This window comes from Curtobacterium aurantiacum (assembly GCF_018598555.1).
Classification (GTDB): domain Bacteria; phylum Actinomycetota; class Actinomycetes; order Actinomycetales; family Microbacteriaceae; genus Curtobacterium; species Curtobacterium aurantiacum.
Window position 1 is genome coordinate 225,134 of sequence record NZ_JAHEWN010000001.1, and the last position, 115,343, is coordinate 340,476.

General features: G+C 71.1%; 97 protein-coding genes and 1 tRNA gene (2 of these 98 running past the window's edge). 43 read left to right on the forward strand and 55 right to left on the reverse strand.

The features are described 5' to 3' along the window. From KK087_RS01110 to KK087_RS01130, 5 genes are all read left to right on the forward strand, one after another. Positions 1–996, forward strand: the 3' portion of a protein-coding gene (locus tag KK087_RS01110) for a Gfo/Idh/MocA family protein (protein ID WP_214563924.1). The gene continues 222 nt to the left of window position 1, outside the view; only the last 996 of its 1,218 coding nucleotides appear in the window; its start codon lies off the left edge, out of view; its stop codon occupies positions 994–996. Continuing rightward, a complete protein-coding gene (locus tag KK087_RS01115) occupies positions 993–1,997 on the forward strand; it encodes a sugar phosphate isomerase/epimerase family protein (protein WP_214563925.1) in 1,005 nt (334 codons plus the stop codon). The genes KK087_RS01110 and KK087_RS01115 overlap by 4 nt, the downstream gene beginning before the upstream one ends. 207 nt (positions 1,998–2,204) lie before the next feature. Next, the gene (locus tag KK087_RS01120; RefSeq protein ID WP_250893375.1) at positions 2,205–3,209 is read left to right on the forward strand and encodes an AAA family ATPase; all 1,005 of its coding nucleotides are present in this window, start codon (positions 2,205–2,207) and stop codon (positions 3,207–3,209) included. After that, entirely contained in the window at positions 3,209–4,540 is a 1,332-nt protein-coding gene (locus KK087_RS01125) for a DUF58 domain-containing protein (RefSeq protein WP_214563926.1), read from the forward strand. The genes KK087_RS01120 and KK087_RS01125 overlap by 1 nt, the downstream gene beginning before the upstream one ends. A gap of 5 nt (positions 4,541–4,545) precedes the next feature. Beyond that, a complete protein-coding gene (locus KK087_RS01130) occupies positions 4,546–6,897 on the forward strand; it encodes a transglutaminase TgpA family protein (protein WP_214563927.1) in 2,352 nt (783 codons plus the stop codon). Between the two features lie 299 nt (positions 6,898–7,196). Here KK087_RS01130 and KK087_RS01135 read toward each other — a convergent pair whose 3' ends face one another. Together KK087_RS01135 and KK087_RS01140 are read right to left on the reverse strand one after the other, a co-directional pair. Continuing rightward, complete coding sequence (locus KK087_RS01135; RefSeq protein WP_214563928.1) at positions 7,197–7,799, reverse strand: TetR/AcrR family transcriptional regulator; 603 nt, start codon at positions 7,797–7,799, stop codon at positions 7,197–7,199. A 226-nt stretch (positions 7,800–8,025) separates the two neighbouring features. Then, a complete protein-coding gene (locus KK087_RS01140; RefSeq protein ID WP_214545325.1) occupies positions 8,026–8,787 on the reverse strand; it encodes a trimeric intracellular cation channel family protein in 762 nt (253 codons plus the stop codon). A 69-nt stretch (positions 8,788–8,856) separates the two neighbouring features. On the opposite strand from KK087_RS01140, the gene efeU reads away from it, so the two are divergent. The 3 genes from efeU to efeB are packed head-to-tail and all read left to right on the forward strand — an operon-like array spanning position 8,857 to position 12,963. Beyond that, on the forward strand, positions 8,857–10,473 hold the full coding sequence (gene efeU / locus KK087_RS01145; protein WP_214563929.1) for an iron uptake transporter permease EfeU: 1,617 nt from the start codon (positions 8,857–8,859) through the stop codon (positions 10,471–10,473). After that, positions 10,460–11,680 carry an iron uptake system protein EfeO gene (gene efeO / locus KK087_RS01150; protein WP_214531134.1) on the forward strand — a complete coding sequence of 407 codons (1,221 nt, stop codon included), beginning with the start codon at positions 10,460–10,462 and terminating at the stop codon, positions 11,678–11,680. The genes efeU and efeO overlap by 14 nt, the downstream gene beginning before the upstream one ends. Next, complete coding sequence (gene efeB, locus KK087_RS01155) at positions 11,677–12,963, forward strand: iron uptake transporter deferrochelatase/peroxidase subunit (RefSeq protein WP_214531136.1); 1,287 nt, start codon at positions 11,677–11,679, stop codon at positions 12,961–12,963. Before efeO ends, efeB begins: the two co-directional genes overlap by 4 nt. A gap of 322 nt (positions 12,964–13,285) precedes the next feature. On the opposite strand, the gene KK087_RS01160 is transcribed toward efeB, so the two are convergent. From KK087_RS01160 to KK087_RS01175, 4 genes are all read right to left on the reverse strand, one after another. Then, entirely contained in the window at positions 13,286–15,667 is a 2,382-nt protein-coding gene (locus KK087_RS01160; protein WP_214563930.1) for a bifunctional metallophosphatase/5'-nucleotidase, read from the reverse strand. 102 nt (positions 15,668–15,769) lie between these two features. Then, complete coding sequence (locus KK087_RS01165; protein WP_214563931.1) at positions 15,770–17,584, reverse strand: thiamine pyrophosphate-requiring protein; 1,815 nt, start codon at positions 17,582–17,584, stop codon at positions 15,770–15,772. A gap of 117 nt (positions 17,585–17,701) precedes the next feature. Then, positions 17,702–18,628 carry a sugar phosphate isomerase/epimerase family protein gene (locus KK087_RS01170; RefSeq protein WP_214563932.1) on the reverse strand — a complete coding sequence of 309 codons (927 nt, stop codon included), beginning with the start codon at positions 18,626–18,628 and terminating at the stop codon, positions 17,702–17,704. Further along, on the reverse strand, positions 18,625–19,782 hold the full coding sequence (locus KK087_RS01175) for a Gfo/Idh/MocA family protein (protein WP_214563933.1): 1,158 nt from the start codon (positions 19,780–19,782) through the stop codon (positions 18,625–18,627). Before KK087_RS01175 ends, KK087_RS01170 begins: the two co-directional genes overlap by 4 nt. Positions 19,783–19,858: 76 nt before the next feature. Between KK087_RS01175 and KK087_RS01180 the strand changes: the two genes are divergently transcribed. From KK087_RS01180 to KK087_RS01190, 3 genes are all read left to right on the forward strand, one after another. After that, positions 19,859–21,280 carry a glucose-6-phosphate dehydrogenase gene (locus KK087_RS01180; protein WP_214544011.1) on the forward strand — a complete coding sequence of 474 codons (1,422 nt, stop codon included), beginning with the start codon at positions 19,859–19,861 and terminating at the stop codon, positions 21,278–21,280. Between the two features lie 29 nt (positions 21,281–21,309). Further along, on the forward strand, positions 21,310–22,095 hold the full coding sequence (locus KK087_RS01185; RefSeq protein WP_214563934.1) for a dienelactone hydrolase family protein: 786 nt from the start codon (positions 21,310–21,312) through the stop codon (positions 22,093–22,095). Positions 22,096–22,205: 110 nt separating this feature from the next. Further along, a tRNA-Arg gene (locus tag KK087_RS01190) sits at positions 22,206–22,278 on the forward strand. A gap of 54 nt (positions 22,279–22,332) precedes the next feature. Here KK087_RS01190 and KK087_RS01195 read toward each other — a convergent pair. Beyond that, complete coding sequence (locus KK087_RS01195; RefSeq protein WP_214563935.1) at positions 22,333–23,499, reverse strand: N(5)-(carboxyethyl)ornithine synthase; 1,167 nt, start codon at positions 23,497–23,499, stop codon at positions 22,333–22,335. Between the two features lie 52 nt (positions 23,500–23,551). Between KK087_RS01195 and KK087_RS01200 the strand changes: the two genes are divergently transcribed. After that, on the forward strand, positions 23,552–24,064 hold the full coding sequence (locus KK087_RS01200) for a hypothetical protein (RefSeq protein ID WP_214563936.1): 513 nt from the start codon (positions 23,552–23,554) through the stop codon (positions 24,062–24,064). 4 nt (positions 24,065–24,068) lie between these two features. Here the strand turns inward: KK087_RS01200 and KK087_RS01205 are convergent, their stop codons facing one another. The 6 genes from KK087_RS01205 to KK087_RS17750 form a co-directional block, all read right to left on the reverse strand. Further along, on the reverse strand, positions 24,069–24,698 hold the full coding sequence (locus KK087_RS01205; RefSeq protein WP_214563937.1) for a TetR/AcrR family transcriptional regulator: 630 nt from the start codon (positions 24,696–24,698) through the stop codon (positions 24,069–24,071). Between the two features lie 93 nt (positions 24,699–24,791). After that, positions 24,792–25,472, reverse strand: coding sequence for a gamma subclass chorismate mutase AroQ (gene aroQ, locus KK087_RS01210; protein ID WP_307859908.1), 681 nt, complete (start codon positions 25,470–25,472; stop codon positions 24,792–24,794). Beyond that, on the reverse strand, positions 25,469–25,690 hold the full coding sequence (locus KK087_RS01215) for a hypothetical protein (RefSeq protein WP_214531153.1): 222 nt from the start codon (positions 25,688–25,690) through the stop codon (positions 25,469–25,471). The genes aroQ and KK087_RS01215 overlap by 4 nt, the downstream gene beginning before the upstream one ends. Positions 25,691–25,719: 29 nt before the next feature. Continuing rightward, positions 25,720–27,372: a glycoside hydrolase domain-containing protein gene (locus KK087_RS17745; protein ID WP_214563938.1), complete on the reverse strand. Its 1,653-nt coding sequence runs from the start codon at positions 27,370–27,372 to the stop codon at positions 25,720–25,722. 144 nt (positions 27,373–27,516) lie between these two features. Further along, a complete protein-coding gene (locus KK087_RS01225) occupies positions 27,517–28,623 on the reverse strand; it encodes an alpha/beta fold hydrolase (protein WP_214563939.1) in 1,107 nt (368 codons plus the stop codon). Between the two features lie 89 nt (positions 28,624–28,712). Then, positions 28,713–30,827, reverse strand: a complete 2,115-nt coding sequence (locus tag KK087_RS17750; RefSeq protein ID WP_214563940.1) for an acyltransferase family protein — start codon at positions 30,825–30,827, stop codon at positions 28,713–28,715. Between the two features lie 81 nt (positions 30,828–30,908). On the opposite strand from KK087_RS17750, the gene KK087_RS01235 reads away from it, so the two are divergent. After that, positions 30,909–31,991: a DUF3137 domain-containing protein gene (locus KK087_RS01235; protein ID WP_214563941.1), complete on the forward strand. Its 1,083-nt coding sequence runs from the start codon at positions 30,909–30,911 to the stop codon at positions 31,989–31,991. Positions 31,992–32,084: 93 nt separating this feature from the next. Here the strand turns inward: KK087_RS01235 and KK087_RS01240 are convergent, their stop codons facing one another. From KK087_RS01240 to KK087_RS01260, 5 genes are all read right to left on the reverse strand, one after another. Further along, a complete protein-coding gene (locus tag KK087_RS01240; protein WP_214563942.1) occupies positions 32,085–33,179 on the reverse strand; it encodes an alkene reductase in 1,095 nt (364 codons plus the stop codon). Positions 33,180–33,242: 63 nt separating this feature from the next. After that, a complete protein-coding gene (locus KK087_RS01245; protein WP_214531163.1) occupies positions 33,243–33,455 on the reverse strand; it encodes a hypothetical protein in 213 nt (70 codons plus the stop codon). A gap of 57 nt (positions 33,456–33,512) precedes the next feature. Beyond that, positions 33,513–33,956 (reverse strand): MarR family winged helix-turn-helix transcriptional regulator, encoded by a 444-nt coding sequence (locus KK087_RS01250; protein WP_214531165.1) that lies wholly within the window; start codon positions 33,954–33,956, stop codon positions 33,513–33,515. 179 nt (positions 33,957–34,135) lie between these two features. Beyond that, on the reverse strand, positions 34,136–36,787 hold the full coding sequence (locus tag KK087_RS01255) for an MMPL family transporter (RefSeq protein ID WP_214563943.1): 2,652 nt from the start codon (positions 36,785–36,787) through the stop codon (positions 34,136–34,138). 78 nt (positions 36,788–36,865) lie between these two features. Continuing rightward, positions 36,866–37,504 (reverse strand): TetR/AcrR family transcriptional regulator, encoded by a 639-nt coding sequence (locus KK087_RS01260; RefSeq protein WP_214531169.1) that lies wholly within the window; start codon positions 37,502–37,504, stop codon positions 36,866–36,868. Between the two features lie 195 nt (positions 37,505–37,699). On the opposite strand from KK087_RS01260, the gene KK087_RS01265 reads away from it, so the two are divergent. Continuing rightward, positions 37,700–39,181 (forward strand): mannitol dehydrogenase family protein, encoded by a 1,482-nt coding sequence (locus KK087_RS01265; RefSeq protein WP_214563944.1) that lies wholly within the window; start codon positions 37,700–37,702, stop codon positions 39,179–39,181. A 381-nt stretch (positions 39,182–39,562) separates the two neighbouring features. Next, entirely contained in the window at positions 39,563–40,363 is an 801-nt protein-coding gene (gene bla / locus KK087_RS01270; RefSeq protein ID WP_307859910.1) for a class A beta-lactamase, read from the forward strand. Positions 40,364–40,382: 19 nt separating this feature from the next. Here bla and KK087_RS01275 read toward each other — a convergent pair whose 3' ends face one another. Beyond that, positions 40,383–41,372 carry an alpha/beta hydrolase gene (locus KK087_RS01275; RefSeq protein ID WP_214531175.1) on the reverse strand — a complete coding sequence of 330 codons (990 nt, stop codon included), beginning with the start codon at positions 41,370–41,372 and terminating at the stop codon, positions 40,383–40,385. A 47-nt stretch (positions 41,373–41,419) separates the two neighbouring features. Beyond that, a complete protein-coding gene (locus KK087_RS01280; protein ID WP_214563946.1) occupies positions 41,420–42,352 on the reverse strand; it encodes an NADP-dependent oxidoreductase in 933 nt (310 codons plus the stop codon). 104 nt (positions 42,353–42,456) lie between these two features. On the opposite strand from KK087_RS01280, the gene KK087_RS01285 reads away from it, so the two are divergent. Then, a complete protein-coding gene (locus KK087_RS01285) occupies positions 42,457–42,951 on the forward strand; it encodes a MarR family winged helix-turn-helix transcriptional regulator (protein ID WP_214563947.1) in 495 nt (164 codons plus the stop codon). 80 nt (positions 42,952–43,031) lie between these two features. Here the strand turns inward: KK087_RS01285 and KK087_RS01290 are convergent, their stop codons facing one another. The 3 genes from KK087_RS01290 to KK087_RS01300 all read right to left on the reverse strand — a co-directional run bounded on the left by KK087_RS01290 (position 43,032) and on the right by KK087_RS01300 (position 45,402). Beyond that, on the reverse strand, positions 43,032–44,798 hold the full coding sequence (locus tag KK087_RS01290; RefSeq protein ID WP_214563948.1) for a pectate lyase-like domain-containing protein: 1,767 nt from the start codon (positions 44,796–44,798) through the stop codon (positions 43,032–43,034). A gap of 123 nt (positions 44,799–44,921) precedes the next feature. Next, on the reverse strand, positions 44,922–45,113 hold the full coding sequence (locus tag KK087_RS01295) for a hypothetical protein (RefSeq protein WP_214531183.1): 192 nt from the start codon (positions 45,111–45,113) through the stop codon (positions 44,922–44,924). Positions 45,114–45,159: 46 nt separating this feature from the next. Beyond that, positions 45,160–45,402, reverse strand: a complete 243-nt coding sequence (locus tag KK087_RS01300) for a hypothetical protein (protein ID WP_214563949.1) — start codon at positions 45,400–45,402, stop codon at positions 45,160–45,162. A gap of 157 nt (positions 45,403–45,559) precedes the next feature. Between KK087_RS01300 and KK087_RS01305 the strand changes: the two genes are divergently transcribed. Then, positions 45,560–47,614: a transglycosylase domain-containing protein gene (locus tag KK087_RS01305; protein ID WP_250900692.1), complete on the forward strand. Its 2,055-nt coding sequence runs from the start codon at positions 45,560–45,562 to the stop codon at positions 47,612–47,614. 82 nt (positions 47,615–47,696) lie between these two features. On the opposite strand, the gene KK087_RS01310 is transcribed toward KK087_RS01305, so the two are convergent. Genes KK087_RS01310 through KK087_RS01325 form a run of 4 tightly spaced genes read right to left on the reverse strand, consistent with a single transcriptional unit; the run spans position 47,697 to position 51,893 of the window. Then, positions 47,697–48,716, reverse strand: coding sequence for an ABC transporter substrate-binding protein (locus tag KK087_RS01310; RefSeq protein ID WP_214563950.1), 1,020 nt, complete (start codon positions 48,714–48,716; stop codon positions 47,697–47,699). 11 nt (positions 48,717–48,727) lie between these two features. After that, complete coding sequence (locus KK087_RS01315) at positions 48,728–49,675, reverse strand: ABC transporter ATP-binding protein (RefSeq protein WP_214563951.1); 948 nt, start codon at positions 49,673–49,675, stop codon at positions 48,728–48,730. Continuing rightward, entirely contained in the window at positions 49,672–50,802 is a 1,131-nt protein-coding gene (locus tag KK087_RS01320; RefSeq protein WP_214563952.1) for a FecCD family ABC transporter permease, read from the reverse strand. The genes KK087_RS01315 and KK087_RS01320 overlap by 4 nt, the downstream gene beginning before the upstream one ends. Before the next feature lie 11 nt (positions 50,803–50,813). Beyond that, positions 50,814–51,893 carry a FecCD family ABC transporter permease gene (locus KK087_RS01325; RefSeq protein ID WP_307859912.1) on the reverse strand — a complete coding sequence of 360 codons (1,080 nt, stop codon included), beginning with the start codon at positions 51,891–51,893 and terminating at the stop codon, positions 50,814–50,816. 28 nt (positions 51,894–51,921) lie between these two features. Here KK087_RS01325 and KK087_RS01330 point away from each other — a divergent pair, with 28 nt between their 5' ends. Further along, positions 51,922–52,752 (forward strand): siderophore-interacting protein, encoded by an 831-nt coding sequence (locus tag KK087_RS01330; protein WP_214531193.1) that lies wholly within the window; start codon positions 51,922–51,924, stop codon positions 52,750–52,752. 342 nt (positions 52,753–53,094) lie between these two features. Here the strand turns inward: KK087_RS01330 and KK087_RS01335 are convergent, their stop codons facing one another. The 3 genes from KK087_RS01335 to KK087_RS01345 form a co-directional block, all read right to left on the reverse strand. Beyond that, positions 53,095–54,006, reverse strand: coding sequence for a carbohydrate ABC transporter permease (locus KK087_RS01335; protein ID WP_209049393.1), 912 nt, complete (start codon positions 54,004–54,006; stop codon positions 53,095–53,097). A gap of 1 nt (position 54,007) precedes the next feature. After that, the gene (locus tag KK087_RS17145; protein WP_214563954.1) at positions 54,008–54,979 is read right to left on the reverse strand and encodes a carbohydrate ABC transporter permease; all 972 of its coding nucleotides are present in this window, start codon (positions 54,977–54,979) and stop codon (positions 54,008–54,010) included. An 84-nt stretch (positions 54,980–55,063) separates the two neighbouring features. Beyond that, complete coding sequence (locus KK087_RS01345; protein WP_214563955.1) at positions 55,064–56,419, reverse strand: extracellular solute-binding protein; 1,356 nt, start codon at positions 56,417–56,419, stop codon at positions 55,064–55,066. Positions 56,420–56,735: 316 nt separating this feature from the next. On the opposite strand from KK087_RS01345, the gene arfA reads away from it, so the two are divergent. Beyond that, positions 56,736–58,241 carry an arabinosylfuranosidase ArfA gene (gene arfA / locus KK087_RS01350; RefSeq protein ID WP_214563956.1) on the forward strand — a complete coding sequence of 502 codons (1,506 nt, stop codon included), beginning with the start codon at positions 56,736–56,738 and terminating at the stop codon, positions 58,239–58,241. Between the two features lie 330 nt (positions 58,242–58,571). Here the strand turns inward: arfA and KK087_RS01355 are convergent, their stop codons facing one another. Next, positions 58,572–59,597 carry a LacI family DNA-binding transcriptional regulator gene (locus tag KK087_RS01355; RefSeq protein WP_214564028.1) on the reverse strand — a complete coding sequence of 342 codons (1,026 nt, stop codon included), beginning with the start codon at positions 59,595–59,597 and terminating at the stop codon, positions 58,572–58,574. 196 nt (positions 59,598–59,793) lie between these two features. Between KK087_RS01355 and KK087_RS01360 the strand changes: the two genes are divergently transcribed. The 4 genes from KK087_RS01360 (at position 59,794) to KK087_RS01375 (ending at position 65,071) form a co-directional block, all read left to right on the forward strand. Further along, a complete protein-coding gene (locus KK087_RS01360; RefSeq protein ID WP_027466150.1) occupies positions 59,794–60,738 on the forward strand; it encodes a carbohydrate ABC transporter permease in 945 nt (314 codons plus the stop codon). Beyond that, entirely contained in the window at positions 60,735–61,706 is a 972-nt protein-coding gene (locus KK087_RS01365; protein ID WP_027466151.1) for a carbohydrate ABC transporter permease, read from the forward strand. Before KK087_RS01360 ends, KK087_RS01365 begins: the two co-directional genes overlap by 4 nt. A gap of 96 nt (positions 61,707–61,802) precedes the next feature. Then, the gene (locus KK087_RS01370) at positions 61,803–63,137 is read left to right on the forward strand and encodes an ABC transporter substrate-binding protein (RefSeq protein WP_214563957.1); all 1,335 of its coding nucleotides are present in this window, start codon (positions 61,803–61,805) and stop codon (positions 63,135–63,137) included. Between the two features lie 104 nt (positions 63,138–63,241). Beyond that, a complete protein-coding gene (locus tag KK087_RS01375) occupies positions 63,242–65,071 on the forward strand; it encodes a glycoside hydrolase family 35 protein (protein ID WP_214563958.1) in 1,830 nt (609 codons plus the stop codon). A gap of 103 nt (positions 65,072–65,174) precedes the next feature. On the opposite strand, the gene KK087_RS01380 is transcribed toward KK087_RS01375, so the two are convergent. Both KK087_RS01380 and KK087_RS01385 read right to left on the reverse strand, forming a co-directional pair. After that, positions 65,175–65,639 carry a hypothetical protein gene (locus tag KK087_RS01380; protein WP_214531088.1) on the reverse strand — a complete coding sequence of 155 codons (465 nt, stop codon included), beginning with the start codon at positions 65,637–65,639 and terminating at the stop codon, positions 65,175–65,177. Beyond that, positions 65,636–65,935, reverse strand: a complete 300-nt coding sequence (locus KK087_RS01385; RefSeq protein ID WP_214563959.1) for a biopolymer transporter Tol — start codon at positions 65,933–65,935, stop codon at positions 65,636–65,638. Before KK087_RS01385 ends, KK087_RS01380 begins: the two co-directional genes overlap by 4 nt. 44 nt (positions 65,936–65,979) lie before the next feature. Here KK087_RS01385 and KK087_RS01390 point away from each other — a divergent pair, with 44 nt between their 5' ends. Beyond that, positions 65,980–67,053, forward strand: a complete 1,074-nt coding sequence (locus tag KK087_RS01390; protein WP_214563960.1) for a spore photoproduct lyase family protein — start codon at positions 65,980–65,982, stop codon at positions 67,051–67,053. A gap of 14 nt (positions 67,054–67,067) precedes the next feature. On the opposite strand, the gene KK087_RS01395 is transcribed toward KK087_RS01390, so the two are convergent. After that, entirely contained in the window at positions 67,068–68,168 is a 1,101-nt protein-coding gene (locus KK087_RS01395; protein ID WP_214563961.1) for an SDR family oxidoreductase, read from the reverse strand. A gap of 37 nt (positions 68,169–68,205) precedes the next feature. Beyond that, the gene (locus KK087_RS01400; RefSeq protein WP_250893350.1) at positions 68,206–68,517 is read right to left on the reverse strand and encodes a DUF3253 domain-containing protein; all 312 of its coding nucleotides are present in this window, start codon (positions 68,515–68,517) and stop codon (positions 68,206–68,208) included. A 168-nt stretch (positions 68,518–68,685) separates the two neighbouring features. Here KK087_RS01400 and KK087_RS01405 point away from each other — a divergent pair, with 168 nt between their 5' ends. Beyond that, positions 68,686–70,026, forward strand: coding sequence for an alpha-amylase family glycosyl hydrolase (locus KK087_RS01405; protein WP_307859914.1), 1,341 nt, complete (start codon positions 68,686–68,688; stop codon positions 70,024–70,026). A gap of 69 nt (positions 70,027–70,095) precedes the next feature. On the opposite strand, the gene mmsB is transcribed toward KK087_RS01405, so the two are convergent. The 3 genes from mmsB to chvE all read right to left on the reverse strand — a co-directional run bounded on the left by mmsB (position 70,096) and on the right by chvE (position 74,050). Continuing rightward, the gene (mmsB, locus tag KK087_RS01410) at positions 70,096–71,277 is read right to left on the reverse strand and encodes a multiple monosaccharide ABC transporter permease (RefSeq protein WP_214531097.1); all 1,182 of its coding nucleotides are present in this window, start codon (positions 71,275–71,277) and stop codon (positions 70,096–70,098) included. Continuing rightward, complete coding sequence (gene mmsA, locus KK087_RS01415) at positions 71,264–72,814, reverse strand: multiple monosaccharide ABC transporter ATP-binding protein (RefSeq protein WP_214531099.1); 1,551 nt, start codon at positions 72,812–72,814, stop codon at positions 71,264–71,266. The genes mmsB and mmsA overlap by 14 nt, the downstream gene beginning before the upstream one ends. A gap of 105 nt (positions 72,815–72,919) precedes the next feature. Continuing rightward, complete coding sequence (gene chvE, locus KK087_RS01420) at positions 72,920–74,050, reverse strand: multiple monosaccharide ABC transporter substrate-binding protein (protein ID WP_214531101.1); 1,131 nt, start codon at positions 74,048–74,050, stop codon at positions 72,920–72,922. Between the two features lie 179 nt (positions 74,051–74,229). Here chvE and KK087_RS01425 point away from each other — a divergent pair, with 179 nt between their 5' ends. Next, complete coding sequence (locus tag KK087_RS01425) at positions 74,230–75,279, forward strand: LacI family DNA-binding transcriptional regulator (protein ID WP_214531103.1); 1,050 nt, start codon at positions 74,230–74,232, stop codon at positions 75,277–75,279. 199 nt (positions 75,280–75,478) lie between these two features. On the opposite strand, the gene KK087_RS01430 is transcribed toward KK087_RS01425, so the two are convergent. From KK087_RS01430 to KK087_RS01445, 4 genes are all read right to left on the reverse strand, one after another. Continuing rightward, a complete protein-coding gene (locus tag KK087_RS01430) occupies positions 75,479–76,432 on the reverse strand; it encodes a carbohydrate ABC transporter permease (RefSeq protein WP_214543984.1) in 954 nt (317 codons plus the stop codon). Between the two features lie 4 nt (positions 76,433–76,436). After that, positions 76,437–77,405, reverse strand: a complete 969-nt coding sequence (locus KK087_RS01435) for a carbohydrate ABC transporter permease (protein ID WP_214563962.1) — start codon at positions 77,403–77,405, stop codon at positions 76,437–76,439. 87 nt (positions 77,406–77,492) lie between these two features. Continuing rightward, positions 77,493–78,809 carry an ABC transporter substrate-binding protein gene (locus tag KK087_RS01440; protein ID WP_307858337.1) on the reverse strand — a complete coding sequence of 439 codons (1,317 nt, stop codon included), beginning with the start codon at positions 78,807–78,809 and terminating at the stop codon, positions 77,493–77,495. Continuing rightward, positions 78,806–80,815: a glycoside hydrolase family 127 protein gene (locus tag KK087_RS01445; RefSeq protein WP_214563963.1), complete on the reverse strand. Its 2,010-nt coding sequence runs from the start codon at positions 80,813–80,815 to the stop codon at positions 78,806–78,808. The genes KK087_RS01440 and KK087_RS01445 overlap by 4 nt, the downstream gene beginning before the upstream one ends. Before the next feature lie 164 nt (positions 80,816–80,979). Here KK087_RS01445 and KK087_RS01450 point away from each other — a divergent pair, with 164 nt between their 5' ends. From KK087_RS01450 to KK087_RS01495, 10 genes are all read left to right on the forward strand, one after another. Beyond that, positions 80,980–81,978 (forward strand): LacI family DNA-binding transcriptional regulator, encoded by a 999-nt coding sequence (locus KK087_RS01450; protein WP_214563964.1) that lies wholly within the window; start codon positions 80,980–80,982, stop codon positions 81,976–81,978. Positions 81,979–82,214: 236 nt separating this feature from the next. Then, positions 82,215–83,957, forward strand: coding sequence for a xylulokinase (locus KK087_RS01455; protein ID WP_214563965.1), 1,743 nt, complete (start codon positions 82,215–82,217; stop codon positions 83,955–83,957). Then, positions 83,954–84,664, forward strand: coding sequence for an L-ribulose-5-phosphate 4-epimerase (locus KK087_RS01460; RefSeq protein ID WP_214531116.1), 711 nt, complete (start codon positions 83,954–83,956; stop codon positions 84,662–84,664). The genes KK087_RS01455 and KK087_RS01460 overlap by 4 nt, the downstream gene beginning before the upstream one ends. Beyond that, the gene (araA, locus tag KK087_RS01465; RefSeq protein ID WP_214531118.1) at positions 84,661–86,196 is read left to right on the forward strand and encodes an L-arabinose isomerase; all 1,536 of its coding nucleotides are present in this window, start codon (positions 84,661–84,663) and stop codon (positions 86,194–86,196) included. Before KK087_RS01460 ends, araA begins: the two co-directional genes overlap by 4 nt. Before the next feature lie 18 nt (positions 86,197–86,214). Beyond that, on the forward strand, positions 86,215–87,489 hold the full coding sequence (locus KK087_RS01470) for an FAD-binding protein (protein ID WP_214563966.1): 1,275 nt from the start codon (positions 86,215–86,217) through the stop codon (positions 87,487–87,489). Between the two features lie 94 nt (positions 87,490–87,583). Further along, on the forward strand, positions 87,584–88,474 hold the full coding sequence (locus KK087_RS01475; RefSeq protein ID WP_214563967.1) for a cation-transporting ATPase: 891 nt from the start codon (positions 87,584–87,586) through the stop codon (positions 88,472–88,474). A gap of 204 nt (positions 88,475–88,678) precedes the next feature. Further along, the gene (locus KK087_RS01480) at positions 88,679–90,346 is read left to right on the forward strand and encodes an ABC transporter substrate-binding protein (protein WP_214531123.1); all 1,668 of its coding nucleotides are present in this window, start codon (positions 88,679–88,681) and stop codon (positions 90,344–90,346) included. Then, on the forward strand, positions 90,343–92,073 hold the full coding sequence (locus KK087_RS01485) for a dipeptide ABC transporter ATP-binding protein (protein ID WP_214563968.1): 1,731 nt from the start codon (positions 90,343–90,345) through the stop codon (positions 92,071–92,073). The genes KK087_RS01480 and KK087_RS01485 overlap by 4 nt, the downstream gene beginning before the upstream one ends. Next, a complete protein-coding gene (locus KK087_RS17755; protein ID WP_214543975.1) occupies positions 92,070–93,005 on the forward strand; it encodes an ABC transporter permease in 936 nt (311 codons plus the stop codon). Before KK087_RS01485 ends, KK087_RS17755 begins: the two co-directional genes overlap by 4 nt. Beyond that, complete coding sequence (locus KK087_RS01495; protein ID WP_214531127.1) at positions 93,002–94,006, forward strand: ABC transporter permease; 1,005 nt, start codon at positions 93,002–93,004, stop codon at positions 94,004–94,006. The genes KK087_RS17755 and KK087_RS01495 overlap by 4 nt, the downstream gene beginning before the upstream one ends. A gap of 163 nt (positions 94,007–94,169) precedes the next feature. Here KK087_RS01495 and KK087_RS01500 read toward each other — a convergent pair whose 3' ends face one another. The 6 genes from KK087_RS01500 to KK087_RS01525 all read right to left on the reverse strand — a co-directional run bounded on the left by KK087_RS01500 (position 94,170) and on the right by KK087_RS01525 (position 99,343). After that, positions 94,170–95,489: a GNAT family N-acetyltransferase gene (locus KK087_RS01500; RefSeq protein WP_214563969.1), complete on the reverse strand. Its 1,320-nt coding sequence runs from the start codon at positions 95,487–95,489 to the stop codon at positions 94,170–94,172. A gap of 615 nt (positions 95,490–96,104) precedes the next feature. Further along, complete coding sequence (locus tag KK087_RS01505; protein ID WP_214564038.1) at positions 96,105–96,536, reverse strand: hypothetical protein; 432 nt, start codon at positions 96,534–96,536, stop codon at positions 96,105–96,107. Beyond that, on the reverse strand, positions 96,502–97,284 hold the full coding sequence (locus KK087_RS01510) for a signal peptidase I (RefSeq protein WP_214530938.1): 783 nt from the start codon (positions 97,282–97,284) through the stop codon (positions 96,502–96,504). The genes KK087_RS01505 and KK087_RS01510 overlap by 35 nt, the downstream gene beginning before the upstream one ends. Further along, positions 97,272–98,168, reverse strand: coding sequence for a hypothetical protein (locus KK087_RS01515; RefSeq protein ID WP_214530940.1), 897 nt, complete (start codon positions 98,166–98,168; stop codon positions 97,272–97,274). The genes KK087_RS01510 and KK087_RS01515 overlap by 13 nt, the downstream gene beginning before the upstream one ends. Further along, positions 98,165–98,743: a TasA family protein gene (locus KK087_RS01520; RefSeq protein ID WP_214543972.1), complete on the reverse strand. Its 579-nt coding sequence runs from the start codon at positions 98,741–98,743 to the stop codon at positions 98,165–98,167. The genes KK087_RS01515 and KK087_RS01520 overlap by 4 nt, the downstream gene beginning before the upstream one ends. Positions 98,744–98,788: 45 nt before the next feature. Beyond that, positions 98,789–99,343 carry an alternate-type signal peptide domain-containing protein gene (locus KK087_RS01525; RefSeq protein WP_214530944.1) on the reverse strand — a complete coding sequence of 185 codons (555 nt, stop codon included), beginning with the start codon at positions 99,341–99,343 and terminating at the stop codon, positions 98,789–98,791. Between the two features lie 393 nt (positions 99,344–99,736). Here KK087_RS01525 and pnuC point away from each other — a divergent pair, with 393 nt between their 5' ends. After that, entirely contained in the window at positions 99,737–100,402 is a 666-nt protein-coding gene (pnuC, locus tag KK087_RS01530) for a nicotinamide riboside transporter PnuC (RefSeq protein WP_214530946.1), read from the forward strand. 110 nt (positions 100,403–100,512) lie between these two features. Then, on the forward strand, positions 100,513–101,145 hold the full coding sequence (locus KK087_RS01535) for a TetR/AcrR family transcriptional regulator (RefSeq protein ID WP_214530948.1): 633 nt from the start codon (positions 100,513–100,515) through the stop codon (positions 101,143–101,145). 26 nt (positions 101,146–101,171) lie between these two features. Here KK087_RS01535 and KK087_RS01540 read toward each other — a convergent pair whose 3' ends face one another. The 6 genes from KK087_RS01540 to KK087_RS01565 form a co-directional block, all read right to left on the reverse strand. After that, the gene (locus tag KK087_RS01540) at positions 101,172–102,392 is read right to left on the reverse strand and encodes an ABC transporter permease (protein ID WP_214563970.1); all 1,221 of its coding nucleotides are present in this window, start codon (positions 102,390–102,392) and stop codon (positions 101,172–101,174) included. After that, positions 102,389–103,324, reverse strand: a complete 936-nt coding sequence (locus KK087_RS01545; RefSeq protein WP_214530951.1) for an ABC transporter ATP-binding protein — start codon at positions 103,322–103,324, stop codon at positions 102,389–102,391. The genes KK087_RS01540 and KK087_RS01545 overlap by 4 nt, the downstream gene beginning before the upstream one ends. A 212-nt stretch (positions 103,325–103,536) precedes the next feature. After that, positions 103,537–105,195: a glycoside hydrolase family 13 protein gene (locus KK087_RS01550; protein WP_214564030.1), complete on the reverse strand. Its 1,659-nt coding sequence runs from the start codon at positions 105,193–105,195 to the stop codon at positions 103,537–103,539. Between the two features lie 149 nt (positions 105,196–105,344). Next, positions 105,345–106,259, reverse strand: a complete 915-nt coding sequence (locus KK087_RS01555; RefSeq protein WP_214563971.1) for a carbohydrate ABC transporter permease — start codon at positions 106,257–106,259, stop codon at positions 105,345–105,347. Next, complete coding sequence (locus KK087_RS01560) at positions 106,259–107,227, reverse strand: carbohydrate ABC transporter permease (protein ID WP_214563972.1); 969 nt, start codon at positions 107,225–107,227, stop codon at positions 106,259–106,261. Before KK087_RS01560 ends, KK087_RS01555 begins: the two co-directional genes overlap by 1 nt. 12 nt (positions 107,228–107,239) lie before the next feature. Further along, positions 107,240–108,538, reverse strand: coding sequence for an ABC transporter substrate-binding protein (locus KK087_RS01565; RefSeq protein WP_214564031.1), 1,299 nt, complete (start codon positions 108,536–108,538; stop codon positions 107,240–107,242). A 132-nt stretch (positions 108,539–108,670) separates the two neighbouring features. Between KK087_RS01565 and KK087_RS01570 the strand changes: the two genes are divergently transcribed. Continuing rightward, positions 108,671–109,831 (forward strand): ROK family protein, encoded by a 1,161-nt coding sequence (locus KK087_RS01570; protein ID WP_214563973.1) that lies wholly within the window; start codon positions 108,671–108,673, stop codon positions 109,829–109,831. A 44-nt stretch (positions 109,832–109,875) separates the two neighbouring features. Then, the gene (locus KK087_RS01575; protein ID WP_214563974.1) at positions 109,876–110,397 is read left to right on the forward strand and encodes a hypothetical protein; all 522 of its coding nucleotides are present in this window, start codon (positions 109,876–109,878) and stop codon (positions 110,395–110,397) included. A 15-nt stretch (positions 110,398–110,412) separates the two neighbouring features. Here the strand turns inward: KK087_RS01575 and KK087_RS01580 are convergent, their stop codons facing one another. After that, entirely contained in the window at positions 110,413–111,105 is a 693-nt protein-coding gene (locus KK087_RS01580) for an NUDIX hydrolase (protein WP_307859919.1), read from the reverse strand. Between the two features lie 183 nt (positions 111,106–111,288). Between KK087_RS01580 and KK087_RS01585 the strand changes: the two genes are divergently transcribed. The 3 genes in view from KK087_RS01585 to KK087_RS01595 are tightly spaced (at most 50 nt apart) and all read left to right on the forward strand, a layout consistent with a single transcriptional unit that may run on beyond the window. Next, complete coding sequence (locus tag KK087_RS01585) at positions 111,289–112,620, forward strand: alpha/beta hydrolase (RefSeq protein WP_214563975.1); 1,332 nt, start codon at positions 111,289–111,291, stop codon at positions 112,618–112,620. Next, the gene (locus KK087_RS17595) at positions 112,617–115,124 is read left to right on the forward strand and encodes an MprF family protein (RefSeq protein WP_214563976.1); all 2,508 of its coding nucleotides are present in this window, start codon (positions 112,617–112,619) and stop codon (positions 115,122–115,124) included. Before KK087_RS01585 ends, KK087_RS17595 begins: the two co-directional genes overlap by 4 nt. A gap of 50 nt (positions 115,125–115,174) precedes the next feature. Then, positions 115,175–115,343, forward strand: the 5' end (the start) of a protein-coding gene (locus KK087_RS01595) for a hypothetical protein (protein WP_214563977.1). 365 nt of this gene lie beyond the right edge of the window; 169 of the gene's 534 nt are visible here — the first part of the coding sequence; its start codon is at positions 115,175–115,177; its stop codon lies beyond the right edge, outside the window.

Below are 115,343 nucleotides of genomic sequence, written 5' to 3' on the forward strand. Positions count from 1 at the left end.
ATCGACGTGGTGAGCGTCGTCGTCGCGAACACCCTGCACCGCGAGATCGTCGAGGGGCTGCTCGCCGCCGGCAAGCACGTGCTGTGCGAGAAGCCGCTGTCCGATTCGCTCGACGACGCCCGGGCGATGGCGTCCGCGGCCGCCGAGGCCGAGCAGCGCGGGGTCCTCGGCCGCATCGGGTTCACCTACCGCCGGGCTCCCGGGCTCGCCGCCATCCGGGAGCTCGTCGAGGACGGCACGCTCGGCCGGGTCCTGCACGTCTCCGGCCGGTACTGGACCGACTACGGCGCCTCGCCCGACGTCCCGTTCTCGTGGCGCTTCGCCGGGGAGCCGGGGTCCGGAGCGCTCGCCGACGTCGGCTCGCACATGTCCTACGTCGCCGAGTTCCTGGCCGGTCCGGTCCGGAGCGTCAGCGGTGGGACGTTCACCACGTCGATCACCGAGCGCCCGGTCGCCGCGGGGCATGCGCTCCGCGGGCAGGCCGTCCCGCTCACCGGTGAGACCGCGACGGTCGGCAACGACGACTACGCCACCTTCAGTGCACGGTTCGGTGACGGCACGGTCGTCGGGTCGCTCGAGGCCTCCCGCGTCGCGGCCGGGCACCCGAACGGCCTCGTCATCGAGGTGTTCTGCGAGCGGGGAGCCGCCCGCTGGGACCAGGAGCGTGCCTCCGAGATCGGCCTCGCGCTGCGGTCCGACGGCTCGCGGCTCGGTGGGTACCGCCAGGTCGTGCTCGGCCCCGACCACCCCTACGTCGCCGGAGGGATGGCCATGGACGCCCCGGGGGTGGGCTGGGGGCAGAACCAGATGTTCGAGTACCAGGCGCGGGCGTTCCTCGACGAGGTCGTGGGGCTGTCCGGTGCGGTGCTCGACCCCCTGCCCGCGAACGCCACGTTCGACGACGGCGTGCACAACATGGAGGTCCTCGACGCGGTGGCACGGTCCGCCGCAGCCGGCGGAGCCACACAGACGATCACGGAAGCAGTCAACGCATGAAACTCGGTCTCTACAACGCGATCCTGCACGACCGGCCCCTCGCCGACGCGCTCCGGGTCATCGCGGCCAACGGGCTCACCGGCATCGAGCTGAACACCGGCGGGTTCCTGCCTCCGGTGCACGTGCCCGACATCGACGCGATCCTGCAGGACGACGGGGCGCGTGACGCGTTCCTCGCGCAGTTCGACGGGACCGGCGTCTCGATCGCCGGGCTCAACTGCAACGGCAACCCGCTGCACCCCGACCCGTCGATCGGTCCCGCGCACGCCGAGGACGTCCGGCGCAGCATCCGTCTCGCCGCCCGCCTCGGCCAGGACCGCGTCGTCACGATGTCCGGACTGCCCGCGGGAGAGCCGGGCGGGACGCGGCCGAACTGGATCGTGAACGCCTGGAACTCGGCCGCGCTCGACGTCCTCGAGCACCAGTGGAGCGTCGCGGTGCCGTTCTGGCAGGAGATCGACGCCCTGGCCCGGGAACACGGCGTCAAGGTCGCGCTCGAGCTGCACCCGCAGAACCTCGTGTTCAACCCGGCGTCGATCCGAGAGCTCGTCGAGCGCGGCGGGCTGACCAACGTGGGGGTCGAGCTGGACGCCTCGCACCTGTTCTGGCAGCAGATGGACCCGGTGGCGGTTGCCCGCGACCTCGGGCCGCTCGTGTTCCACGCCGCCGCGAAGGACGTCCGGATCAACCCGCACGCCGCCATCAACGGGGTTCTCGACAACTCGTTCCGTCGGTTGTCGCCGGACGAGTCACGGACGAACCTCGGCGGCGACGAGTGGGCGAACGAGTGGCCGAAGCCGTCGGCGTGGGACTTCGTCGCGCTCGGCAAGGGGCACGACGAGGCGTACTGGTCGACGTTCCTCGAGGCCCTGCGGTCCATCGACCCGGACATGTGGGTGAACATCGAGCACGAGGACACCGAGCTCGGTCGCGAAGAAGGGGTCGCGGTCGCCGCGCGCGTGCTGCGCGCCGCGGACGCGGCGTTGCCGCCCCGGCCCTGACGACCGGCACCTGTCCCGGACACTGCCTGGAGGCCCGTGGGCCGTTCCGCGCACCGGTGACGGATCACGTGTGCGTGGGCCGTGCCTCCCGGCCCCACCACTCGCGGATCGGCCACCGATGTGCGGGTGCGGAACGACCAGTCCGTGCACCCGTACCGGGTGCTGTCACCGGCCCGAGGTAGCATGCACGACACCTGTCCTCTGACGATGGAGCCCTGCGTGCCGGAACCGACCGATCCCGCCTTCCCGCTCGAACACGTCCGAGCGGTGGGCGACGACATCGTGGCCTCCGTCGCCACGGTGATCGACGGCAAGGCGGAAGCCATCCGCACGGCGCTGACGGTCATGCTCGCCGAGGGACACCTGCTCGTCGAGGACGTCCCCGGGGTCGGCAAGACCGTGCTCGCCAAGGCGCTCGGCGCCTCGGTCGGCGGGTCGGTGAACCGCATCCAGTTCACCTCGGACATGCTGCCGTCCGACGTGACGGGCGTGAACATCTTCGACCAGTCGTCCAGCACCTTCCGGTTCTCGCCCGGCCCCGTCTTCGCGAACGTCGTTATCGGTGACGAGATCAACCGGACCAGCCCGAAGACCCAGTCGGCCCTGCTCGAGGCGATGGCCGAGTCGCAGGTCACCGTCGACGGCGTGACCCGGCAGCTCGACCGCCCGTTCATGATCGTCGCGACGCAGAACCCGATCGACATGGAGGGCACGTACCCGCTGCCCGAGGCGCAGCGCGACCGCTTCATGGCGCGGATCGCGATGGGGTACCCGAGCGTCGACGCCGAACGGCAGATGCTCGCGAACCGCGGCGGCAGCGACCCGCTGTCGCGCCTGCGCCCCATCGTCGACGTCACCACGCTGCGGGCGATCATCGAGACCGTCGCCGGGGTGCACATCGCCCCCGACGTCGAGGCGTACATCATCGCGATCGTCCGGTCGACACGCACCCACCCCGACCTGGTGCTCGGCGCGAGCCCCCGCGCGACGCTGCACCTGGCCCAGGCCGCCCGCGCGCACGCCGCCCTGCTCGGCCGCCCGTTCGTCACCCCCGACGACGTCGCCACGCTCGCCCCGATCGTGCTCGCGCACCGGCTCGTGCCGGTCGCCCGCGGGCTCGGCGGCACCGGTGAGGACACCGTGCGCGAGATCGTCGTCCGCATCGTCTCGGACACCGCCATCCCGTTCACGGCCACCCCCGTCCGCTCCTGATGGCCGCTCCATCGGCGCCGCGGTCGCTGCGGCGGCGCGTCGGTGCCGCGCGGTCCACGGCGACGCGGTTCGGCCGCCGCGGACTCTCCCTGGCCCGCCGCACCCCGTTCCCGCGTCCGACGATCCGGGGCTGGACGGTCATCGCGATCGGCATCGGCCTGGTCGGCGGCGGCCTGGTCGGCACCACGAGCGTCGCGGTCTCGGCCGGCCTGCTGCTGCTCGTGCTGGTCGTGCTCGGCATCGTGATGGCGTTCGTCGTCGCGACCCCGCTCCGGGGCAGCCGCAGCACCGCGCGCGCGATCGTGCAGGTGGGCGAGGTCTACCGGGAGCGCATCACCCTCGGCAGCACCAGCCTGCCGATCGGGCCGCGGGCGACGCTGCTCGTCCGCGAACAGCTGGAGGACGCCTTCGCCAGCCTGGCCGAGGCGGAGACCTACGCCGAGGTCGGCCCCGGGGTCCCCCCGGCGGTCCTCGACGTCGAGGCGCTCGCGATGCACCGTGGCCGCTCGCTGGTCGGGCCCGTGACGATCCGGGTGGAGGACCCGTTCGGCCTGCTCCGGATCGACCGCCCCGTCGTCGCCGCCGAAGAGGTCGTGGTCGTGCCGGCCTCGGCGCCCCTCGGGGCGATCGACGCCGGTGCGCTCGCCGGTGCCGTCTCCGCCGACGAGGGGCGGGTCGGACAGGGCGGCTCCGCCGACGACAGCGAACTCCGTCCGTACCGACCGGGCGACCCGATCCGCCGGGTGCACTGGGCGCAGAGTGCGCGCCGCGGTGAACTCCACGTCCGCCAGACCACGCAGGCCCAGCCGCCCGAGGCCGTGATCGCGCTCGACGTCCGTCGCGAGTCCTACCAGCGGCTCGGGCGTGAGGACCTCGCCGAGATCTCCGACCTGGGCGGCGACCAGGCCTTCGAGCACGCCGTCGTGGTGGCTGCCAGCGTCGCCCGCGCCCTGGCCGCCCGGACCTCACGCGTCGTGCTGGTGTTCGACGGCCCGGACGGCAGCACCCGGCACGCGGGGGACGTCGGCGGCCTCACCGACGTGCTCGTCGGACTCGCCGACGTGCGCCTGCGGTCGGAGGCGCGCGAGGTCACCGACGTCCTGCCCGAGGTCCGCGGGCGCGACGTGCACGGCATGACCGCCGTCGTCACGGGCAACTGCACCGCCGAGCAGGCCGCCGAACTCATCAGCGCGACGAGTGGCTCGAGCCGCGGGATCCTGGCGACCATCGTGCCGCCGGACCCTGCCGTGCGGGGCATCCTCGACCGCGGCGGCTGGCGGACCCTCGTCGTCCCGGTCGCCGGTGCGACGCCGTCCGGAGCCGCGCGGTGACCGGGGTGAGCGCTCCGGCACGTGGGCGTACCGACGTTCGCGAGATCCTGGACCGCGACGACGACCTGCGTGACGTGCCGAGTGCCTGGGTCGTCGCACTCGCCCCGGTGCCGGTGCTCCTCGCCGCGCTCGCCATCCGCCCGCTCGTGCAGGGCATCGCCTGGTGGGCCTCCGGTGTCGTGGTCGTCGCCGTGCTCGTCGCGGTGATGCTCGCGGTCCGGCGTCAGACGCCCGGTGTCCGTTTCGTCTTCCTCGTCGGGGCGGTCATCGCCTGTTCGTGCGCAGCAGCCCTGGTCAACGACATCCAGCCGCTCGGGTGGCTCGACGCCGACGGAGCGCTGGGGCAGACCCTCGCCGCGATCCGGCTGAACCCGGCGCCGCTGCCGCAGACCGACGCGATCCGGCTCGTCGTCACCGCGTCGATCGGCTGGGTGGCGGCGGTCTCGCTGTTCCTCGCCGCCATCGCGCGGATACCGTCGCTCGCGGCGGCCCCGGCCCTCGTCATCCTGATCGTGCCGGGTGTCATCACCGGGCAGCCCGCCGGCACCCCGCTCGTGATCACCACGGCTGCGGCGTTCCTCGCCCTGCTCTGGCTGTCCGTGCGCCCGGTGCAGCGAGCACTGCCGGCCGCGGTCGTCGGGGCGATCGGGCTCGTCGTGGCCATCGGACTGCCGACGATCGTGCCGCTCAACGCCAGCTGGCTGTCCGGCGTGACCGGTGCGATCCAGTCGCCGATCCAGCCCGGCCGGCCCGGCACCCTGCTCGAGCTCGGCAACGACCTGCGTCGGCCGAGCGAGCTCGAGGTGTTCCGGTACCGGTCGTCGGACGGGCAACCCGAGTACATCAAGCTCGCCGACCTGGACGAGTTCGGCACGGGGGACTGGGTGCCGACCGTGACGAACGCGGCCGAGGCCGACACCGCCGACGAGCAGCAGTGGGCCGAGGGGGTCAACCCGCGCCTGGCGAGCCGCGGTGACGTGACCGTCCGGATCACGGGACTGTCGAGCACCTACCTGCCGGTGCCGTCGGGTGCGGTGTCGATCGAGTCGCAGTCCACCAACCTCGACCTGTCGCAGTGGCGGTGGATGGGGAACTCGAGCACCGTCCGGTCGACCGGTGCCGCGACGGCCCGTGGCGCGATGTACGAGGCCTACGGGGCCTCGACCTTCGCCAACGACTACCTCGACGCGGTCGCCGCCTCCGGGGTCCTCGCCCGCTCCGATGGTCGTGGATTCCGGGAACCGAGGCGGGAGCAGCTGCGCACCGACCTCGCCCTGCCCGACGACCTGCCCGCGAACATCTCGTCCGCCGCCACCCGCGTGGCCGCAGCCGGCACCGACGACTACGGGCGTGCCCGGGCGCTCGAGCAGTGGTTCCGTAGCGACCTGTTCACCTACTCCGAGACCGCTCCGGTAGAGCAGGGCTACGACGGCGACAGCATGGACGTCGTCTCGACCTTCCTGCGGGTCCGCGACGGGTACTGCGTGCACTTCTCGTCCGCCATGGCCGTGATGGCCCGGACCCTCGGCATCCCGTCGCGCATCGCGGTCGGGTACCGCGCGGGATCGCCGCAGCCCGACGGCGAGTACGCGGTGTCGAACCGGCAGCTGCACTCCTGGCCCGAGCTGTACATCCAGGGCGCCGGCTGGGTCGCGTTCGAGCCGACGCCCGACTCCGACGAGGCTGCCCCGTCCGAAGAGCCCTCGGCCTCGCCCACCGCTGCGGCGCCGGAGACCCCGTTGCCGGCGCCGGAGCAGACCACCCCGGCGGAAGAGTCAGCGACGCCGACCCCCTCGGCGTCCCCGGTTCCGGGTGCCACGGGTGCGTCCGGTACCGGCGGCGGAGGTGGCCCCGTCGGGCTGCTGGTGGGGTTGCTGCTCGTGCTCGGCGTCCTCGTCGCCCCGGGCCTCGTGCGGGCCGTTCGCCGTCGGTCGAGACTGTCGGCGATCGCCGCCGGCCGGTCACCCGCCGTGCAGGCCTGGCGTGAGCTGCTCGACGACGTCGCCGACCACGGGTACGCGCCGGGCATCGCCCCGCCGGGAGACGCCGCCGCCGTGGCTCGGACTGCCAGAGCCGTGCTCGGACGACTGCGTCCCGGGTTGCCGGCATCGGTCCTGCCGCACCTGGAGGCCGCGGTCGATGCGGTCGACCGCGAACGATTCGCCGCCGACGGGGTGGCGTCGGTGGACAGCACGGCGTTGGGACGACACGTCCGCGAAGCTCGTGACGCTCTCGACGCCTCGGTGCCAATCCTGCGGGTCGTGCGGTCGCGCCTGCTGCCGCCGAGTCTGCTGCCGTCGTCCGCCTGGTCCCACGACGGACCGAAGCCCCGCCGTCGGGATCGCCGCCCGGCCTGACGCGGGCGCGGTCCGGCGGCTGGTGCATGGTGCGGGGTTCGTCGGGTGGTGCGCGGTTGCTCGCTCGGTGCGGGGCTGTAGGCGTGCACGGGGCGGTCGAGTGGGCACGGGGTCGCGAACCTCGCACGGTGCGGGTTCCGTTGGGCGTCGGCTCGTCGGGTGGTGCACGGTGCGGGGTTCGTCGGGTGGTGCGCGGTTGGTGGCTCGGTGCGGGGCTGTTGGCGTGCACGGGGCGGTCGAGCGGGCACGGGGTCGCGAACCTCGCACGGTGCGAGGGCCTGCACGCGCCGCCCCCAGCATCAGCGCCGGCGGATGACCGCCTCGAGCAGCGTCGCGATGAGCTCACCCGGGTCCACCCCGGGCAGCGCCGGCGCATCGAACACCAGGCCGACGTTCGCCCCGATGAGCAGGGTCGCGAACTCCTCCGGGCTCATGCCGACGTCGACCTCGGGGTGGGCGCCGAGCCACAGCCGCACGAGCTCGAGCACGCCGTCCTGCAGGATCCGGCGCTGGCGGATGAACTCGGGCAGCAGCTCCGGGTGCCGCACGGCGTACCCGCGGAACGCCGACAGCAACGCGAACTGCTCGCTCTGGTCGTGCTGCCCGAACGCGGCGCGCAGGACGTCCCCGACGTCGACGGCTGCGATGTCCGCGTGCACGAGCTCCTGGAGTGAGCCGAGCACCACGTTCGTGGACCGTTGCATGACCTGCGCGAGCAGGTCCTCCTTCGACGAGAAGTTCGAGTAGACGGCGCCCTTGCTGAACCCCGCGCGCGCTGCGACGTCGTCGAGTCGCGCCCCGTAGACGCCCTGTTCCGCGAAGACCTCGGCACCGGCGGCGAGCAGACGTTCTCGGACCTCGGCCCGCGGGATGCGCGGGGTGGGGGAGGCGTCGTCGCTCATCGGTTCCTGTTTCGGCCGTGCCGTGGTGGGGAGACCTGCCGCGCCGCGCGTCTGATCCCGCGCGGCATCAGCGAAGCCCCCATCCCCACGTCTGCTCGGAACCGGCGCGTTCGGGTCGCGTCGGTGCTGTGCGGACAGCGTTCACCGGGATGTTGCCCGGCAGAACAGCCAGGACGATACCCGGCGGTACTGATCGTAGCGTCGCGGGGCCGCGGATGACAGCCCCTCAGTCCTCGTGCTCTTCCCGGACACTGCCGGCACCGGTCCGTCGGCCCGGACGGCGGAGCAGCCGGAGTGCGTCCGGTCGCAGGCTCCGACCCCGCCGGAGCAGCGAACCGAGGGTCGACTTCGGCTGCCAGTCGCGGCCGTTCGGCAGCCCCCAGCCGCGGCGGACCGCACCCCAGCGCAGCCCGAGCGACAGCGTGATCGCGAGCAGGATGCCGAGCGAGGGCGAACCGAGTGCGGACGCGATCACCATCACGGCCGACGCGGCGACGGCCACGGTGGCGTACAGCGCGTTCCCGCCGAACACCGCCGGCACCCGCCGCAGCAGCAGGTCGCGCATCGCACCGCCGCCGACCGCGGTGATGGTCCCCATGATGATCGCGGCGGGCCAGTCGAGTCCGGCGTCGTAGGTCCGCTGCACGCCCACCACGGCCCAGAACCCGATCACGGCGGCGTCGAGCACGGTGAACAGCCGGTCCCACGTCACCTCGGAGAACGACACGAGGAACGCGACGAGCGCCCCGGCGACGGCGACCGGCACGTACAGCGGGTCGACCAGCGCGACGGGTGGTCCGTTCTGCAGCAGGGTGTCGCGGAGCATCCCGCCGCCGAGCCCGGAGACGAACCCGACGACCAGGAACCCGAACAGGTCGAAGTCCATCGCGCGGGCGATGGAGCCGCCGAGCAGGGCGGACGCGAAGACCCCGGCCAGGTCGAGCACGTTCGTGACCGACGCCAGGCCGTCGACGGACAGCAGGTTCATGAGAACCATCAAACATCACGTCGAACGACTGGCGGGCCGATCCGCGGTTAGGTTAGCCTCACCTTCGTCATGCTCGCCACCCTCGTCATCGGCCTCCGCGAAGGCCTCGAAGCCACGCTCATCGTCGGCATCATCGCCGCGTTCCTGCGTCGCAACCGTGTCCCGCTCGCCCCCATGTGGTCCGGCGTCGGGCTCGCGGTGCTGCTCAGCATCGCCGTCGGCTTCGGGCTGCAGGCCGTCGAGCAGGCACTGCCGCAGGCCCAGCAGGAGGGCATGGAGGCGGTGATCGGCATCGTCGCCGTCGTCTTCGTCACCGGGATGATCGTCTGGATGCGCACCCACGCGCGCACCCTGACCACCGACCTCGAGGCGAGCGCGACCGCCGCACTCGGCCGCGGCACCGCCTGGGCGCTGGCCGGCATGGCGTTCCTCGCGGTCCTGAAGGAGGGCTTCGAGACCTCGGTCTTCCTGCTCGCCACGTTCCAGGCGTCGTCGGACACCGGCCTCGCCGCCCTCGGGGCCGTGATCGGCATCGCCGCGGCGGTCGTCGTCGGGTACGGCATCTACACCGGCGGCGTCCGGCTCAACCTGTCGCGGTTCTTCACCGGCACCGGGGTCTTCCTGGTCTTCGTCGCCGGCGGCCTGGTGCTGACCGTCCTCCGCCGCGCGCACGAGGCCGGTTGGATCGTCATCGGCCAGCAGCGCACCGTCGACCTGTCGTGGCTCGCCCCGAACGGTTCGGTGCAGGGTGCCCTGGTCACCGGCGTGCTCGGCATCCCGCCGGACCCGCGGGTCATCGAGGTGCTCGGCTGGGTGCTCTACGTCGTCCCGGTGCTGGCCCTGACGCTCTGGCCGCGCGCCTGGCGCCCGTCGCCGGACCGCGTGCCGCGGGTGCGCGCCGCCGTCGCCGGTGCACTCGCCGTCGCCGCAGCGGCGCTCGCGATCGCCGTGCCGACGGGCGGCGTCGACCTGCCCCGCACGACCGCGGTCAGCGGCGACGCCAGCTCCGTCTCGGCCAGCGTCGACGGTGCGTCCGGCGTCCTGCGGGTGGCCGGCACCGGAACCGGCCAGGAGGCCCGGATCGCCTTGCCGACGTCGGCCCACCGCCGCGTCACCCGCGCGGGCGTGGCCGCCGACCGGTGGCGCGTCGTGCAGGACGGCGCCGGCTCGCGCACCGGCAGCGCAGGCGACGACCGTCCGTCGACGCTCACGCTCGACGACCTCGTCACCCTGTTCGGCCGCCTCCCCGTCGGGGTGTCGCCGTCGACGAACCCCGGCCCGTTCGCGGCCCGCTGGGCCGTCCGCGACACCGTCACGCTGTGGACGGTCCGGGGCGGGGTCCTGGACGCCACCCGCGACGAACGGGACGTGCTGACGCTGAGCGGTGGGGGCCTCCCGTCCGCACGCACCACGACGCTGGACCGCACCGTCTGGTCCGTCCCCGACGCCCGCGTCGAGCGGTCGGCCGCCGCGGTGGCCGCAGCGGACGCGCGGTCCGCCGAGCTCCTGCTCTGGAAGGCCTGGCTGCCGATCGCCCTCGGCACAGCGGCCGCCGCGCAGGCGCTGCTCGCCCTCCGTGACCGCCGTCGCCGGCGACTCCCCACCACCCCCACCCCCGAACCCGTCCCCGCCCGTGGCCCTCCGGCCGCGGACCCTGCAAGGAGCACCGACCATGTCCTTCGGTAAGCCCGTCCGACCCCTGATCACCCTGGGCGCCCTCGGCGCCGTCACCGCCCTCGCACTCACCGGTTGCGCCGGCGGGTCCACCGGAGCCGACGACTCCGGCTCCGACGCGAAGGTCTCCCGCGTCACCATCACGCTCACGAACGACGGGCAGGACGCCTGCGCGGTGTCCTCGACGAAGGTCCCGGCGGGCCCCGTCACCTTCACCGTGAAGAACGAGTCCTCGACCGCGATCACCGAGGTCGAACTGCTGCAGGACCAGCGGATCCTCGGCGAGAAGGAGAACCTGGCGCCCGGCCTCGACGCCGTCCGCTTCACCGCCACGCTGACCGGCGGGGAGTACCAGGTGTACTGCCCCGGCGCCGAGACCGAGCTGACGGACTTCACCGTCACCGGCAAGGCGGCGTCGACCGCGAACAGCAGCGCCTCGACCCTGCTCCGCGACGGGGCGAAGGGCTACGCGACCTACGTCGACGGCCAGGTCACCGACATGGTCGCCGCGGTCGAGCAGCTGCAGAAGGACATCGACGCCGGTGACCTCGACGCGGCCAAGACCGACTACGCGAACGCCCGCCCGTTCTACGAGCACGTCGAGAGCGACGTCGACGGCTTCGTCAAGAAGGGCTTCACGGCCACCGACAACGCCGGCAACCTCGACTACCTGATCGACATGCGCGCCTCGAACCTCGACCCGGCCGTCGGCTGGAGCGGGTTCCACGCCGTCGAGAAGGACCTGTTCCAGGCGGGGAAGATCACCGCTTCGACCAAGAAGACCGCCGCGGACCTGACCGAGGACGTGCAGCTGCTCGCGAAGCTCGTGCCGACCCTGGACTACAAGCCGGAGGACCTCGCCAACGGTGCCGCCGGCCTGCTCGAAGAGGTGCAGTCGAACAAGGTCACCGGCGAGGAAGAGGCGTACAGCCACATCGACCTGGTCGACCTCGCCGCCAACGTCGAGGGTGCCCGCCAGGCCTTCGCGTACCTCAAGCCCGGGCTGACCAAGCTCGACCCGACCCTGACGAAGCAGATCGCGAAGCAGTTCGACGCCACGAACACCCTGATGGACGGCTACCGCGACGCCGACGACCTGGGTGGCTTCGCCACGTGGGACGCCGCGACCAAGAAGTCCGACGCGAACACGATCTCGCAGCAGATCCAGGCGCTCCAGGACCCGCTGTCCCGCCTGGCCGAGAAGGTCGCGACCGCGTGACCGAGCCGGACGAGGCACCCCGGCCGAACGTCTCCCGCCGCGGTCTGTTCGGCGCCGGCCTGGCCGTGGCCGGTGCCGGCGTCGGGGCCGCAGCGGGCATCGGTGGCGCCACCGCGGCGACCGGCGTGAACCCGTTCACGGCGGCGACGAACGGCGACGAGTCCATCGACCTGTCGCAGAGCCAGCCGTTCTACGCCACCGCGGCCCGGCAGCCCCAGGGCGGGATCCGCACCACCCCGCAGCGGTACTGCGTCTACATGACCTTCGACCTGTCGACGACCGTGACGACCGAGCTGCAGGTGCTCCTCGCCCGCTGGTCGGCCGCGATCGCCCAGCTGCAGGCCGGCAAGACGGTCGGCAGCGTCGAACCCGCGCACGGCAACGGGGTGGGCGCCGACACGGGCGAGGCACTCGACCTCGGGCCGGCGTCCCTGACCGTCACGGTGGGCCTCGGCCCGGGCGTCTTCGACGAGCGTTTCGGGCTGGCCGACCGGCGTCCCGCGTCGCTCGCCGACATCCCGACGCTGCCGAGCGACAACCTGCAGGCGGGCCTGACCGGCGGAGACCTGTCCCTGCAGGCGTGCGCCGACGACCCCCAGGTGGCGTACCACGCGGTGCGCGACCTGGCTCGGATGGCCCGGGGCACCGCGACCGTCCGGTGGACCGTGCTCGGCTTCGGTCGGGCATCGGCGGGGCCGAACCAGAGCACACCCCGCAACCTGATGGGGTTCAAGGACGGCACCCGCAACATCACGACCGACGCCGACCACGACCGGTTCGTCTGGCTCGACCGCGACGCCGGGTGGATGGCCGGCGGGAGCTACCAGGTGGTGCGGAAGATCCGGATGAACATCGAGACCTGGGACGCCGACGTCGTCAGCGACCAGCAGCGGGTGTTCGGGCGGACGAAGATCCAGGGCGCCCCGCTCTCCGGCGGACAGGAGCACAGCACCCCGGACTTCCACGCGGCGGACTCCGACGGGGCGACGAAGATCGACCCGACGTCGCACATCGCCCTCGCCGCGCACGAGGCGAACGGCGGCGTGAAGATCCTGCGGCGGCCGTACAACTACACCGACGGGCTCAACGAGTACGGCCAGCTCGACGCCGGCCTGCTCTTCATCGCCTACGTGAACGACCCGGACCACTTCACGCGGCTGCAGCGGAAGCTCGGCGCCTCCGACCGTCTGAACGAGTACGTCTCGCACATCGGCTCCGCGGTGTTCGCCGTGCCGCCGGCACCCCGAAAGGGTTCCTACATCGGCGAGCAGCTGTTCCGATGAGATGAGTCGCTGACCCGAGGAGTGGGCGCCCTCCGCCGTTTCCCTGGAGGCGGAGGACGCCCGCGTCGCGGAGTCTCGCCGAACGGAACCACCGTCGACTTGCTGAAAGCGACCCGGCGCGACGCGTCGCGGTGCGACAACCCCGAGAGTACCCCGCAGATCCGCGGATCCGCAGTGTTCTCCCGCGATGGGACAGCCATCGCGCGAGCCCGGGTGCGCGACGTGCGCGCCGGGGGTGATCCGGGCCTCCAGGACGACGCCAACGGGCCGCCTCACCAGGGTGAGACGGCCCGTTCGCAGCGTGTGCCCGGAAGGCGCGGGGTCAGTCCGTCAGCACCGTCGCGTCGCGGTGTGCGCGCTTCCGGCGGATGACCACGAGTGCCGTGATCCCGGCCAGCAGCAGGATGCCCGCCGCGATGACCGGAGCGGTCAGGTCCGCACCCGTGTAGGCGAGGTCGCCACCGGCGCGCGGGCCGTCGTCGGTCCCGCCGACGCCACCGATGCCGGCGTCGTCACCGTCTCCCGTGCCGGGGCCGGGGGTGACCCCGCCGCCCGTGCCCGGGTTCGGGTCGACGGGGTCCGTCGGGTCGGTGGGGTCCGTCGGGTCGGTCGGGTCCGTGGGGTCGACCGCAGCGGCGACCGGGATCGTCACCGCGAGGGTCACGGTCTGGCCGCCCGGGAGGGTGACCACGAGCGGTGCGTCGGTCGTGGCGACCGGGTCGGCGACGGCGGCGAGCGAGACGGAGCCGGCGGTGCGGGCGGCTGCCCGTGCGGTCGGCACCTCGATCTCGGGGACCGTGACGGTCAGGGTCGCGCGACCCTGCTCGTCGGTCTTGTCGATGATCGTCGGGTCGATCGCGGACGAGGCGAGCTCCTCGCCGTCCGCGCTGACCGACACCGTGCCGGCCTTCGCGGGGTCCTCGCTGCTGAACAGGAGCGACGACAGGTCGAGCTCGATCTCGTCACCGGGCTGGAAGCCACCGGCGGGGGTCGGCGTGACCGTGACCCCGACGGCGCGCTGGTCGACCGGGGGCTCGACGGTCCCGTTCGCGACGAAGTAGTCGACCTGGGCCTGCAGGTCGACCTGGCCCGAGTCGGCGACGTTCGTGCCGGTCGCGAAGGCGGCGAAGTTGTCGCCACCGGTCGACAGGAACGAGTTGACGGTCACCTTGAGGGTGTCGGTCAGCGCGATCGCCTCGCCGTCGAGGGTCATGCCGGTGATGCGCTCACCGCGGCCCTTCGACGGGTCGTAGGTGTACGCGAAGCCCTCCGAGACGCCGAGCTTCAGGAAGGGGCGCTCGAGGCCGTCCGGCTGCCACTGCTGCTCGAGGGCGTTCTTGATCTGCTGGCCGGTCATGTCCTTCGTCACCAGGGTGTTGGCGAACGGCTGGACGAGCGCGGCCTCCTTGTAGGTGACGGTGCCGTCCGGGTCGCCGGCGCCGCTCGACGCGTAGACCATGTCGGTGCGGAGGCCGCCCGGGTTCATGAAGGCGATCTTCGAGCCGTTGCGCTCGGTGGCGCTGCGCTGGACCTCGGCGATGTAGTTGCCCAGGACGGACTCGCCGCCGCGGTTCTCGGCCTTGCGGTCGGACTGCACGGCGCGACGCAGGTCGGCGGTGATCTCGCCGAGCTTCTCGCTGCCCTTCACGTCGGCGACGGCCTTGGCCGCGGTCACGATGCCGCTCACGGCGGTGACCGAGGTGGCGTCGGCGGGCACGCGGGTCTCGGCGTTGACCGACTTGACCTCGGACGTGATGCCGGTGAGCTGCTTGTCCGCGTCGACGGTGAGCTGCAGGTGCCCGAAGGCGACCCCGTAGGACCCGGCCTGGATCACCGGACGCTTCGTGCCGTCAGGACCCGCGATGGAGTGGTTGTACGTGGCGTGGGTGTGGGCCGACACGATGGCGGAGACCTTCGACGAGACGCCGGAGGTGATCTTGCCGAACGAGCCGGTGCCGGTGGCGTCGGTGAGCGCGCTCGTCGTGGCGCCCTCGTGCACGAGCAGGACGAGCACGTCGGCCTCGCCGTTGTCGTCCTTGCCGTCGGTGAGCTGCTCGGCGTACCGGTTCACCTGGCTGACGATCGGGGCCATCGCCAGGCCCTGCACGCCGCCGGGGCTGACGAGTCCGGGGATGAGGTCCTCGGTGGTCGCGCCGATGAACCCGACCTTGACGCCGCCCTTCTCCACGATGGAGTACGGGGTGAACGCCGGGTCGGTGGTGCCGGCCTTGACGATGTTCGCCGAGACGTACGGCCACTCGGCACGGTCCTCGATGCGGCCGGTCAGGTCGTCCTGGCCCTTGTCGAGCTCGTGGTTGCCGATCGCGCTGACGTCGAGGTCCATGGCGTTCAGGGCGTCGATCGTGGGGGCGTCCTGCTGGATGAGCGAGGTGAAGGTCGAGGCACCCACGTTGTCGCCGACGCTGGCGAAGATCGTGTTCGGGTTGGCCTCGCGGTACGACTGCACGACACCGGCGAGCTTCGCGGCCCCGGCGGCCTTGTCGGCGGCGGTGCCCTCGGACTCGATGCGACCGTGGAAGTCGTTGACGTCGACGATGTCGATCGTCGTGTCGCCCTCGGCGGCGACGGCTGCGGACGGGACGGACAGTGCGACCAAGACCCCGGCGGTGGCGAGGGCCGCGCCGGCGCCGAGACGCCGTCGGGTCGTCGCACCGGCGGATCCGGTGGTGTGGGAAGTGTTCATCGTCGACGAACCTACGAAGACGCACAGGCGACTCGCCAGACCCCGCCGCAAGTCGTCACACACCGTTCACACGGCCGTACCCCGTCGCCCGGCCACCCCGGTTCAGTCGCGGCCGAGAGCACCCTTCACGCGTTCGGTGACCTCGGTCGCCATCGCCTTGGCGGAGTCCTTGACGACGTCGAGCTCGACCGGGTCGCCCTTCAGCAGGCTCTTCGCCGTGTTGACGGCGTACTCCTTCGTGATGTGCGGCGGCAGCGGCGGGACGCTCCGGCTGACGTACGCGTCGATGAGCGTCACGCCCTGGTGGGCGAAGGCCCGCTCGACCGCCGCGTCGACCTCGGAGTCCTCGTGCACCGCGATGCCCTGGAACCCGAGCAGCGTCGCGTACCCGGCGTAGTCCATCGACTCGACGTCCTGCGAGCCGCGCCACATCGGGTTGCCGTCCTCGGTGCGCATCTCCCACGACACCTGCCCGAGGTCGTCGTTGTGCATGACCACGATGACGAGCTGCTGGTTCGGCCAGGCCGCCATGTACTTCTTCACCGTGATGAGCTCGTTCATGCCGAGCATCTGGAACGCCCCGTCGCCGATCGTGCACACCGCCGGACGGTCCGGGAACGCGAACTTCGCGGTCACGGCGTACGGCATCGCCGCGAGCATCGTCGCGAGCCGGCCGGACATGTCGCCGCGCATGCCCTCGCGCAGCCGGATGTGGTGGCCGTACCAGTCGGCGGTCGTGCCCGCGTCCGCGGTGACCGTGACGCCGTCGGGCAGCCGGTCGTTCACGGCCTGGATCACCCGGCGCGGGTTCACCCCGTCGTCGTAGGCGACCTCGGACTGCGCGCGCATCTCCGACTCCCACTCCCGCATCTCGTGAGCGATCGTCTCCTGGAACGACCTGTCGGTCTTCTGCTCGAGCAGCGGGAGCACGGCGTCGAGCGTGGACCCGACGTCACCCCACAGGTTGAGCTCGGTCGGGTACCGCAGGCCGAGCTGCTCCGGCTTGATGTCGACCTGGATGCCCCGGGCCTGCCCCGTCTTCGGCATGTACTCGCCGTACGGGTAGTTCGTGCCGAGCAGCACGAGGGTGTCGCAGTCGCGGATCTGGTGCAGGGACGGCAGCGACCCGAGCAGCCCGAGCTGCTGCGAGTGGTACGGCACATCGGCCGGGATCACGTCCTTGCCGCGGAGCGCCGTGATGATCCCCGCACCCGCCTTCTCGGCCGCGGCGAGCACCTGGGCCGTCGCACCGCGCGCACCGGCGCCGACGAGGAACGTCACCTTCGACCCGGCGTTGATGATCTCCGCCATCTTCCGGACCTCGTCGGCGGGCGGTGTGATGCGGGTGGACGCCGGGACGTCGCTCGACCGCGAGGCCCAGTGCTCCAGCGGCGGCGCGTCGTAGGACATCGCCTGCACGTCGTGGGGCAGCACGACCACGGCCGGCTGCTTGCGGAGCGACGCCGTACGGAACGCGGTGTCGAGCACCACGCCGACCGCCTCTGGCGTCGCCACGGTCTGCACGTAGCAGGCGACGTCGGCGAAGACGCGCTCCAGGTTCGACTCCTGCTGCGTGAACGACCCCATCGCCGCGAGGCCCTGCTGACCGACGATCGCGACCACCGGCTGGTTGTCCATCTGCGCGTCGTACAGGCCGTTCAGCAGGTGGAAGGCGCCGGGACTCGACGTCGCGACGCAGACCCCGACCTCGCCGGTGAACTTCGCGTGCGCGGTCGCCATCAGCGCCGCGATCTCCTCGTGCGTGGGCCGGACGTACTCCAGGCCGTCGCCCTTCGACGCCGCCTTGCCGAGCGCACCGTCGAAGGCGCCGATCCCGTCGCCGGGGTACCCGAACACGCGGGAGACCCCCCACGCCTTGATGCGGTCGATGACGAAGTCGCTCACGGTCGTGCTCATGGGCCCCAGCGTGCGCGGCCGCGCACGGGTCCGTTCACAGGCTCTGGCCTGGAGGCCCGGATCACGTGACCGACGTCGGTCACGTGAGCGGGGCCTCCCGGCCAGGGCCCGTGCTGGCTAGGCTTCCTGCGCGATCAGCGGGCGCAGCGTGCGGTGCGCGATGCGCAGCCCCTCGAGCACCCTGTCGTCGGTGCCGCCCCAGAGCGGGTCCTCGTGCTCGACGCTCAGCGTGCCGTCGAAGCCCGCCTCGTAGAGGCGGTCGACGACGCGCGGCCAGTCCACGACACCGCGGCCCGGCACGCGGAACCGCCACCAGCCCATGTCCCACGGGTCGTCGCCCTTGTCGACCTTGCCGAAGAACCCGTACTCGTCGCGCTTCCGGGGGAACAGCTCGACGTCCTTCGCCTGCGCGTGCACGATGTGCTCGGCGAACGGCAGGATCGTCTCCACCGGGTCGATCCCGATCCACGTCAGGTGTGACGGATCCCAGTTCAGGCCGAAGCCGAGCCCCGTCACCCAGTCCCAGAGCTCAGGGGAGTACGCGATGTTGCCGGGGTACCCGTCGGGGTGCCAACCCTCCATCACGCAGTTCTCGATGATGAGCCGCACGCCGCGCTCGCCGGCGTAGTCGACGAGTTCGGGCAGGACACGGTTCCCCTCGGCCATGTTCTCGCGGACGGACTTCGTGGTGTCGCGGCCGATGAAGGTGCCGACGTACGGGATGCCGAGCGTCTGCGCGGTGTCGATCGCGTGCTCGAGGTGGGTCCGCACCGCCGCACGGTGCTCCGGGTCCTGGTGCAGGTTGTTCTCGTAGTAGGCCAGCGCCGAGATCTCGAGTCCGGTGCGGTCGAGCAGGTCGCGGGTGGCCTGGGCGTCCTCGTCCGTGAACGTCGCGACCGGCAGGTGCGCCGCCTCGAAGTCGCGGCCGCCGGTGCCCGGCCAGACGGCGACCTCGAGCCGCTCGTAGCCCTGCTGCTGGGCGAAGCCGGCGATCCGGTCGAGGGACCAGCCCGGCAGGCAGGCGGTCAGCATGCCGAGCTTCACCGGATCTCCCGCCACGTCGTCTCGGCAGCGCTGCCGATCACGGCCTCGATGATGTCGGCGGAGCGTGCACCGTCCGCGAAGGTCGGCAGGCCGTCGGGGGCCACACCGGTGCGCACGGCGGTGTACGTGTCGGCGACGAACGCGGCGAAGGCGTCGAGGTACCCCTGCGGGTGCCCGGCCGGCACGATCGCCAGACGACGTTGGTCCGGGTACCCCTGCGACGGGTCGCGGACGACGATCTGCGCGCCCCGCTCGTTGCCGAACCAGGCGGACTCGGGCTGCTCCTGGTCGAAGGCAGCGCTGCCGCGGGTGCCGTCGACCTCGAACCACAGGCGGTTCTTGCGACCGGAGGCGACCTGCGAGATCACGACGTTGCCGATGCGGCCGGTGGCGGTGCGGAAGGTCGCGACGGCGGTGTCCTCGGTGGTGACCGCGGCACGTTCCGTCGCGTCCGCCACGGGATCGGGGTCGGGGGAGCCGGAGAACGACGGACCGGACGCGGCCGGCCGTGTCGGGTAGACGATGTCGGTCGCCGCGGACACCGAGGCGAAGCGCTCGCCGGTCACGAACTCGACCAGGTCGCACCAGTGCGAGCCGATGTCCGCAAATGCGCGGGACAGGCCACTCGAGGTCGGGTCGACGCGCCAGCTCGAGGCGTCCTCGTCGAGCATCCAGTCCTGCAGGTAGTGCCCGTGCACCGCGAGCAGCCGGCCGAGCTCCCCGTCGGCGATGCGCGCCCGGATCTCCCGCACCATCGGGTGGTACCGGTACACGAAGGGCACCGTGGCCACGACCCCGGCGTCGGCCGCGGCGGCGACGAGCTCGGCGGCCTGGGCGGGATCGATCGCCAGGGGCTTCTCGCACACCACGTTGATGCCGGCCGCGATCACCGCGAGCGCCTGCGGGTGGTGCTGGTCGTTCGGGGTGCAGATGTGCACCACGTCGGGGGCGTCGGCGATGACCTCGTCGAGCGAGGCGTAGCCGCGGGGCAGGTCGAGCTGCGCCGCCACCTGGTCGGACCGGGTGGCGTTCCGGCCCAGCACGCCGAGCACGTCGGCCCCGGAGGCCCGGGCTGCGCGGGCGTGCACGCCCGCGATCATGCCCGTCCCGACAACGGCGACACGGAGGCGCCGCCCTTCGTACCCACTGCTCATGGTGCTCCCTCGCGCCCGACTGTCACCACCGTAGCGGCCCGGCCGTCCACCGGGACCGATGAGTACGGTCTGGTGCATGTCGAGCCTCCAGACCAGCCTGCTCATCCTCGGAGCCAGTGGCGACCTGTCCAAGCGCCTGCTCCTGCCCGGCCTCGCCACCCTGCTCCAGGTGAAGGACGACTGGGAGATCCAGCTCGTCGGGGCGGGGGTGGAGGACCTGTCCGACGCGGACTGGAAGGCCCAGGTGCGCGAGTCCTTCGAGAACGCGCAGGCGTCGAAGAACGAGGAGGACGAGGGGGCGTCCGGTGCCGCGGTGCTGCCCGACCGGTTGCAGGCCGTCGTCGACGCCTCGACCTACCGGAAGGCCGACGTCACGGACCCGGACGACCTGCGGATGCTGCTCGCGGCGTGCGACCACGACCCGGCGATCTACTTCGCGCTGCCCCCGGCGGTCACCGAGAAGAGCTGCGAGCAACTCGCGCACCTCGACCTGCCCGCCGGCACCCGCCTGGCGCTCGAGAAGCCGTTCGGCACCGACGCGGACAGCGCGTCGCACCTCAACGACCTGCTGCACTCGTTCATCCCCGAGGAGCGGATCCACCGCGTCGACCACTTCCTCGGCCGCTCCACCGTGCTCAACCTGCTCGGGCTGCGCTTCGCGAACCGCATCATCGAGCCCCTGCTCTCGTCGCAGCACGTCGAGCGCGTCGACATCGTCTACGACGAGACCCTCGGGCTCGAGGGCCGGGCGCGCTACTACGACAAGGCCGGCGCGCTCACCGACATGATCCAGAGCCACCTGTTGCAGGTGATGGCCGTCGTCGCGATGGAGGCCCCCGCCTCGATCAAGGCCGACGACCTGCGCACCCAGAAGGAGCTCGTGCTGCGGGCCGTCCGGCCGTGGGGCGGCGACGTCGTGACCGCGGGCAGGCGCGCCCGGTACACCGCCGGCGCCGTCGCGGACCGCCAGCTGCCGTCGTACGTCGACGAGGACGGTGTGGACCCGTCGCTCGGCACCGAGACCCTCGCCCAGCTCACCCTGGAGATCGCGAACTGGCGCTGGGCCGGCGTCCCGTTCACCCTGCGCTCCGGTAAGGCGCTCGCCGCGCAGCGCCGCGAGATCGTCATCACGTTCAAGGACTCCCCGCACGTGCCCGAGGGACTCACCGGCACCGAGCTGCCCGACCGGCTGCGCATCTGGATCGCCCCGGACGAGATGCAGCTCGAACTCAACGTCAACGGTGCCGGCGACCCGTACACGATCGACCACACCAGCCTCGAGGTGACGTTCAACCCCGGGCGGCTCAGCGCCTACGGCGAGGTGCTGGCCGGCGTGCTCGAAGGCGACGCGACGCTGTCCGTCCGCGGTGACAGCGCCGTGCAGGGCTGGAAGGTCGTCGGACCGTTCCTCGACGCGTGGAAGGCGGGGAAGGCGCCGCTCGACGAGTACGCCGCGGGGTCGGTCGGCCCGGACGGCTGGGACAACGTCGAGGGCTGACCCCGACGGGCGGCGTAGCGTCGGGCGACGTGAACACCACCGACGACGTCCTGCAGACCGTTCCCGAACCCGCCGGCGCCGACATCCGCGTCGACGACGTCTCCTACGACCACGAGGGCACCGAACTGCTCGGCGTGCTCGCGAAGGACGCCGCGATCGCGGGCCGTCGTCCGGCCGTCCTCGTCGTGCACGACTGGCACGGCGTCAACGAGCACGTCGAGGCCCGGGTGACGATGCTCGCCCGGCTCGGCTACGTCGCGTTCGGTGCCGACATCTACGGAGCCGGCGTCCGCCCCGGTGACGACACCGCGGCCCAGGTGGCCGGTGGCTTCTACCAGGACCTGCCGTTGCTCCGTGCCCGTGCGACCGCCGGGCTCGAGCGACTGCTCGCCGACCCCGACGTCGACCCGTCGCACGTCGTCGTGATGGGCTACTGCTTCGGTGGCTCGACGGCGCTCGAACTCGCGCGGACCGGGGCCGACCTCGTCGGTGCGGTGTCGTTCCACGGCGGACTCATCGCGCACGACCCCTCGGACGCCGCGGACATCCGGGCGAAGCTGCTCGTGCTCACCGGGGGAGCCGACCCCGTCGTGCCGGACGAAGCGGTGCACGCGTGGCAGGACGAGATGCGGGCCGCGCCGGAGGTCGACTGGCAGGTCGTGACGTACTCGGGCGCGATGCACGCGTTCGCGGTGCCCGGCACCGACGCCCCGGACCACGGTGCGCAGTACCAGGAACGGGCCGACCGTCGGTCGTGGCAGGCGCTGCGGGTGTTCCTGGCCGAGGTGTTCGACGAGGAGCCCGCGGGGCTGTGACGGCGCGGCCGGCGGCGGACGCTCGCGACACGCCGAGTGTGAGGGTGCGGCGGCCTCGATTGGCGCCCGGGCCGCACCTGTTGTAGAGTCTTCCACGGCCGCAAGGCCACGCGCTCGTAGCTCAATGGATAGAGCATCTGACTACGGATCAGAAGGTTGGGGGTTCGAGTCCCTTCGAGCGCACAGTACGAGGAAGGGCCCCGGTGGAATCCACCGGGGCCCTTCGTCGTTCCCGAGTCAATCCGCTGGTCGGTGCGGGTACTCGGCGGAGCGGCCCTGGAACGCGAGGATCGCCGGGTTGCGGATGTGCCCGTCCTCGATCTCGATCGCCCGACGGATGGTCTCGGACCCCGCCCAGGCACCGGGGCCGGACATCACCGTCCGCAGGAACGGCAGCAGTGCCTCGCTGATCTCCCACGTCGACGAGTTCCAGAGCAGCGACGGGCTGTGGTCGACCGCGTAGTAGTTGGTGGTGGCACCGACGGTGATCATCGGCTCCGCGAAGGACGTGGCCCGCGCCCAGCTGAACCCCATGCCCTCGTCGATCGAGACGTCGATGACGAGGCTCCCCGGCCGGAAGGCGGCGAGGTCCTCGGTCTGCAGGAAGACGAGGGGCGCGTTCGGGTCCTGGAGGGTGCAGTTGACCACGATGTCGTTCTCGGCCAGGTACGGCGCGAGCGGGACCGGCCCGTCCGGGGTGGTCACCACCATCTCGGACGTCGGCCCGTCGTCCTGCCCGATGCGCAGGATGTCGACCGAGGGGATGGGGGAACCGACCGCGGCGACGTCCCGGTTCGTCAGGACACGGACGTCGTGGATGCCGTGCGCGTTCAGGGCGGTGACCGCGCCGCGGGCGGTCGCACCGAAACCGATGACGACCGCGGTGAGCCGTCGCCCGTAGTCGCCCGTCGACCCGCAGAGCTGCAGTGCGTGGATCACCGAGCAGTAGCCGGCGAGCTCGTTGTTCTTGTGGAACACGTGCAGGCCGAACCCGCCGTCGTCGCGCCAGTGGTTCATGGCCTCCCACGCGATCAGCGTCAGGCGCTCGTCGACGGCGAGCTGCGTGAGCTCCCGGTCCTGCACGCAGTGCGGCCACCCCCAGAGCACCTGCCCGTCGCGCAGGTCCGCGAGCTCGGACGGCACGGGTTTGGGCAGGAGGACGACGTCGGCGGTCGCGATCACCTCGTCACGGTCGGCCATCGCGCCGACGAGGGGTTCGAGCTGGTCGTCGGGCACGCCGAAGCGGAGACCGTACCCGCGCTCCAGCGTCATCGCTGCGCGCAGGTCCGGATCGATGCGGTCGAAGTGGGCCGGGTGGATCGGGAGGCGACGCTCGTCGGCCTTCCGGGAGTCGGCGAGCACCCCGAGGTGGAGCAACTGGTGCGCTGGCGCTGTTTCGGTCATGGTGCACTGTACGGTGCGGGGCGGCTGATCGACCGGCAGGATGGGGTCTGCCATGATCGCTCGTTCCCGCCGCCGCCGTCCGTTCCGCCGCCGTTCCGTCGCCGGGGTGACCGCGGTGGTCCTCGTCGCTCTGGTCCTCGCCGCCTGTTCCGGGGCGCACCCGCGGATGTCCGACGACGAGGTCCTGTCGGACTCGTGGACCGAGCAGGTCCGGCACCGCTGGGCGGGACAGCCCGACGAGCTGGGGAGCGGCGTGGGTCTCGGCCGCACCACGGACCGGTTGTCGTTCGGCGGGCGGGAGGACGGACGGCCAGGACGGATCCGGGTGTCGGTGACGTGCCGCGGCGGGGAGTCGTTGCCGCTGGCTGTCTGGAACGGCCGGTCCGGACCGGGTCGCGCGGCGTTGGGCGAGCCCGTTGCGTCGCGTGAGATCCGTTGCGGGCACGACGAGGACCTGTACGTGACGACGCGTGCCTCGTGGATCACGATCGGGTCGACCGAGGACGAGCCGGGGGTCGGCTGGTACGCCGCGATCTACAGCACGACGTGGGGCGGGGACGACTGAGTCGTCATCCTCCCGGGGTGTAGGGCCTGGCCGCCTGGATGATCTCCGGGGCACCCTCGATGCCGAACGAGGTGAAGAGCGGCGACCACAGGGCCTTGAGCTGGGCCACGAGCTCGTCGTCGGTCAGCTGCGTGGAACCGTCCACCATGCCCAGCGTCGTGTTGAGGAGCAGCAGGACGGACGGCTGGACCCCGGCTGCGTCGACGTCAGCGGTCGCGACCCCGGCGCTGACGAGTTCGCCCCGCGTCATCTCGAACCAGTCGAAGCCGCGCGGCACCGGGACGCCGGCCTTGCCGAGTTCGTGCAGGAGCCGGACGGCACCGCCGGCGACCGAACCCTTCCGGACGTCCATGCCGGTCGTCAGGAGGAACACCGTGAGCCGCTCGAGACCGGGCTCGGCCGGGAGCGCGTCGAAGAGTTCCCGCCAGCGCTGCTGCTGCAGTTCGATGACGGCCGTCGCCAGGTCCTTCTTCGACGGGAACAGGTGGTACCCGATCGCCGACTTCGGCTTGCCCATCGCCTGGGCGACGCGGGAGAACGTGGTCGCCTCGTAGCCGAAGGCCGCGAACTGCTGCCCCGCGGCGTCGATGATGGCTCGTCGAGACGCCTCCATGGCGAGCTGCCGCTGGTTCATCTGGCGCGGTGTCCTTCCTCGCCCGGACCCGGGCGATCAGTGAACACCACATCCTAGGGCCGCTCACGATGGCGGCCCGTCCCGTCGATCGGGTCAGGCGGAGCAGAACGTGTTCCACGCCACGTCGATCCCCTTCCGGTGCAACGAGTCGAGTCCGACGTCGAGGTGCTTCCGCTCCGCGTCCACCAGGTGCGCGCACCGGTGGTCCTGGGCGACGGTCTGCGCCTGGCCGAGCGCGGTCACCAGGTCCGTGTCGATGGCGTCGAGCTGGGGGCGGACGGTCGCCAGGTCCGGCGCGGTCGTCGGTGCGGTCCACGGGTTGTGCGTCCAGTGGTTGATGAGGCCACGCTGCACGACCTTGCTCGCGGCGATCTGTGCGCGGATCACCCGGTTCACCAGGACGGGGTCGACACCCTGTCGGTCGGCCAGGGCGACGGCTTCGTCCACGACGGCCTGTTCGCGCACCGGATCGGAGACCGGCTTGCCGCTGAGCCACTTCGACTCGGCCACCGGGTCGGCGAGTTCCAACCGGCGGATGATCAACGCGCCGATGGTGTCGAGCTGTGCCGACGACGCCGCGGGACGGGAGCCGTCGTGGGAGATGGTCATCGTGGAACCCGTCGGTTCGGCGGACGTGGGCAGGGGGTCGGCGTTCGCCGCCGAGGTCGGCAGCGCGATGCCCGCCGCGAGCAGCCCGAGGGTCAGCGCCGTCGCGGCGGTCCGGCGGTTCCGGTGACGGGCGGCACTCGGGGTGGTGGTGTGTGCGGTGTTCACGGGGTTTCCTTCCCGAACCGGCGCCGGACGCGTCGGGTCAGATCGTGGATGATCGGTTTGATGACCTCGTCGTAGAACGGGTAGACGCCGAAGTGGTCGGCGCCCTCCTCGCAGTAGCAGTCCATCGAGATCGCCTCCTCGAAGTTCGAGAAGACGTACGTGGCACGGTGCGGGAACGCGGCGTGCGGCTCGTCGTCACGCGGGGTCGTGGTGGTCACGGCGGTGCTCGATCCCGGTCGGGAGCCGGTCAGTCGGCCAGCCGAGCCGCGGGGACGCCGGGGTCGCGCCCGGAGTCCACCACGGCGTCGATCTCGGTGGACCCCTTGCCCGACCCGACCGTGCGGTTCTGGATCTGGTTGAGCGACCAGTTGCCCGGCAGCGGCTCGAGCTGGTTGCCCGCCCATGCCGGCGACATCCCGGCGACGAACGAGAAGTGCGCGAGACCGGCGCCGCTCACCGCGGTGCACGTGGCACGGGATCCGTAGACGCCCGCCTTGTACAGGTTCCCCCGGTCCCGCAGGCCGGTGGCGACGCCACGGAAGTACGGGACCACGAGTGACTCGTCCTGCGCCGCGGTCGCGTCGAAGTCGGCGGCGAAGTAGACGGTGGTCTGCTTCGGGATCCCGAGTCGGCGTGCGGCATCGTGGGCGCGGTGGGCGTCACGCACACCCTGCTCCTCGGTGAACCACGAGGCGGCGAACCCGCCCTCCTCGAAGATCGGCCACAGCCCGAGCCCGGCGTTCGCCATCACGCGGAGTTCGTCGGGGGTCAGGGCCTTGTCGAGTGCCCCGGAACGCTGGTGGTTCGTGAGGTACCGGCCGACGCTGGTGGCGCCGGACGCACGGACGGCGGCCGCCCGGGCGTCGTCGAGGCGCACCGCGGTGTCGGTACCGGTGGTGGCGCGGTCCGGGTCGCCCGTGCTCGCGGCGAGGGCGGCCCACGTACCGGCGTCGCACGTCCCGGTCTGTTCGGCGGGCGGGAACGCCTGGAACTGCTGGAAGGCACGGACCACCGCGGCGTCCGCAGCCGAGTAGGTGCTGCTGAACACGACGCGCTCGCCGTTCAGCACCAGGAGTGCCTTGACGAGCAACACCCAGGCGCCGGTGGCCCCGACCCCGACGACGCTCGGTCCCGCGGCACGGAGCGCGGCAGCCGTCCCCGGTCCCCAGGCGCCGTCGACCGTGACCCCCACCGCGACCTGCACCGCGCGGATCGCCGCAGAGTACGTGCTCGTGTCGACGAGCCCGCTCGTGCTGCCGTACGCGCCGCCGGTCGCCTCGGCGTAGGTGCGGTTGAGGTACTGCTGCACCGTCCGCACGGCGCGTGACCCCCCGTCGGCGAGGCGGACCGGGTCGACGGTCAGGAGGGCGCCGAACAGGTGGGCCGACAGCGGGAGTGCGCCGGGCTCGGCACCCAGGTCGGACCGGAGTGCCTGCACGGCCGCCACGGTGGCCGCGTCGTACTCACCGGTGAGCGTGACGTCCGACGAACCCTTGCAGACGAGTCCTGCCTGGACGAGCCGGCACCAGGTCGCGGCGTCGTCGCCGGTCTCCGAGCCGACGTCGCCGTGCTGCTCGAGCTTCCGACGCGTCGTCGGCCCGAACGTCGCGACGACGGGGGAGATGCCGAGGAGCGACTGGGTGCCCTGCACGATCCCGAGGACGGTCCCGCTGCCGGTCAGCCCGTCCTCGTCGACGTGCACCCACCCGTGCAGGTGCCCGAACGTCGTGTTGAGCCAGCGCTGCACGGCGAGCACACCCGGGTCGGCGGAGCCGGAGGAACCGGTCGATCCGGCCGCGCCGGAGGGGGTGGCGGCGTCGGCCGGGGCCGCGAGCGCGGTCGTGACGAGCGGGACGGCGGCGGTGATGCCGATGAGCGCAGTTCGGCGCGAGATGTGCACGGGGGTGCCCCTTCAGTTGCCTCGAGCGTCCGCTGGCCGTCGATCGCGCTGTGCGATGCTGATGGCCGCGGTGTGGTCCGAGCAACTTCGTCCCTCAACTTGGGACGGTCCTGCAATTCGGCAGACGATCGTCTGATGAAGCGCTCAGTCCGTGTCGTCCCCTGCGACAGCGACCGCTCGCCGGACACCCTCGACGTACTGTTCGGGTCGTTCCCATGCGGCGAAGTGACCGCCCCTGGGGAACTCGATCCACTCGACGACGGCGAAGAACCGCTCGACGAACTGCCGGGGCGCGTTGACGAGGTCCGCCGGGAACACCGTCATCACCGTGGGGACCTCGATCCGAGGCCAGTCCTTGGCCGCTGGACTGGCGTACGGGGTGAAGGACGTCCCGATCGCGCCGGTGTACCAGTACGCGGCGATCCACGTGACCACGTCGTCGAGGGGGAACGCACCGGCACGGCCGTCCCCGTCCCCGTCGGTCCACTCGACGAGCTTCTCGAGGATCCAGGCCGCCAGCCCGGCGGGGGAGTCGCCGAGACCGACCGCGAGGGTGTGCGGGCGGGTGGACTGCTCGTGCATGTACCCGCCGGAACGCTGCTGCCACCCGTGGCCACGTTCCACGTAGGCCCGCTCCTCGTCGTCGAGGTCCGTCGGCGGGTCCACCAGGAAGTGGTACTGCGACAGGTCGGTCAGGTGGAGCGCGGTGACGTGTGAGCCGTGCCGGGCAGCGAGCGCCTCTGCCACGTCGCAGCCGACGTCCCCGGCCGAGACGACGTACTGGTCGTACCCGAACTCGGCCATCGCGGCGGCGACGGCGTCGGCCATCGCGACCGCTGACAGGCCCCCGGGTTCCACCGGCGCGGCGAAGGGGAAGCCCGGCAGAGCCGGGGCGACGACCGTCAGGTCCGGCACCAGGGGGAACACGTGCTGGAACCGCAGCACCGAGTCCGGCCACCCGTGCAGGAACAGGACCACGGGCGCATCGGGTCGATCGGCTGCACGGACGACCGCGCGGATCGGTACGGCTGTGTGCTCGGTCTCCTGCCAGCCCCAGCCGGCGATGCGGCGTTCGTGGGCGCGCCAGTCGTGGTCGTCCGCCCAGTGCCGGAGCGTCTCGGTCAGCAGCTGCTCGTCGACGCCGCCGTCGTGGCCGAGCGCCGGCCGGGTGACCGCGCGGTAGCGGCGGAGCCGATCGACGAGGTCGCGAACCGCGGCGTCGCTGACCTGGCTGGGGACGTGTTCACGCATGCTCGCTCCCTGGTGACGTGGACCCGACCGTTCCAGTCTTCCCCTGTCCGGGCGACGCGTCCAGGGTGAGGCGGGCTGTACCGGAGGGCTCAGCGCGCGAACGCCGCCAACCGGTCCTGCAGCGCCCGCTCCAGGTACGGCTCGAGCGACGACGCCCACGTCGCCGTGATGTGCGTGCTGTCCCGGTACACGAGGGCACCCCCGACGACCGCCGGGCAGGTGGTGTCGGTGCAGTAGTAGCGGCTCAGGTCGATCGACGCCGCTCGACCGCCGGCTGCGCGGAAGGCCGCGACGGCCTCGACGGACGAGTCGGTCCGGCCGAGCGCCTCGGAGCGGGACCGGTCGCAGACGTCCGTCGTCGGCCCCGACATCGTGCTCAGACACGCGACCACGTCGGGCCGCGGGACCGGGTTGTCGCGGATCGCGATGACGGGCAGCTCGTCGCCGGCCGCCTGCTCCCACGCATCGACCAGGCCGTTCCGGGTGGCAGTGTCGCGCGCCGGCCCCGGCGGCAGGCTGACGGGCATCTGCGTGGTGGAGTGGGTGACGACGAGCGCATCGGCGTCACGGTGCTCGCGGACGTAGTCGATGGCGGCGTGTTTCCACGAGTTGCAGCCGCGCATGGACGAGGGGCTCAGTGAGTCCTGCTGCGCGGTGGTGAGGTAACAGCCGCCGGTGCCGGCCAGGTCGATCCGCCAGCCGTTGTCGTCGGCGATCTTCTCGTACGCCCCGATCAGTGCGTTGCTGTGCGAGTCCCCGACGACGATGAGGTGCTTGGACCACCCGGTCTCCTTGCCGAGGACGCAGGGGCGGAACGTTCCGCTCCAGCACTCGGCGCGGTTGTCGTCGTCGTCCTTCGCCACGGTGGGGGCGGGTACGCGGACGTCGGCGAGCTCGGGGTCGACGCAGGGTTCGTCGAAGCCGATCCGGGCGGCGGCGCCGAAGCAGGACTCGTCGTCGTCCTCCTGCTCGGCGGTGACCTGCTTCGTGACCGTGGTCGCGTTGACCTCCTGCACGTACACGGCGGTCAGGGTGGCGGCCCCGAGCGTCACGACCGTGAAGCTGCAGATCACGGTGAGCGAGACGACCCCGCGCGGCTGCAGGTCGCGGAGCCAGGTCGAGAACCGGACGGGCTCCTCGAACCAGATCGTCGTCACGGTGGCCAGGCCGACCGCGACCAGGAGCACCGCCGTGCCCGTCGCCCAGTCGAGCGGGCGGCCCAGCATGATCGGCAGGATGACGACGAGCGGCCAGTGCCAGAGGTACAGCGCGTACGAGATCCGGCCGAGGAACGCGACGGGCCGGAGCGCACCGACGTCCTCGAACTCGGTGCCCGCACCGAACAGCACCACGAGGGTCGCGCCGGCGACCGGGAGCAGTGCCGCGATCCCGGGGAACGCCGTCTCCGGGGTGATCACGACGAGCGACAGGGCGAGGGCCACGACACCCACGCCGGTGGCGACGAGTCGCACGCGCCGGGCGACCTCGGTGCGAACCTCGGGCAGGCGGACGGTCGCGACGAGGCCACCGAGCGCGAACTCCCACGCACGGGTGCCGGTGGAGAAGTACGCGACGCCGGGGTTCGTGGCCGTCTGCACGATGCTCCACAGGAGTGACAGCACGACGACGCTGCCGAGCAGCATCCGTGCCGTCACCAGCGGGGTGAACCGCCTGCGCGCGAGCGCCCCGACGCCGAGCAGCAGGAGCGGCAGGAGGATGTAGAACTGCTCCTCGACCGACAGCGACCAGAAGTGCTGGAACGGCGAGGGGGCGTCCGACGAGGCCAGGTAGTCGACCGCGTTCGCCGCGAGCTCCCAGTTCTGCAGGTACACCGTGGAGGCGATCAGTTCGCGCCCGTACTGTCCCCACAGCGCGCTCGGCACGGCGACGAGCACCGCGACGCCCGTGACGACGATGGTGAGGAACGAGGCCGGCAGCAGCCGTTTCGCCCGGCGCGACCAGAACCGTCCGAGCCGGATCGTGCCGGTCGCGAGCTGTTCCCGCAGCAGGAGCCCGGTGATCAGGAACCCGGAGATCACGAAGAAGACGTCGACCCCGACGAACCCGCCGTGCAGCGCGCCCGGCCACAGGTGGTACACGACGACCGCGAGGACGGCGAACGCGCGGAGGCCCTGGATGTCCCACCGCGTCCTGTCGCGCGCTCGGTGCGCGGGGCCCCGCTCGCCCGGCGTTGCAGTACTCACTGCGTCGATCCTAGGAGACGTGGACGGCTCCGCCGGGCGTTCTCGACGCGGACGCTACGATCCTTCTCCAGAGGGGGGCCGATGGACCTGCGCTGGTTGACCGCGTCCGACGACGAGTTCGCGGCGGAGACGGCGCGACGACCGCGGATTCGCCGCCCGCGACAGGCTCCGCGGTGGTGGAACGCGCTGCTCCTGGCGATCGAGGTCCCGCTCGCGTGGCTCGCGTCCGCGCTCGTGGTCTGGGGCACCGGGCTCGTCCACAACGGCGCGGGTGTCGGTGACGTCGTCCGCTGGGTGGCTTGGTTCGTGGTGCTCGTCGCCGGTGTGGTCGGGCTCGTCGTGCTCCTGGTCCGGGGCGAACGGCCTCGGCCCCTGCGTCCGGACGAGGCTCGGGCAGCGCTGACGGGGGAGGCCAGTGGGTACCCCGCGCGGCCGGTCCGTCCGAAGCCGCTCGACTCGATGATCACCCCGCGCTACTCCGGCATCCGCGTCCACCCCCGGTTCGGCACCGCCCCCGTGCACATCGACGGCGTCCCGGACGTCGAGTTCGGCTGCGTCCAGCGGCGCTGGATGGTCTCGCGGGACTGGACGTACCTGACCGTGCGGCTGCCCGGACCGTTGCCGCACCTGCTCCTCGACGCAACGGCGAACGACGGTCGTCGCAGCGACCTGCCGGTGGTGCTCCGTCACCGGCAACGGATGTCGCTGGAGGGCGACTTCGACCGGCACTTCCGGGTCTGGGCGCCGGAGGACTACGGCCAGGACGCGCTGTACGTCCTCACCCCTGACGTGATGGCAGCGCTCGTCGACCACGCGGCCGGCTGGAACGTCGAGATGGTCGACGACCGGCTGGTCTTCTCGGCGCCGGGGATCGCGGACTGGTCGCGCCCTGCGCCGTGGATGCAGGTCGAGGCAGTCCTGGGCGAGGTCGTGCCGCGCATCGTGCGCGCCGCCTCCCGGTACCAGGACGACCGATCGCTGCTCGAGGACGGGCACGCCGACGCGATCGCCGCCGCGGGGCGTCGCCTGGTGCTCCGCGACCGGCGGAAGAGCCGTCTGCGAGCGACGTGGGCGGGGGCCGCGTGGATGGGCCTCGTCTGCGTGTCCTACAGCGGGCCGTTGGCCGTCGCGGTGGTCGGGTCGATGTCGGTCCTCGACCACTGACCGTCGGCGCACGTCTGCGACCTGGCCCCGGTGCGGACGGGAGGCCCGTGGCGGTGTCGCCACGGGCCTCCCGTCCGTCAGGTGGTGCCTCGACTACGCGACGGTCGCGCGCGCCTCGGCCAGCGACGGGTAGTCGGTGTAGCCCTCGGCGGTCGCGCCGTAGAAGAGCTCCGGACGCGGCTCGTTGAGCTCGGTGTCGTGCTCCCAGCGGTGCGCGAGGTCCGGGTTCGCGATCGCGGCGCGGCCCACGGCGACGGCGTCGGCGTGGTCGCCCTCGACGATGGCGATGGCCTCGTCGCGGGTGGTGAGCGCGGAGAAGCCCGAGTTCACGATGAAGGGCGCGCCCGCGGTGCGGCGGATGTGCTGCACCAGCTCGCCGGTCGGCTCGGCGTGCAGGACGTCGACGAAGGCGAGTCCGAGCGGCGCGAGGCCCTCGGCGACTGCCGTGTAGGTCGCGCGGACGTCGTCGGCGTCGTCCTCGATGACGCCCTGGATCCCGTGCTCGGGCGACAGGCGGATGCCGGTGCGCTCGGCGCCGATGGCCTCGGCGATGGCCGTGGTGACCTCGATCGCGAAGCGCGCACGGTTCTCGGGGGAGCCGCCGTACTGGTCGGTGCGGGTGTTGGACACCGGCGACATGAACTCGTGGACCAGGTAGCCGTTGGCGCCGTGGACCTCGACGCCGTCGAGCCCGGCGGCGATCGCGTTGCGGGCGGCCCGCACGAAGCCCTGCACGGCTTCCTGCACCTCGGCGGTGGTCAGCTCGTGCGGCACCGGCATGTCGGCCTTCGAGCCGTCGGCCAGGTGCGTCTGGCCGGGCGCGGCGATGGCGGACGGGCCGACGATGCGCGGGGTCTGCGAGATGTCGGTGTGCGAGACCCGGCCGCCGTGCATGAGCTGCATGACGATGGTGCCGCCCTCGGCGTGCACGGCGTCGGTCACGCGACGCCAGCCGGCGATCTGCTCGTCGGTCTCGATGCCGGGCTGCCCGGGGTAGGAGCGTCCCTCCTGCACGGGCCAGGTGCCCTCGGTGATGATCATGCCGAGGCCGGCGCGCTGCCGGTAGTGCTCGACGAGCAGGTCGTTCGGGACACCGTGCTCGCCGGCGCGGGTGCGCGTGAGCGGGGCCATGACGATGCGGTTCGACAGGGACAGGGCGCCGATGGTGGCGGGTTCGAAGAGCTTCACGTCAGGGGGAACGACGTGTTGCCTGGTGCAATTCCGCTTCGGAGGAGTTCTTCAGGCGGCGCGTCAGTCGCGCGGGCAGACCAGCGTCGACGAGCGCACCTGGCCCTCGGGGCGGATCACCTGGTGCAGGGACAGGGGCTTGCCGCAGATCGGGCATCCGCGATCGACCGTGCGGTCGTCGATGCCCTCGGGTCGACCGGCGCCGATCTGCGAGGGGCCCATCTTGTTGATGAGCGTCGTGTTCCACCGTTCGTACCACTGGCCGAAGCGTCCCACGGGTCTGTCCTCTCGATTCGTTCGTGCACGAACAATTATGGCACCGATGCCGTCGGTTCACACCCGGTCGACGCGCTCCAGTAGCTCGGTCAGCTCGTCCTTCAGGGACTCGAGTCGGGCGAGCGGCCACCCCAGACGATCGGCGACGGCCAGCGGGACGGCCTGTGCCCGGTCGCGCAGGGCGTGCCCCGCCGTCGTCAGGGACACCTCGAGCTGGCGTTCGTCGGCAGCGCTGCGGGTGCGGCGGACGTAGCCGGAGGTCTCCAGCCGCTTGAGCAGTGGGCTCAACGTCGCGGAGTCGAGCCGCAGTTCGCCGGCGATCTCGCGCACCGACCGCGGGTCCCGCTCCCACAGGGCGAGCATCACGAGGTACTGCGGGTGCGTCAGGCCCATCGGCTCGAGGAGGTCGCGGTACAACCCGATGACGCTGCGGCTCGTCGCCGCCAGCGCGAAGCAGAGCTGCCGGTCGAGCGCGAGCGGGTCCGGTGCGGTCTCGGTCATGCGTTCAGGGTACTTCGTTCGTGCACGAAGTGGCGTGGTCTCGCTCGTGCGCGGGGGAGAGCGACCATGTCGCTGTCGTACGACGACGACAGTGTCGCGTCGGGGCGGTGGGCGCAACGGCCTGGAGGCCCGGGCCGACCCGTGTGGGTCGGCCCGGGCCTCCAGGCTGGTTGCGTCGACTACGCGCGGTGCGCGGGCGGGTGCCCCGAGTCGTGCGTGGTCGCGTCCGGCTCCACGGGGAGCGCGTGGGTGCCGGTGCGGGTGTCCTCGTGGCCGGCGACGGGGTGGGTGCGCTCGAGCTTCGCGCCCTCGACGTCGACGTCCGGCACGATCCGGTCGAGCCACTTCGGGAACCACCAGGCGCTCTTGCCGAGCAGGTGCATCGCCGACGGGATGAGCAGCATGCGGACGACGAAGGCGTCGATGAGCACACCGAACGCCAGCCCGAAGCCGATCGGCTTGATGGTCGAGGACTCCGAGAAGATGAAGCCCGCGAACACCGAGATCATGATGATCGCCGCTGCCGTGACCACCGCGCGACCCGCGTGCAGACCGCGTTGGACGGCCACCTTCGCGCTCGCGCCGTGGGCGTAGGCCTCACGCATGCCGGACACCAGGAACAGCTGGTAGTCCATCGCCAGACCGAACAGGATGCCGATCTCGATGATGGGCAGGAAGCTCAGGATCGGTGCCGGGTCGTGCACGCCGAAGACCGAGCCGAGCCAGCCGAACTGGTAGATCGCGGTCAGGCCACCGAACGACGCCAGCACGGACAGGATGAACCCGGCGGTGGCGGTGATCGGCACGAGGAACGACCGGAACACGATGATCAGGATGATCAGCGACAGTCCGACGACCACCACGAGGTAGAGCGGCAGGACGTTCGACAGCTTCTCGGACACGTCGATGTTCGCCGACGCGTTGCCCGCGACGCCGAGGGTGGCCCGGCCGTCGTCGGTGGAGACGGTCTGCACGCGCAGGTCCTTCACGACGTTCTCGGTGGAGACGCTGTCCGGGCCACCAGAGGGCTTCACCTGGAACGCGATGATGTCGCGGTCCTTCGAGGCACCGATGGGCAGCACGGCCTCCACGTCGTCGTTCTTCGCGATCGCCTGGCCGATGGTGACCTCGGTCGCGGTGACGTCGCTCTTGCTGATCGACTCCGGCAGGGTCGCCACGACGAGCAGCGGACCGTTCTGACCGGCGCCGAACTCCTTCTCGAGCGTCTTGTAGGCCTTGTACTGGCTCGACTCGACGGCCTCGGAGGACCCGCTCGGCAGGCCGAGGCGCATCTGGGTCGCGGGCAGGGCGATGGTGCCGAGCACCGCGACGCCCAGGACGAGCGTGATGACCGCGCGCCAGCTCGACATCGGCTTGTTCGGGATCCGCGTCGAGTCGGTGTTGCCGATCTTCGCGCGTTCCTTCCTCCGCAGGATCCGCATGCCGATGAGCGACAGCAGAGCCGGGGTGAAGGACGTCGCGATGAGGATCGCGAAGAGCACCGCGACCGCACCGACGGTGCCCATCAGGCCGAGGAACGGGATGCCGGTGATGTTCAGCGCGAGCAGCGCGACGATGACCGTCGCACCGGCGAACACCACGGCGTTGCCGGAGGTGCCGTTGGCGAGGCCGATCGACTCGTGCACCTGCATGCCCTGCTTCAGCTGGGTCCGGTGCCGGTTCAGGATGAACAGCGAGTAGTCGATGCCGACCGCCAGGCCCAGCATCACCCCCAGCACGGGTGTGACCGAGATGAACTCGACGACGCTCGAGAACGACAGCGCGGTCAGCGACGCGACGCCGACGCCGAGCACGGCGCTGACGAGCGGGACCGCTGCGCCGATGACCGTGCGGAGCATCAGCAGCAGCACGATCGCGGCGATGATGACACCGCCGATCTCACCCGGGCCGAGGATCGACGGGACACCCTGCGCGATGTCGTTCGAGACGTACACGTTGACGCCCTGGATCTCGGCCGACTCGGCGTCGTCCGCGATCGCGGTCTTGGTGTCCGCGGGCACCTCGTAGGTCGACTTCGTGAACTGCACGGTGCCGATCGCGGCGCTGCCGTTGTCCGACACGAAGCGGATGTCCTTCGACAGGTCGAGCAGATCCGAGCCCTGTTCGAGCTGCTGCTCGTTGTCGTCGAGCTTCTGCTTGTTCGTGTCGATCGTCTTCTGGGCGTCCGCGATCTGCTGCTCACCGGCGTCGATCTGGGCCTGCTGGGCGTCGATCTGCGCCTGCGCCTGCTGGAGCTGGGCGGCCGCGGCCTGCGCCTGGGCGGCGGGGAGTGCTGCGTCACCGGCTGCCTGCGCTTGTGCCTTCTGCGTGTCGAGCTGCGCCTGGGCGTCCGCGATCTTCTGCTTGCCGGACTCGAGCTGCGCCTTCTGGGCGTCGAGCTGCTCCTGGCCGGTCTCGATCTTCGCGCGACCGGACTCGATCTGCTCGCGGCCGTCGACGATCTTCTGCCGCTGGTCGTCGAGCTGCTCCTGCGTGTCGAAGCCGCTCGTCGTGCCCTTGACGCCGTCGAGCTCCTCGAGGCTGGTCAGGAAGTCGTCGATCTCGGACTGCTGCGAGGACGAGAACGCCTTGCCGTCCTTCGTCTCGAAGACGATCGTGCCGTTGCCGCCGTTCGCCGACGGGAACTTGTCGGCGAGCTGGTCCTGCACCTGACTGGTCTTGGTGTTCGGGATCGTGATCGACGACGAGATCGTGCCGGCGAAGAGCGTGTACGTGACGCCCGCGACGGCCATGATCACGACCCAGGTGATGATGACGAGCCAGTGGCGTCGTGCGGAGAACCGTCCGAGACGGTAGAGGAGACCGGCCATGCGGTTGCCTGCGGTCCTTTCGTTGTCAGGTGCTGGTGGTGCGGGGTGCGCCGGTGGACCCCTTGGGGAGGAGGAGTGTCAGTCGTTCGCCATGTAGCCGCTGCGCACGCTGTGCACGAGTCGTGCGAGCAGGTCGTCCCACGCGTCGAGGGCGGGCTGGTCGAGGGAGGGTCCCGACGTCGCCAGCCAGTGCTCCGCGATGACGACGATGCCGCTCATGAGCCCCTCGACGAGCAGGGCGGCGTCGAGGGGGTCGGCGGCCGGGTAGCGCCGGGCGACCTCGTGCCGGAGCCGTTCGGTCACGCGCGAGAACGCCGTCTGGGTCAGGACCGCGGCCTTCGGGTCGTCCTTGCCCGGGTCGCCGAGGATCCGGTACATGCCGGCGATCGCCGGGGCCAGGTCGGCGCCACGGGCCGCTGACTCGAGCTCGTCGAACATCGACGCTCGGCTGCCGTCGCCCACCGGGGTCCGGGCCATGTCGGCGAGGAACCGGTCGATGATGACGGACAGTTCCTGCTCGCACACGGCCAGCAGGACCTCGTCGAGGGAGGCGAAGTGGTTGAACACGGTCCGCCGGGCGATGTCGGCGCGGGCGGCCAGGTCGTCCACGCTGAAGTCGCGACCGCCGCGCTCGTCGATCAGGTCGCGGGCCGCCTGCAGGATCGCCGCACGGTGCTTCGCCTTGAGGGCGGCACGGCGATCGGTCGCGATGGTCACGGGAAGGAACACTAGGTGCATCGATGCACTCGGTGCAACGAGGCTGGGTGCTTCCCCAGGTTCGTCCCCCGGTGCAGAACGCCTGTGCTGAACCGCTGTTCCGTCGGGGGGTGCGGGTGCCAGACTGGGCGGACGCACCGCTGCCGCACCGCTGCGGCACCGCCGCCCGACCGCCGCCGTACGAAGGAGTACCCGATGCCCGTCCGCCTGTCCCCGGAGACCCTCGACGAGATCGCCACGAGCGGTGTCGCCGTGCCCACCTACGACCGCGACGGCGTCACCGCCGGCATCGTCCACTTCGGGGTCGGCGGGTTCCACCGCGCACACCAGGCGATGGTGATCGACCGGCTCCTGCAGCGCGGCGAAGCCCGCGAGTACGGCATCTGCGGGGTCGGCGTGCTCGAGCAGGACCGTCGGATGGCGACCGCGATGGCCGAGCAGGGTGGCCTGTACACGCTGGTCCTCAAGCACCCGGACGGCACCCGCGAGTCCCGCGTCGTCGGCAGCATCGTCGAGTACCTGCTCGCCGTGGACGACCCCGACGCCGTCGTCGAGAAGATGGCGCACCCGGACACGAGGATCGTCAGCCTGACCATCACCGAGGGCGGCTACAACTTCGACCACGTCACCGGCGAGTTCGTGGCCGACGAGCCCGGCGTCGCGGCCGACCTGCGCGGCGACGGCCCGCCCCGCACCGTGTTCGGCCTGGTCGTCGAGGCGCTGCGCCGCCGACGGGACCGCGGCCTCGACCCGTTCACCGTGATGTCCTGCGACAACATCCAGGGCAACGGGCACGTCGCACGGTCGATGTTCACCGCCTACGCCCGTCTGCAGGACCCCGCGTTCGCGGGCTGGATGGACGAGCACGTGTCGTTCCCGAACTCGATGGTCGACCGCATCACCCCGGTGACCGCCGACGAGGACCGTGCCTGGGTCCGTGACGAGCTCGGCATCGACGACGCCTGGCCCGTCGTCGCCGAACCGTTCTTCCAGTGGGTGCTCGAGGACGACCACCCCGCCGGCCGTCCGCCCTACGAGGACGCCGACGTCCAGCTCGTGGAGGACGTCGAGCCGTACGAGCTCATGAAGCTCCGGCTCCTCAACGCCAGCCACCAGGGGCTCTGCTACTTCGGGTACCTGTCCGGGTACCGCTACGCGCACGAGGCCACGCAGGACCCGGCGATCGCGACCTTCCTGCGCCGCTACATGGACGAAGAGGGATCACCGACGCTGCACCCCGTCCCCGGCATCGACCTCGAGGACTACAAGGCCACCCTCATCGAGCGCTTCCAGAACCCCGAGGTCCGCGACACCCTCGCCCGTCTCTGCGCCGAGTCGAGCGACCGGATCCCGAAGTGGCTGCTGCCCGTCGTGCGCGAGAACCTGGCTGCCGACCGTCCCGTCACGCTGTCCGCCGGCATCGTCGCGTCGTGGGCCCGCTACGACGAGGGCACCGACGAGTCCGGCGAACCCATCGAGATCGTCGACCGGCTCGCCGAGCCCCTGCACCGCATCGCACTCACCCAGCGTGAGGACCGGCTCGCCTTCATCGCGAACCGCCAGGTCTTCGGCGACCTCGTCGACGACGAGCGGTTCGTCGCCGCGTACCGCGACGCCCTCGACGGGCTCATCACGGACGGCGCGCACGCCACCGTGGAGCGCCTGTCGCGGTCCTGAGACGCGACCGACCGACGGACTGGAGGCCCGTGGCGGCGCCGCCACGGGCCTCCCGTCCGCCTTCCGCCCACGTGACGGGCGCGGGGACGGCGGTTCGTCTCCGCGCGCTGACGGTTCCGGTTCGTGAACCCCGAGGATCGTGAACCAGAACCGTCAGTCAGCCGGTGGGCGGTCCCGTCCCGCCGCGCCGCTCAGGGGCGTTGCACCGCCGTCGGGCAGGATCGGGCCGTGCGACGCGGGACGAAGACGATGACGGCAGCCCTTGCGACCGTGGTGCTGATCGGGCTGGTGGGGTGTTCGGGGGAGTCCGGTGGCGGGCCTGGGGTTCCGGCAGGGACTGGTGGGTCGGCGACGGCGCCGTCAGCAGCGACCCGCTCTGCGGTGTCGACGTCCGACGCTGCGACCACACGGGCTTTCGGCGCGCTCGAGCGGCGGTACGACGCACGGCTCGGGGTCGCCGCGATCGACACCGGGAGCGGTCGGACGATCGCGCACCGTGCGGGGGAGCGGTTCGCGTTCGCGTCGACGGTCAAGGTGTTCATCGCGGCCGCGGTCCTCGACGCCTCGTCCGACGCCGACCTGATGACCGTCGTGCACTACGACCGCGGTGACCTGCTCGAGTACGCACCCGTGACGAGCGAGCACGTCGACACCGGGATGACGGTGCGCGAGCTCGTCGACGCTGCGCTCCGCTCCAGCGACAACACCGCGGCGAACCTGCTGGTGGAGCGGCTCGGTGGGCCGGAGGCCGTCGAGCGGTGGTTGCGCGGCATCGGTGACCGGACCACGAGCGTCGACCGGGTCGAACCCGACCTCAACGAGGCGACCCCGGGTGACCGACGGGACACGACGACGCCGGAGCAGTTCGCGGCGGACCTCCGGACCGTGCTGCTCGGGGACGTCCTCGACGCCGCCGACCGGCGGGTGCTCCGCGACGCGATGCTCGGCAACACGACCGGCGATGCGACGATCCGTGCCGGGGTGGACCCCTCGTGGCAGGTCGCGGACAAGACGGGGACGGCCTCGTACGGGGTCCGGAACGACATCGCGGTCGTGACGCCACCGGGGCGGGAACCGATCGTGCTCGTGGTGATGACGAGCCGGGCCGTTCCCGGTGCGGAGCCGTCGGATGCGCTCGTCGCCGCGGCGACCCGTGCGGCGCTGGCGGGGACGGACGACTGACGACGCACCGTTCGAGGGGCTAGCGGAGCGTGGTCGCCCAGCGCCCGATCGCGTCGTACGCCCGTTCCCGGACGTCCGGGGCGGACAGGACCACGTCGTGCAGGGCGCCGGCGAGTCGGCGGACGGTGACCTCCTCGCCGAGCGAGAGTGCACGGTGCGCCACCGTGTCGACGTTCAGGGCGACGTCGGCCCGCGCCATCCCCGGGTCCCACCGCGGCTGGAGCATGCTCTTGTCGCTCAGCATCACCAGGGTCGGAACCCTGATGCCGAGTCCCTTCTCGACCTGCGCCTGCCCGTCGAACACCGCGGCCAGCCAACCCGGGTGCAGCGGGAAGCCGCGTTCCGGACGCCACTTCTGGTCGTAGGTCCACGACCCCTCGCCCTCGGCGGAGACGGTCCGGGTGTAGAAGCCCGGATCGACCGCGGGCATCGGCGCGAGGGGGTTCCGTCGTGCGCCCAGCTTGATCACCGGTGCGACGATCGCCCGTCCCACCGCGGTCGCCTGGAACTCGAGCCACGGGCTGTTCAGCACCAGGCCGTGCACGAGCTCCGGGTGCCGGGCCGCCCAGAGTGACAGGGTCAGGCCGCCGGTCGAGTGGCCCATCGGGACGAGTCGGCGGCGGTCCGACCCGGGGTGCTCGGCCGAGATGGCGTCGAGGGCCGCGGCGATGTCCTCGTCGTACACGGCCAGGTCGTCGACCATGCCCGGCGTCTGGTGGGGCCGGAGGCTCCGACCGTACTTCCGCAGGTCGAGCGCGTGGAACCGGGCGCCGAGTCGTTCGAGCCGTTCGGCGAGCTCGACCTGGAAGAAGTAGTCCGACCAGCCGTGCACGTACAGCACGTCGACGCCGTGCAGGGGCCCGCGACCGTGCAGCAGCATGTCCGTCGGGGTGTGCCGGCGGCGGACCAGGGTGGCGACGACGGGCCCCTCGGAGTCGGTGCCGAGCGGCAGTTCGAGCCGCTCGTACGGTGTTCCGAGCACGTCCTCGTGCCACCCCTGGTCCGTCATGCGCCGAGCGTATCCGGCGTGGCTGCGGGTGGTGGCGGTGCTGCGGTTCACTCGGCCAGGACCACGACCTTGCCGGTGACGCGTCCCTCGCTCGCCTCGGCGTGCAGGGCGGGCAGTTGGTCGAGCGTGATGCGCCGCGTGACCTCGACGGTGAGCGCCCCGGCGTCGACCAGGGACACCAGCTCGGTCAGCCGTGCACGGTTCCGCAGGACGAACACCGTCGCCGCGCGGACCCCGCGGGACTCGTCGCCCGGCGTGGCCATGAACGCCGTGGTGCTGACGACCGCGCCGCCGTCCCGCACGAGCGCGACGAGTGCTGTGAACTCCTCCGGGTCGATCGGGGCGAGGTTGAGGAGCACGTCGACGGGTTCGGCCACGGCGGTGTGGACGTCGGTCGTGGTGTGGTCGATCACCTCGTCCGCTCCGGCCGCCCGGACTGCGTCGATGCTGCGCGGGCTGGCCGTCGCGATGACGTGCACCCCGGCGCGGACGGCGAGCTGGATCGCGTACTTGCCGACGACGCCGCCTGCGCCCATGACCAGCACGCGCTGGCCCGCCTCGAGCTGCCCGTCGTCGAACAGCGCCTGCCAGGCGGTGAGCGCCACCGACGGCAGTCCCGCCGCGTCGGCCAGCGGGATGCTCGTGGGTGCGGCGACCACCGCATCGGCCGGCGTGACGACGTACTCGGCCGCCCCGCCGTCGCGCTCCATCGGCAGGAACGCGACGACGGCGTCGCCCACGGTGAGCCCCTCGACGTCGTCGCCGAGCGCGTCGACCGTGCCGGAGACGTCGTAGCCGGGCACGTGCGGCAGCTCAGTCGGGATGGGCAGGAACCCTGCCCGCATGCCGTTGTCCGCTGCGCTGAACGCCGAGGCGGCGACGCGGAGTCGCACCTGCCCGGCTGCCGGAGTGGGGGTCTCGACGTCCTCGATGCGGAGGACCTCGGGACCGCCGACCTCGTGGAACCGTACTGCCTTCATGATCGTGCCCTTCGTCGTGTGGTGCCGGGTTGCTTCGAGTTCGTAGCAACTGACGCCGACGTTAGCACTGCTTCGAACTCGAAGCAACAGGTAGGATGGATCCCATGAACGACGCGCCGAACTCCGTGTCCCCGACGCAGCTCGCGGCCTACTTCGCCTTCACCGAGGTGAGCGGCCTGCTGCGCCACGGCATCGAGCAGCAGCTCCGCGACGTCGGCGGACTCAGCTACGTCCAGTTCCACGTGCTCGCCCGCCTCGGTGATGCACCCGGCGGGCAGCAGCGGATGACCGACCTGGCCGACGGGGTCGTCTACAGCCGGAGCGGGCTGACCTACCAGGCGCAGTTGCTCGAGCAGCGCGGGCTCGTCACCCGGGGGCCCTCACCGGACGACGAACGCAGCACGGTCGTGACGATCACCACGGCGGGTCGCGACGTCCTCGCCACGGTCTTCCCCGGACACATCGAGGCGCTGCACACCCTGCTGTTCGCGTCGATGTCGGACGCCGACGTCGACGCCCTCGCGCGGATCCTCGGCCGCGCGGCGGAGCACCTCCGGGCGAACCCGCCCCGATCTGCGGGTGCGCGACGGCGGAGCTGACAACAGCACGACGGCCGACTGCTCGGGTGGGAGCAGTCGGCCGTCGTTCGATCAGGAGCGGTCGCTCCCGCCGACGTCGATCAGTTGTACGAGGCGAGTCGGTTCGGTGCGGTGTTGCCCACCGGTGTCGGTACGGCGCCCCCGACGCCGTTGATGATGCTCGAGATGGTGCCGGTGTCGCCGAGTGAGACCGTGACGAGCCCATGGGCGCGGACGCCGGCCGTCTGGGGGACCTCGAACGCCCGGTCCGCGTGCACCGCGGGGTTCGTGTTGAAGAAGGCGTAGACGCCGCCGCCCCAGATCTCGTGCTTCGTCACGGACGACGCCACCTTGTACGCCGCGTAGCCGGCGCCGGTCGGGCTCCGCCACGAGGCGTTGTCCGGCACGTCGTACGGCATCTCGTTCTGGAAGAAGATCGTCCTGCCGTTCTCACCGTTCCAGAGCACTTCGTACTTCTGGTAGTGCTCGACGAAGAGTCCGGTCGCGAGGACGTCGTTGCCGTTCACCTCCACACCGGTCGCACCGGTGTTGACGGTCCAACCGGTGGGGGCACCGCCGTGGTCGGCACGCCAGGCCCAGACGTGGTCGACGAGCGTGTCGTCCGCGTTCACCTGCAGCGTGGTCGTCGCCTTCCCCTGCACACTCGAGCCGACGCGGAAGAACACGTCCTGGATGCTCTGCGGGTCACCGGCGTGGTCGACGTGCGATCCGGAGCTGCCGAGGCGGACGAGCTGCGCGCTGTTCTGCGTGCCGGCGTCCACGACGAGGTTCGACACGTTCACCCCGGCGACGTCCGTCGAGGTCAGGACCGCGTTGCCCCTGGTCGGGACCAGGGTCGGGAACCCGATGCCCGTCACGACGGTGTCCGCCCGGGTGACGGTGATCGCCGCGTCGAGCTGGTACGTGCCCGGCGTGAAGAACAGGTTGAGTCCCTGCGCCAGTGCGGCGTTGATCGTGGCCGCCGAGTCACCGGGGTGGGCGACGTAGAAGTTGCGCATCGGGATGTCGGTACCGGCGGTGTTCGGCCACGTGACCCCGCTCGCGTTCTGCTTGAGCGACGGGACGAACACGTGGTACTTGTTCGACGAGTCCACGTACAGGTACGGCTTCTCACGGGTGATCGGCGTCGTGGCGAGCGTCGTGTAGCTCTTCGAGAAGTCGTTCGCCGGGGCGCCCTGGACCCCCGAGAAGGTCATGTTCCAGTTGCCGCCCTGCCACGACCCGATCGCGGAGTTCCGCGTGTACCACTGCTGCTGCGACCCGGAGGTCACCGTGCCGTCCACCTTCGTGTCGGCGATGTAGCCGCCGGACGAGTACCCCTGCCCGCCGTCCTGGTTCGACGGCCCCATCGTGAGGTTGCCCTTGACGTGCACCCGTCGCATCGGGGCGGCCTGGGACACCGCCCACCGGTCCGTGCCGCTCTCGGGCGCGATCGCCACGTTCTCCACCGATCGCCAGAAGTTCTGGGTGGCGTTCTTCTCGTCACCGGCGTTCCACCCGGAGTCGACGTTCACCGCGCCGTTGATCGTGACGTCGTCCGGGTTCTTCCCCAGGCCGGCGACGGACGTGTAGAAGCCGAGGTTCGCCCAGACCCGGCCGTAGGTGCCGGGCTTGAACAGGAAGGCGTGCCGCTGCGCGCCGAACTGCGCGGTCGTGCTGCGGAGCTGGCTGTCGAAGGCGGCGTCGACGTCGGCCTGGATGGTCGACGCGGGCACCGTGGGGTCGTAGATCTTCACGTTGCTGCCGAAGTCCGGGGTGTCGCTCGTGGCGACCGCCTGGGCCGAGATCGCCGGAGCCAGTGCCCCCACGACACCGATGCCCAACGCGATCGCGAGGATCCGGTTCATCCGTCGTTGCATGATGCTCGATTCGTCATCGTGCGGCGTCGTTGCCGCACGGGACAGACCGTAGACCCGAACCCGCGCGCGGACAGTCGGGAGAAAAGGGGACAAGTGCTGTCCGGGCGGGGTCTAGCTGCGGGGCGCCCGCACCAGGAACAGCGTGACGGCGCCGAGCACGACCGCGGCGACGATGAGCGCCCAGGCGAGCACGATGACCGGCCCGTCCCAGGGGGTGAAGAGCAGTCCGACCCCGATCACCAGGGCCACGGCGGCGCCGACGAGGGCGAGGCGGTGCGGTCGTACCGGAGCGGTGCGTGTCACGCGCCTCACCGTACGCGCACGGGCTGGGCGCAGGTGAAACGGGCGATCAGACCCGCGGCGACGGCCTGCGCCGCGTGACCGCCACCGCGACGAGCGCGGCGATGCCGAGCACGAGGCCGATCGCGCCGAACAACGCACTGAGCAGCATCAGGAGTCCGGCACCGATGTTGGCCCCGCCCTCCCCCGAGTCGTTCGCGATCGCGTACCCACCCACGAACGACGCCAGGAACGCCACGACGAGGAACGCCGTGCAGAGGATGTGCAGCACACGTGGCGCGATCGGGGTCATGACCGGATCGTAGCGCGGCGACGAGGGGCGGATCGCCCCGGCACTTTCCCAGCGGACACGACGGTGTTCCGCGGCGAAGTCCCGGCGACCACCCGAGCGGGACTGGGACGCTCCTCGAACCGCGCCGAGGGCGGTGCGGCCGAGGGGGAACGACGACATGACGATGCGACGTACAGGGGGAGCCGCGCTCGGCTTCGTGGGCGGCAGTGTGCTCGCCGGGCTGCTGGTGAGCGTCGGGGTGACACCGGTGATCGCGGTCGCCGGGCTCGGCACGACGTCGGCGATCGGGGCGTTCGAGTCGCTGCCGGAGAACATCGAGATCGGGCAGCTGCCGCAGCGCAACCAGATCTGGGCGTACCGCGGTGGCGAACCGGTGCACCTGGCGAACGTGTGGGACCAGGACCGCCAGGAACTCACGCTCGAGCAGATCAGCGACGAGCTGGAGCACGCCGCGGTGGACGGTGAGGACAAGCGCTTCTACGAGACCGGCGGTGTCGACGCGACGTCCGTCGTCCGGTCGCTCGTGAGCGTCGCCGCGTCTCGGGGCGAGGGCGGGTCGGGCGGCTCGACCCTGACGATGCAGCTCGTGCGGAACATCAAGATCCAGCAGGCGAGCGAACTGCCCACCGCCGAGGAGCGCGAGGCCGCGTACAAGGAGGCGACCCGGCGGACACCGCAGCGGAAGCTCGCCGAGATGAAGCTCGCGATCAGCCTGGCGAAGCAGTACACGAAGCAGCAGATCCTGGCGGCGTACCTGAACATCGCCTACTTCGGCGACCAGACCTACGGCGTGCAGTCGGCAGCGCAGCACTACTACGGCAAGTCGGCGACCGACCTGACCCCGGCCGAGGCGGCGTCCCTCATCGCGATCGTGCAGTGGCCGGAGCGACGGGACCTGTCGACGCCGGACCACCACCGCGACAACGCCGCCCGGCGGAACGTCATCCTGCGGTCGATGCACGAGCAGGGGCACCTGTCGACCGAGGAGTACCGCACGGCTCGACTGTCCCGCGTCGCCGACTACGTCCACCTGACGGCACCGCAGCAGGGGTGCGAGGCGGTCGAGGTGGGCGCGGAGTTCTTCTGCGACCACGCCAAGACCATCGCCCAGCGGCTCCCGCAGCTCGGTGCGACGAAGCAGCAGCGGGCGGACGCCTGGCGCACGGGCGGGTACCGGATCCAGACCACGCTGGACCTCGACCTGAACGCGGAGCAGAAGCGGCTGCTCGACCAGTACGACCCGAAGACCGAGACCCGGCTGGCGCTCGGAGCCACGTTCAACACGGTCGAGGCCGGGACGGGTCGTGTGCTGACGATGGCCCAGAACACCGACTACGACCGGTCGTCGGACGCACCCCGCACCGCGACGTCGCTGAACTACGCCACCGACCAGGCGGACGGCAGCTCGACCGGGTTCCAGACCGGGTCGACCTACAAGATGTTCACGCTGCTGGCGTGGATCGAGGCCGGCCGCAGCCCGGACACCGTCGTCAACGGCACCCCGCACCCGCACAGCGAGTGGACCGCGTGCGGTGGGCCCGCCTCGGCGTTCTGGCAGCCGAAGAACGACTCACCCGGGCAGCGCGGTCCGTACTCGGTCCGGTCGGCGACGGCCCAGTCCGTGAACGCGGCGTACCAGTCGATGGCCGAACAGCTCGACCTCTGCGACATCCGCGACGTGGCCGAGCGCCTGGGCGTGCACCTGGCCAGCGGTGGCGAGCTGCCGTGGAACCCGGCGTCCCTGCTCGGCACCGAGAGCATCGCTCCGTTGACGATGGCGTCGGCATACGCCGGCATCGCGAACGGCGGGCGGTTCTGCGCGCCGGTGGTGATCGACCAGGTGATCGCGCCAGACGGCGAGGAGCTCGGCGGACAGCCACGGACGTGCACGCAGGTGGTGTCGCCGCAGACCGCGGCCACTGCGTTCGACGTCATGCAGGGCGCCTTCCGTGGCGGCACGGCGAGCGGCGGGCAGACCCCCGACGGGGCGACCCTGTTCGGTAAGACCGGCACGACGGACGCCGCCGACCAGGTGTGGTTGGTGGGCGGCACCTCGCGAGCCGTCACCGCCTACTGGCAGGGCAACACGGACGGCGCGAAGCACAACCTGCGGTCGTTCTCCAACGGTCAGGGCGGCACCTACGCGGGGTCGCGCGCGGCCGTCTGGCGCGACGCGCAGACGGCGGTGAACGCGGCTCTGCCGGTCGGCTGACGGCTCGCCAACGCAACCACGAACGGCCTGGAGGCGCGGTGCCAGCTGGCACCGCGCCTCCAGGCCGTTTCCCGGTTGCGTCCTACGACAGCTTCTTGCTGTCCTCGAGCCAGCCCGCGAGCTTGGTCATGTAGTCGGCCTGCGACGCGTAGTCGAGGGCCGGGAACGTCCAGCTGTGGACCTGGCCCGCCTCGAGCGCGGCGTTGTCGGCGAAGGTCGGCTGCTTCTCCAGGTCGGCGACCTGGTAGCCCTGCTGCGACAGCAGCAGCACGTCACCGGTGATCTGGCCGGCGTTCTCCCACGAGTAGATGCCCCAGTAGAAACCCTTGGGCTTCGGGTTCACGAAGTCGACACCGTACGACGCGTACATCTGCAGGGACGGCTCGTCGGTCGGGCGGGTGACGTACGCGCCGTCGCCGTCGGCGTACATCGAGACGACGGACAGGTCCTTCTCCTTCGTGACCTTCTCGAGCTCGTCGGCAGCGGTGTCGAAGCGCTTCTCGGCGGCGTCGACCGTCGACTCCTTCGCGCCGAGCGACTCGGACAGCTCCGCGATCTCCTCGATGACGTCCTCGCCCTCGCCGCCCCACTTGACCTGGGCGACCGGGGCGATGGCCTTGATCTGCTTCTCCTGGGCCTTGTCCTTGAAACCGTAGCCGGGCTGCTTCGTGTCGAGCGTGCCCTTGGCATCGATCGGGTACACCGAGGTCACGATCAGGTCGGGCTTCAGCGCGGCGAGCTGCTCGAGGTCGATGTCGCCGTACGCGGTGCCGAGCTGGGTGATGCCGTCGGTGTCGAGACCCTCGAACCGGGCGTCCTTCGCCATCGTCAGCTGCCCGAAGGTGCCGACGGGCTTGAGGCCGTACTCGATGAACGACAGCGCGATGTCGTTCAGGACGACGACGCGCTTCGGCGTGTGGTCGACCTTGACGGTCGCGCCGGTGGCGTCCTCGTACGACCAGGCCTTCGACGCGGCGGTGTCGCCGTCGTTGTCGGAGTCGTTCGAGTTGCCGGTGCTCGAGCAGCCGGTCAGGAGGAGTGCCGAGACGGTCACGGAGGTCAGGAGGGCGGCGCGCAGGTGGCCACGTCGGAAGGTCTTCACGTTAGGAGAGGCTAACCTAAGTTCGCGGCACTCGCCAGCGCGTCTTCGGTTTTCGTGCTGGTCCCCGTTCCGGTCTTCGTGCTCGGGACCGCGTGCTCGGTCGGGGCACCGGGGACGGGGTCGTGCTCGTCCGCCTCGGGCACGATCATCGGCGCACCGGTCACCGGGTCGGGGAACACCCGGGCGTGCAGACCGAACGCGTGCTCGAGCAGCGCCGGGGTGAGGACCTCGTGCGGTGCGCCGTCGGCCACGACCCCACCGTCGTGCAGGACGACCAGCCGGTCCGAGTAGCGCGCCGCGAGCGACAGGTCGTGCAGCACCATGACGATCGTCGACCCCTGCTCGCGGTTCAGCCGACGGACGAGCCGCAGGACCTCGAGCTGGTGCGCGAGGTCGAGGTAGGTCGTCGGCTCGTCGAGCAGGAGCGTCTCGGCCTGCTGCGCGACGACCATGGCGATCCAGGCGCGCTGACGCTGCCCGCCGGACAGACTCGTGACGTCGCGGTGCGCGACCTCGGTCAGCCCGGTCGCGGCGATCGCCTCTTCGGCGACGGCGGCGTCCTCGGCGGTCCACGGCTTGGCCCACGACTGGTGCGGGTTCCGTCCGCGCATCACCAGGTCGAGCACGCTCGTGCCGGCTGGGGCGACGGGGGACTGGGGCAGGATCGCGAGCTTGCGGGCGACCTGACGGTTCGGCTCCCTGCGGATCGGGGCCCCGTCGAGGTGGACCTCGCCGGCCTGCGGCTTGAGCACCCGGCCGAACGCCTTGAGCAGGGTTGACTTGCCGCAGCCGTTCGCCCCGAGGAACGTCGTCACGGTGCCGCGTTCGATGCGCAGGTCGAGGTCGCGCAACACGGGGCGCCGGTCGTAGCCGACGGACAGGCCCTTGGCTTCGAGCACGGGGGTGTCCTGCTGGTGCTGGTGCTGGTGCTGGTGCGCGTGCTGGTGGTGTGTCGTCATCGGGACATCTCCTTGCGGTGACGGATGAGGAGCCAGATCAGGTACGGCGCCCCGATCACGGTGGTGATGATGCCGACCGGCACCTGCCACGGGAACGCGGAGCGGGACAACAGGTCGGCGGCGAGCACGAGCACGGCACCGAGGGCACCGGCGAGCAGCAGCGGAGGGCGGTTCGTGCCGGCGAGCCGGAGCCCGACCTGCGGCACGACGAACGCGACGAAGCCGACCGGGCCCGCGGCGGCCACGGCGGCGGCCGTCAGCACGACCGCGAGCGCGATGACGAGCAGGCGGTGCCGCTGGACGCCGAGTCCGACGCCGGTCGCGACCTCGTCGCCGAGCTGCCCGATGCCGAGTGCGGCACTCGTCGCGAGGGCGAGCGGCACCGCGACGGCGGCGACCACGAGCAGCGGCCAGACGCTCTCCCACGAGGTGCTCGACAGGCTGCCGACGAGCCACTGCGACGCCGCGGTGGCGACGGTGATCTTCGCGCGGACGAGCAGGTAGCTGGTGACGGCGTCGAGGGTCGCGCTCACGCCGATGCCGACGAGCACGAGCCGGTAGCTCTGCACCCCGCCGCGCCACCCGAGGCCGTACACCAGGACCGCGGCCACCAGGGCGCCGATCGTCGCGGCCACCGGGATGCCGCCGCCGAGCACCAGGGACGAGACCGAGTAGGTCCCGCCGCCGAGGACGATCGCGGCGACCGCACCGACGCTCGCACCCGCGGTCACGCCGATGATGTCCGGGGTGCCGAGGGGGTTCCTGGTGAAGGTCTGCGTGAGTGCGCCGGCGATGCCGAGGGTGAGCCCGACGAGCGCGCCGGTGAGCACGCGCGGCAGGCGCAGCGTGGTGATGATGAAGGCGTCCGGGCCGGACTCGAGGCCGAGCAGGGAACGGATCACGACCCCGGGTGCGATCCACGTCGAGCCGACCGCGGTGCCCAGGACGACGAGCACCAGGACGGTGGCGAGTGACCCGACGGTGTACCAGAACACCCGGGGGCGCCAGGCGAGGCCGATCGGGCCGATGCGGATGCCGGCGCGGCCGGGGGTGTGGGCAGCGGGGGAGGGCGTGCCCGGCGTGGTGGTCTCGGGCCTGCTGCCGGGTGTGCTCCCGGTGCTGCGCACCGCCGCCCCGCTCACAGGGACACCAGCGATCGGCGTCGGGCCACGGCGACGAACACGGGGCCGCCGATGACGGCGAGGACGATGCCGACCTCGACTTCGGAGAACCCGCCGATCAGGCGACCGATGACGTCGGCGAGCAGCACGAGGGCGGCGCCGACCAGACCGGAGACCGGCAGGGTCCAGCGGTGTCCGGTGCCGACGAGCGCGCGGGCGACGTGCGGCACGGTCAGGCCGACGAAGCCGATCGGGCCCGCGGCCGCGGTGGCGCCGGCGGCCAGGAGTGTGATGCCGCCCAGGCCGACGAGCCGGGCGACGAGGACGTTCTCGCCGAGCCCCTTCGCCAGCTCCGAGCCGAGGCCGAGCGCGTCGAGGGCGCGGACGTTGAGGACCGCGAGCACGAGGCCGGCGACCAGGAACGGCCACACCGCCCCGAGGATGTCGAGCTGCCGCGCGGCGAGCGACCCGACGACCCACAGCCGGTAGGCGTCGAGCGACGCCTGGTCGGTCAGCACCACGAAGGACGTCAGCGCGGCGAGCAGTGCCGAGACCGCGGCCCCGGCGAGGGCGAGGGGCACCGGGCTGGCGGTGCCGCTGCCGGCGATCGTGACCGAGAAGACGACGACGCTGGCGACCAGGGCTCCGACCAGGGCGAACCAGACGGTGGCGCTCGTGCTCGTCACCCCGAACACGTAGACGCCGAGCACCACGGCGAGCCCCGCCCCGGACGAGACGCCGAACAGGCCCGGGTCGGCGAGCGGGTTGCGGGTGTGCCCCTGCATGAGCAGTCCGGCGATGCCGAGGGCCGCTCCGACCGCGGCACCGATGAGCGTGCGCGGGATCCGGGAGCCCCACACGATCGCCTCGTCGGTGCTCGACCCGGTGCGCGTGAGGCCGGCCCAGACCTCGTCGACACCGATGCGGTTGCTGCCGAGCAGCATGCTCGCGACGGCGACGAGCACCAGGGCGACGACGAGTCCGACGATCACGGCGGCCCGTCGGCGCACGGCGGTCCGGTGGACGCCGAGGGTGCGGGACGCGTCGGTGTCGAGGGCCTCCGGACCGGAAGCCAGAGTGGAAGAGGGGGCTGGCACGGAAGCCATCTTAGGTTAGCCTTGCCTCATGGCGAAGACCCCGCGGCTCCTGCCGACGAACCCCAGGCTCTTCCGCGCCCGTGTCCTGCGGACCGAGCGGGTGACCCCTTCCATGCAGCGCGTCACCGTCACCGGCGACGACCTGCACGAGTTCGGGTACCTCGGGTTCGACCACTGGTTCCGCCTGTTCGTCCAGCGCCCCGACCAGGACGCCTTCCGCATGCCCGACCTGGACGGCAAGAAGTGGTGGCCGACGTTCCTCGGCATCCCCGAGGACATCCGCCCGCACTGCGCGAACTACACCGTCGCCGCCTACCGCCTGCTCGCCGACGGCACCGCCGAGCTCGACATCGACTTCGTCGTGCACCTGGACCACCGGGGGCATCTCGAGGGCCGCGCCGCGATCTGGGCCTGTGCCGCACGCCCCGGCGACGAGCTCGCGATGCTCGACCAGGGCTGCATCTTCGACGTGCCCGCCGGCACCAGCGAGGTCATCGTCGCCGCCGAGGAGACCGGGCTGCCGGGCATCGTCGGTATCGCCGCCTCGTTGCCGCGCGACACCGTCGGCCGCATCATCCAGGAGGTCCCGTCGGCCGCCGACATCCGCGACCTCGACGCCCCGAACGGCGTGCAGGTGACGTGGATCGTGCGGCAGCCCGGCGCGGTCCCCGGCAGCGGCGCGCTCGCCGAGTTGCAGCGGCACGTCCCGGTCGACGACAGGGGCTACGCGTTCGTCGTGGGGGAGTCGAGGCTCGCCACCGAGGGTCGCCGGCACCTGCACCGCGCGGGCCTGCCGAAGTCGCGCATCACGTTCTCCGGCTTCTGGAAGCACGAGGCGAAGGTCTCCGTCCCCGCCTGACCCGCGCCCGTTCCTTCCCATGGCGTTCGCGATGCCTGATGGTTTCGGGCGTACTACCTCGAAACTTCTGGCTAGGTACGCCCGTTCCCGCTCGGTACGCCCGGTTCCACCTGGTACGCCCGTTCCTTCCCATGGCGTTCGCGATGCCTGGTGGTTTCGGGCGTACTGCCTCGAAACTTCTGGCTAGGTACGCCCGTTCCCGCTAGGTACGCCCGGTTCCACCAGGTACGCCCGGTTCCGCCCGACCAGACCAGCCGCGCCGCGCACGGCGACGCGACCAACAGACGGACGGGAGGCCCGGTGCCAGCTGGCACCGGGCCTCCCGTCCGTCCTGGGGTCGCGTCAGCCCTTGAGGCCCGAGCCCGTCACGCCCTCCACGATCTGCCGCTGGAAGATCAGGTAGAGGATGATCAGCGGCAGCGCCGCGAGGATCGCACCCGCCTGGATGTCGGCGTAACGCTGACCGAAGCTGCCCTGGACCGTGGCGAGCCCGACCGGGATCGTCATGAGGTCCGGGTTGGACAGCACGAACAGCGGCAGCAGCAGGTTGTTCCACACCCCGACGAAGGTCAGGATCGTCACCGCCGCGATCACCGGGCGCGACAGCGGCAGGATGACCGACCAGTAGACCTTCCAGATGCCGGCGCCGTCGATGCGCGCCGCCTCTTCCAGCTCCTTCGGGATCCCGTCGAAGAACTGCTTGAAGATGAACACCGCGATCACGGCGGGCACCTGCGGGAAGATCACCGACCAGTAGGTGTTGAGCAGGCCGACGGCGTTGAGCTCCTGGAAGATCGGGATGATCAGCACCTGCGTCGGGATCATGATCCCGAGGATGATGAGCAGGAACGCGATGTTCCGACCGCGGAACACGAGCCGCGACAGCGCGAACGCCGCCATCGACGCGAACAGCACGGTGAGCACCGCGGTGACGACGCTCGTGATGGCGCTGGCGAGGTACCAGTTCCAGATGTCCCCGGCCTGGAACAGCGACGAGTACGAGTGCAGCGTCGGGTTCCAGTTCGACAGGATCGCGTTCGCGCCAAGGGCGGCGACGCCGTTGTCGGACAGCGACGTCTTCAGGGCGAACACGCTGGGGATGAGCCAGATGATCGCGAAGATCGTCAGGACGATGCCCGACGCGATCGTGAAGCCGCGGCCGCTGACGCCGATCTTCGCGGCGCTCGTGGGAGCGGCGGAGGAGACGCCGGTGCGGAGCTTGCGGCCGGTGGTGATGCTCTCGGTGGCGGTCATGTCAGGCACCGATCTCTCGCTTGGCGGCAGCGCGCTCGACGAGCTGCCGGATGACCGCGATCGCCACGATCACGATGAACAGGAGGACCGACGCGGCCGAAGCGGCACCGAGTCGGTTGTCGGTGAAGCCGACACCGGTGATGAGCTGCAGCGAGACCTGGGTGGAGATGCCCGGCCCGCCGTTCGTCATCAGGTACACCTGGTCGAAGATCTTCAGGCTCGCGATGATCTGCAGCAGGATGACCAGCGTCGTCGTGCGGCCGAGCAGCGGGAGCGTGATCGACTTGATCTGCTGCCAGTTCGACGCACCGTCGACCGCGGCGGCCTCGTACAGCTCACGCGGGATCTCCTGCAGGCCGGCCAGGTAGAGCACGAAGTTGAAGCCGAGGGTCCACCACACGGTGGCGATCGCGACGCCGATCATGGCCGTGTTCGGGCTCGACAGCATGCCGGACCCGGGGGTCATGCCGATCGCCGACTGCAGGCTCGCCCACAGACCGGTGCTCGGCGTGAAGATGAACACCCAGATCAGCGAGATCGTCGCCGACGGCAGGATGAACGGCAGGAAGAACGCCAGGCGGAAGAACCACTGCCCGCGGTTCATCCGGTTCGTCAGCACGGCGAACACGAACGCCAGGATGACGAGCGGCGGGGTCGTGTACAGCGTGAACTGCAGCGTGTGCCAGAGGGACGACCAGAAGTCGCTCCGCCCGAGCATCTCGGCGTAGTTCGCGAACCCCGCGAAGCTGCCGAGCCCGGTGCGGACGGTCGAGGTGTTGAAGAAGCTCGTGACGATCATCCAGATGGTCGGACCGAGCAGGAAGGCCACGTAGAACAGGCCGAAGGGGGCGAGGAACAGCCAGCCGCTGCGGCCCTGGCCGCGGTTCACGCTGGATCCGTAGGTGCGGTTCCGGCGGAGACGCGGCGCGCTGGCCGCGTCGGTCGGCCGGTCGAGGACAGGTGCTGTGGTCACGTCATCGTGCCTTTCGCGCGGTGTTCACGGCGATCGCTGTGGTCGTCTGCCCGGAGCGTGCGTGCCGGGCGTTCGGGTGCCGGGTCACAGGGGGCTCGGGGTGTTGAGGTACGTCGCGAGCTGCGACTTGATGGCGCTGAGCGCTTGCGCGGGGGACGAGCTGCCCTGCTGCACGAGGGCCAGCTGGGCGCCCACCGTGCCCTCGAAGGTCGAGCCGGACCCGCCGTACCAGGCGGCGTCGTCGAACACGGCGGTCTCGGCTGCGGCCGCGTAGTTGGACTGCGGCTTGAGGTCCCGGTACTGCGTGCTGTCGAACGTCGGCATGTACGCCGGCACGTGCCCGCCCTCGGCCCACGTCAGGCTCTGCTCGAGCATCTGCTTGATGAAGAGCAGGTGCTGCTTGCGCTGCTCCGGCGTGCGGGCCTTCTTCGGCAGGACGAAGGTGTGCGAGTCCGCCTGGGTGGCCGGCTTGTCGTAGAGCTGGGGGATCGGCGCCATGCCGAACTTCAGCCCCTTGATCGACTGCGCGGTGCTGATCTCCCACTCGCCCTGCATGAAGAAGCCGGCCTTGCCGTCGAACATGAGCGACTGTGCGGTGGCGTAGTCGAGGGCCTTGTTCAGCCAGCCCTCCTTCACCCACTTCTGGGTGCGGCTCGTGACCTCGGTGTAGGCGTCCTCGTTGACGGTGAGCTCGGCGCCGCCCTTGCTGAGGAACGGGGTGGCGTCGTTCAGCTGGTTGTACATCGTCCAGAAGAAGCGCCACGGGGTGGCGGTCTCCGGGACGACGTTCGCGACGTTGAGGGCGGTGCCGCCGGTGACCTTCGCGACCGCGGCGAGCGCCTTCTCGAAGTTGTCCATGCCGTTGAGGTCGACGAGGTTGCCGTCACCGTCGATCAGGCCCGCCTTCTTGCAGACGTCCACGTTGTAGAAGAGCACGAACGGGTGGGTGTCGAGCGGGATCGCGATGTTGTTGCCGTCGGTCTTCTGCGCGGCCCAGGCCTTCTGGTTGAAGTCGGCGGCGCTCAGGCCGACGCTCGCCAGGTCGTCGGACGTGATCGGGTCGAGCAGGTCACCGTCCCACAGGGGCTTCGCGCGGGTCAGGTGCGCGATCGCCACGTCCGGCGGCTTGTTCCCGACGGTCGCCAGTGTCAGCTTCGAGTAGTACGGGTTGCCCCACGCGAACGTGGTGCCCTGCAGCGCGCTCGAACCGCCGTGCTGCTTCGCGTAGCCGTCCTCCATCGACTGCATGCGGACGCCGTCGCCGCCGCCGAACAGGTTCCAGAAGACGAGGGTCTCGGGGTTGAGGGCACTGCCGGCGAGACCGGCGGCGAGGGGGCTCGAGCAGGCTGCGAGCGGCAGGACCGTCGCGGCCGCTGCGCCGGCGGCGAGGAAGCCCCGGCGCGAGAGGCGCGACGCGGGTGTTGCGGGTGGGATCGGCATGGCATCACTCCATCGGGATGGGCCGGGCTCGGGAACAGGGTCGGTGCTCCCGCCGGAGCAGCGATGCTCCGGAACCGGAGCAGCGAAGCTCCGGAACCAGAGCATCGATGCTCCGGGACCGGAGCGCCTTCCGGTGCTCCGTGAGCGCTCACATTAGCGCTCGCTCCCATCATCCGCCACCCCTTTCGCGTCGGCGTGGAACCGGGTAGCGTTTCCGTCAGGTGAGCGCTCACTTTCGTGACGGCCCGCTTCGGTTCCCGAACGCGTCCCCACCCGCTCCCCGCACGAACCGCACTGCCACGATCGAAGGAGATCCATGCCCCGCACACACCTCGTCCTCGACGCCGCGTTCGCCGTGGGGCCGGTGCGACGTCGCCTGTTCGGCGGGTTCGTCGAGCACCTCGGCCGCCACGTCTACGACGGCATCCACGAGCCCGCCCACGAGACCGCCGACGAGCACGGCTTCCGCAAGGACGTCGTCGAACTCGTCAAGGAGCTCGGCGTCTCCGCCATCCGCTACCCCGGTGGCAACTTCGTCTCCGGCTACAAGTGGGAGGACGGCGTCGGCCCCGTCGAGCAGCGCCCGCGCCGTCTCGACCTCGCATGGCACTCGACCGAGACGAACGAGGTCGGCCTGCACGAGTTCCAGCACTGGCTCGACCAGGTCGGCTCCGAGCTCATGCTCGCCGTGAACCTCGGGACCCGCGGCACGCAGGAGGCCATCGAGCTCCTCGAGTACGCGAACATCGACGCCAGCACCGCGCTGTCCGAGTACCGCCGTTCGAACGGTCGCCAGGAGCCCTTCGGCATCACGATGTGGTGCCTCGGCAACGAGATGGACGGCCCGTGGCAGCTCGGCCACAAGAACGCCGACGACTACGGCAAGCTCGCGGCCATGACCGCGAAGGCCATGCGGCAGATCCAGCCCGACCTCGAGCTCGTCGCGTGCGGTTCCTCCGGAGCGTCGATGCCGACGTTCGGCGAGTGGGAGCGCACCGTCCTCGAGCACACCTACGACGACGTCGACTACATCTCCGCGCACGCCTACTACGAGGAGGACGACGACCTGCCGTCGTTCCTCGCCTCGGGCGTGAACATGGACCACTTCATCAAGACGGTCACCACGGCCGCCGACCACGTCCAGGCGCAGAAGAAGTCCGACAAGCGCATCGACATCTCGTTCGACGAGTGGAACGTCTGGTCGATCAAGAAGTGGGAGGCCAAGGCGAAGACCTTCACGCTCGACGAGTGGCCCGTCGCCCCGCGGCTGCTCGAGGACGTCTACACCGTCGCCGACGCCGTCGTCGTGGGTGGCCTGCTCATCTCGCTGCTCCGCCACGCCGACCGCGTCGCCTCGGCCTCGCTCGCCCAGCTCGTCAACGTGATCGGCCCGATCATGACCGAGCCCGGCGGCCCGGCCTGGCGCCAGACGACGTTCTTCCCGTTCTCGGTCACCTCGCGCCTGGCGCAGGGCACGTCGCTGCAGGTCAAGGCCTCCGGTGACACGGTCGACGGTGGCAAGTACGGTGAGGTCCCGGTCGTGGACTCCGCCGCCACCGTGTCCGAGGACGGCAAGGCCGCGGTGTTCCTGGTGAACCGCCACCCGTCCGAGCCGACGACGGTGACGATCGACCTCGCCGGCATCGGTGCGTCGGGCGACGTCCACGCCGAGGGCGTCTGGGACGACGACCTGCACGCCGTGAACGACCTGGCGAACACCTCGCGGGTGGGGCTCCGCACGAACGAGTCGGTCCGTCGCGAGGGCGACACCGTCACGATCGAGCTCCCGCCGGTCTCCTGGACCGCCGTCTCGATCGGCTAGAAGACGCCTCGGCGCACGCCACGGCGGGCGTCGAGTGAGCACAGGGGACGTCGGGCGCTCGCGCCCGACGTCCCCTGCTCGTTGCGGCGGGCGGGACGGGCGCGAGTGCACGGGGTGGGCGACACCTCACGGGGTGACGGGCGCGTGGACTGTCGCTGGGCCCGTGACGCGGCCCGCGCGGCGGCCGGGAGGCCCGTGGCGGCCCGGCACCGCGCCTCCCGTCCGGGGCGTGCGCGAGTTCACGGGCTGGGCGACAGTTCACGGGGCCGTGCACGCGTGAGGTGTCGGTGAGCGCGAAACGCGCGCCGCGCGCCGCGCGCCGCGGCGCGGTCAGCGCGCGGGCGGCGCCGCCGTGCTCGCGCGCTCGACGAGCCGCACCGGCACCAGGTCGGCCGCGACACTGACCGGCTCACCGTCGATCTGGGCGAGCAGGTTCGCGACCGCTCGGCGGCCGACCTCGTCGAAGGACTGGTGGACGGTGGTCAGCGGCGGCCAGAACGAGTCGGACTCGGGGGAGTCGTCGAACCCCACCACGCTGAGCGACGACGGTACCGGGCGACCGGACTCGTGTGCGGCGCGCAGGACCCCGAGCGCGGTCTGGTCGTTGGCGGCGAACACCGCGGTGATCTCCGGGCGTGCGGCGATCTCGAGCCCGGCCTCGTACCCGTGCTCGGTGGTCCAGCCGCCGCGGAACACCGGCGGGACGGGGCGGCCGGCGCGCGACAGGGTGTCCTCCCACGCGGCGAGTCGACGGGCCGCCGAGTACGACGACTCCGGACCGGCCACGTGCCAGACCGTCTCGTGCCCCAGGTCGAGCAGGTGCTGGGTGGCCTGGCGGGCGCCGTCGGCCTGGTCGGTGTCGATCGCGGGGTGGTCGGTGCTGCCGGTGGAGTCCACGATGACCATGGGCACGCCGTCGGGCAGCACGACCTCGGCGGTGTCGATGATGTGCGACTCGATGATGATCACGACGCCGTCGACGGCCTGTTCGTGCAGGCGTGAGAACGCGGAGCGGACGCCCGCCTCGGTGCGCGAGGCCATCGGCAGCAGGGTGATCGTGAAGTCGGCGACCCCGGCGGCGTCGGCGATCGCCTCGAGCGTGCGCATGTTGCCGAAGGACGCGAGCGTGAACATGATCACGCCGATGGTGCGGAAGCGGCCGGAGCGCAGAGCCCGGGCCGCCCGGTTCGGGCGGTAGCCGAGGGAGTCCATCGCGCGCTGGACGCGGTCGCGGGTCTCCGGGCTGACGTTGTCGAAGCCCCGGGCGACGCGCGAGACCGTCTGCATCGACACCCCGGCCGCGTCGGCGACGGCGGCCATCGAGGGGGCGCGGCGGGTGCCGGCGGGGGACTCCATCGTCACGCTGGCGCTCCTTCCGGATCGAGGGGCCGTGCGGTCGGCCTCCCCGGACGCTAGTGCATGTTGACGTTGCCATGCTATCGTCGCGTCGTTCGATGTTGACGTCAACATCGGTGACCGCCCGGACGCCCTGATCCGGCCCGGGCCGAGCTGCCGACATCGACCGCCCGAACGCAGCAGACGAAGGAGTCACATGAGCACGCTCGCAGCGCGCCCCGGTGAGGCAGCACCGCGCCCCACCGCCGAGCGCCCCGCCGGCCGGCGCCCCAAGCCGCGGGGTCGGTTCACCGGCTGGCTGTTCGTCGGCCCGTTCGTCGTCGTCCTGGTCCTGATGCTCATCGTGCCGATCGGCTACGCGCTCTGGCTCAGCCTGTTCCGCGACCAGCTCATCGGCGGCAACCAGTTCGTCTGGTTCGCCAACTACGTGCAGCTCTTCCAGGACGCCAAGTTCTGGTCCGGCTTCGGTCGGGTCGCGATCTTCCTGGTCGTCCAGGTGCCGATCATGCTCGGTCTCGCGCTCGTCGCCGCCCTGGCACTCGACAGCGCCCGACTGTGGGGGACGAGCTTCTTCCGCATCGCGGTGTTCCTGCCCTACGCCGTCCCCGGAGTCGTCGCCGCCCTGATCTGGGGCTTCATCTACGGGAACCAGTTCGGTCTGACGGGCGCCGCGAACGACGCCCTCGGCATCGACCTGCTGCAGCCGTTCAGCCCGAGCTGGGTCCTCACGTCGATCGGCAACGTGGTCACGTGGGAGTTCCTCGGCTACAACATGCTGATCTTCTACGCCGCACTCCGCACCGTCCCCGGTGAGCTGTACGAGGCGGCCGAGCTCGACGGTGCCGGCCCGATGCGCACGGTGTTCTCGATCAAGCTCCCGGCGCTCCGCGGCCCGATGGTCATCGCCACGATCTTCTCGATCATCGGTAGCTTCCAGCTCTTCAACGAGCCGAACCTGCTCAAGACGCTCGCCCCGAACGTCATCGGCAGCGCCTTCACCCCGAACATGTACGCCTACTCGCTGTCCTTCAGCGGCCAGCAGTTCAACTACTCCGCCACGGTCGCGATCGTGATGGGCGTGATCACCGCGGTGATCGCCTACGTCGTCCAGGTCCGCGGCACCCGCGAGGAGAACCGATGAGCACCATCCAGCACCCCGCCGGGCCCGCAGCGGCCACGGTGACCGAGGCGACCACGACGCAACGTGCGCCGCGCACCCGCTCGATCCGCGCCTCCCGGCAGCTCCGCACCGCGGAAGGCGGACGCAAGCCGAAGCGTTCCGGCCTGCTCACCGCGGTCATGGTCGTCTTCGTCGTGTACTCGTTCGCGCCGCTGTTCTACCTGCTCGTGAACAGCACGAAGACGCAGGCGTCGCTGCTCTCCACGTTCGGTCTGTGGTTCGGCGGGGACTTCAACCTCTGGCAGAACATCGTCGACACGCTGACGTACAACGACGGCATCTTCCTGCAGTGGTTCGGCAACACGCTGCTCTACGTCGTCGTCGGTGCCGGCGGGGCCACCCTGCTCGCCACCGTCGCGGGCTACGGCATGGCGAAGTTCCAGTTCCCCGGTCGCCGCGCGGTCTTCGCCGTCGTCCTCGGGGCCATCGCGGTCCCCGGTACGGCCCTGGCGGTCCCGACCTTCCTGCTGTTCTCGCAGGTCGGCCTGACCAACACCCCGTGGGCGATCATCCTGCCCTCGCTGATCAGCCCGTTCGGCATGTACCTGATCTGGACCTACGCGGTGGACGCGATCCCGGCCGAACTGCTCGAGGCCGCCCGCATGGACGGCGCCGGTGAGTTCCGGATCTTCTTCACGATCGCGCTCCGCCTGCTCGCGCCCGGTGTCGTCACCGTCCTGCTGTTCGCGGTCGTCGCCACCTGGAACAACTACTTCCTGCCGCTCATCATGCTGAGCGATCCGAAGTGGTACCCGCTGACGGTCGGCCTGAACCAGTGGAACGCGCAGGCCACCGGGTCCGGCGCGCAGCCGATCTACAACCTCGTCGTCACGGGATCGCTCCTCACGATCATCCCGATCGTGGTCGCGTTCCTCTTCCTCCAGCGCTTCTGGCAGTCCGGCCTCGCGGCCGGGTCGGTCAAGGCCTGATCCCTTGGACGGGAGGCCCGTGGCGACCCCGCCCCTGTCCTCCGGTCCGGCACACAGCAGCACCACCCCCTCCACGAAGAAGTGAAAGGCACTCCCATGAACAAGCGTCTCCGGCGCGGGCTCAGCGCCCTCGCCATCGGCGTCACCGCCGCGATCGCCCTCGCCGCGTGCGCCTCCGGCGGCTCCGGCTCCGGCGGATCGGCCGACGACATCGACAAGGCCCTGCAGGACGGTGGCACCCTGACCTACTGGTCGTGGACCCCGTCGGCGAAGGCCCAGGTCGCCGCGTTCGAGAAGCAGTACCCCAAGGTGAAGGTCAAGCTCGTCAACGCCGGCACCGGTGCCGACCAGTACACGAAGCTGCAGAACACGATCAAGGCCGGCTCGGGCGCCCCAGACGTCGCCCAGGTCGAGTACTACGCCCTGCCGCAGTTCGCCCTGTCCGAGTCGCTGCTCGACCTGTCGAGCTACGGCTTCGACTCGCTCGAGAAGGACTTCGCGAAGAGCACCTGGAGGTCGGTGTCGATCGACGGCAAGGTCTACGGCCTGCCGCAGGACTCCGGCCCCATGGCGCTGTTCTACAACAAGAAGGTCTTCGACGAGCACGACATCGCCGTGCCGAAGACGTGGGACGAGTACGTCACCGCGGCCAAGAAGCTGCACGAGGCGGACCCGAAGGCCTACATCGCGGCGGACTCCGGCGACGCCGGCTTCACCACGAGCATGATCGCCCAGGCCGGTGGCACCCCCTTCACCACCGACGGTGACAAGGTGACCATCAACCTGCAGGACGAGGGCACCAAGAAGTGGACGAGCACCTGGAACGAGCTCGTCGAGCAGGGCCTGCTGTCGAAGACGGTCGGCTGGACCGACGACTGGTACAAGCAGCTCGGCAACGGCGAGATCGCCACGATGATCACCGGCGCCTGGATGCCCGGCAACCTGGAGTCCGGCGTCGCCCAGGCCTCCGGTGACTGGCGCGTCGCCCCGATGCCGACCTACGACGGTGGCGCCGCCCAGACCGCGAACAACGGCGGCAGCGCCCAGGTCGTCATGAAGCAGTCGAAGAACCCGGCACTCGCCGCGGGCTTCCTCAAGTGGCTGAACTCCTCGAAGGAGTCGACGAAGGTCTTCATGGAGTCCGGCGGCTTCCCGTCGACCACCGCTGACCTCGACTCGGCGGCCTTCCTCGACGAGAAGCCGGAGTACTTCGGCGGCCAGCAGATCAACAAGGTGCTCGTCGACGCGTCGAAGTCCTCGGACAACGACTTCACCTACCTGCCGTACCAGGTGTACGCGAACAGCGTCTACGCCGACACCGTCGGTCAGGCGTACGAGAACGGCACCTCGCTCGACGCCGGTCTCGAGGCGTGGCAGAAGGCCCTCGCCAAGTACGGCGAGGACCAGGGCTTCACCGTCTCGTCGAAGTAGTTCGACAGCATCCCCGCGGGGCCGTGCGGACACGTCCGCACGGCCCCGCTCCACGCCTGGCCCGGCTCCACGCCCGGCCTGGCCGGCAACGAAAGAATGACACCATGCGCTTCGCCATCGGCGACACCGACTTCCTGCTCGACGGCGAGCCGCACCGGGTCCTGTCCGGCGCGATCCACTACTTCCGCGTGCACCCCGACCTGTGGGCCGACCGGATCCGCAAGGCGAAGCTGATGGGCCTCAACACCATCGAGACCTACGTCGCCTGGAACGCGCACGCGCCGTCGCCCGGGGTGTTCGACCTGTCGGGTGGCCTGGACCTCGGCCGCTTCCTCGACCTGATCGCCGCCGAGGGCATGCACGCCATCGTCCGCCCGGGCCCCTACATCTGTGCCGAGTGGACGAACGGCGGTCTGCCGTACTGGCTCTTCGCCGACGGCTCCGTGGGCGTCCGACGCAACGAGCCCGGGTTCCTCGCAGCGGTCCAGACGTACCTGCAGCAGCTGGCCCCCGTGCTGGTCCCGCGACAGATCGACCAGGGCGGGCCCGTCGTCCTGGTGCAGGTCGAGAACGAGTACGGCGCCTACGGCTCCGACCCCGAGTACCTGCGCGCACTCGAGCAGATGCACCGCGACATCGGGCTCACCGTCCCCTTCACGAGCGTCGACCAGCCGATGGGCACGATGCTCGAGGACGGCTCGCTGCCGTCGCTGCACAAGACCGGATCGTTCGGCTCACGCTCCGCCGCCCGGCTCGAGCGCCTGCGGCAGGCCCAGCCGACCGGGCCCCTGATGTGCTCGGAGTTCTGGGACGGCTGGTTCGACAGCTGGGGCGAGCACCACCACACCACGCCGGCGTCCGCCAGCGCCGAGGACCTCGACGTCCTGCTCGCCGCCGGCGGCTCGGTCAACATCTACATGTTCCACGGCGGGACGAACTTCGGCTTCACCAACGGCGCGAACGACAAGGGCGTCTACCGCCCGATCGCGACGTCGTACGACTACGACGCCCCGCTCGACGAGGCCGGTCGGCCGACGGAGAAGTTCCACGCCTTCCGCGCGGTGATCGCGCGCTACGCGCCCGTCCCGCCGCTGCCCGCAACGATGGAGCCGGGTGGGTCGGGTCGGCTCACGTCCGGCGCGTCGAACGGAGTCGGTCTGGAGGCCCGGATCACCCCCGCCACGGACCTCGCCGTCCGCCTGGACCGGGTCGCGTCGCTCCGCTCCCTGCTGCCCACGCTCACGACGTGGTCCGCGCACGACGAGCCGCCGACCTTCGACGCCCTCGGGGCCGCGAGCGGCTTCGTCGCGTACCGCGCCGAGGTCGACCTGCCCGCCGGAGGGGTGCTGACCGTCGGTACCGAGGTGCGCGACCGCGCGATCGTGTCGGTCGACGGTGTCGTCGTCGGGGTCCTGGAGCGCGAACACCACGACCGTGCCGTCACCCTGCCGCCGGTGACCTGCACGCTCGAGCTCCTCGTCGAGGACCAGGGCCGCGTGGACTACGGCGTCCGCATCGGGGAGCCGAAGGGCCTGATCGGGGGTGTCTCGATCGACGGGGTGCCGGTGGCCCGGTGGACCGTGTCGCCGCTCGCACTCGACCCACTCGCCCCGGCCGCGCTGTCGGCGCTGTCCGAGGTCGCTCCGACCGGTGGCAACGTGCTCGCCGGGCCGACGTTCGCCGCTGGTTCGTTCGAGCTCGACACCGTCGACGACCGGTACCTGTCGCTCGACGGATTCCGGAAGGGTGTCGCCTGGGTCAACGGGTTCTGCCTCGGTCGGTACTGGTCGCGAGGCCCGCAGCAGACCCTGGCGATCCCGGGTCCGGTGCTCCGCCACGGTCGCAACGAGCTCGTCGTGCTCGAACTGCACGCCGCCGCGTCCCGCACCGCGTGCCTGCTCGTCGAGCCCGACCTGGGGCACACCGAGGCCTAGTCGGGCGCGCGGCCTGGTCGAATCAGGCGTACCTGGTCGAATCGGGCGTACCTGGTCGGAAGTTTCGACCAGGTACGCCCGATTCTGCTTCCCAGCGCGGGCGTCATGGGACGTTTCGGACCTCGCGAGCCGCCGCCCACGCTCGAACTTCGAGGAGTGCCTCGCGTCGCCACCGCCAGAGCGGAGCGAACTTCGTGCCGTCGTCCTCCCGCGCTCGGGTCAGCAGCCAGATCTGCCGTCGGTGTTCGGCCCCGTGATCGTCGCGCCACTCGACGAACGCGTCGTCGAGCACCGTCGTGATCTCCGCACGTGGTGCCGTCCACGACACGAAGAAGCCCGAGTACCGGAGGCTGTCGTCGGACAGATGCACGGCGACGTACCGGGTCCTGGCCGTCGCCCAGATCCCACCGGCGATGAAGGCGGCACCGAGGATGAAGACGAACACCCTTGCCGATGCTCCGGGCACGAAGGCCACGCTCGCGAGTGTGACTCCGGTCCCGATGATCACCGGGCCGAAGACGACGGCGGTCAGAATGCGGTCCAGGCGAGGTGGACGGATCGTGGTCACGGCAGGGCGTCCAGGTCGGCGAGGGCGCGCTCGGCGTCGGCGATCCGGTCGGCCTCGGGGCGGGACCACCACTCGGGGCCGCGTTCGCCCAGTCCGTGCTTGGCCAGGCCGTTCTGGTGGCGCGCTGCCGCCAGGGCCTCGTCGTCGCCCGCGCGCTTCGCGGTCTTCACGGCGTTGCGCCCGCGCCCCAGGTGGGAGCGGAGTGCGGCGGCGAGTTCCTCGGGCAGGACGGGGTCGGTGCGGCGCCAGCGTCGGCCGTCCACGACGAAGAAGTGGTCGTCGGGTTCGGCGGTCATGGTCCGAGTCTGCACCGTCGGTGGTGCCGGGTAGACAGGAGCCGATGAGCCACGAACGCGTCCGCCCGATGCTCGACGTCCGACGCATCTACGCGGAGCCGACCGCCCTCGAACTGCAGCGCGGGCAGGAGATCGTCGGGCGCTGGCCGGACGCCGAGATCGTCCCGGTCGAGTCGCACTGGAACATCCCCGAGGTGCACGGCGACGAACGGAACGTCCAGCGCTGGGTGCGGATCAAGACCGAGGCGCTCGTGCTCGGCGTGAAGAAGTCGCTGGTGACCCGGCCGAACGGTCGCTCCGCCGACTTCATCGCACCGTCCACCGCGAACGGCTGCGCGATGGCGTGTGCCTACTGCTACGTGCCGCGGCGCAAGGGCTACAGCAACCCGGTCACGGTGTTCGCGAACATCGACCAGATCACCAAGCACGTGGCTCGGAACATCGCCAAGCAGGGGCCGAAGACCGAACCGAACCAGTGCGACCCGGAGTCCTGGGTCTACGACATCGGCGAGAACAGCGACTGCTCGGTCGACGCGATGATCAGCGACAACGTCCGCGACCTCTGCGACCTGTTCCGGATGACGCCGACGGCCAAGGCCTCGTTCGCCACGAAGTACGTCAACCGCGACCTGCTCGACTGGGACCCGATGGGCCGGACCCGGATCCGTTTCTCGCTGATGCCGCACGAGACCGCGAAGGTCACCGACATCCGCACCAGCCCGATCGCCGAGCGGATCGCCGCGGTGAACGACTTCGTCGACGCCGGGTACGAGGTCCACCTGAACTTCTCGCCGGTCATCCTCACGCCGACGTGGGAGTCGGACTGGGCCGAGCTGCTCCGGCAGGTCGACGACGTGCTGTCCCCGGGCGCCAAGGCGCAGCTCGCGGCCGAGGTGATCTTCCTGACGCACAACCAACCCCTGCACGAGGTCAACCTCGGATGGCACCCCAAGGCCGAGGACCTGCTGTGGCGTCCGGACCTGCAGGAGCAGAAGGTGTCCCAGAACGGGGCCGTGAACGTGCGCTACCGGTCCGGCATGAAGGGGCAGCTCGTCGAGCGCTTCCGCGAACTCGTGGCCGAGCACCTGCCGTCCTGCCGGATCCGGTACGCCTTCTGACCGGCCCCGACCGATCAGGGGATGAGGCGGTCGGTCCGGTACCGGGCGAACAGGTCCGCGAAGGCCTGCTCGGTCCGGCGGAACGCCGTGAACCCGGCCTCACGGCTCTTGCCCATGTCTGTGACGACCTCCATCGCACGACCGAGGTCGGCATCGGTGTGCCACCACGAGACGAGCCGGGTGATGTCGGCCTCGGCGAGACCGTGGCGCTCGGCGATGCCGGCCCACTCGGACTCGTACGGCGCCATCTGCTCCTCGAGCGGTCGCGGAGCGTCCTGGTAGCCCACGACGCGCGCGGGGTCGACACCGAGGTGCGCGGCCAGGCGCGGCCACATCCAGCGCCAGCGGAAGACGTCACCGTTGACGATGTTGAACGGCTCGTCTGCACCCTCGGGTGACGTCGATGCCCACACCATGTGCTCGGCGAGGATGCCGGCGTCGGTCATGTCGGTCAGGCCGTTCCACTGGGCCTCGCTGCCCGGGAACACGAAGTCCAGGTCGAGTTCCTTCGCCAGCGTGGCCTGCACGGCGAGTGTGAGGCCCATGTTCATGGCGTTGCCGACCGCGTGCCCGATCACCGTGTGCGAGCGGTGCACGGACCAGGTGAACCCCTGGCGTTCGGCGGCTGCGAAGAGCTCGTCCTCTTGCGCGTAGTAGAAGTTCGGGGTGTCGAGGCGCGGTTCCTCTTCGTGGAAGGGGGTGTCGGGCATCTCGCCGGCGGCGTACGCCTCGAACGGGCCGAGGTAGTGCTTCAGGCCGGTGACCAGGGCGACGTGCTCGAGCGGAGCGTGCGACAGTGCCACGAGCAGGTCGCGGACCATGCCGCCGTTCACGCGGATGTTCTCCGCCTCGGTGTCCTGCCGCTGCCAGGCGGTGAAGAAGACGTGGGTCGGGTGTTCGTCGGCGAGTGCGGCCGCCAGGCTCTCGGGGTCGCGCAGGTCGGCTGCGACGGTCCTGACACCCTGTTCAGCGAGCGGTCGGCGGGAGAGCGCCGTCACGTCCCAGCCCAGATCGAGCAGGTGGCGCACCAGGGCGGAACCGGTGATGCCACTGGCTCCGACGACCAGGGCTTCGCGGCGGGCAGGGGTCGGTTCGGTCGATCCGGTTGCAGTCATCCCTCGATGCAACCCACGTTGGGCGACACGTGTTCCCTCAACGCGGACGGCGGATGCGGATCGGGCCCTTCGCGGTGGACGGGTCGACGACGGAACCGCCCTGGGTGATCTCGACCTCGCCCCGGGCGACCATCCGTCGTGCCGCCCGCCGAGCCGGCTCCATCAGCGGCCGCCAGTCGTCCGGGTCGAGCGAGCGTGCGACCTCGGACGGGCAGATGCTCGAGGTCCGTGCCCGGGCCGCGAGCAGTTCGTCGATGCGCTGCTCGAGGGCACGATCGGTGTCGTCGAGACCGTGCCGACGGCAGGCTCCCGAGCACCACTTCGTCTCCGGCGCCGCGGAGGACGGCATCCGACGACCGCACGAGGCACACGTCCGTTCGGCGTGTGCCGCCCCCGATGCCGAGGCATCGGCTTCCGTCCTGATCGCCCGTCCCATGGCCCCATCCTCGTCCTGCTCGGCAGGGCCGTACACAGCGACCACGCACACAGTCCAGGTGCGCCTGGCAGCATCGGAGCGGTGAACCCCGACACCGCGCCCGCCCGACCGTCCGAACCGGCCTGGGTGGAGCACGTGATGTGGTGGCACGTCTACCCGCTCGGCTTCGTCGGCGCCGAGGTCCGCCCCGCGTCACCGGTGGGGGAGCGTCCGCTCGAGCACCGCCTCGACCGCCTGACCGGGTGGCTCGACCACGTCGTCGACCTCGGTCTGAACGGCCTGCTGCTCGGTCCGGTGTTCGCGGCCTCGACGCACGGCTACGACACCGTGGACCACTTCCGCATCGACCCCCGGCTCGGTGACGACAGCGACTTCGACGCCCTCGTGGCCGCGGCGCACGAGCGGGGCGTGCGGGTGCTGCTCGACGGCGTCTTCAACCACGTGGGGCGTGAGCATCCTGCCTTCCGGGCCTTGGCCGAGCAGGGGCCGGAGGCGCCGACCGCCGACCTGTTCGCGATCGACTGGTCCGGGTGGCAGCCGGGGCAGCCCGTGCCCGTCGGACTGTTCGAGGGCCACGACATCCTCGTCGCACTGGACCACGGAAACCGCGCGACCGATGACCTCGTCGTCGAGGTGATGACGCACTGGCTGGCGCGCGGGGTCGACGGATGGCGGCTCGACGCGGCCTACGCGGTGCCGCCGGCGTTCTGGGCGCGGGTGCTGCCGCGTGTGCGGGAGCGGTTCCCGGACGCCTGGTTCAGCGGCGAGGTGATCCACGGGGACGCAGCGGTGATCGCGCAGGAGTCGACGATGGACTCGCTGACGCAGTACGAGCTCTGGCAGGGGATCTGGCACGGCATCGCGGATCGCAACGGTCACGAACTCGCGCACGCGATCGAGCGGCACGACGCCCTGCTCGCCACCTTCGCTCCGACCACCTTCGTCGGCAACCACGACGTCACCCGCATCGCCAGTGCTGTGGGGGAGCGGTTCGCTGGGCACGCCGCCGCCGTGCTCTTCACCGTGGCGGGGACCCCCGTGGTCTACGCCGGTGACGAGTACGGCTGGACCGCGGTGAAGGAGGAACGCGAGGGCGGCGACGACGCGGTCCGACCGGAGTTCCCGGCCGAGGCGCCGGAGCCGACCGCCCTGACCCACGCGTACGAGGCCCTCATCGCCCTGCGCCGCCGGAACCCGTGGCTGCACCGGGCGCACACCGACGTCGTGCACCTGACCAACACCGCCGTGGTGCTGCGGACCGCGACGGCGGACGCCGCCGTGGTGACCGCCCTGAACCTGTCGGACGACCCCGTCGAGGTGCCCGTGGCCGACGCGACGCAGGTCGAGGCGGGCGGCGCCGATCTCGGGGACGGGACCCTGCGCCTCCCGGCCGGGGGTTGGGCCGTCCTGTCCCGATCGTGAGCAGAAACGGTCGGGTCCCCATCGAGGACCCGACCGATTCTGCTCGCCAAGCGAACAAGCGCGAACGCGCTACTTGCGCGCGGACGCCGCCCGGCGCTTGTTGAACACGTCGAACGCGACGGCGGCGAGCAGCACCAGGCCCTTGATGAGGGACTGGAACTCGGTGCCGACACCGAGGATCGACATGCCGTTGTTCAGGATGCCGATGATGAGACCACCGATGATGGCTCCCGGCACGGTGCCGATGCCACCGGTGACGGCCGCGCCACCGATGAACACCGCGGCGATGGCGTCGAGCTCGAAGCCGTTGCCCGCACTCGGCGAGGCGAGGTTGAGCTGGCCGGTGAAGACCACGCCGGCCAGGGCCGAGATGACACCCATGTTGACGAACAGCAGGAACGTGACCCGCTTCGTCTTCACACCGGACAGCTGCGCGGCGAGGGCGTTGCCACCGATCGCGTAGATGTGGCGGCCGAAGACGGCGCTCCGCATGATCAGCGAGTACACGACCACGAGCACACCGAGGATGACGAGCACGATCGGGGTGCCGTTGTAGCTGGCCAGCAGCAGCGCGATGTACATCACGAGCGCGACACCGAAGACGAGCTTCACGATGAACCACAGGAACGGCTCGGCCTCGAGCTGGTACTTGCGACGGGTGGCGCGCCCACGGAACGCGACGACGACCATGACGGCGGCCGCGGCGACGCCGAGGATCATCGTGAGGGGCTCGTAGCCGCTCGTGCCGAAGGCCGGCAGGAAGCCGGATCCGAGCGAGCGGAAGCCCGACGGGAACGGCGAGATCTGCTGGTTCTGCAGGGCGATCTGGGCGGCACCACGGAAGGCGAGCATGCCCGCCAGGGTCACGATGAACGCCGGGATCCCGAAGTAGGCGATCCAGAAGCCCTGCCAGGCGCCGACCAGGGCGCCGATGACGAGGCAGAGGACCACGGCGACGGGCCAGGGGAGGCCCCACTGCGTGATCATCACACCGGCCATGGCACCGGTGAAGGCGACGACCGACCCGACGGACAGGTCGATGTGCCCGGCGATGATGACCATCACCATGCCGATCGCGAGGATGAGGATGTAGCTGTTCTGGACGATCAGGTTCGAGACGTTGATCGGGGCCAGCGTGATGCCGTTCGTCGTCACCTGGAAGAAGATGACGATGACGATCAGCGCGATGAACAGGCCGATCTGTCGGAGCTGCCCGGTGAGGTAGCCGGCGGCGGACTTAAGCGCGTTCATTGACAGGGGTCTCCCGTTCCTGGGTCATGTACTGCATGAGGACCTCGGGTGTGGCCTCGGAGCGGGGCACATCAGCCGTGATGGTGCCCTCGGAGAGCGTGTAGATGCGGTCACAGATGCCGAGCAGTTCGGGGAGTTCGGAGGAGATCACGATGATCGCCTTCCCCTGGTCGGCGAGCTGGTTGATGATCGTGTAGATCTCGTACTTCGCGCCGACGTCGATGCCGCGCGTGGGTTCGTCGAGGATGAGCACGTCGGGGTCGGCGTACATCCACTTCGACAGCACGACCTTCTGCTGGTTGCCGCCGGAGAGCTTGCCGGTCAGCACGTCGACGTTCGGCGCCTTGATGTTCAGGTCCTTGAGGAACTTGCCGGCGACGGTCGTCTCGTGGGACGCGTTGACGAAGCCCCAGTTGGCGAGCTTGCCGAGCGCCGACCCGGAGACGTTCCGCTTGATGTCGTCGATCAGGTTCAGGCCGTAGCGCTTGCGGTCCTCGGTGACGTAGGCAATGCCGTTGTCGATGGCCTGCGTCACCGTGTGCGTCTTGATCGGGGTGCCCCGCTTGTAGACGGTGCCGCTGATCCCGGTGCCGTACGACTGCCCGAAGACGCTCATCGCGAGCTCGGTGCGTCCGGCACCCATCAGGCCCGCGATGCCGACGATCTCACCGGCGCGGACCGTAAGGTTGGCCTGGTGGATGATCTCGCGTGAGCCGTCGAGCGGGTGGTGGACGGTCCAGTCCTCGATCCGCAGGAGCTCCTCGCCGATGCGGGGCTCCCGGACGGGGTAGCGGGTGGACAGGTCGCGGCCGACCATGCCGCGGATGATCCGGTCCTCGGAGACCTCGTCGGCGTGCATGTCGAGCGTCTCGATCGTCTTGCCGTCGCGGATGATCGTGACCTTGTCCGCGATCGCCTTGATCTCGTTGAGCTTGTGGCTGATGATGATCGCCGTCATGCCCTCGGCCTGCAGCGAGCGGATGAGCTCGAGCAGGTGCGCGGAGTCGTCGTCGTTCAGGGCTGCCGTGGGCTCGTCGAGGATGAGGAGCTTCACCTGCTTCGACAGCGCCTTCGCGATCTCGACGAGCTGCTGCTTGCCGACACCGATGTCCACGATCTTCGTGACCGGGTTGTCCTTGAGACCGACGCGCTGCAGGAGCTCGGCCGCCGCCAGGTTCGTCTTGTTCCAGTCGATGAAGCCGCCCTTGGAGCGCTCGTTGCCGAGGAAGATGTTCTCCGCGATCGACAGGAACGGACTGAGCGCCAGCTCCTGGTGGATGATGACGACGCCGGCTGCCTCGGAGTCGTTGATGTTCGCGAACCGCACGGGTTCGCCGTCGAGCAGGATCTCGCCGTCGAAGGAACCGGCCGGGTACACGCCCGACAGCACCTTCATGAGCGTCGACTTGCCGGCGCCGTTCTCACCGCAGATCGCGTGGACCTGGCCACGCTCGACCTCGATGGAGACCCCCTGGAGCGCCTTGACGCCGGGGAACGTCTTGGTGATGTCACGCATCTCGAGGATGGTGTCCGTCACGTCGACCGCCTTCCGTAGTGCGCGCTCGCGGCGCGCAGGTGGAGACGGACTGGAGGCGCGGGGCGGGGTCGACCCGCGCCTCCGGTCCGACAGATGGGTTGCGACCTACTTCAGGTCGGCGTCGGTGTAGTAGCCCGAGTCGATGAGGACCTTCTGGTAGTTGTCCTTCGTGACGACCGTGGGCTGGAAGAGGAACGTCGGGACGACCTTGACCTTGTTGTCGTAGGTCTTCGTGTCGTTCACCTCCGGCTCCTTGCCGGCGAGCAGGTCCTCGGCCATCGACGCCGACTTCTCGGCGAGCTGGCGGGTGTCCTTGTAGATGGTCGAGTACTGCTGGCCCTCGACGATCGACTTCACGCTGGCGGCCTCGGCGTCCTGACCGGTGATGATCGGCAGGGGGCGGCTGTCGGTGCCGTAGCCGGCGCCCTGCAGCGCGGAGATGATGCCGATCGACATGCCGTCGTACGGCGAGAGGACGCCGTCGAGCTTCGTGCCGCCGGAGTACGACTTCGCGACGAGGTTCTGCATGCGGGACTTGGCGGTCGCCGGGTCCCACTGCTGCGTGGCGGCCTGCGTGAAGCCGTCCTGGCCGGAGCCGATGGTGATGGTGCCGTCCTCGATGTACGGCTTGAGGGTCTTCATCGCGCCGTTGAAGAAGAACGTGGCGTTGTTGTCGTCGGGCGAGCCGGCGAACACCTCGATGTTGAACGGACCCTTCTCGTCCGTCTCCTTGCCGTCCTCGTCGAGCACGCCGAGGCCGGTGAGCAGGCTGTTCGCCTGGTCGACGCCGACCTTCTCGTTGTCGAACGACACGTAGTAGTCGACGTTCTTGTTGCCGGTGAGCAGGCGGTCGTAGGAGATCACCTTGATGCCGGCCTTGGCGGCGGCGTCGAGCTGGTCGGACAGCGAACCGCCGTCGATCGACGCGACGATCAGGACCTTCGCGCCCTTGGTGATCATGTTGCTGACCTGCTGGACCTGCTGCGGGATCTTGTTGTCCGCGTACTCGAGGTCGACCTTGTAGCCGGCCTTCTCGAGGTCGCTCTTGACGGCGTCGCCGTCCTTGATCCACCGCTCGGAGACCTTGGTGGGCATCGCGACGCCGACCAGGGCGCCCTTGTTCGAGTCGCCGCTGTCGCCGCCCTCGGTGGATGCACGGCCGCCGGCCGAGCAGGCTGCCAGCGAGATCGCGATGCCGACGGCTGCGACGCCCGCGATGATCCTGCGCTTCATCATCGAAGTACCTCTGTTCCTTCGCGTCGTCCTCGACGCCTCGGGTGCCGGGGCTGCTGTGCCCCGTGGGATGCGCTCGTGTGAGCGCTCACATCTTGTGGGTTCCGTGACGGGGTGTCAACTCAACACCGCCGTTTCGTGATCTTGCCGCGGTGCCCGGACCGAGCGGTACGGTTGGCGACGTGAGCACCACGACCGCCCCCGAGGGCAAGGGCGGCAAGCGCCGGAAGGCCCCGACGATCTTCGACGTCGCCGAACGCGCCGGCGTGTCCCACCAGACCGTCTCGCGCGTGATCAACGGCGACCCGACGGTCCGTGAGCAGTACCGGACGCAGGTCACCGACGCCGTCACCGCGCTCGGGTACCGGCCCCGCGCGGCCGCCCGGGCGCTCGCCGGGGGACGGAGCAAGGCGCTCGGCATCATCACCGCCGGCGACGCGCTGTACGGCCCGTCGAGCACCTCGATCGGCTTCGAACGGGCCGCCCGTTCGGCCGGGTACCACGTGCTGCTGTCGACCCTGCCCGAGGAACCGCGGCCGTCCGACCTGTCCGGTGCGCTCACCACACTGCTGGCGCAGGACGTCGCCGCGATCGTCCTGGTCGCCGCCGACAACCGGGTGCTCGACGCCCTCGCATCCCTCACCGTGCCGGTCACGGTCCCCGTCGTGGTGTCGAACGCGGTGCAGCGCGACGCCGTCCGGACCCCGGTCGCGCCGAGCGTCGCCGCCGTCGCGATCGACCAGGCTGCCGGCACCTCGCTCGTCATGCAGCACCTGTTCGACCGCGGGCACCGCCGGATCGTGCACATCGCCGGGCCGCACGTGTCCCAGGAGTCCGAGGTGCGCCGGGCGACGTACCTGCGGATCATGCAGGACGCCGGGCTCGAACCGGTCGTGCTCGAGGGCGACTGGACCCCGGCGAGCGGCTTCGCGGCTGCGCGGCACATCGACGTGACGACGGTGGACGCGGTCTTCGCGGGCAACGACCAGATGGCCCTCGGGGTCCTGCACGCCTTCGCCGACGAGGGACTGCGGGTTCCCGACGACATCGCGGTCGTGGGGTTCGACGACGTCCCCGAGGCCGCACACTTCACGCCGCCGCTGACCACCGTGCGGCAGGACTTCCGGGCGATGGGGGAGCGGGTGCTCGACACCGTGCGGGCCCTGGTCGAGGGGGAGCCCCGCGACGAGACGCTGCTCGCGCCCGAGCTGGTGGTGCGGCGCAGCACGTAGGCGGCCACGGTGCGGTGTTGTCCGGGTTGTGCGGGGTTCTTCCGTGCGCGGGGCCGCGGCGCACGGTGCGGTGTTGTACGGCCGGTGCGAGGTTGATCGCGCGGTGCGGCGCTACAGTCCCGCACCGAGCGGGCTACCCCGCACCGGCCGGGCAACTGCGCACGGTGCGACGGCGCACGACCCCGAGCTGACCCGACCGTCAGCCCTTCAACGCCCCGGACGACAGCCCGGCGACGTAGAACCGCTGCAACCCGACGTACAGCGCGATGCACGGGATCATCGCCACGACCGACCCGGCGACGAGGTTGCCGTACGACACCTGCCCGTACGCCCCGGTCTGCAGGTTGAGCAGCGCGACCGGCAGCGTGTACAGCGAGTCCTTCGTCAGGAACGTCAGGGCCCCGAGGAACTCCGTCCACGACGCCAGGAACGCGTACAGCGCCGCGGTCGCCGCCCCGGGCAGGAGCAGTGGGCGGAGCACCGACACGACGACCCGGAAGCGCGAGGCCCCGTCGACGAAGGCCGAGTCCTCGAGTTCGGTGGGGATCGACTCGAACGCGTTCCGCATCACGAAGACCCCGAACGGCAGGTTCACCGTCGTGTAGAACAGCACGAGCCCGAGCAGCGAGTTCGTCAGCCCCATCGCGTTCATCTCGAGGTACAGCGGCGTGAGGATGGCCTGGAACGGCACCATCATCGTCAGCAGCACCAGGCCGAACACGAGCCCGGCGCCCCGGAACCGGAAGCGCGCGAAGCCGTAGCCGGCCATCGTCGCGATGACCGCGGTCAGCACCGCCGTGGCGATCGACACGATGAGCGAGTTCACGACGCCGGTGAGCAGGTGCGACGACGAGGCGAACACGGCGGCGAAGTTCTGCCACCCGAGCTGGAAGAACGTCGCCGGGTCGGGGGCCTGCGTGATGACGGCCTCGGACTGGAACGCCCGCAGGATCGACCAGATGAGCGGGACGCCGAACACGAGCGCGGAACCGATGCCGGCGATCGCGTACAGGGTGCGCTTGACGGTGGTGTCGCGCGGGTGCTGGACGCTGCCCTGGTGGTGGCGCCGACGTCGGCCGTCGCCCGAGGTGGTGAGGGCCCGGGTGGACAGGTCCGGCGCCGCGAGGGCCGCACGGGAGGTCGTGGTGCTCATGGCGTCAGTCCTTCTCTCGCAGTGCCCAGAACTGGAACACCGTCACGGCGGCGATCACCACGACGAGGGCGATCGACTGGGCGGTCGCGGCCCCGAGCTGCAGGTTCACGAACCCGCGGTTGTAGATCGCGTTCACGATCGTGGTGGTCTCGGTGCCCGGCCCGCCCTGGGTCAGGATGTAGAACTGGTTGAAAGCGAGCAGCGAGCCGATCACCGAGATGATGACGCTCAGGGCGACGGTCGAGCGGATCATCGGGAACGTGATGAGGCGTTCGGTCTGCCACCACGACGCCCCCTCGAGCTGCGCCGACTCGTAGACCTCGTCGGGGACGCCCTGCATGGCCGACATGAGCAGCACCATGGTCAGCCCGGACACCGCCCAGACCACGAGGACGCAGATGAGCAGGGTCGCCAGCGGACCGTTCACGAGCCACGCGGTGCTGCCGTCGGTGAACCCGAGCCAGCGGAGCACCATGTTGACGGCCCCGGAGTTCGGCTGTGCCTCGAGCACGAGCATGAACGAGAGCGTCGTCAGCCCGACCACGTACGGCAGGAAGAACACCGTGCGCAGGACCGTGCTGCCACGGCGGCGGGCCCGGACGAGCACGGCGAGGAAGTACCCGAGCGCCAGGATCGGCAGGGTCACGATCGCCGTGTACAGCAGCGTGTAGCCGATCGCGTGCACGAACGTCGGGTCCTGGAACAGCGTCAGGTAGTTCTGCAGCCCGATGAACCGGTACGGGCCGATCAGGGGCCAGTTCGTGAACGAGATGTACAGCGCGAACACGAGCGGGACGAGCACGAAGACGGCGACGAACAGGATCGCCGGGGCGACGAGGACCGCGCCGGTGCGCGGCGGGTGGGTGAGCGAGTTGCGGGTCCTGACGGGGCCGCCACGCCCCGGGCGGCGGCCCACGGTGGGACGGCCCGCGCCGGTCCGGCCGGCGGGGCGCCGGGTGGAGATGGTCGACATGCGTGCACCTCTCTGTGCATCAACAAGAGCGAGACGAGCGAGACGAGCGAGACGAGCGAGACGAGCGGAGAAGACAGGCGGGCAGGCTCAGGCCTGCACCTGGTCGAGGATCCGCTGGTAGTCGGACTGCGCCGTCCGCATGGCGGCCGCGCTCCCCGACCCGAACACGGCCTCGCGGAACATCGCGAAGTACGGCGACGACGGCTGGTTGTTGAGCAGGTTGTACGCAAGCGTCTGCGGTGCGTAGCCCTCCTCGATGGCGTCGAGCGGCCCGTACGCCAGCGGGAACCGCTTGCGGTACTCCGGAGTGGCGGCGTCCGACCGCGTCGGGAAGTACCCGCCGTCCGGCAGCGCCTGCTGTTGCTGCAGGCTGTTCGCGTACTGCATGAACGCCCATCCGCCGGACGGGTTCGCCGCCCCGTTCGGGATGCACATGTTGTCGCCGCCGTCGAAGAACGACCGCTGGCCGTCCCACGACGGGATGAGCACCGTCTGCATCTTCGCCCGCATCGCCTTCGTGGCCGCGGGCACGGTCGCCCCGTACGAGGTCGGGAAGATCCCCACCTTGCCGGCCCGGAAGTCGGCGCCCCACGTGGTGCCGGCGTCGGAGTACGTCGCCTTCGACAGCACGCCGTCCTGCCACAGCTGCCGGTAGAACTCGAGCATGCGTTCGAGGGCCTCGTTGCCGGTGATGTTCGCCCGCTGGGATCCCACCTCGCCGGTCATCATGTCGACCCCGGTCGCCCAGACGTGCGGCTGGGTGACGAAGCCGATGATGCCGGCGGCGTTGCCGGAGATCGACCAGCCGTACACGTCGTCGTCGAGCTTCCGGATGGCCTTCGCCGCGTCGAGCAGCGTCGACAGGTCCTTCGTCGACTCCTCGACGTCGAGGCCCGCCCGCTCGAACAGCTCGGTGTTCACGAACAGCTGCGAGTTGTCCGCCAGGTAGGGCAGTCCGTAGTACCGGTCGCGGTACTCGAGCAGCCGCAGGTGCCCCGGCGAGATCGCGTCGAAGTAGTCGAGGCCCTTCACCACGTCGGTCAGGTCGGCGAACGCCTCGCGGAAGATGAACAGCTGCGAGTTGATGTCGTCGATGTCCACGACGTCCGGCGGCTCACCCCCGCGGATCGCGGTCGCGAGCTTGGTCACGTACTGCGCGTCCGGCACGGGCGTCAGCTGGACCTGCAGTTCCGGGTTCGCCTTGTTGAACCCGGCGACGGCCGACGTCAGGCCGGCCTGGGTCGCCGATCGGCACCACACCTGCACGGTGCCGGTCGCGTCCTTCCCGAAGCTCGCGGGCTCCGCGTCGACCTTCGGCAGCGTGCCGGAGCACCCGGCCAGGGCGAGGGCGGCCCCGCCGGCGACGCCGCCGACGAGGAACGCACGGCGGTCCACGCCGGTCACCGCGCCAGCGGGAGCCAGACGCGCATCGGCGCGGCTCCCCGGTTGGCCCACGCGTAGTACGGGACCGCGGTCGCGGTGACGTCGCGACCGTCGTGACCGGCCTGGAGGCCCGTGGTCGCGCCCTGCGGACCGGCCACGTCGTCGACGCTGGTCGCGTCGCGGGCCGTGGTCGCGCCTCCCGGCCCGTCCAGCCGCTGGTACGGCCAGGCCGGCTGCGCGTGCTCGGCCGGGGCGTGCCCCGGGATCCGCAGCGTGACGACCCCGTCGAGCAGGTCGCCGCGGCGCTCCTCGGTGATCGGTGCGTCGGCGTCGACCGTCAGGTCGTCGACCGTGAAGCCCTGCTGGTCCGCCTGCTCGACCGCGTACACGAGCGGGCCGCGCTCGATCGCGACCTGCCCGCGGGCGGCGTCGATGCGGGCGTCGGCGACGTAGCGGTGCGGCGTGGTGTCGAAGACGAGCTCGACGGTGTCGCCGGCGGTCCACTCGCGGTCGATGACGTGGAGCGTGCCCGCTGCGGGACTCGCGTCGCCACCGGCGCCCGTGACGGTCGTGGTGTCCGACCAGGCCGGGATCCGCAGCCCCAGGGCGAGCGGTCCGTCCTCGGTGACCGTGACGACCACGCGGCCGTCGTGCGGGTAGTCGGTCTCGACGCGCACCGGACCGAGGTCGGCCGTGGCGTACTGGTGGATCTGCAGCCCGCCGTCGGTCGCGGTCGCCAGGTAGCCGTCGAGGCTCGCGAACGTGCGCATGATGTTCGGGGGGCAGCAGGCGCAGTCGAACCAGCCGCGACGCCCGTGTGCGGGGGAGCGGTTCTCGTCCTGGTGGGCGTGGTCGCGCTGCTGCAGCGGGTTCACGTAGAAGTACTCGGTGCCGGCCAGGCTCACCCCGGCGAGGAACGCGTTGTAGAGCAGGCGCTCGATCGCGTCGGCGTAGCCGGGCTTGCCGGTGGCGAGCAGCAGTCGCCAGGCCCACTGCACCCCGCCGATGGCCGCGCAGGTCTCGGCGTAGCCGCGGTCGGTCGGCAGTTCGTACGGGTCGCCGAACGCCTCCCAGTCCCAGCGGGCCCCGAGGCCGCCCGTGATGAACGCCTTCGTCGCCATCATGTCGGCGAACTGGCGCTCGCTCGCGGCGAGGAGCTCGGTGTCGCCGGTCTCGATCGCGACGTCCACGGCACCCGCAGCCAGGTACACGGCGCGGACGGCGTGCCCCTCGACGGTCGTGGCCTGCCGGCTCGGCACCCGGTCGGAGAAGTAGGTCGGCTCACCGCCGGCGCGCTCGATGATGCCGTGCCCGCGGGCGTCGACGAACCAGTGCGCCAGGTCGAGGTAGTCGCGGTTGCCGGTCTCGCGGTACAGCTCGACCAGGCCCATCTCGACGACGGGGTGACCGTCGACGTCGCGGGTCTTCGGCGTGCCGTCCGGTGCGGTGCCGTCGCCGAACGTGCGGACCAGGTGGTCGGCGTTCTTGATCGCGACCTCGAGCAGCCCGGTGTCGCCCGTCGCACGGTGCTGGGCCACGGCTGCCTGGTACAGGTGCCCGGCGCAGTACATCTCGTGGCTCCACTTGAGGTCCGTGTACCGCTCGCCCTTCCCGCGGACCTGCTGTACGGAGTCCAGGTAGCCGTCGTCCGCCTGTGCCCGGGCGTACAGGGCGGTGACCTCGCGCTGCAGGTCGAGCAGGTCCTCGGCGGGGGCGCGGCCGTACTCCCACGCCACGGCCTCGAGCCACTTCGTCACGTCGGAGTCCATGAAGATCGGGCCGACGGCCTCGCCCTCCTCGAGCCCCGCGGCGATGCGGAGGTTGCGGAAGTTGCCGGCCGTCTCGAGCTGCTGGTAGCCGCTCCGCACGGCGTCGCGGCCGTTGCGCTCCTGGCGGAGCGCCCAGAAGCCGCCGGTGATCCGGGCGTCGCCCGTCGGCAGCGGCCGGAGCGTGAGGTGCGCGTCGGCGGTCGGGAGGACCGGGGTCGCGGTGTGCGCGCCGCGATCGGTCGCGAGCGTGGTGGTCATGTCGCCTCCTTGCGATGTGACTGGCACCGTCCGGGTGGTTCGAGCTACCCGGAAAACGGTTTCTGCGGTGGACGTTACGACACGGGGTGCACGCCGCGCAAGGGCGTTCCAGCGGATTTGTGTAGGGTCGTCGGCACGTCCCGATCGTCGGAAAGGTGGTTGCCGTGACGCTCGAACGCACCGGACAGCCGATCCGCATCACCGACGTGGCGGCGCTCGCCGGGGTGTCGATCGGCACCGCGTCGAAGGCGCTCAACGGCACCGGGCAGCTGCGGGACGCCACCCGGCTGCGGGTGAAGGACGCCGCCGAGAAGCTCGGGTTCGTCGGCGATGCCCGAGCCCGTGCGCTGTCGTCGGGGCGGACCTACACCGTCGGCATGATCACCACCGACTCGTTCGGCCGGTTCTCGATCCCGGTGCTGCTCGGTGCCGAGGACGCCCTGTCCGCCGGACAGATGGCCGTGCTGCTGTGCGACACCCGCGACGACCACGTGCGGGAGGCCCACTACCTGCGCTCCCTGGCGGCCCGCGGCGTCGACGGCATCATCGTGACCGGTCGCTCCGCCGACGCCCGGCCGCCGATCGACGTCTCGATCCCCGTCGTCTACGCCTTCACGCCCTCGACCGACGACGCCGACGTGTCGATCACCCTCGACGACGCCGCCGGTTCTGCACTCGTCGCGTCCCACGTCCGCTCGCTCGGACGGCAGCGGGTCGCCATCGTGAGCGGACCGGCGCGGCACCGATCCGCGGTGCGTCGGGTGGCAGGGGCGACGTCGGTGCTCGGGTCGCACCTGGTCACCGAGCCGCTGTACGGCGAGTGGTCCGAGCGCTGGGGCCGGCAGGCCGTCGACGTGCTGGCTCGCGAGTCGCCCGAGGTCGACGCGATCGTCTGCGGCAGCGACCAGATCGCCCGGGGTGTGTGCGACCGGCTGCGGGAGCTCGGGCGTTCGGTGCCCGGAGACGTCGCGGTCACCGGGTTCGACGACTGGGACGTGATGGCGCTCGCCTCCAGGCCGCCGCTCACAACCGTGGACCTGCGGCTCGAGGAGCTCGGGCGCGTCGCCGGGCAGGCGCTCCTCGCCCTGATCGACGGGGGGACGGCGTCGTCGGCGGCCGTGACCCCGTCGCTCGTCATCCGCGAGAGCACCGTCGGCGCGTAGGGCGCCGGTCCGCCGGTGCCCCCGGGTCGCGGACGCCGAGGTTCCACGATCTGCGCAGCTCGGCGATCCGAGCGGCCGTTCGTGGAACCTCCGCGCAGAGTCGGCGGCGTGTCGTGCGACCTCGGCGCTCGGTCGGGACCGGGCACCTGGGCGGCGCGCCGCGGCGTTGCGTGTGTGAGCGCTCACGTGCCAGGATGTGAGCGCTCACTGAGGACGACGAGGTTCTGGAGGAACGCATGGGCGACGACCGCCGACAGCGGATCGTGGACGGCCGCACCACACTCGGGATCGAGCTCGGCTCCACCCGCATCAAGGCCTGCCTGGTGGACGAGGACCTCGTCCCCATCGCAGCTGGTTCCCACGAGTGGGAGAACGAGTACGTCGACGGCCGCTGGACCTACTCACTCGAGGCCGTCGAGACCGGCCTCCGTGCCGCGTACGCAGCCCTGGCCGCCGACGTCGAGTCGCAGTACGGCGTCCGACCGACGACCTACCGCGCGGTGGGCGTCAGCGCGATGATGCACGGCTACCTCGCCTTCGACGCCGCGGGTGAACTGCTCGTGCCGTTCCGCACCTGGCGCAACACCTCGACGGGTCCCGCGGCCGAACGGCTCAGCGACGCCCTCGGGTTCAACATCCCGCTGCGCTGGTCGATCGCGCACCTCTACCAGGCGGTCCTCGACGACGAGCCGCACGTGGCACAGATCGCGGGCGTCACGACCCTGGCCGGCTACGTGCACCGCCGTCTGACCGGTCGGGACGTCCTGGGTGTCGGTGACGCGAGCGGCATGTTCCCGATCCAGGGCGGCCCCGTCGACAGCGGCCCCGGTGACCCGGGCGCGAAGGACTTCGACCACGCCATGCTCGCCACCGCGCAGGACCTCATCGGCGTGCCGGACCTGCGGTCCCTGCTGCCCGAGGTCCTCGTCGCCGGTGCCGAGGCCGGTGAACTGACCCCCGAGGGTGCGGCCTGGCTCGATCCGACCGGCACGCTCGAACCCGGCGCGCCGCTCTGCCCGCCCGAAGGCGACGCCGGCACCGGCATGGTCGCGACGAACGCCGTGGCCCCGCGCACCGGCAACGTCAGCGTCGGCACGAGCATCTTCGCGATGGTCGTGCTCGAGCAGCCGCTGACCACCGCGCACGAGGAACTCGACGTCGTCACCACCCCGGCCGGGGACGCCGTGGCGATGGTGCACTGCAACAACGGCGCGAGCGAGATCGCGAGCTGGGCCCGGGTGTTCGGGCGCTTCGCCGAGGCCTCGAGCGAGCGGACCGGCGCGACCCCGATCGGCATCGACGACGTCTACGCCACCCTGCTCGCCGAGGCCGTCGCCGACGACACCGACCCCGACGCGGGCGGCCTGCTCTCCTTCAACTACCTGGCAGGCGAACCCGTCACCCACGTCGAGGACGGTCGGCCCCTGCTGCTCCGCACCCCCGGCGCACGCTTCACGCTCGGCAACCTGGTGCGCTCCGAGGTGCACGGTGCCTTCGCGACCCTGGCCATCGGCATGGACGTCCTGCACGGCGAACAGGTGCAGGTCGACCGGATGACCGCGCACGGCGGGCTGTTCCGCACGCCCGGCAGCCCGCAGCGGCTCCTCGCGGCGGCGTTGCGCGTGCCGATCGCGCTCGAGGAGACCGCGGGCGAAGGCGGCGCGTGGGGGATCGCCGTGCTGGCCGCCTACCTCGAGCACACCGACCAGCAGCTCGCCGACTACCTGTCCGACACCGTGTTCGGTGGGGACGCTGTGCACGTGGCCGAACCCGAGCCAGCGGACGTCGCCGGGTTCCAGACGTACCTGGAGCGCTACCGGGCCGCACTGCCCGTGCAGGACGTCGCCGCGGCGGCGACCCGCCCCGGCGCGACCACAGGACCGACCGAGCAGACCGACGGCGCCGACCCGCGCCTCCAGGCCGACACGACCGAGACGGCACGGACGAGCCAGACGACCCAGAAGGAAGTGACCCGATGACGGACGCGATCGACGAGACCACACGCCAGGCGGTGGCGACGACGCGTGAGCGCGTCGCGCGCCTGCACGGCGAGCTCGTCCGCTACGGCCTGGTGATCTGGACCGGCGGCAACGTCTCCGAGCGCGTGCCCGGCACCGACCTGTTCGTCATCAAGCCGAGCGGTGTGTCGAGCGACGACCTGACCCCGGCCAACCAGGTCGTCTGCACCCTCGACGGCGTGCCGGCCGAGGGCTGGGGGAACGAGCACGGTCCGTCCAGCGACACCGCCGCGCACGCCTACGTCTACCGGAACATGCCCGAGGTCGGCGGCGTCGTGCACACCCACTCGACGTACGCGACCGCCTGGGCTGCGCGTGCCGAGGCGATCCCGTGCGTCATCACGGCGATGGCGGACGAGTTCGGCGGACCGATCCCGGTCGGCCCGTTCGCGATCATCGGTGACGACTCGATCGGCCACGGCATCGTCGACACCCTCAGCGGCCACCGCAGCCGTGCGGTCCTGATGCAGAACCACGGCGTCTTCACGATCGGCAAGGACGCGAAGGACGCCGTCAAGGCGGCCGTGATGTGCGAGGACGTGGCACGGACCGTCCACATCTCGCGGCAGCTCGGCGACGCGGTCCCGATCCCCGAAGCAGACATCGATCGACTCTTCGATCGCTACCAGAACGTCTACGGACAGAACCCCGAAGGAGCCATGCGATGACGCAGGACACCACCGTCGCCCCCCAGGCCACGCTCGACAGCTACGAGGTCTGGTTCCTCACCGGCTCCCAGGGGCTCTACGGCGAGGAGACCCTGCGCCAGGTCGAGGAGCAGAGCAAGGCCGTCCACGCGGAACTCGCCGGTCACCTGCCGGTCAAGCTCGTCTGGAAGCCCGTGCTCAAGGACGCCGACGGCATCCGCCGGGCGCTCATCGAGGCGAGCGCCGACGACAGGGTCATCGGTGTCACCACGTGGATGCACACGTTCAGCCCGGCCAAGATGTGGATCGGCGGCCTGCAGGCCCTGACCAAGCCGCTGCTGCACCTGCACACGCAGGCGAACGTCACGCTGCCCTGGGCGGACATCGACTTCGACTTCATGAACCTCAACCAGGCCGCGCACGGCGACCGTGAGTTCGGTTACGCCCTGGCCCGCCTGGGCGTCCGGCACGCCACGGCCGTCGGTCACGTCTCGGACCCCCGCGTCCAGCAGCGCGTCGCGAACTGGACCCGTGCCGCGGCCGGTGCGGCAGCCGTCCGGTCGCTGAAGTTGACGCGCTTCGGCGACAACATGCGCTACGTCGCCGTCACCGAGGGCGACAAGACCGAGGCCGAGATCGAGCTCGGCGTGCAGGTCAACACGTGGGCCGTCAACGAGCTCGCGGCAGCAGTGGAGGCCGCAGAAGCGGACACGGCAGCGGTCGACGCACTCGTGGCGACGTACGAGCGCGACTACGACGTGGACCCGTCACTCCGCAGCGGCGGCGGCGAACGGCACGCCGCGCTCCGCGACGGCGCCGCCATCGAGATCGGTCTCCGCACCCTGCTCGCGCAGAACGGCAGCGCCGCGTTCACCACGAACTTCGAGGACCTCGGCTCGCTCAAGCAGCTGCCGGGCCTGGCCGTGCAGCGTCTGATGGCCGACGGCTACGGTTTCGGTGCCGAGGGCGACTGGAAGACAGCCGTCCTCGTCCGCGCGATGAACGTCGCCGGCGCCGGCCTGCCCGGTGGTGCCTCCCTGATGGAGGACTACACCTACGACCTCACCCCGGGTGCCGAGAAGATCCTCGGTGCCCACATGCTCGAGGTCTCGCCGGCACTCACCACCACGAAGCCGACGCTCGAGATCCACCCCCTCGGCATCGGCGGCAAGGACGACCCGGTCCGCCTGGTCTTCACCGCCGACTCCGGCGAGGCCGTCGTCGTCGCGCTGTCCGACACCCGCGACGGCTTCCGCCTCACCGCGAACGTCGTCGACGTCGTGCCTCCGACCGAGGCCCTGCCGAAGCTGCCCGTCGGCCGCGCGGTCTGGGAGCCCCGGCCGTCGTTCCCCGTCGCCGCCGAGGCCTGGCTCACCGCCGGCGCCGCGCACCACACCGTGATGACGACGGCGGTCGGCCTGCAGGTCGTCGAGGACTTCGCGACCATGGTCGGCACCGAGTTCCTGGTCATCGACGAGCACACCACCGCCCGCGGCTTCCGCGACGAGCTGCGTCTCCAGCAGACGTGGCACCGTCTCGACCGCGGCTTCTAGAGGAGTCAGGACCCCGAGATGAGCGACGTGATCGCGGCCGAGCGCACCCGCACCAACTGGGCGGGCAACGTGACGTACCGCGCGTCGGCGCTGGCCAGCCCGACGTCGGTGGACGAGCTCCAGCAGCTCGTCGCGGCGACGCCGCGCCTGACGGCGCTCGGCTCGCGACACTCGTTCAACACCATCGCCGACACCGACGCCGTCCAGGTGTCGTTGTCGGACCTGCCGCCCGTGCTCGACATCGACACGTCGCGTCGCGTCGTGCGGGTCGCCGCCGGCATGACGCACAGCCAGGTCGCGACCGGTCTGGAGGCCCGTGGCTGGGCACTCGGGAACCTCGCGTCCCTGCCGCACATCTCCACGGCCGGGGCCGTCGCCACGGGAACGCACGGCTCCGGTGTGCGGAACCCGTCGCTCGCGCAGGCGGTCGTCGGCCTCGACGTGGTGCGCGCCTCCGGTGAGCTCGCGCACGTCGACGCCTCGTCGCCGGACGGGCTGCTCGACGCCCACCGGGTGGGGATCGGCGCGCTCGGCGTCGTCACCGCGGTGGAGCTCGCGATCGAGCCGACGTTCCAGGTCGCCACGACGGTGCACCTCGACCTGCCGTGGGACGCCGTCGCCGAGCAGTTCGACCAGGTCATGTCCGACGCGTACTCGGTGTCGATGTTCACGTCGTTCGACGACCGCGGCGCACGGCAGGTCTGGGTCAAGCACCGCGTCGACGAGGCCGCTCCGACCGTCGACCTGGTGGCGCTCGGTGCCCGTGCCGCCTCGGGACCGGTGCACCCGGGGGCGAACGACCCGGCCGGGGTCACCGAGCAGGGCGGCGTACCGGGGCCGTGGTCCGAGCGGCTGCCGCACTTCCGGTCCTCGTTCACCCCGTCCACCGGGGCCGAGATCCAGGCGGAGTACCTGATCTCCGCGGGCTCAGCGGTGGCCGCACTCCAGGCGCTCCGACCGCTGGCGTCGCTGTTCGCCCCGATCCTCATCGCCGCGGAGGTCCGCACCGTCGCGGCCGACACCGCCTGGCTCGCGCCGTCGTCCGGTCGGCAGTCGGTCGGCCTGCACTTCACGTTCCGTCGTGACCCCGCCGCCGTGTCCGCGGCGGTGGCCCGGATCGAGGACGTCCTGGCACCGTTCGACCCTCGGCCGCACTGGGGCAAGGTCTCGGCTGCGAGTGCGGAGCGGCTGCACGAGGCGTACCCGCGGTTGTCCGACTTCGCTGCGCTCGCCCGTGACCTCGACCCCACGGGGCGGTTCCGCAACGCGTTCCTGGCCCGCATCCTGTCCTGAGCCGCGCCGTTTCCCAGCGGATCGGGATGCGTTGTCCGGGTGTCGCACCGGAGCAGCGCCGGGCGTTCACATGTGAGGACGCAAAGGTCGGGGCATGGCGAACCTCAACCGCATCATCGGCATGGCCTCCAAGGCCATCGACAAGCAGCTCCAGAAGCGTGGGCAGGGGGGAACCGCGCCCGGCGCCGGATCACAGCAGGGCGGAACCGACTGGCGTGGCATCGTGCGCAGCGCCGCCGACAAGCTGACCGGCGACGACCGGAACCAGCAGCAGCCGCCGCAGCAGTACGGCCAGCAGCCGTCGCAGCAGTACGGCCAGCCACAGCAGTACGGCCAGCAGCCGCCGCCGCAGCACGGGTCCGACGCCGACAAGGTCGCCCTGGCGAAGTACGACTACCTGCTCCGCACCTCGTCGCCGGAGCAGCTCGAACAGGTCCACCACGACGCCTTCGCGCGGCTCACCGCCGCGCAGCGCCAGCAGGTGCGCGACCGCCTGAACTCCGAGCTCCCGCCCCACGAGCACCTGCGCGACGACTCGGCGGGCGGCATGGCCCGTGCGATGACCCGCGGTGAGATGTCGCGTCCGGGTCTGGTCCGACGGGTCCTCGGCGGTTCGGGCCGTTCGGGCAACGGGCGGGGCCGCGGCGGCGCCTTCGCCGGTGGTGCAGCGGTCGGTGCCGGCGCGATGGCGTTCGGTGGCCTCGCCGCAGCGGTCGCCGGGGGAGCGGTGCTGAGCGCCGCCGCCGGCCCGGTCCTGGCGGGTGCCGCTGACCTGGGCGTCGACTTCGAGGGGATCGCCTCGGGCATGGGTGACCTCGGGCTCGGTGACCTCGGTGGTGGCGTCGAGGGGATCGTCGGCGAGGGCGAGCAGCTGCTCGGCGGGTTCGGTGAGCAGGCAGCAGGCTTCGGTGAGCAGGCGTCCGGCCTCGGCGAGCAGGCGTCGAACCTCGGCAACGACTTCCTCGGTGGGCTCTTCGACCGCTGACGCACTCGGGTGCGAACGCATCGGGAATAGCGGGACGGCGGACGGCGCTTGCAATGTTTCGTCGTGCGTCGTCCGAGGCGCGCGAGATTCGGACGGGCCACCGTCGCGGTGTCAGGATGGACGCCGCCCGGCGGGTGAACCGTTCCGCCGTCGCAGCGACCGCCACCGTGGTCGCGACCCCCTTCCCCGAGGAGCAGCACCGTCATGAGACGCCCCAACCGCCTGACGATCACCGCGGCCGTCGCCGCAGCAGCAGCCCTGGTCCTGACCGGCTGCTCGGGTGGGGGTTCGTCCGACGACGGTGCCGAGGGCACGGCCAAGGGCGGCACGCTGAACATCCTGACGCCGCAGACCTCGTTCCACCTCGACCCGGCGACCAGCCAGAGCCTCGGCATCACGTCGCTCGGTCTCGTCGCCCGACGGCTCACCACGTGGGACGTCGAGCCGGGGAAGACGGCGAAGGTCGTCCCGGACCTGGCGACCAACACCGGGGTCTCGAGCGACGACGGCAAGACCTGGACCTACACGCTGAAGGACGGCGTCGAGTTCCAGGACGGCACGCCGATCACGACGAAGGACATCAAGTGGGGCATCGAGCGCTCGTTCGCGCCGACCCTCAGCGGTGGTCTGAGCTACCACAAGTCGCTCCTGGTGGGCGGCGACGACTACAAGGGCCCGTTCGAGGGGAAGTCGCTCGACAGCATCGAGACCCCGGACGACAAGACCATCGTCTTCAAGCTGAACGACGCGTACGGCGACTGGCCGTGGCTCGCGTCGATGCCGGCGTTCACCCCGGTGCCCGAGGGTGAGGGGAAGGACACCGGTGCCTACGACCTGAAGCCGGTCGCCTCCGGTCCGTACCAGGTGCAGTCGAACACCCAGGGCTCGCAGGTCACGCTCGTCCGGAACAAGAACTGGAGCGCGAAGACCGACGAGGTCCGCACGGCCGGCCCGTCGAAGATCGTCTTCAAGGAGAGCCAGGACCAGTCCACGGCCACCCAGACGCTGATCGCGGACAACGGCGACGCCAAGAACTCCTTCGGGGCCATCTACCTCGGCGCCGCCGAGCTGAACCAGGTGCGCAGCAACCCGGCTGCGCAGGACCGCCTGGCCACGTCGAAGGCCGGCCCGATCACGTACATGGCGATCAACACGCAGCGCGGTGAGCTCAAGGACCTCAAGGTCCGCCAGGCGCTGCAGTACGCGGTCGACCGCAAGTCCTTCCGGATCGCCGCCGGCGGCGCGATCGCCGGCACTTACGCGTCCACGCTCATCACCCCGGGCATCGCCGGCCGCGAGGACTACGACCTGTACGAGACGAAGGCCACGGGCGACGTCGACAAGGCGAAGCAGCTGCTCGAGGAGGCCGGTGTCAAGGACCTCAAGCTGACCCTCGTCACGCAGAATGACCCCACCTACCTGGCCCAGGCGCAGGCGCTGCAGTCCGGGCTGAAGCGTGCCGGCATCGCCGTGACGCTCAAGCCGCTGGACTACGACTCCTTCACGCAGGCGACCACCAACGGCACCGACTTCGACCTGTCGCTGTCGAGCTGGCAGCCGGACTTCCCGAGCGCGAACGCCAACCTGCAGCCCCTCTACGCCTCGTCCCAGATCGGTGGCGGCGGCTACAACGTCTCGAAGTACAGCAACCCCGAGGTCGACGCGCTCATCGCGAAGGCCAGCTCCACGGTCGACCAGGACGACGCGCAGAAGCTCTGGGCCGAAGCGGACCAGGAGATCATGGCCGACGCCCCGGTCGTGCCGCTGATCTACGCGAAGCAGTCGTTCCTCGCCGGTTCGAACGTGCAGAACTTCCAGATCGCGGACTTCCCCGCGTACCCGAACTACCTCAAGGTCTCGCTCGAGCAGTGACGGAACCGATCCTGCAGGTCGAGGGGCTCCGCGTCGCGTTCGGCGACGCGGAGCCCGTCGTCCGTGACGTCTCCTTCGACCTGACGCCCGGCCGGGTCCTCGCCCTGGTGGGGGAGTCCGGCTCGGGCAAGTCCGTCAGCGCCATGAGCGTGCTCGGCCTCCTGCCGCCGCAGGCCTCGGTGTCCGGGAGCGCCCGGTTCCGGGGCGAGGAGCTCGTCGGCGCCCCCGTCGAGACCCTCCGCGGTGTCCGCGGTGCCGGCATCGGCGTGGTGTTCCAGGAGCCGATGAACTCGTTCACGCCCGTCCTGTCGATCGGCACGCAGATCGCCGAGGCGGTCCGGGCACACCCGACCGGGCTCGACCGCGCGGGGGTCACGGCCCGCGTCGACGAACTGCTGCGGGACGCCGGGCTCACCGACCCGCAGCGCATCCGGAAGGCCTACCCGCACGAACTGTCCGGTGGCCAGCTCCAGCGCGCGATGATCGCGATGGCCCTGGCCGGTGACCCGGTCGCGCTCTTCGCCGACGAGCCCACGACCGCGCTCGACGTGACCGTGCAGGCCGGCATCCTCGACCTGCTGCGGCGACTCGGCCGCGAGCGCTCCCTCGCGGTGCTGCTCATCACCCACGACATGGGTGTGGTGGCGGACGTCGCGGACGACCTGCTGGTGCTGCGCCGCGGCGACCCGGTCGAGCACGGGACCGTCGCCGAGGTCTTCGCCCACCCGACCGCCGACTACACGCGCGAGCTCCTCGCGGCCGTCCCCAGTCTGGAGGCGCCGGACGCCAGGGCCGGCGAGCCCGGCTCACGCGCCCAGCGACAGGTCACGGCTCCGGGCGCGCGTGAGGTGTCGCCCAGCGCGAAGACCGCTGCGGTGCGCGACGAGGCGGACGCGAGCCGTGCCTCCAGACAGTCCGTGGCGCGCCTGCGTGACGTCGCCGTGCGGTACTCGCGCCGAGGCGGACCGACCGTTTCCGGGATCGACCTCGACCTGCACGCCGGCGAGACCGTCGGCCTGGTGGGTGAGTCCGGTTCCGGGAAGTCCACGATCGGCCGGGCGCTCGCGGGCCTGGTACCCGTCGTCGCCGGCTCGGTCGAGGTGGACGGCAGCGACCTGCGCACCGCTCGTGGGCGACGACTGCGCGAGTTGCGCAGCCGCGTCGGCATCGTGTTCCAGGACCCGGCGTCGTCGCTCAACCCGCGGCAGACCATCGGGTGGAGCATCGCGGAACCGCTGCTCGTGCACGGTACCGACTCCGCCGCCGAGCGCGCGGAGCGGGTGCGCGAGCTGCTGACCGCGGTGCAGCTCGACCCCTCGTGGGCCGAGCGGTTCCCGCACCAGCTGTCCGGCGGCCAGCGGCAGCGCGTCGCCGTCGCACGTGCGCTCGCGCTGCGGCCCGCACTCGTCATCGCCGACGAACCGACCTCGGCACTCGACGTGACGGTGCAGGCCGCCGTGCTCGACCTGCTCGCCGCACTGCAGCAGGAGTTCGGGTTCGGCATGCTGCTCATCAGCCACGACCTCGCCGTCGTCCGCCAGCTCGCCGACCAGGTGATCGTGCTGCGCGACGGCCGGGTCGTCGAGCGGGGGAGCACCGACGCGGTGCTCGACGACCCGCAACAGGACTACACGCGCATGCTCCTCGCCGCAGCGCCCGTCGCCGATCCGGTGCGACAGGCCGCTCGCCGCGAGGCGTGGCGCGCGTGGGAAGGAGTGGCCTCGTGACGGCCAACGTCGTCGACCGACCGGTCGCACCGTCGGGCCGCACGACCGGCTTCCGGGCCGTCGTGCGCCGGGTCCGACAGGACCGCTGGGCGGTGGCCTCGGCAATCGTCATCGCGGTGTTCCTGGTGGTCGCCGTGGCGGCACCGCTCATCGCGAAGCTCTCCGGGCAGGACCCGTACGCCTACGACATCGACGCGCTCAACTCGTTCGGTGCGCCCAGCGGTCCGGGTGGGGGCATCAGCGGTGAGCACTGGTTCGGCGTCGAGCCGCTGACCGGGCGCGACCTGTTCTCGATCGTCACGTACGGTGCCCGGACCTCGCTCGGCATCGGGCTCGCGGCGACGCTGGTGTCGATCGTCATCGGCGTGCTCGTCGGTGTCACGACCGGGTTCTTCGGCGGCTGGTACGACCGGGTGCTCTCGCGGGTCGTCGACGTGATCTTCGGGTTCCCGTCGCTCGTCTTCATGATCGCCCTCACCGCGATCGTGCCGACGTCGTTCCCCAAGCCGGTCCTGGTCGTGCTCGTCATCGGGTTCTTCGGCTGGCCGGCCGTCGCCCGTGTCGTCCGGGGCCAGACCCTGTCGCTGGTCAGCCGGAACTACGTCGTCGCCTCCACCGCGATGGGCGCCGGGAGGTGGCACGTCATCCGGACGCAGCTGCTGCCGAACCTCGCCGCGACGATCACCGTCTACGCGACCATCTCGATCCCGTCGATGATCGGTGCCGAGGCTGCCCTGTCGTTCCTCGCCGTCGGCGTCAACCCGCCGACGCCGTCGTGGGGCCGCAGCATCGGCGACGCCATCGGCTGGGTGCAGACCGACCCCATGTACCTCGTGTTCCCCGGAGTGGCCCTGTTCCTCATCACCCTCGCGTTCAACGTGCTCGGCGACGCTCTGCGCGACGCCCTCGACCCGCGAGGGGGCACCCGGTGAACGCCGCGACCCTGCGGTTCCTGGCGATCCGCGTCCTCGGTGCCGCGGTCGTGCTGCTCGTCGTCGCGGCCATCACCTACGCGCTGTTCATGCTGCTGCCGACCAACCCGGCGCGGGCGATCTGTGACAAGCCGTGCACCCCGGACCGGCTGCGCGAGGTCCAGGCGTTCCTCGGCACGGACAAGCCCTGGCTCGCGCAGTTCGGCGCCTACCTGGCCGGGATCTTCACCGGCCGGACCTTCGGCAGCGGCAACAGCGTGATCGAGTGCGCGGCGCCGTGCTTCGGGTACTCGTTCCAGCTGCACGAGAGCGTCACCGAGCTGATCCTGTCGCGCCTGCCCGTCACCGCCTCGATCGCCGTCGGCGCCGCCGTGCTGTGGCTCGTCACCGGGGTCGTCGGCGGAACCGTCTCGGCGCTGCGCCGGGGGACCTTCGTCGACCGGGCCGTGATGACGGTCGCGGTCGCCGGGGTCTCGGCGCCGACGTACCTGGTCGGGCTGCTCGGCATCCTGCTGTTCGGGTTCGTGCTCGGCGTCCTGCCGACGAGCGGGTACGTGGCGTTCAGCGACGACCCCGTCGGCTGGTTCACCCACCTGGTCCTGCCGTGGTGCGTGCTCGCGTTCATCAGTGCCGCGATCTACGCCCGGCTCACCCGCGGCGAGATGCTCGAGTCGATGTCGCAGGACTTCGTGCGGACCGCTCGGGCCAAGGGGCTGCGGGAGCGTCAGGTCGTCGTGCGGCACGGACTCCGGACCGCGATCCTGCCCGTGGTGACGCTGTTCGGGCTCGACCTCGGGTCGCTGCTCGGCGGTGCGGTCATCACCGAGAAGGTGTTCTCGATGCAGGGACTCGGCGCGCTGCTCATCGACGCGGTGCACACGCTCGACCTGCAGGTCGTCGTCGGCTTCACGCTGTTCTCGGCGCTGCTGATCGTCACGGCGAACGTGATCGTCGACGTGGTCTACGCGTTCGTCGACCCGCGGGTGCGGCGCCGGACGTAGGGCCGCTGTCCGCTCGTGTGGTGCGAGGTTCCGTACTCCGTGTGAGGTCGTCCGCATGCCACGGAATCGGGAACCTCGCACCAGGGCGCCCGAGCCTCGCACCCGGGCGCCCGCCCCTCGCACGGTGCGAGGCTCACGCCTCAGCCTGCGCGGGCGACGTCGATCAGAAGTACGTGATCCCGTGCGGCGTCCGCGGCGGCAGCAGCATCGCCCGGAGCAGCTCCACCGACGCCGGGTCCGTCGCGCGGACGAGCCCCGCCGCCGCCAGCGTGACGGGGGAGACCGACCCGATCAGCAGCGCACCGAGCTCCGCGACGTCGAGCTGGACGTCAGAGCCGGCCACGTCGACGTCGTCGGCGATGCGCGTGACGGTGCCACGGGCCTCCTGGACGTCGAGGCGGTACGTCCCGGTGGTGAAGCCGAGCGCGTCGGTGACCCCGAGTGTCAGCGACCCGTCGACGGCGAACGGCCGCGAGGTCAGCACCGCCGCGACGTCGAGCACCCGCAGCCAGACGTGGTCTTCTTCGTGGTCGACGTCGTACGCCCGGTTGTCCCCGAGCGCCGCGACGATCGGGTCGTCGAGGCGCGAGCGGGTGTACTTCACGACGTCGTTCAGGTCGATCGAGAGCAGGAACTCCCACAGGGCGATGTAGGCCGCATCGTTCGCGTAGACCAGGTCGACGACCTCGATCGAGGTGTCGGAACCCTGCCCCTCCTTGACGCGCCAGGTGACGTAGCCGTCGAGCTCGTCGGAGCCGTCGGGACGGTGCACGGCGGCACGGACGTCCTTCGCCTTCTGTCCGTCGTGCCCGAGCAGCCCGAACGCGATCGGCCAGGTGCCGGTGTTGCGGACCATGGAGCCGGGCGTGCGGACGTGGAAGCGGTCGAAGACCGCCTTGCCGGGACCGTCGGCAAGCCACTGCGGCGTCACGACCGACACCGTGCCGGACGTCGGTACGAGGAGGGGGAGCGCCCGTTCACGGCGGACGTGCACGGCGCGCTCGCGGACGGCGCAGCCGAAGCCGAAGCGACGGTAGATGGTGCCCTCGGACGCGGTCAGCGACGCGACGGCGTAGCCCTCGGCGACGCCGCGCTCGAGCGCGTGCGTCATCATCCGCCGCAGGATGCCGCGGCGACGCTCGGTCGGTCGGACGGTGACCGCGGAGATCGCCTGCGTGTCGACGGAGGACCCGTCACCCCAGCTCAGCGCCTTGCGGAACCAGGTGAAGGTGCCGGCCGGCCACGTCTCGTCGACGGACCCCGGGAACGGCTCGCGCACGTAGACGCCGAGGAACGTCTCTTCGTCGGCGATGAAGTGGGACGCCATGCGGGCTGCGCCCTCGTCGTCCGGGAAGGGTTCGTGGAACCCCATCCCCACGGCCTGCATCCACGCAGCCGTGTCGGCGTTCGGTGCCCCCTTGTCGTCCGTCCCGGGCGCGAACTCGCGCAGCTCGTAGCGGTCGTCGAATGCGTCGTTGCTCACGTTCCGACACTATCGGGGCCGGGTGACGTCGCGACAGACGTGTGGTGCGTCCGTCACATGCCGGGAGTTGGGTGTCGGGCGCACGGCGTACGGCGTACGGCGTACGGCGCACGGTGCGGGGTTCGTGGGTCGGCGCGGTGGAGGTGGTTCGGTGCGGGGTTGTGGCGGGGCACGGGGCGGGCAAGTTCGCACGGGTCGGGTGATCCGGCACGGTGCGGTTCCGTGGCTCTGGGCACGAGCTCGCACCGGGAGCGGGAACGCGCACGGAGCCTCCGGCACTGCACGGTGCGCATGCGCGACGAACCGGCATCGCACGGACGAACCCAGCACCGTGCGACTTCGTGGCCGCGTCAGTGGGGGCTCGCCCGGAGCCGCACGGTGCGGGGTTCGTGGGTCGGCGCGGTGGAGGTGGCTCGGTGCGGGGTCGTGGCGGGGCACGGGGCGGGCAAGCTCGCACGGGTCGGGCGATCCGGCACGGTGCGGTTCCGTGGCTCTGGGCACGAGCTCGCACCGGGAGCGGGAACGCGCACGGAGTCGCCGCCGCTGCACGGTGCGCATGCGCGACGAACCGGCACCGCACGACGAACCCCGCACCGTGCGACGGGCGTGGACGCGTCAGTCGGTCGCGCCGCCCGGGGGCTCCACGAGCAGTCCGACGCGGTCGTCCAGGTAGTCGGCGAGGGGGACTGCGGCGCCAGCGGCGGGGGACCAGCGGACGAGCGGCACGTCGTCGGCGACGACGAGCACACCCTCGGCACCGACGAGGGTGTCGTCGACGGGGATGGCGACGGCACCGTGGTTGACCGTGTCCCCGGCGGTGAAGTGGCCCTTCGCGGCGGCGGCACGGTAGGCGCGACGGACCTCGGCGGAGACCGACTGGTACTGCGACCGCCCCGGTTCGGTGACGCGGGTGATCGACCCGGTGGCCCAGACGCGGCCGGCTGTCTCGGGGGACGCCCCGATCAGGAGCGCGCCGACCCGCCACACCCGGCCGAGTGGCCGCATCGTCGGGTCACGACGGATCCCGAGGACGGCCTTCGGCTGCACGTACTCGCCGAGTGCTTCGTCGGGGACGTCCGCGGCGCGGAGCCGTCGGGCCGCTGCGTCGAGGAGCTCCCGCGCCCGCTGCACTCCGTCCGTCACGTCCACCGAGCCTAGACCGGGTGGTGGTCGTGGTCTCGGTGGTGGTCCGTTCGACGTGGTGCGCTGCGCTGCGGCGTCCGCGGACGGTGCCGGCACGGCGACGACGGGCCGTGCTGACGAAGCCGGCGGTCATCATGACCGCGCCGTACGTCAGGAGAACGCCGGCGACCGCGGGGATGAGCCAGCTCCGCGACCCGTTGACGACCTGGTTGACGATGCCGATCTCCGGCACGGAGTACCAGACCACGCCACGGATCTGCACGGCGGTGACCGGTGCCGGGTCGGCCTCGGCGTTGTTGTCGCCCTTGAGCACGAAGGTCCGCTCGCCGTCCGACGACGAGGCCACCGAGACCACCCGGTGACTGACGACCGCGGGCTGCCCGGACACGATCTGGTAGGTCACGACGTCGCCGACCCGGATGTCCTCGACCGGGGTCGGACGGACCACGAGCAGGGTGCCGGGGGGCAGCGTCGGCTCCATCGACCGCGTCAGGACCGTGAGCGGCATCGAGCCCGTGGCCTTCGGCACGACGATCAGCACGACGGCGAGGCCCGCGACGATGAGCAGCAGTCCGGTGCTGACCCCGAACGCGATCGCGTGGACGACCGCACGCCACCCGGTCCTGGGTGCCCTGGGGCTCAGACGCCGCATCGGATCGCCGCCCCGTTGTCCTGGGTGAAGAGCGTCACCTTGCCGGTGCCCGCGACGGTGGTCGTGGGGTTGCCGGCGCTGTCGAGCACCTTGACGGTGACGGTCAGCGTGCCGGCGGTGCCGGCGCTCGTGGGGATGTCCGGCGGCGCGATGGTGATGAACGCCGAGTAGTCCTGCGCCTTGTGCCCGACGGGGGTCGAACCGACGTAGGCCCCGTACCAGGTGTCCATCGGGCGGTTCGCGGCGTCCCACCGCACTTCGACGTACCAGCCGCCGTGGTCCGTGCAGACGAGCGACGGGGTGGCGTCGACCGTCGCCGCCGGGGTGGTCAGGGTGAAGCCGCCCGTCACGACACCGGAGGTCCAGGTCCCGCTCGTGACCGTGAGGTTGACGTTCACCTTGGCGGTCGAACCGGCCGGGGCGGACGACTGCAGGGTGCTGCGGGTGCACCAGACGGCGGAGGCGCCAGCGGCGAGCTTCGCGGTCATGCTCGGCAACGACGCCCAGCTGCCGGTGACCGACCCGCTGCCGACGGCCGTGCTCGTGGTGCAGGCAGCGGCCGAGGTGACCGGCCAGGCGACGACGGTGACGGCCTTCGCGAGTGCGGCCGAGCTGCCGGAGACGACGGAGACCGTGGTTGTGGCGCTGCCGCCGAGGGTGCCGGAGTCGGTCAGCGTGATCGGCTTCGTCGTCGAGGTGACGCTCGCCGAGAACGCCGTGGTGAGTGCGCTCGTGCCGCTGATCGACGCGGCGACCTTCCCGATCGTGGTGCTCGCGGCGGTGGTGCTGGCCGAGCTCCACACCGCCCACGCGGCACTCGAGGTGCCACCGACGAGCACGGCGGTGAGGAGCGCGGCGACGAGGAGTCGGAGGCGGCGGTTCATGCGGAGACCTGCGTTCCGGTGACGGTGAGGGTGAGGTCGGTGGTGGCGCCCGCGACGGACTGCGGGGCGTCGGCGTCGAGTGCCATCTCGAGGCACCCGATCCCGCTGGTTCCCGCCGGCAGGGTGAACGAACCGGTGCCGGTGTCGAAGGCGGCGAGCCGACCGCTCGTGCCGGTGAGCCCGGGGACGCACTTCGCGGTCGACGACACCATCGCGAGGTGCAGCGTCAGCTCACCGGTCGCCGCCGCGACGGACGACTTCGCGGACGTCGTCGCGACGCGCATCGACAGGGGGATCGATCCGGTGTTCCGTACCGTGAAGGTGCCGGTGGTGCTCGTGCCGGGCCCGAGGACCGCGGTGTTCATCGCCGTCGTGCTGCCGACCGTGATGGTCGCCGTGGCCGAGTGCACGGCGGTGCCCGAGGTGCTGGCGGTCCCGTTCCACAGCGCGTACGTGCCGCCGGTGCCGAGGAGCGCCGTGCCGACCGCGACGACCAGGGCGAGCGCGACCGGCCACACCCAACGGTGCCGTCGGGCTGCGCGGTGGCGTCCCGTCGTCCGTGGTGTGGCGGTCATGTGGCTGCTCCTGGTCGTCGTGGTCGGTGGGGTGCGATCGGGGGATCAGGAACCGATCGCGGTCTGGGTGAGCGTGAAGGCGAGCGCGCTCAGGTTGATCGAGCCGCCCTGGCCGGTGGTCGCCGAGGCGGGGAGCGTCACGGTGAAGACGACCTTGACCGTCGAGGTCGACGCGGACGGCGAGACCACGAAGGTGTTCGCGTTCGACGAGGACTGCACGACCGAGGCGCTCGACGAGGTCACGGCCAGCGTCTTCGTCGTGGCGGCGAGCAGCGCGGCGTCGCCGGTGATGCTCTGGTTGGCGTAGGTCAGGTTCGCCTTGAGGTCCTGGCCGGTCGCGCCGATGTTCAGCGTCTGCGTGAACTGGAACGTGTTGCCCGGGACCATCAGGGCCTTCGTCGGGTCGATCGCGGTGGAACGACCGTTCGTGATGTCCGTCCAGGCACCGTCGTTGTTGGCGCTCAGCGTCAGCGTGCCGGCGTTCACGGAGGACGCGGCGCTCGAGGCGCTGGCGTTCCAGAGGGCGAACGTGCCGGCACCGCCGAGGAGGAGGGCGACGCCTGCTGCGCCGGCGATGGCACCGGTGACGATCTTGTGCATGAGGGGTGGATCCGTTCCTGCGTGCCCGGGCACGCTGAAGCCCACCGGTGACATTCGGGCGTCGTTCCGGTGGGGAGGTTGTCATCGACCCAGTGGTTGGAGGGGGTCGCGGCTGACCGGTGCCGAGAACGGTCGCCGGGCCTCGGAGCGCATGTGCTGCTGCTCGGGCGGGCTGGACTCGCTCTGGTGACGACGGTACTCGTCCCCCAAAGTGCGGACAAGCGAGAACGATCGTTCACCAAGGCCCCAGAACGGGGGGCATTTGAGTCCCCGACAAGGAGGACACGTTTTGTACCCCAGTTTCTGGGTGCCCACTGTACGAAAACATGGCGCAATCGCAAGGAATGTGAGTACGCCGCTCGCCGTTGCACCGTCCGGAAACGAGGAGGGCCCATGGACATCGTGCGCTGGTTGTTCGACGCGCAGATCGTCATCGGCGACCAGACGGTGCTCTGGCGCGAGGTGATCGGCAACGTCTTCGGGCTGCTCAGCGCCCTCGGTGGCATGCGCCGCAAGGTGTGGGCCTGGCCGGTCGGACTGATCGGCAACGCGTTGCTCTTCACCGTCTTCATGGGGGCGCTGTTCGACACCCCGAACCCGGTCAACCTGCTCGGACAGGCCGGCCGTCAGGTGATGTTCATCATCGTGAGCATCTACGGCTGGTACCGGTGGACGCACCGCCCCGAGGACGCGACGACCGTGATCGACCCGCACTGGGCCTCCTGGCGGACCCGTCTGCTGCTCGTCGTCGGCCTGGTCGGCGGCACCGCCCTGCTGACCCCCGTCTTCCGAGCCCTCGGGTCCTACGAGCCGGTGTGGAGCGACGCCTGGATCTTCGTCGGCTCACTCCTCGCCACCTACGGCATGGCGAAGGGGTGGGTCGAGTTCTGGCTCGTCTGGGTGGCGGTCGACCTGGTCGGTGTCCCGCTGCTGTTCTCGGCGGGGTACTACGCGTCCGGCCTGATGTACGTCTTCTACGGGGTGTTCACCCTGACCGGGTTCTTCGTGTGGATGCGCCAGCGGGTCCGTCCGCCGGCGGCGCCGATCACCGTCGGCTGACCGGCCGGCGCAGCCGGGGCCGACCGATCGCGCCACGGGCTGACCCGAGCAGGAGCACGGCCCCCGGTCTGGGACGAGACAAACCCGCCGCGATGCGCTGTGATGGTCTGATGGAACCGCTGCATGCCGAACGCGCCGAGGACGACGAGTCCCTCGCCGAACGCACGGTGCGCGCGGCCATCCGGGCCTACCGACTGCACCCGTTCGACGCCGTCGACGCCGCGGTCATCGCCGAGGTCGCGGGCATCCCGCTCGAGACCGTCGAGCGGCTGTTCCCGACCTGGGACGGCCTGCTGCTCGTCACGTACGACCGGTGGTCGCAGCTGCGGGGGACGCGGCGCAGGAACCCCCCGACGTGCACGATCGCGCACGTCCGCCTGACCCTCGCCGAGGACGTCGCCGATCCCGGCCTCGTCCGGGTGCTCGCGGGACTCATCACCGTGGCGAGCTCGGACTCCGGGTTCGCCGAACTGTTCCGCAAGCGCTTCGAGGAGTACGCCGAGCAGCTGACCGTCGGCCTGCAGCGCGACTTCGACCAGGGCGCGGAAGAAGCGGGCATCCCGGCCTACCAGGCCGCCACCCAGCTGCTGGCGATGTACGAGGGGCTGCAGATCCAGATGCTCGTCCGCCCGCACATCGACGTCCTGGTCGAGTTCGACCGGGCGGCGAACACCCTGCGCCAGGGCTGGAAGCGGCACGCCGTCCCCTCGTGGGACCTCGACGAGGCACCTGTCCGCGTCTGACCCGCCCGGGCGGCGACGGACCGACGTCAGCCCCGCCGCCCCCGCCGCCACGACAGCACCTGCCGCACCGTCACCTTCGACCCGTACTGCGCGACCGAGTGCCGGAACAGGTACTCGGCGAACCACAGCAGCAGCCCGGCGACGACGAACACCTCGACGATGCAGACCACCGACTCCGTCACGGTGAGGGCACCGACCGCGTTCCGCACCATCGCGGTGATCGGCGTGAAGGTCGGGAAGTACGTGAAGAACTGCGCGACGGGCGAGGTCGGTGTCGTCATCACGAAGAACGCCGCGTACAGCGGGATGATGAGCGCGAAGATCGCGGCCGACTGCAGCGCCGAGGCGTCCTTGATCGACGGGACAGCGGCCCCGACGGCGACGAACAGCCCGGAAGCGAGCAGTACGCCGCCCACGAGCAGCAGCGCCCCGGTGACCATCCGCCACGGGTCGACGGTCAGGCCGCCGAGCCGCGACGACACCAGCGGCAGCGCGACGAGCAGCCCGATCAACCCGGGCACGACGAACACGCTGACCTGCACGAAGCCGACGAGCAGCATCGCGATCACCTTGCCGCGGATCAGGTCGCCCGCGGTGACCGTGGTCAGGATCATCTCGGAGATCCGGTTCTCCTTCTCCTCGACCACGACGGTGACCATCCGCGCGGCGAGCAGGATCACGAGCCCGAAGAACGCCGCCACGAACAGGAACGGCGGCACGACGGACAACCAGCCGGGCGCGACCCGGCCGTCCGCGTAGGTGGTGACGTCGGTGGCGGGCGGACTGCGCAGCAGCTCGACGGTCTCGCGGTCGTCCACCGACGCGGCGACGCTCTGCTCGAGCACCCGCTCGGCGAGCGACGAGTACACCCCGTTGGCGAACAGCCCCCGGTCGGCGGCGTCGACGCGGATCGCGGTGGTGGACGGCGACGACGGGAACACGATGAAGGCGTCGAGGTCACCGGAGCGCACAGCGGCCCGGTCCGCCGCGGCGTCGGTCGACGGCGTCCCGCCCCACTTCGCGGCGACGGACTCGGACACCAGGCCGGACTCGTCGACGTAGTGGAACGGGGTCTTCGTGGCCGACGACCCGGACACCACGGAGTTCGTGCCGGCCGCCTGACCGATGCCGACGAGCAGCGACACGACCACGATGACCACCGGCAGCGCGAGGGTGCCGATCCAGAACGCGGGCTTCTTCACCGCCCGGACGAACTCGAAGCGCACGACGGTGCCGAGGTTGCTCACGCGGCGGCTCCGTCGGCGGACGCAGCGGCCAGGGCGTCGTGCCCGTACACCTGCACGAAGATCTCGTCGAGCGGGATCCGGCGCATCTCGAACGCGGTGACGTGCACCCCGGCCGCGATGAGTCCTGCCAGGATGTCCGCGCCGTCCGGAGCGGCGGCCTGGGTCGGCACGAGGTACGCGACGTGCCCCTCGTGCCGGGCGAGCCGGTACAGCTGTGACCGCGGCACGGGGCCGTCGAGCCCCACGCGGGCGACGGCACCGCCGAAGGCGTCCTGCACGTCGGGCACCGAGCCGTACGCGGCGGCCCGGCCGTCCTTGAGCAGCAGGATGCGGTCGCAGAGCCGCTCGACCTCGTCCATGTGGTGCGTCACGAGGACCACGGTGGCGCCGTCGGTCTTCCGCTCGTCGACCAGGTCGAGCAGGAGCCGCCGGTTGACCGGGTCGAGCCCCTTCGTCGGTTCGTCGAGGATGAGCAGCCGGGGCCGGTCCATGATCGTGATGCCGAGCTGCACCTTCTGCTGCTGCCCGCCGGAGAGCTTGTCGACGCGCAGCTTCGCACGGTCGGCAAGGCCCACGCGCGCCAGGTAGTCCATGCTCCACGCGGTCGCCTCGGCGCCGCGGAGCCCGCGCAGGCGCCCGAAGTAGGTCATCACGTCGATGACGGACTCCTTGCGGTACAGCCCGCGCTCTTCGGGCAGGTAGCCGATGCCGCCGGTGGCCGGCCGGTAGGGGCGGCCGTCGATCGTCAGGGTCCCCGACGTCGGCGTGGTGATGCCGAGCAGGGCCCGGATGGTCGTGGTCTTGCCGGAGCCGTTGCTGCCGAGCAGCCCGAACGTCTCACCGGGAGCGACGTCGAACGACAGTCCGTCGACCACGTTGCGGTCCCCGAACCGCATCACGAAGTCCTGCACGCCGATGCTCGCCCCGCTCATGCGGCGACCCTACCGGTGGTTTCTTCCCAGAACGGCCGCGATGGGTTGCGGAAACGGGCGTACCTGGTCGGAACGTTCGACTCAGTACGCCCGTTTCCGCCGGGTACGCCCGTTTCGCCCAGGTACGCCCCGACAGGCGGACGGGAGGCGCGGTGCCGGCTGGCACCGCGCCTCCCGTCCGTCATCCGGTCGCGCCCAGGGCGCGGGTCGCGTCAGGAACGCAACCAGGCCGTCCCCACGCCCGTCAGGGCGCCGTCGACCACGGGGGCCGAGGCGAGCAGCAGCTCGCCTGCCGGCAGGGTGAACGGCTCGTCGCCGAACACGGTCACGCTCGTCCAGCCGTTCGGCCGACGGAACGCGAGCACGTCGTCGCGGCCGGTCTCGATCCACTCGAGCTGCTCCTCCGACTGCAGCTGGCCGCGCAGGCCGAGCGCCTTCCGGTACAGGTTCAGGGTGGAGTCGGGGTCGGTGTCCTCGGCCTCGACGCTGGAGTCCGCGAACCACGCCGGCTGCGGCAGGTGCGAGCCGTCCGGACCGAACCCGAACGACGGGCCGGAGCGGGTCCACGGGATCGGCACGCGGCAGCCGTCACGACCGACGTCGACTCCCGGGTTGCGGAAGAAGGCCGGGTCCTGGCGGTCGGCGTCCGGGATGTCGCCGACCTCGTGCAGGCCGAGCTCCTCGCCCTGGTACAGGTACGCGGAGCCGGGCAGGGCGAGCTCGAGCAGCGTGGCGGCCTGCGCGCGACGCAGGCCGAGCGACCGGTCGAGCGCGTCCTGCGAACCGCCGGCGAGCAGCCAGGCGCTGCCCTGCTTGTCGGTGCCGCCGGCGCGGGGCGGCAGGGCGTAGCGGGTCGCGTGCCGGACGACGTCGTGGTTCGAGAACACCCACGTGGTCGACGAGCCGGACTGCTCGGCGAGCCCGAGGTTGAACTCGATGATCGTGCGGAACTGGGCGGCGTCGAAGTCGGCCTCGAGCAGGTCGAAGTTGAACGCCTGACCGAGCCCCTCGGCGCTGGCGTAGCGGGCGCGGCGGTGGGCGGGGACCCAGGCCTCGGCGACCGCGGTGCGGGCCGGGGTGAACTCGTTGAAGACCGTCCGCCACTCGGCGTAGATCTCGTGCACGTCGTCGCGGTCCCAGAGCGGGTGCGTGCCGTCCTTCGGCAGCTCGGCGAGCTCGGCCCAGGTGGGCAGGGTCTCGCCCAGGTCCTTCGCCAGGCCGTGGGCCACGTCGATGCGGAACCCGTCGACGCCGCGGTCGGACCAGAAGCGCAGGGTGTGCAGGAAGTCGTCGCGGACCTCGCGGTTCGCCCAGTTCAGGTCGGGCTGCTCCTTCGCGAAGCTGTGCAGGTACCACTGGCCGTCGCCGACGGCGGTCCAGGCCGGGCCGCCGAAGATCGAGATCCAGTCGGCGGGGGCTTCCTCGCCGGACGGCCCCGTGCCGTCGCGGAACACGTAGCGGTCGCGGGCGGGGGAGCCCTTGGGTGCTGCGAGCGCCTCGCGGAACCACTCGTGCCGGTCGCTCGTGTGGTTCGGGACGACGTCGACGATCACCCGGATGCCGGCGGCGTGCAGTGCCTCGACCATGCGGTCGAAGTCGTCGAGGGTGCCGAGGCGCGGGTCCACGTCGCGGTAGTCGTCGACGTCGTAGCCGCCGTCGGCCAGGGCGGACGGGTAGAAGGGGCTGAGCCAGACGGCCTCGATGCCGAGCGATGCCAAGTACGGCACCCGCTCGGTGATGCCGGGCAGGTCGCCGATGCCGTCGCCGTTCGCGTCGGCGAACGAGCGGGGGTAGATCTGGTAGACGCTGGCCTGGCGCCACCAGGTCTCGTCGTTCGTGGTGGTGGCTGACTGGGCGAGGGTGTCGGTCACGTCGGGCCTTTCGTGGGTCGGGGGGTTCGTCGGGTTCGTCGGGTGTGTGTCGGTCGGGCCCGCACCGCCGGTGTCGGTCGGGCCTGCACCGGCGATCTCGGTCGGGCCTGCACCGGCGATCTCGGTCGGGCCTGCACCGGCGGTGTCGGTCACTTGATGGCGCCCTGGGTCACGCCGGCCATCACCCACCGCTGGGTGACGAGGTAGACGACGATCGCCGGGGCCATCGCCATCAGGTACGAGGCGAACGACACGTTGTAGTTGTTGCTGAACTGCGTCTGGAACATCTGCTGCAGCACCGGCAGGGTCTGCAGCGCCGGGTCGGAGGTGATCAGCGACGGCATCACGAAGTCGTTCCAGGACGCGAGGAACGCGAAGATGCCGACGGTGGCGCTCATCGGTGCCAGCAGCGGGAACACGAGTCGCCAGAACACCTGCCCCGTGCTCGCACCGTCGATGCGTGCACTCTCCTCCAGCTCCGCCGGGATCGAGCGCAGGAAGGCCGTGAAGAGCAGCACGCTGAAGGACAGCTGGAACATGACGTGCAGGATCGCGACGCCGAGCGGGTTGTCCAGGTGTGCGAGCCCGGTGAGTTTCACCTGCGACAGCGCGAGCACCGGGAACGGCAGGAACATCGCGGCGAGCAGGTAGAAGAACGACCAGCGGAACAGTTTGCGGTCCCAGTTCCGGGCGATCGCGTAGGCCGTGAACGAGGACAGCAGGATCGTGCCGACGACGGTGATCGCCGCGACGAACACCGAGACCGCGAAGGCCCGTGGGAAGTCGGTCAGCTGCCACGCCTGCACGAACCCGTCGACGCTGAACGGTGCCGGCAACGAGAACGCGTTGCCGTCGACGGCCTGCCCCGTGGTCTTGAACGCCATCGTCAGGGTGACGTACAGCGGCACGAGCACCGACAGTGCGCAGAGCACGAGGACGACGGTGACGGGCCAGTTCGAACGACCGCGGCCGGCCTTGCCCGAGCCGGAGGACCGGTCGGCGTCGACGGAACGGATGCTGCCGGTCGCGGTGGTCCCCGGCCGCAGGGGTGCTTGCAGGGACATCAGAGCGCTGCCTTCCCGCGGGTCGCCCGCAGCTGGACCACGGCGATGACGACCGCGATGACGAAGAAGATCGTGGCGTTCGCCATCTGGTAGGCGTAGTCGCCGCCGTTGAAGCCCTTGAAGATCGACATCGCGACACTGGTGGTCGAGGTGCCGGGGCCGCCGTCGGTCAGGCCGACGATGATGTCGTACGAGTTCAGGAAGTTCTTGAACCCGATGACCAGGTTGATCAGGATGTAGCCCGCCGTCAGCGGTGCGGTGATCGAGACGAGCTGTCGCCAGGCGCTGGCACCGTCGAGCGCCGCCGCCTCGTACACCTCGCCGGGGATCGAGAGCACGCCGGCGATGTAGATGAGGAGCGTCGACGGGATCGCCTGCCAGGCGGTGACGATGACGATCGCCAGCCAGGCCAGGTCGGGGTCCGCCAGGATGCTCTGCTCGAGCGGCCCGAACCCGATCGCCGTGGCGAACGCCGGCAGGCTGTTCGCGAACAGGAACGAGAACACGTAGGCGATGACGATCCCCGAGATCACCATCGGCAGCACGAACACCGCGCGGAGGGCGATCTTGCCGCGGATCTTCGACGTCAACGCGATGGCGAGCAGGAACGCGATCGCGTTCACGACGATCACGGTGACGAGCGAGAACCCGAGCGTGAACAGGTACGCCTGCAGGATCGCGGGGTCGGAGAACACCGCGATGTAGTTCGTGAGCCCGGTGAAGCGGAACTCGCCGAAGCCGACGGAGTTCGTGAAGCTCAGCACGATGCCCATCACCGCCGGCAGCGTGATGGCGAGCGTGAAGAGCACCAGGGTGGGCAGCAGGAACGCCAGGAAGAGCGGGTCGACGCGGGGCTTGCGGCGTCCGCCCGGCAGTCCCTTCCGTCGTCCGGCCTGGAGGCCCGGGGCGGTTCCGCCACGGCGGCGGCGGTCCGCCGTCGTGATGGATTCGGTGGTCGTGGTTGCCATTCGGACGTCTCCTTACGCGGCCGTGCGGAGCGCGAGACGCGCCCAGTCGGCGTCGAGGGTGCGGAGCTGGCGCTGCGGGTCGCCGCCGAAGGCGATCGACTGCGCGTAGTTCGCGACCGGGATCTCGGCGGGGATGAGCTGCGAGGCGCCGAGGTAGAAGGCTGCGTCGTCGTAGTACGACTGCATGCCACGGAGGGCGGGGTTCGACGCCGGGGGAGCGTCCTTCCGGACGCCGAAGCCGTTGTTGTCCGCGTTGTACTGGTCGTTGACCCGCTTCGACATCAGGAACGACAGGAACTCGCGGGCGGCCTCCTGCTTGCGCGACGCCTCCGGGATCCAGAGGGCCAGGTCGACGTTCACGCGCACCTTGCGGTCGGCCGGGTCGTCGGTGACGGGCAGCGGGAAGGTGCCGAGGTCCATGTCCTTCGTGGTCTTGGCGATCTCGCCGAGCGCCCACGGTCCCTGCAGGTACATGCCGGCCTTGCCCTGGGCGAAGGCGAGGTTGCCGTCGCCGTACCCGCGGCTCGCGGCACCGTCCTGGTGCCAGGCCCGGAGCTGCACCATGCGCTCCATCGGCTTCCGCAGGTCGCGCTCGAACGACACGGCCGATCCCTTGCCGACGTTCGTGCCCTCGCGCCGGAGTGCCTCGAAGGTCGCCGGGGTGTCGATCATGCCGCCGATCGAGTAGTCGAACATGCCCTGGGCGATCGTCCAGTTGTCCTTGAACGTGCCGTAGATCGGCGCGATGCCGGCCTTGGTCAGGCGCTCGCACACGTCGGCGAACTCGCTCCACGTCGTCGGGATCTCGAGCCCCTGCTCCGCGAAGAGCGCCTTGTTGTAGATCACCGAGGCGGCGGTCACCGAGTACGGCAGGGCGCTCTTCCGGCCGGGGTAGTCCGCGGTCTGCTCCATGAGCGGCCACAGGTCGGGGTTGATGGTGTCGGCCTGCGGCAGGTCGGACAGGTCGGTCAGCGCACCGTGCTCGACGAACGGCACGACCGAGAAGTTGTAGTTCCAGCAGCCGAGGTCCGGCGGCCGGTTCCGCACGAAGTTCGCGGACATGCTCGAGGTCGAGTCGCGGACGACCCGGACCTTCGACTGGGTCTGGTGGAACTGCGCGATGACGTCGTCGAAGTAGCCGATGACCTCGGGCTTCGACACGTAGAACGTGATGGTCTCCGGCTTGGCGCTCGAGGACCCGATCGGGGCGCACCCGGCGAGCGCGAGGCCCGCTCCGATACCGCCCGCTCCGAGCAGGAACCCGCGTCGGCTGACCGAAGCTGTGTTCCTGGCGGTGGCGTGTGCTTGCACGTCGTCTCCGTCCGTCCGGACCCGGCGTCCCTGCCGTTCCGTCCCGCGCGTGGCTCCGATGCCACCCGCGCAACTAAATCTAGCGAGAAAATCTAATTCCGCAAGGAACTCGTCGCGCGATAGGGTCACGGCATGCCGCCACCCCGTGGAACGAGCGCAGAGACGCTGCTCGCTTACGCCTTCGACTCGTCGGCGTTCACCGCGACCGAGGCGATCGACGCCACCGGGCTGACCCGGTCGACCGTGCTGGGTGCGGCCGAGGAACTCGTGCGGCTCGGCTGGCTCCGCGAGCTCGACGACGCCCGCGCCGCGGGGGAGTACCGGATGGGACGCCCCGCACGCCGTTACGAGCTCGACACGGTCGCCGGGGTCGTCGTCGGCGTGGACGCCGGCCAGCACCGGGTCACGGCCTTCGTCGCCGACCTGCGCGGCACGGTGCTCGGTCGTGCCGAGGGGGCGCTCGGTGAGTCGGGCCTCGACGTGCCCGTGCGACTCGGGGTCCTCGCCGACACCGTGGCCGCCGCGCTCGCCTCGGCCGCCGTCGACCGCGAACGGGTCCTGGTCACGGTCGTGGGCATCCCGGCACCGGTCGACGCCGCCGGTGCCTCGCCCGACGACGGCGGCTTCTGGGTCCGGATGAACCCGGGGTTCGCCGATGCCGTCCCGCACGGGCGTGTGCTGGTCGAGAACGACGCGAACCTCGCGGCGCTCGCCGAGCGGCCGTCCTCCGGTGACGCCTCGTTCGCGGCGCTGCTGTCCGGCGAACGCTTCGGCGCGGGCCTCGTCGTCGACGGGGTCCTGCTGCGCGGTGCCCACGGTGGTGCCGGGGAGATGCGAGTGCTCGAGCTCGTCGAGGGCGTCGGGTCGTCCGACGGCATCGGCGCCGTCGCCCGCACGTTCGTCGCCGACGCCGTCGCCGCCGGGCACATCCCCAGAGGCGCCGCGCTCGCCGCCGACGCCGCCCTGGTGTTCGCGGCCGCACGGAGCGGTGATCCGGTCGCGCGCACCATCGTCGACCGCCTGGGCGACCGCCTGGCCCGTGTCTGCATCATGCTCGCGAGCCTGCTCGACATCGACCGCGTGGTGGTCGCCGGCGCGATCGCACAGCCCGCGGTCGCCGTCATCGACCGCGCGCGCGACCTGCTCGCGAAGGGGCACTTCGACCCGGTCCCCGAACTCGTCGCGTCGTCGCTCGGCGCCGACGTCGTCGTCATCGGGGCCGTGGCCCACGCGGTCGACGCGGTGCGGGCCGACCCGCTGTCCTTCGCGGTCCGGCCCGTGCTCGCATCATGACCGCACGGCGCACCGGGTAGTTGCAGATCTGACAGGATCTTGTCGTGCACCGTCTCCGAGCCCTCCCGATGCCCGTGGTGTTGCCGGTGCTCTTCCTGTTCGCGGGCGGGCTGTGGTTCGTGATCGGGCTGTTCGTCTTCCCTCGTGACATGCCCCTGCTCTGGCGCGCGATCGGTACGGTCTTCTACGCTGGCGGCATGACGGCGTTCTTCGGCGTCTGGATCAGCCGGGCTCGTCGGCGAGCCGGCGGCGCGACGCAGTTGACGGACGTGCAGCGCGGTCTGAAGCGCGGCGAGGTGCCCGATGACGCTGATCTCGCCACATGGTCCGCCACGGTCGAGGAGCACCACCGACAGTTGCGGTGGAGCCTGTGGTTCGGGCCGGTCGTCTTCGGGGTGATGGTCGTGCTCGCGCTCGTGCTCGCCCTGACCTCGACGCCCTGGTGGTGGTTCGGGGTGGCGTTCTTCGTGGGGTTCCTGCTGTTCTCGGTGATCACGACGCCCCGCGCGCTCGCGAAGGCCGAGGTCGTGCGCGAGGAGCTCCGTCGCCGGGCGAACGGGCTCTGACGCGAACCCGGCGCATCAGCTCGGCAGTGGGATCTCCCGTTGGCGGTCCCACGGTTCCGTCCAGCCGAGTCGGTCGAACAGTGCATCCAGCAGCATTGCGGTGAAGCCCCACACCAGGTGCTCGTCGCCGTCGGCCTCGATCGTGAACGCCGGCCCGCGCCACTCCTGACCACTGCGGCGGATCACGGTCACGCCGCGGTTCGCCGGGTCGAGCAGGTCCGCCACCGGCACCCGGAACACCGCCGCCGACTCGTGCTCGTCGACGACACGGATCGGTGAGGGGTCGCGCCACCAGCCGATGACGGGCCGGACCAGGTGGTTCGAGAACGCCAGGGGCACGGCGGGCAGGGCGCCGAGCACGTCGACGCCGGCGGGGTCGAGACCGGTCTCCTCCTGCGCCTCGCGGAGTGCGGCGGCGACGGCGTCCGCGTCGCCGGGGTCGATGCGTCCACCGGGGAACGCGACCTCGCCGGCGTGCGCGCGCAGGGTAGTGGCCCGGGCGAGGAGCAGGACGTCGAGGTCGCGGGGGACCCCGGGCGCAGCCGCCGGTCGGTCGCTCGGGGTGTGGTCGAGCGCGCCGAAGAGCATCAGGACCGCTGCCCGTCGGGGTGAGGCCGTGCTGCCGGGTTCGACGAGCGGCCCACCGTCACCCCAGCCGTCCGCTGCGACCGCCGCGAGTGCAGCCCGTACCGATCCGTCGTGCGTCACCCGTTCACCCTAGGTGCGCGCCACCGAGCGGTCCGGCGGGGGCGCCGCACCGGACGCTTCGCTGCGCGTCGGTCGAGTGCCGTCTGGGAGCCGCACAGGTGGGAACTGTGCGAACCGGAAGCGCCTCGGTGCCCCGTTCGCAGCGGGCCGCCGCCACGATTGCACCGTCCGCCGGGAGGCCCCATGTTCCACGATCTGCTCCGACCCCTGTTCCACGTCGCCGTCGTCGCACCGTCCGTGCTCGTCCCGGTCGACGTCGCCGCCGGGCTCCTCACCGTCGCCGCGCTCCTGCCGGCGTTCGGTCGTCGCTCCCGCCGTCCGGTCCGGGGCCTGGTCTGGCGGCTCGGCGCCGTTGCTGTCGGTGCGGTGATCGGCCTGGTCGCGGTGTGGTGGTTCGGGGACGTGCAGGACCCGTACGGGGTGTCGTTCACCCCGATCACCCGGATGTGGGTGGCCCTTGCCTTCGGCGGTGTCGGGCTCCTCGTCGTCACGGTCGTCCAGGGTGGCTGGCTCCGCCGCGTGCTCGGCGTGCTCGCGGCGATGGCGGTGGCCATGGCCGCCGTCCTCGGCGTCAACGTCGACTTCGGGGCGTACCGCACCATCGAGCAGGCCGTGACGACCGATCCGTACCCGTCGGGTCCGCTGGGACACGAGACGGGGGTGGGGCGCGCCTCCAGTCCGGTGGTCGACCCGGCCACCTGGCGGGCGCCCGCCGACATGCCGCGACGCGGGAAGGTGCTCTCGGTCACCATCCCGTCGACCGTCTCCCATTTCCACGCACGGCCGGCGGTGGTGTACCTGCCGCCGGCCGCCCTGACCGAGCGGCCACCGACCCTGCCGGTCGTGATCAGCCTGGCCGGGCAACCCGGGCAGCCGAGCGACATGTTCCAGGCCGGTCGGCTCGGCGCGGTGATGGACGCCTTCGCCGACGCCCACCACGGCCTCGCCCCGATCGTCGTCGCGCCCGACCAACTCGGTGCACCGGACCGGAACCCGATGTGCGTCGACTCGCCTCTCGGCCGCTCCGCGACGTACGTCATGACCGACACGACGAACTGGGTCCGGCAGCACCTCCGCGTCGGACCGGCGCCCTCGGCCTGGGGCATCATCGGGTTCTCGCAGGGAGCCACCTGCGCCATGCAGTTCTCCGCCGCACACCCCGACGTGTTCGGCACGACCTTCGCCATCTCGAGTGAGCTCGCACCCCTGAACGGCGACGCGCAGCACAGCATCCAGTACGGCTTCGGCGGCTCGGCCTCCCGGTACGCCGCAGCGGCACCGCGGGCGATCATGCGGGCACACGGGCGGTACCCCGGGCACCTCACGGTGTTCGCGTACGGCAGCGAGGACAAGCCGTACGTCGCCTCGACCACGATGCTCCGTGCGGCTGCCGACGCCGCGGGCATGCGCACACGACTGTTCGTGTCCGAGGGCTCCGCCCACGACTGGAACACCGTCCGGTACGCCCTGCGCGTCGGGATGCCCGGTCTCATCGCGCACCTGGGCCTCCGGTGAGCGCGGTGGTCGCGGCCCTCGGGTGGACCCACCCGAGACGGCTCGTGCCGGCAGTCCGTCGGTACCCGCTGACGAGTGTCGTCTCGGCCCTGACGATCGTCGCCGGCATCGCCGCCGTGGTGCTCCGCTGCATCGGCGCGCACGACGGCCGGACACCCGACACCCTGGGCGGGACGATGGGGCCGCTCGGCGTGGTCGCGGTGACGAGCAGCGTCATCGGGTTCCTCGTCACCTCCGTCGCCGTCGTGGTCTGCACCGGGGCGTCCGAGCGGCTGCTCGGCTGGCGGCGCACCCTGCTCGCGATGGTCGTCACGACCGTCGTGGGGACCGGTCTCGGCGCCGTGCTGCAGCTGTTCGACGGTGCCCCCGCGAGCCGCGGCTTCCTCGTGCACCTCGGGCACCTCGGCCCGTGGACCTGGATCGTCGGCACCATCGTGACCGCGAGCGCCTTCGCCGGCGCCCTGTGGCGACGCCGGATCCGGGTCGTGTCGATCGCGGTCGTCGCGGCGCTGCTGCTCTACTCCGGGCACGCGTCCGACCTGCACGCGGCGCTCGCCCTGCTCGTCGGCCTGGTGCTCGGACGCATGCTGCGGCGGTCGCCGGTGCGGAGCGGCTGGACCCGGAGTTCCTCACGCGAGACCCGGGTCCTGCTGGTCGCCGCGGTGACGGTGTCGGCGGTCGGCCCCGTCCTGGCGCTGGTGACCGGCGCACGGTTCGGGCTGCTCGCCCCGCTCGCCGTCGTGCTCGGCACCGGCCCGACCGGGCGGATGCCGCACTGCTCGGTGACCGGGGTGACCGCCAGCTGCGTCCGGGCGCTCGCCGCGGTGCACCCGCACGGTCCGGTGCAGTCGCTGCTGGCGGTGATGCCGCTCGTGGTCCTGGCCGTCGGCGCGGTGGGACTCCGACGCGGCAGCCGGTTCGCGCTGTGGCTCGTCGTGACGGTCGACCTGGTCACCGGTGTCGCCACCGCTGTCTCCTTCGGTGTCCTGCCCGAGCGGCACCACGCCGTCGTGCAGCGTCTGGCGTCGGACCACCTCGCGGTGTCGCTCTCGATCGCCGCCTCGGTGCTGGTGCCGATCGCGACCGCCGTCGTGCTCGTCCTGCGGCGCGCGGACTTCCCGGTCCGGACCGACCGGCGCCGTCTGCTGACCTTCGTCCTCACGGTCGCGGGCTCGGCCGTGGCGCTCGCGGTCGTCGTCGTCGGTGTCGCCGCGGCGTCGGGCGACAGCGTGCGCGAACCCCTCCACCTGGCGCTCGCCGTGCTCGGTCCGATCGCCCCCGTGACCCTGCCCACGCACCTGGCGCAAGCCGAGCCGGCGTTGCGGTTCGTCGTGGGCATCTCGGGCCCGCTCCTGTGGCTCGCGGTGGCGATCGCCGCGGTCCGCCCGACCGGGGCGGGACGCTCGGACACCGACCTCGACGGCCAGGACACAGCCCGGGCAACGGCTCGGGCACTCCTGATCGCCGGTGGCGGTGACACCTTCGGCTGGATGACGACCTGGCCCGGCAACGAGTACTGGTTCACCGAGGACGGCCGCGCCGGTGTCGCCTACCACCGCACCGGCAGCGTCGCCGTGACGACCGGCGGACCCTTCGGACACGAGGACGCGCGGCTGGCGGCACTCGAGGGCTTCGCACGGGCCGCGGACGACCACGGCTGGACGCCCGTCTTCTACGGCATCGATGCCACCCTCGGCGCTGCGCTCGCCCGGCTCGGTTGGACGACGCTCCCCGTGGCCGAGGACGCCGACCTCGACCCGCGGACCTGGACGACCACGGGCAAGCGCAAGCAGGACGTCCGCACGGCCGTCAACAAGGCGGCCCGCTCCGGCACCACCGCGCTCTGGTCGGACTGGGCCTCGCTGCCCGGATCGGTCACCCGCCAGATCGAGGCGATCTCGGAGGAGTGGGTCGCCGAGCGCGAACTGCCGGAGATGGGGTTCACCCTGGGCGGGATCGACGAGATGCGCGACCCCGCCGTCCGCACGCTCGTCGCCCTGGGCTCGGACGGCGACGTGCTCGCCGTCACCAGCTGGCTGCCCGCCTACCGCGCCGGGCAGGTGGTCGGGTGGACGCTCGACGTGATGCGCCGCGCCCCGGACGCCCCGAACGGTGTGATGGAGTTCCTGGTCGCGAGTGCGGTCGACCGGATGCGCACCGACGGTGCCGAGCGGCTCAGCCTGTCCGCGGCACCCCTCGCGTCCTCGGCCGAACCGCAGGGTGCCGGTCGGAGCGGCGTCGAGTCGGTCCTCGACGTCGTCGGCGGTGCGCTCGAACCGGTCTACGGGTTCCGTTCCCTGCTGCGCTTCAAGGCGAAGTTCGGGCCCGACCTGCACCCGCTGGTGATGGCGTACCCGGACCCGGTGGCGCTGCCCACGATCGGCGTCGCCATCGTCCGCACCTACCTGCCGGGACTGTCGCTCCGCCAGGCCGTGGCGATCGTGCGGGAGCGGCGTCCGGCACACGGAGCCCGGGCCGAGCAGCCGGCGGAACGGGTCGGCTGACCCGGGCGGACCCGCGGGCGGACCCGCCGCACCGTCGGTACGTTCGGAGCATGGGAACCGAACGAGCCGACGGACCGGCCGTGGACGAGCACGATCCGTACGAACGCCGCCCCGGCTACGTGACGAGTGTCGACGGCCGGACCGACCGGATGACCACGGACATGTTCGCGGGTGTCGGGGTCGGCTTCGCCCTGGTGTTCATCCTCGGGTTCTTCCAGG

Coding starts and splice junctions, on each gene's coding strand:
- KK087_RS01555 (WP_214563971.1), bottom strand. CDS start 106,259: ATGTCCCTGCAAGCACCCCTGCGGCCGGGGACCACCGCGACCGGCAGC.
- KK087_RS01395 (WP_214563961.1), bottom strand. CDS start 68,168: ATGACTGCAACCGGATCGACCGAACCGACCCCTGCCCGCCGCGAAGCC.
- KK087_RS01235 (WP_214563941.1), top strand. CDS start 30,909: ATGGACCTGCGCTGGTTGACCGCGTCCGACGACGAGTTCGCGGCGGAG.
- KK087_RS01525 (WP_214530944.1), bottom strand. CDS start 99,343: ATGCACAAGATCGTCACCGGTGCCATCGCCGGCGCAGCAGGCGTCGCC.
- KK087_RS01445 (WP_214563963.1), bottom strand. CDS start 80,815: ATGACCACCACGCTCGCGACCGATCGCGGCGCGCACACCGCGACCCCG.
- KK087_RS01370 (WP_214563957.1), top strand. CDS start 61,803: ATGAACAAGCGTCTCCGGCGCGGGCTCAGCGCCCTCGCCATCGGCGTC.
- KK087_RS01255 (WP_214563943.1), bottom strand. CDS start 36,787: ATGGCCGGTCTCCTCTACCGTCTCGGACGGTTCTCCGCACGACGCCAC.
- KK087_RS01250 (WP_214531165.1), bottom strand. CDS start 33,956: ATGACCGAGACCGCACCGGACCCGCTCGCGCTCGACCGGCAGCTCTGC.
- KK087_RS01435 (WP_214563962.1), bottom strand. CDS start 77,405: ATGTCGACCATCTCCACCCGGCGCCCCGCCGGCCGGACCGGCGCGGGC.
- KK087_RS01180 (WP_214544011.1), top strand. CDS start 19,859: ATGTCGAGCCTCCAGACCAGCCTGCTCATCCTCGGAGCCAGTGGCGAC.
- KK087_RS01120 (WP_250893375.1), top strand. CDS start 2,205: ATGGAGCCCTGCGTGCCGGAACCGACCGATCCCGCCTTCCCGCTCGAA.
- efeU (WP_214563929.1), top strand. CDS start 8,857: ATGCTCGCCACCCTCGTCATCGGCCTCCGCGAAGGCCTCGAAGCCACG.
- KK087_RS01460 (WP_214531116.1), top strand. CDS start 83,954: ATGACGGACGCGATCGACGAGACCACACGCCAGGCGGTGGCGACGACG.
- KK087_RS01385 (WP_214563959.1), bottom strand. CDS start 65,935: ATGACCGCCGAACCCGACGACCACTTCTTCGTCGTGGACGGCCGACGC.
- KK087_RS01125 (WP_214563926.1), top strand. CDS start 3,209: ATGGCCGCTCCATCGGCGCCGCGGTCGCTGCGGCGGCGCGTCGGTGCC.
- KK087_RS01335 (WP_209049393.1), bottom strand. CDS start 54,006: ATGACCGCCACCGAGAGCATCACCACCGGCCGCAAGCTCCGCACCGGC.
- KK087_RS01345 (WP_214563955.1), bottom strand. CDS start 56,419: ATGCCGATCCCACCCGCAACACCCGCGTCGCGCCTCTCGCGCCGGGGC.
- chvE (WP_214531101.1), bottom strand. CDS start 74,050: ATGATGAAGCGCAGGATCATCGCGGGCGTCGCAGCCGTCGGCATCGCG.
- efeO (WP_214531134.1), top strand. CDS start 10,460: ATGTCCTTCGGTAAGCCCGTCCGACCCCTGATCACCCTGGGCGCCCTC.
- araA (WP_214531118.1), top strand. CDS start 84,661: ATGACGCAGGACACCACCGTCGCCCCCCAGGCCACGCTCGACAGCTAC.
- KK087_RS01290 (WP_214563948.1), bottom strand. CDS start 44,798: ATGAACCGGATCCTCGCGATCGCGTTGGGCATCGGTGTCGTGGGGGCA.
- KK087_RS01455 (WP_214563965.1), top strand. CDS start 82,215: ATGGGCGACGACCGCCGACAGCGGATCGTGGACGGCCGCACCACACTC.
- KK087_RS01280 (WP_214563946.1), bottom strand. CDS start 42,352: ATGAAGGCAGTACGGTTCCACGAGGTCGGCGGTCCCGAGGTCCTCCGC.
- mmsB (WP_214531097.1), bottom strand. CDS start 71,277: ATGAACGCGCTTAAGTCCGCCGCCGGCTACCTCACCGGGCAGCTCCGA.
- KK087_RS01225 (WP_214563939.1), bottom strand. CDS start 28,623: ATGCGTGAACACGTCCCCAGCCAGGTCAGCGACGCCGCGGTTCGCGAC.
- KK087_RS01480 (WP_214531123.1), top strand. CDS start 88,679: ATGAGACGCCCCAACCGCCTGACGATCACCGCGGCCGTCGCCGCAGCA.
- pnuC (WP_214530946.1), top strand. CDS start 99,737: ATGGACATCGTGCGCTGGTTGTTCGACGCGCAGATCGTCATCGGCGAC.
- KK087_RS01585 (WP_214563975.1), top strand. CDS start 111,289: ATGTTCCACGATCTGCTCCGACCCCTGTTCCACGTCGCCGTCGTCGCA.
- KK087_RS01520 (WP_214543972.1), bottom strand. CDS start 98,743: ATGACCGCCACACCACGGACGACGGGACGCCACCGCGCAGCCCGACGG.
- KK087_RS01475 (WP_214563967.1), top strand. CDS start 87,584: ATGGCGAACCTCAACCGCATCATCGGCATGGCCTCCAAGGCCATCGAC.
- KK087_RS01560 (WP_214563972.1), bottom strand. CDS start 107,227: ATGGCAACCACGACCACCGAATCCATCACGACGGCGGACCGCCGCCGC.
- KK087_RS01360 (WP_027466150.1), top strand. CDS start 59,794: ATGAGCACGCTCGCAGCGCGCCCCGGTGAGGCAGCACCGCGCCCCACC.
- arfA (WP_214563956.1), top strand. CDS start 56,736: ATGCCCCGCACACACCTCGTCCTCGACGCCGCGTTCGCCGTGGGGCCG.
- KK087_RS01375 (WP_214563958.1), top strand. CDS start 63,242: ATGCGCTTCGCCATCGGCGACACCGACTTCCTGCTCGACGGCGAGCCG.
- KK087_RS01165 (WP_214563931.1), bottom strand. CDS start 17,584: ATGAGCACGACCGTGAGCGACTTCGTCATCGACCGCATCAAGGCGTGG.
- KK087_RS01515 (WP_214530940.1), bottom strand. CDS start 98,168: ATGAACCGCCGCCTCCGACTCCTCGTCGCCGCGCTCCTCACCGCCGTG.
- KK087_RS01300 (WP_214563949.1), bottom strand. CDS start 45,402: ATGACCCCGATCGCGCCACGTGTGCTGCACATCCTCTGCACGGCGTTC.
- KK087_RS01160 (WP_214563930.1), bottom strand. CDS start 15,667: ATGAACACTTCCCACACCACCGGATCCGCCGGTGCGACGACCCGACGG.
- KK087_RS01175 (WP_214563933.1), bottom strand. CDS start 19,782: ATGAGCAGTGGGTACGAAGGGCGGCGCCTCCGTGTCGCCGTTGTCGGG.
- KK087_RS01115 (WP_214563925.1), top strand. CDS start 993: ATGAAACTCGGTCTCTACAACGCGATCCTGCACGACCGGCCCCTCGCC.
- KK087_RS01205 (WP_214563937.1), bottom strand. CDS start 24,698: ATGAACCAGCGGCAGCTCGCCATGGAGGCGTCTCGACGAGCCATCATC.
- KK087_RS01330 (WP_214531193.1), top strand. CDS start 51,922: ATGGCGAAGACCCCGCGGCTCCTGCCGACGAACCCCAGGCTCTTCCGC.
- KK087_RS01285 (WP_214563947.1), top strand. CDS start 42,457: ATGAACGACGCGCCGAACTCCGTGTCCCCGACGCAGCTCGCGGCCTAC.
- KK087_RS01200 (WP_214563936.1), top strand. CDS start 23,552: ATGATCGCTCGTTCCCGCCGCCGCCGTCCGTTCCGCCGCCGTTCCGTC.
- KK087_RS01265 (WP_214563944.1), top strand. CDS start 37,700: ATGCCCGTCCGCCTGTCCCCGGAGACCCTCGACGAGATCGCCACGAGC.
- KK087_RS01570 (WP_214563973.1), top strand. CDS start 108,671: ATGCCGCCACCCCGTGGAACGAGCGCAGAGACGCTGCTCGCTTACGCC.
- KK087_RS01510 (WP_214530938.1), bottom strand. CDS start 97,284: ATGCGGCGTCTGAGCCCCAGGGCACCCAGGACCGGGTGGCGTGCGGTC.
- KK087_RS01400 (WP_250893350.1), bottom strand. CDS start 68,517: ATGCCGTCCTCCGCGGCGCCGGAGACGAAGTGGTGCTCGGGAGCCTGC.
- KK087_RS01545 (WP_214530951.1), bottom strand. CDS start 103,324: ATGAGCGGGGCGAGCATCGGCGTGCAGGACTTCGTGATGCGGTTCGGG.
- KK087_RS01470 (WP_214563966.1), top strand. CDS start 86,215: ATGAGCGACGTGATCGCGGCCGAGCGCACCCGCACCAACTGGGCGGGC.
- KK087_RS01390 (WP_214563960.1), top strand. CDS start 65,980: ATGAGCCACGAACGCGTCCGCCCGATGCTCGACGTCCGACGCATCTAC.
- KK087_RS01135 (WP_214563928.1), bottom strand. CDS start 7,799: ATGAGCGACGACGCCTCCCCCACCCCGCGCATCCCGCGGGCCGAGGTC.
- KK087_RS01195 (WP_214563935.1), bottom strand. CDS start 23,499: ATGACCGAAACAGCGCCAGCGCACCAGTTGCTCCACCTCGGGGTGCTC.
- KK087_RS01275 (WP_214531175.1), bottom strand. CDS start 41,372: ATGACGGACCAGGGGTGGCACGAGGACGTGCTCGGAACACCGTACGAG.
- KK087_RS01315 (WP_214563951.1), bottom strand. CDS start 49,675: ATGACGACACACCACCAGCACGCGCACCAGCACCAGCACCAGCACCAG.
- KK087_RS01355 (WP_214564028.1), bottom strand. CDS start 59,597: ATGGAGTCCCCCGCCGGCACCCGCCGCGCCCCCTCGATGGCCGCCGTC.
- KK087_RS01430 (WP_214543984.1), bottom strand. CDS start 76,432: ATGAGCACCACGACCTCCCGTGCGGCCCTCGCGGCGCCGGACCTGTCC.
- KK087_RS01305 (WP_250900692.1), top strand. CDS start 45,560: ATGACGATGCGACGTACAGGGGGAGCCGCGCTCGGCTTCGTGGGCGGC.
- KK087_RS01365 (WP_027466151.1), top strand. CDS start 60,735: ATGAGCACCATCCAGCACCCCGCCGGGCCCGCAGCGGCCACGGTGACC.
- KK087_RS01140 (WP_214545325.1), bottom strand. CDS start 8,787: ATGAACCTGCTGTCCGTCGACGGCCTGGCGTCGGTCACGAACGTGCTC.
- KK087_RS01535 (WP_214530948.1), top strand. CDS start 100,513: ATGGAACCGCTGCATGCCGAACGCGCCGAGGACGACGAGTCCCTCGCC.